Source organism: Halogeometricum rufum, assembly GCF_900112175.1.
Classification (GTDB): Archaea; Halobacteriota; Halobacteria; order Halobacteriales; family Haloferacaceae; genus Halogeometricum; species Halogeometricum rufum.
This window is the reverse complement of sequence record NZ_FOYT01000002.1, coordinates 328,241-440,829: the sequence shown is the minus strand read 5'-3', so window position 1 is coordinate 440,829 and position 112,589 is coordinate 328,241. Positions and strand designations below refer to the sequence as shown.

Annotated in this window: 114 protein-coding genes, 1 tRNA gene and 2 pseudogenes (2 of these 117 running past the window's edge); 58 read left to right on the top strand and 59 right to left on the bottom strand. The window is 67.8% G+C overall.

All coding sequences use genetic code 11. The features are described from left to right. Positions 1-697, bottom strand: partial view of a DUF4396 domain-containing protein gene (locus tag BM310_RS11840; protein ID WP_089807948.1) — the 5' portion only. The gene continues 86 nt to the left of window position 1, outside the view; only the first 697 of its 783 coding nucleotides appear in the window; the start codon lies at positions 695-697; the stop codon falls past the left edge of the window. Between the two features lie 247 nt (positions 698-944). Beyond that, the gene (locus tag BM310_RS11835; protein WP_089807946.1) at positions 945-1,970 is read right to left on the bottom strand and encodes a DUF7544 domain-containing protein; all 1,026 of its coding nucleotides are present in this window, start codon (positions 1,968-1,970) and stop codon (positions 945-947) included. A gap of 242 nt (positions 1,971-2,212) precedes the next feature. Here BM310_RS11835 and BM310_RS11830 point away from each other — a divergent pair, with 242 nt between their 5' ends. From BM310_RS11830 to BM310_RS11815, 4 genes are all read left to right on the top strand, one after another. Beyond that, a complete protein-coding gene (locus BM310_RS11830) occupies positions 2,213-2,665 on the top strand; it encodes a pyridoxamine 5'-phosphate oxidase family protein (protein ID WP_089807944.1) in 453 nt (150 codons plus the stop codon). Between the two features lie 45 nt (positions 2,666-2,710). Beyond that, complete coding sequence (locus tag BM310_RS11825) at positions 2,711-3,349, top strand: GNAT family N-acetyltransferase (protein ID WP_089807942.1); 639 nt, start codon at positions 2,711-2,713, stop codon at positions 3,347-3,349. Continuing rightward, on the top strand, positions 3,336-3,965 hold the full coding sequence (locus BM310_RS11820; RefSeq protein ID WP_089807940.1) for a GNAT family N-acetyltransferase: 630 nt from the start codon (positions 3,336-3,338) through the stop codon (positions 3,963-3,965). The genes BM310_RS11825 and BM310_RS11820 overlap by 14 nt, the downstream gene beginning before the upstream one ends. A 78-nt stretch (positions 3,966-4,043) precedes the next feature. Next, the gene (locus BM310_RS11815) at positions 4,044-4,613 is read left to right on the top strand and encodes a transporter (protein ID WP_089807938.1); all 570 of its coding nucleotides are present in this window, start codon (positions 4,044-4,046) and stop codon (positions 4,611-4,613) included. On the opposite strand, the gene BM310_RS11810 is transcribed toward BM310_RS11815, so the two are convergent. Together BM310_RS11810 and BM310_RS11805 are read right to left on the bottom strand one after the other, a co-directional pair. After that, positions 4,614-5,108 (bottom strand): GNAT family N-acetyltransferase, encoded by a 495-nt coding sequence (locus tag BM310_RS11810; RefSeq protein ID WP_245778483.1) that lies wholly within the window; start codon positions 5,106-5,108, stop codon positions 4,614-4,616. It lies immediately after the preceding gene. A 69-nt stretch (positions 5,109-5,177) separates the two neighbouring features. Continuing rightward, the gene (locus BM310_RS11805; protein WP_089807934.1) at positions 5,178-5,843 is read right to left on the bottom strand and encodes a metal-dependent hydrolase; all 666 of its coding nucleotides are present in this window, start codon (positions 5,841-5,843) and stop codon (positions 5,178-5,180) included. Between the two features lie 169 nt (positions 5,844-6,012). On the opposite strand from BM310_RS11805, the gene BM310_RS11800 reads away from it, so the two are divergent. Next, complete coding sequence (locus tag BM310_RS11800; protein WP_089807932.1) at positions 6,013-6,720, top strand: helix-turn-helix domain-containing protein; 708 nt, start codon at positions 6,013-6,015, stop codon at positions 6,718-6,720. 43 nt (positions 6,721-6,763) lie between these two features. Further along, the gene (locus tag BM310_RS11795; protein ID WP_177232603.1) at positions 6,764-7,081 is read left to right on the top strand and encodes an ArsR/SmtB family transcription factor; all 318 of its coding nucleotides are present in this window, start codon (positions 6,764-6,766) and stop codon (positions 7,079-7,081) included. A gap of 15 nt (positions 7,082-7,096) precedes the next feature. On the opposite strand, the gene BM310_RS11790 is transcribed toward BM310_RS11795, so the two are convergent. The 7 genes from BM310_RS11790 to BM310_RS11760 form a co-directional block, all read right to left on the bottom strand. Then, positions 7,097-7,396 (bottom strand): hypothetical protein, encoded by a 300-nt coding sequence (locus BM310_RS11790; RefSeq protein WP_089807928.1) that lies wholly within the window; start codon positions 7,394-7,396, stop codon positions 7,097-7,099. A gap of 133 nt (positions 7,397-7,529) precedes the next feature. Beyond that, on the bottom strand, positions 7,530-8,867 hold the full coding sequence (hmgB, locus tag BM310_RS11785; RefSeq protein ID WP_089807926.1) for a hydroxymethylglutaryl-CoA synthase: 1,338 nt from the start codon (positions 8,865-8,867) through the stop codon (positions 7,530-7,532). 110 nt (positions 8,868-8,977) lie between these two features. Then, positions 8,978-10,381, bottom strand: coding sequence for a PKD domain-containing protein (locus BM310_RS21740; RefSeq protein ID WP_089807923.1), 1,404 nt, complete (start codon positions 10,379-10,381; stop codon positions 8,978-8,980). Between the two features lie 69 nt (positions 10,382-10,450). Next, on the bottom strand, positions 10,451-12,208 hold the full coding sequence (locus tag BM310_RS11775; RefSeq protein WP_089807921.1) for a hypothetical protein: 1,758 nt from the start codon (positions 12,206-12,208) through the stop codon (positions 10,451-10,453). 74 nt (positions 12,209-12,282) lie between these two features. Beyond that, the gene (locus BM310_RS11770; protein WP_089807919.1) at positions 12,283-12,873 is read right to left on the bottom strand and encodes a DUF2150 family protein; all 591 of its coding nucleotides are present in this window, start codon (positions 12,871-12,873) and stop codon (positions 12,283-12,285) included. A 104-nt stretch (positions 12,874-12,977) separates the two neighbouring features. Further along, positions 12,978-13,826 (bottom strand): TatD family hydrolase, encoded by an 849-nt coding sequence (locus BM310_RS11765; protein ID WP_089807917.1) that lies wholly within the window; start codon positions 13,824-13,826, stop codon positions 12,978-12,980. 152 nt (positions 13,827-13,978) lie between these two features. Beyond that, on the bottom strand, positions 13,979-14,503 hold the full coding sequence (locus tag BM310_RS11760; RefSeq protein WP_089809202.1) for an NYN domain-containing protein: 525 nt from the start codon (positions 14,501-14,503) through the stop codon (positions 13,979-13,981). A gap of 231 nt (positions 14,504-14,734) precedes the next feature. Here BM310_RS11760 and BM310_RS11755 point away from each other — a divergent pair, with 231 nt between their 5' ends. The 4 genes from BM310_RS11755 (at position 14,735) to BM310_RS11740 (ending at position 17,578) form a co-directional block, all read left to right on the top strand. After that, entirely contained in the window at positions 14,735-14,959 is a 225-nt protein-coding gene (locus BM310_RS11755; protein ID WP_089809200.1) for a hypothetical protein, read from the top strand. 425 nt (positions 14,960-15,384) lie between these two features. Next, on the top strand, positions 15,385-16,113 hold the full coding sequence (locus BM310_RS11750; RefSeq protein WP_089807915.1) for a DsbA family protein: 729 nt from the start codon (positions 15,385-15,387) through the stop codon (positions 16,111-16,113). Next, entirely contained in the window at positions 16,110-16,709 is a 600-nt protein-coding gene (locus BM310_RS11745; protein WP_089807913.1) for a hypothetical protein, read from the top strand. The genes BM310_RS11750 and BM310_RS11745 overlap by 4 nt, the downstream gene beginning before the upstream one ends. A gap of 86 nt (positions 16,710-16,795) precedes the next feature. Then, positions 16,796-17,578 (top strand): YhjD/YihY/BrkB family envelope integrity protein, encoded by a 783-nt coding sequence (locus tag BM310_RS11740; RefSeq protein ID WP_089807911.1) that lies wholly within the window; start codon positions 16,796-16,798, stop codon positions 17,576-17,578. 104 nt (positions 17,579-17,682) lie between these two features. On the opposite strand, the gene tuf is transcribed toward BM310_RS11740, so the two are convergent. The 4 genes from tuf to BM310_RS11720 form a co-directional block, all read right to left on the bottom strand. Then, positions 17,683-18,948 carry a translation elongation factor EF-1 subunit alpha gene (gene tuf / locus BM310_RS11735; RefSeq protein ID WP_089807909.1) on the bottom strand — a complete coding sequence of 422 codons (1,266 nt, stop codon included), beginning with the start codon at positions 18,946-18,948 and terminating at the stop codon, positions 17,683-17,685. Between the two features lie 355 nt (positions 18,949-19,303). Beyond that, positions 19,304-19,993 carry an NUDIX hydrolase N-terminal domain-containing protein gene (locus tag BM310_RS11730; RefSeq protein WP_218156435.1) on the bottom strand — a complete coding sequence of 230 codons (690 nt, stop codon included), beginning with the start codon at positions 19,991-19,993 and terminating at the stop codon, positions 19,304-19,306. Positions 19,994-20,176: 183 nt separating this feature from the next. Next, positions 20,177-21,535, bottom strand: coding sequence for a GTPase HflX (hflX, locus tag BM310_RS11725; RefSeq protein ID WP_089807907.1), 1,359 nt, complete (start codon positions 21,533-21,535; stop codon positions 20,177-20,179). 200 nt (positions 21,536-21,735) lie between these two features. Further along, positions 21,736-22,749 (bottom strand): DMT family transporter, encoded by a 1,014-nt coding sequence (locus BM310_RS11720; protein WP_089807905.1) that lies wholly within the window; start codon positions 22,747-22,749, stop codon positions 21,736-21,738. A 227-nt stretch (positions 22,750-22,976) separates the two neighbouring features. Between BM310_RS11720 and BM310_RS11715 the strand changes: the two genes are divergently transcribed. After that, positions 22,977-23,768 (top strand): helix-turn-helix transcriptional regulator, encoded by a 792-nt coding sequence (locus BM310_RS11715; protein WP_089807903.1) that lies wholly within the window; start codon positions 22,977-22,979, stop codon positions 23,766-23,768. A gap of 936 nt (positions 23,769-24,704) precedes the next feature. Here the strand turns inward: BM310_RS11715 and BM310_RS11710 are convergent. Beyond that, the gene (locus BM310_RS11710; protein ID WP_089807901.1) at positions 24,705-25,136 is read right to left on the bottom strand and encodes an ester cyclase; all 432 of its coding nucleotides are present in this window, start codon (positions 25,134-25,136) and stop codon (positions 24,705-24,707) included. 187 nt (positions 25,137-25,323) lie between these two features. Here BM310_RS11710 and BM310_RS11705 point away from each other — a divergent pair, with 187 nt between their 5' ends. Next, on the top strand, positions 25,324-26,133 hold the full coding sequence (locus tag BM310_RS11705; protein ID WP_089807900.1) for a helix-turn-helix transcriptional regulator: 810 nt from the start codon (positions 25,324-25,326) through the stop codon (positions 26,131-26,133). A gap of 44 nt (positions 26,134-26,177) precedes the next feature. On the opposite strand, the gene BM310_RS11700 is transcribed toward BM310_RS11705, so the two are convergent. The 9 genes from BM310_RS11700 to BM310_RS11670 form a co-directional block, all read right to left on the bottom strand. Continuing rightward, positions 26,178-27,575, bottom strand: coding sequence for an FAD-binding oxidoreductase (locus tag BM310_RS11700; RefSeq protein WP_089807898.1), 1,398 nt, complete (start codon positions 27,573-27,575; stop codon positions 26,178-26,180). Positions 27,576-27,583: 8 nt separating this feature from the next. After that, positions 27,584-29,302 (bottom strand): acyl-CoA synthetase, encoded by a 1,719-nt coding sequence (locus tag BM310_RS11695; protein ID WP_089809196.1) that lies wholly within the window; start codon positions 29,300-29,302, stop codon positions 27,584-27,586. 235 nt (positions 29,303-29,537) lie between these two features. Further along, on the bottom strand, positions 29,538-29,894 hold the full coding sequence (locus BM310_RS20995; RefSeq protein ID WP_143105158.1) for a hypothetical protein: 357 nt from the start codon (positions 29,892-29,894) through the stop codon (positions 29,538-29,540). 117 nt (positions 29,895-30,011) lie between these two features. After that, positions 30,012-30,365 carry a type II toxin-antitoxin system PemK/MazF family toxin gene (locus BM310_RS11690; protein ID WP_089807896.1) on the bottom strand — a complete coding sequence of 118 codons (354 nt, stop codon included), beginning with the start codon at positions 30,363-30,365 and terminating at the stop codon, positions 30,012-30,014. Continuing rightward, positions 30,362-30,733, bottom strand: coding sequence for a MarR family transcriptional regulator (locus tag BM310_RS11685; protein WP_089807895.1), 372 nt, complete (start codon positions 30,731-30,733; stop codon positions 30,362-30,364). The genes BM310_RS11690 and BM310_RS11685 overlap by 4 nt, the downstream gene beginning before the upstream one ends. Before the next feature lie 389 nt (positions 30,734-31,122). Further along, positions 31,123-31,731 (bottom strand): hypothetical protein, encoded by a 609-nt coding sequence (locus BM310_RS11680; protein ID WP_177232602.1) that lies wholly within the window; start codon positions 31,729-31,731, stop codon positions 31,123-31,125. A 621-nt stretch (positions 31,732-32,352) separates the two neighbouring features. Beyond that, positions 32,353-32,778, bottom strand: coding sequence for an ATP-grasp domain-containing protein (locus BM310_RS21405; protein WP_177232601.1), 426 nt, complete (start codon positions 32,776-32,778; stop codon positions 32,353-32,355). 503 nt (positions 32,779-33,281) lie between these two features. Beyond that, positions 33,282-34,136 (bottom strand): hypothetical protein, encoded by an 855-nt coding sequence (locus BM310_RS20985; protein ID WP_143105156.1) that lies wholly within the window; start codon positions 34,134-34,136, stop codon positions 33,282-33,284. Positions 34,137-34,228: 92 nt separating this feature from the next. Further along, positions 34,229-34,594 carry a hypothetical protein gene (locus BM310_RS11670; protein WP_143105155.1) on the bottom strand — a complete coding sequence of 122 codons (366 nt, stop codon included), beginning with the start codon at positions 34,592-34,594 and terminating at the stop codon, positions 34,229-34,231. Between the two features lie 432 nt (positions 34,595-35,026). On the opposite strand from BM310_RS11670, the gene BM310_RS11665 reads away from it, so the two are divergent. Continuing rightward, positions 35,027-35,719, top strand: a complete 693-nt coding sequence (locus BM310_RS11665; protein ID WP_143105154.1) for a hypothetical protein — start codon at positions 35,027-35,029, stop codon at positions 35,717-35,719. A 111-nt stretch (positions 35,720-35,830) separates the two neighbouring features. Here the strand turns inward: BM310_RS11665 and BM310_RS11660 are convergent, their stop codons facing one another. After that, positions 35,831-36,790, bottom strand: coding sequence for a winged helix-turn-helix domain-containing protein (locus BM310_RS11660; RefSeq protein ID WP_089807887.1), 960 nt, complete (start codon positions 36,788-36,790; stop codon positions 35,831-35,833). Between the two features lie 191 nt (positions 36,791-36,981). Here BM310_RS11660 and BM310_RS11655 point away from each other — a divergent pair, with 191 nt between their 5' ends. The 7 genes from BM310_RS11655 (at position 36,982) to gcvPB (ending at position 43,630) form a co-directional block, all read left to right on the top strand. Further along, the gene (locus BM310_RS11655) at positions 36,982-38,166 is read left to right on the top strand and encodes a LolA family protein (protein WP_089807885.1); all 1,185 of its coding nucleotides are present in this window, start codon (positions 36,982-36,984) and stop codon (positions 38,164-38,166) included. A gap of 300 nt (positions 38,167-38,466) precedes the next feature. Next, positions 38,467-38,838 (top strand): ArsR/SmtB family transcription factor, encoded by a 372-nt coding sequence (locus tag BM310_RS11650; protein WP_089807883.1) that lies wholly within the window; start codon positions 38,467-38,469, stop codon positions 38,836-38,838. Continuing rightward, a complete protein-coding gene (locus BM310_RS11645; RefSeq protein ID WP_089807881.1) occupies positions 38,838-39,149 on the top strand; it encodes a DUF7521 family protein in 312 nt (103 codons plus the stop codon). Before BM310_RS11650 ends, BM310_RS11645 begins: the two co-directional genes overlap by 1 nt. A gap of 253 nt (positions 39,150-39,402) precedes the next feature. Continuing rightward, a complete protein-coding gene (gene gcvT / locus BM310_RS11640) occupies positions 39,403-40,500 on the top strand; it encodes a glycine cleavage system aminomethyltransferase GcvT (RefSeq protein WP_089807880.1) in 1,098 nt (365 codons plus the stop codon). Between the two features lie 2 nt (positions 40,501-40,502). Next, complete coding sequence (gene gcvH / locus BM310_RS11635; RefSeq protein WP_089807878.1) at positions 40,503-40,883, top strand: glycine cleavage system protein GcvH; 381 nt, start codon at positions 40,503-40,505, stop codon at positions 40,881-40,883. Further along, the gene (gene gcvPA / locus BM310_RS11630) at positions 40,880-42,202 is read left to right on the top strand and encodes an aminomethyl-transferring glycine dehydrogenase subunit GcvPA (RefSeq protein ID WP_089807877.1); all 1,323 of its coding nucleotides are present in this window, start codon (positions 40,880-40,882) and stop codon (positions 42,200-42,202) included. The genes gcvH and gcvPA overlap by 4 nt, the downstream gene beginning before the upstream one ends. A 3-nt stretch (positions 42,203-42,205) precedes the next feature. Then, complete coding sequence (gene gcvPB, locus BM310_RS11625) at positions 42,206-43,630, top strand: aminomethyl-transferring glycine dehydrogenase subunit GcvPB (RefSeq protein ID WP_089807875.1); 1,425 nt, start codon at positions 42,206-42,208, stop codon at positions 43,628-43,630. 39 nt (positions 43,631-43,669) lie between these two features. On the opposite strand, the gene BM310_RS21400 is transcribed toward gcvPB, so the two are convergent. Next, positions 43,670-43,834, bottom strand: coding sequence for a DUF7838 family putative zinc beta-ribbon protein (locus tag BM310_RS21400; RefSeq protein WP_177232600.1), 165 nt, complete (start codon positions 43,832-43,834; stop codon positions 43,670-43,672). A gap of 400 nt (positions 43,835-44,234) precedes the next feature. Between BM310_RS21400 and BM310_RS11620 the strand changes: the two genes are divergently transcribed. Then, positions 44,235-45,389 carry a type IV pilin gene (locus BM310_RS11620; RefSeq protein ID WP_089807873.1) on the top strand — a complete coding sequence of 385 codons (1,155 nt, stop codon included), beginning with the start codon at positions 44,235-44,237 and terminating at the stop codon, positions 45,387-45,389. A 69-nt stretch (positions 45,390-45,458) separates the two neighbouring features. Here the strand turns inward: BM310_RS11620 and BM310_RS11615 are convergent, their stop codons facing one another. Further along, on the bottom strand, positions 45,459-46,481 hold the full coding sequence (locus BM310_RS11615) for a hypothetical protein (protein ID WP_089807871.1): 1,023 nt from the start codon (positions 46,479-46,481) through the stop codon (positions 45,459-45,461). Then, complete coding sequence (locus BM310_RS11610; protein ID WP_089807869.1) at positions 46,474-46,689, bottom strand: hypothetical protein; 216 nt, start codon at positions 46,687-46,689, stop codon at positions 46,474-46,476. The genes BM310_RS11615 and BM310_RS11610 overlap by 8 nt, the downstream gene beginning before the upstream one ends. A gap of 107 nt (positions 46,690-46,796) precedes the next feature. On the opposite strand from BM310_RS11610, the gene BM310_RS11605 reads away from it, so the two are divergent. After that, positions 46,797-48,089 carry a DUF389 domain-containing protein gene (locus BM310_RS11605; RefSeq protein ID WP_089807867.1) on the top strand — a complete coding sequence of 431 codons (1,293 nt, stop codon included), beginning with the start codon at positions 46,797-46,799 and terminating at the stop codon, positions 48,087-48,089. A 97-nt stretch (positions 48,090-48,186) separates the two neighbouring features. Here BM310_RS11605 and BM310_RS11600 read toward each other — a convergent pair whose 3' ends face one another. The 4 genes from BM310_RS11600 to BM310_RS11585 form a co-directional block, all read right to left on the bottom strand. Then, on the bottom strand, positions 48,187-49,386 hold the full coding sequence (locus tag BM310_RS11600; protein WP_089807865.1) for an aminotransferase-like domain-containing protein: 1,200 nt from the start codon (positions 49,384-49,386) through the stop codon (positions 48,187-48,189). 118 nt (positions 49,387-49,504) lie between these two features. Next, the gene (gene ddh, locus BM310_RS11595) at positions 49,505-50,437 is read right to left on the bottom strand and encodes a D-2-hydroxyacid dehydrogenase (RefSeq protein WP_089807863.1); all 933 of its coding nucleotides are present in this window, start codon (positions 50,435-50,437) and stop codon (positions 49,505-49,507) included. A 68-nt stretch (positions 50,438-50,505) separates the two neighbouring features. Next, positions 50,506-51,258 (bottom strand): DICT sensory domain-containing protein, encoded by a 753-nt coding sequence (locus BM310_RS11590; RefSeq protein ID WP_089807861.1) that lies wholly within the window; start codon positions 51,256-51,258, stop codon positions 50,506-50,508. Between the two features lie 98 nt (positions 51,259-51,356). After that, on the bottom strand, positions 51,357-51,812 hold the full coding sequence (locus tag BM310_RS11585; RefSeq protein ID WP_089807859.1) for an acyl-CoA thioesterase: 456 nt from the start codon (positions 51,810-51,812) through the stop codon (positions 51,357-51,359). 66 nt (positions 51,813-51,878) lie between these two features. Between BM310_RS11585 and BM310_RS11580 the strand changes: the two genes are divergently transcribed. From BM310_RS11580 to BM310_RS11560, 5 genes are all read left to right on the top strand, one after another. Continuing rightward, complete coding sequence (locus BM310_RS11580) at positions 51,879-56,867, top strand: PGF-pre-PGF domain-containing protein (RefSeq protein ID WP_245778482.1); 4,989 nt, start codon at positions 51,879-51,881, stop codon at positions 56,865-56,867. 148 nt (positions 56,868-57,015) lie between these two features. After that, positions 57,016-57,255 (top strand): glutaredoxin family protein, encoded by a 240-nt coding sequence (locus BM310_RS11575; RefSeq protein ID WP_089807857.1) that lies wholly within the window; start codon positions 57,016-57,018, stop codon positions 57,253-57,255. Then, entirely contained in the window at positions 57,252-57,785 is a 534-nt protein-coding gene (locus BM310_RS11570) for a cob(I)yrinic acid a,c-diamide adenosyltransferase (protein WP_089807855.1), read from the top strand. Before BM310_RS11575 ends, BM310_RS11570 begins: the two co-directional genes overlap by 4 nt. 267 nt (positions 57,786-58,052) lie before the next feature. Further along, a complete protein-coding gene (locus BM310_RS11565) occupies positions 58,053-58,322 on the top strand; it encodes a DUF7553 family protein (RefSeq protein ID WP_089807853.1) in 270 nt (89 codons plus the stop codon). Positions 58,323-58,371: 49 nt separating this feature from the next. After that, a tRNA-Val gene (locus BM310_RS11560) sits at positions 58,372-58,446 on the top strand. Positions 58,447-58,675: 229 nt separating this feature from the next. On the opposite strand, the gene BM310_RS11555 is transcribed toward BM310_RS11560, so the two are convergent. Further along, positions 58,676-59,353, bottom strand: a complete 678-nt coding sequence (locus BM310_RS11555) for a DUF4386 family protein (protein WP_089807851.1) — start codon at positions 59,351-59,353, stop codon at positions 58,676-58,678. A 227-nt stretch (positions 59,354-59,580) separates the two neighbouring features. After that, entirely contained in the window at positions 59,581-60,294 is a 714-nt protein-coding gene (locus BM310_RS11550; RefSeq protein WP_143105153.1) for a cupin domain-containing protein, read from the bottom strand. Here BM310_RS11550 and BM310_RS11545 point away from each other — a divergent pair. The 5 genes from BM310_RS11545 (at position 60,274) to BM310_RS11530 (ending at position 63,856) form a co-directional block, all read left to right on the top strand. Next, positions 60,274-60,540, top strand: coding sequence for a flavodoxin domain-containing protein (locus tag BM310_RS11545; RefSeq protein ID WP_177232599.1), 267 nt, complete (start codon positions 60,274-60,276; stop codon positions 60,538-60,540). The genes BM310_RS11550 and BM310_RS11545 overlap by 21 nt on opposite strands. Positions 60,541-60,548: 8 nt before the next feature. Beyond that, entirely contained in the window at positions 60,549-60,683 is a 135-nt protein-coding gene (locus BM310_RS21850) for an NADPH-dependent FMN reductase family protein (protein ID WP_281246523.1), read from the top strand. A 1,188-nt stretch (positions 60,684-61,871) separates the two neighbouring features. Beyond that, positions 61,872-62,162, top strand: coding sequence for a hypothetical protein (locus BM310_RS11540; protein ID WP_089807845.1), 291 nt, complete (start codon positions 61,872-61,874; stop codon positions 62,160-62,162). Positions 62,163-62,323: 161 nt separating this feature from the next. After that, complete coding sequence (locus BM310_RS11535) at positions 62,324-62,503, top strand: DUF5786 family protein (protein WP_089807844.1); 180 nt, start codon at positions 62,324-62,326, stop codon at positions 62,501-62,503. 135 nt (positions 62,504-62,638) lie between these two features. Beyond that, positions 62,639-63,856 (top strand): DNA-methyltransferase, encoded by a 1,218-nt coding sequence (locus BM310_RS11530; protein ID WP_089807841.1) that lies wholly within the window; start codon positions 62,639-62,641, stop codon positions 63,854-63,856. A gap of 51 nt (positions 63,857-63,907) precedes the next feature. Here BM310_RS11530 and BM310_RS11525 read toward each other — a convergent pair whose 3' ends face one another. From BM310_RS11525 to BM310_RS11500, 6 genes are all read right to left on the bottom strand, one after another. After that, positions 63,908-65,215, bottom strand: coding sequence for a 5'-deoxyadenosine deaminase (locus BM310_RS11525; protein ID WP_089807840.1), 1,308 nt, complete (start codon positions 65,213-65,215; stop codon positions 63,908-63,910). A gap of 100 nt (positions 65,216-65,315) precedes the next feature. Next, positions 65,316-66,779, bottom strand: coding sequence for a hypothetical protein (locus tag BM310_RS11520; RefSeq protein ID WP_089807838.1), 1,464 nt, complete (start codon positions 66,777-66,779; stop codon positions 65,316-65,318). A 7-nt stretch (positions 66,780-66,786) separates the two neighbouring features. Then, entirely contained in the window at positions 66,787-67,074 is a 288-nt protein-coding gene (locus BM310_RS11515) for a DNA-binding protein (protein WP_089807836.1), read from the bottom strand. 64 nt (positions 67,075-67,138) lie between these two features. Beyond that, entirely contained in the window at positions 67,139-68,203 is a 1,065-nt protein-coding gene (locus tag BM310_RS11510; RefSeq protein ID WP_177232651.1) for a DUF7350 domain-containing protein, read from the bottom strand. A gap of 131 nt (positions 68,204-68,334) precedes the next feature. Continuing rightward, positions 68,335-69,168, bottom strand: coding sequence for an HFX_2341 family transcriptional regulator domain-containing protein (locus tag BM310_RS11505; RefSeq protein ID WP_089807832.1), 834 nt, complete (start codon positions 69,166-69,168; stop codon positions 68,335-68,337). 634 nt (positions 69,169-69,802) lie between these two features. After that, a complete protein-coding gene (locus tag BM310_RS11500; protein ID WP_231751713.1) occupies positions 69,803-70,087 on the bottom strand; it encodes a HalOD1 output domain-containing protein in 285 nt (94 codons plus the stop codon). 275 nt (positions 70,088-70,362) lie between these two features. Between BM310_RS11500 and BM310_RS11495 the strand changes: the two genes are divergently transcribed. Further along, positions 70,363-70,707, top strand: coding sequence for a zinc ribbon domain-containing protein (locus BM310_RS11495; protein ID WP_089807828.1), 345 nt, complete (start codon positions 70,363-70,365; stop codon positions 70,705-70,707). Positions 70,708-70,751: 44 nt separating this feature from the next. On the opposite strand, the gene sucD is transcribed toward BM310_RS11495, so the two are convergent. Both sucD and sucC read right to left on the bottom strand, forming a co-directional pair. Beyond that, complete coding sequence (sucD, locus tag BM310_RS11490; RefSeq protein WP_089807826.1) at positions 70,752-71,621, bottom strand: succinate--CoA ligase subunit alpha; 870 nt, start codon at positions 71,619-71,621, stop codon at positions 70,752-70,754. Continuing rightward, positions 71,618-72,766, bottom strand: a pseudogene (gene sucC / locus BM310_RS11485) (ADP-forming succinate--CoA ligase subunit beta); the annotation flags it as partial. The pseudogene sucC and the gene sucD, both read right to left, overlap by 4 nt. Before the next feature lie 237 nt (positions 72,767-73,003). Between sucC and BM310_RS11480 the strand changes: the two are divergent. Next, positions 73,004-74,026, top strand: coding sequence for an alcohol dehydrogenase catalytic domain-containing protein (locus BM310_RS11480; protein ID WP_089807822.1), 1,023 nt, complete (start codon positions 73,004-73,006; stop codon positions 74,024-74,026). A gap of 45 nt (positions 74,027-74,071) precedes the next feature. Here BM310_RS11480 and BM310_RS11475 read toward each other — a convergent pair whose 3' ends face one another. The 3 genes from BM310_RS11475 to BM310_RS11465 all read right to left on the bottom strand — a co-directional run bounded on the left by BM310_RS11475 (position 74,072) and on the right by BM310_RS11465 (position 76,112). Then, entirely contained in the window at positions 74,072-74,608 is a 537-nt protein-coding gene (locus BM310_RS11475; protein ID WP_089807820.1) for a dihydrofolate reductase family protein, read from the bottom strand. A 92-nt stretch (positions 74,609-74,700) separates the two neighbouring features. Further along, entirely contained in the window at positions 74,701-75,513 is an 813-nt protein-coding gene (locus tag BM310_RS11470; RefSeq protein ID WP_089807818.1) for a type II CAAX endopeptidase family protein, read from the bottom strand. Between the two features lie 392 nt (positions 75,514-75,905). Continuing rightward, positions 75,906-76,112 (bottom strand): cold-shock protein, encoded by a 207-nt coding sequence (locus tag BM310_RS11465; protein ID WP_089807816.1) that lies wholly within the window; start codon positions 76,110-76,112, stop codon positions 75,906-75,908. A gap of 338 nt (positions 76,113-76,450) precedes the next feature. On the opposite strand from BM310_RS11465, the pseudogene BM310_RS11460 reads away from it, so the two are divergent. Beyond that, positions 76,451-76,825 (top strand): annotated as a pseudogene (locus BM310_RS11460) (EamA family transporter); the annotation flags it as partial. A gap of 30 nt (positions 76,826-76,855) precedes the next feature. Here BM310_RS11460 and BM310_RS11455 read toward each other — a convergent pair. The 3 genes from BM310_RS11455 to BM310_RS11445 all read right to left on the bottom strand — a co-directional run bounded on the left by BM310_RS11455 (position 76,856) and on the right by BM310_RS11445 (position 80,001). Further along, positions 76,856-78,034, bottom strand: a complete 1,179-nt coding sequence (locus BM310_RS11455) for an inorganic phosphate transporter (RefSeq protein ID WP_089807814.1) — start codon at positions 78,032-78,034, stop codon at positions 76,856-76,858. Further along, complete coding sequence (locus BM310_RS11450) at positions 78,031-78,942, bottom strand: hypothetical protein (RefSeq protein WP_089807812.1); 912 nt, start codon at positions 78,940-78,942, stop codon at positions 78,031-78,033. Before BM310_RS11450 ends, BM310_RS11455 begins: the two co-directional genes overlap by 4 nt. 165 nt (positions 78,943-79,107) lie before the next feature. After that, positions 79,108-80,001, bottom strand: coding sequence for a CPBP family intramembrane glutamic endopeptidase (locus tag BM310_RS11445; protein WP_218156434.1), 894 nt, complete (start codon positions 79,999-80,001; stop codon positions 79,108-79,110). Between the two features lie 304 nt (positions 80,002-80,305). On the opposite strand from BM310_RS11445, the gene BM310_RS11440 reads away from it, so the two are divergent. Beyond that, positions 80,306-81,085 carry an SDR family NAD(P)-dependent oxidoreductase gene (locus BM310_RS11440; RefSeq protein ID WP_089807806.1) on the top strand — a complete coding sequence of 260 codons (780 nt, stop codon included), beginning with the start codon at positions 80,306-80,308 and terminating at the stop codon, positions 81,083-81,085. On the opposite strand, the gene BM310_RS11435 is transcribed toward BM310_RS11440, so the two are convergent. Then, the gene (locus BM310_RS11435) at positions 81,082-81,270 is read right to left on the bottom strand and encodes a hypothetical protein (RefSeq protein WP_143105152.1); all 189 of its coding nucleotides are present in this window, start codon (positions 81,268-81,270) and stop codon (positions 81,082-81,084) included. The two genes, BM310_RS11440 and BM310_RS11435, sit on opposite strands and share 4 nt — an antisense overlap. Before the next feature lie 52 nt (positions 81,271-81,322). Between BM310_RS11435 and BM310_RS11430 the strand changes: the two genes are divergently transcribed. The 5 genes from BM310_RS11430 (at position 81,323) to BM310_RS11410 (ending at position 87,395) form a co-directional block, all read left to right on the top strand. Beyond that, entirely contained in the window at positions 81,323-82,279 is a 957-nt protein-coding gene (locus BM310_RS11430; RefSeq protein ID WP_089807803.1) for an NADPH:quinone reductase, read from the top strand. A gap of 69 nt (positions 82,280-82,348) precedes the next feature. Beyond that, positions 82,349-83,059 carry an SDR family oxidoreductase gene (locus tag BM310_RS11425; RefSeq protein ID WP_089807801.1) on the top strand — a complete coding sequence of 237 codons (711 nt, stop codon included), beginning with the start codon at positions 82,349-82,351 and terminating at the stop codon, positions 83,057-83,059. Between the two features lie 295 nt (positions 83,060-83,354). Further along, positions 83,355-84,737, top strand: a complete 1,383-nt coding sequence (locus tag BM310_RS11420; RefSeq protein WP_089807799.1) for a sodium-dependent transporter — start codon at positions 83,355-83,357, stop codon at positions 84,735-84,737. Between the two features lie 236 nt (positions 84,738-84,973). Further along, positions 84,974-86,392, top strand: coding sequence for a sodium-dependent transporter (locus BM310_RS11415; protein WP_089807797.1), 1,419 nt, complete (start codon positions 84,974-84,976; stop codon positions 86,390-86,392). 103 nt (positions 86,393-86,495) lie between these two features. Then, on the top strand, positions 86,496-87,395 hold the full coding sequence (locus BM310_RS11410) for an EamA family transporter (protein WP_089807796.1): 900 nt from the start codon (positions 86,496-86,498) through the stop codon (positions 87,393-87,395). Positions 87,396-87,429: 34 nt separating this feature from the next. On the opposite strand, the gene BM310_RS11405 is transcribed toward BM310_RS11410, so the two are convergent. Continuing rightward, positions 87,430-88,176: a hypothetical protein gene (locus BM310_RS11405; protein WP_218156433.1), complete on the bottom strand. Its 747-nt coding sequence runs from the start codon at positions 88,174-88,176 to the stop codon at positions 87,430-87,432. Between the two features lie 184 nt (positions 88,177-88,360). Between BM310_RS11405 and BM310_RS11400 the strand changes: the two genes are divergently transcribed. From BM310_RS11400 to BM310_RS11390, 3 genes are all read left to right on the top strand, one after another. Further along, positions 88,361-89,905: an acyl-CoA carboxylase subunit beta gene (locus BM310_RS11400; protein WP_089807794.1), complete on the top strand. Its 1,545-nt coding sequence runs from the start codon at positions 88,361-88,363 to the stop codon at positions 89,903-89,905. Continuing rightward, entirely contained in the window at positions 89,902-90,171 is a 270-nt protein-coding gene (locus BM310_RS11395) for an acc operon protein (protein ID WP_089807792.1), read from the top strand. Before BM310_RS11400 ends, BM310_RS11395 begins: the two co-directional genes overlap by 4 nt. Positions 90,172-90,246: 75 nt before the next feature. Continuing rightward, a complete protein-coding gene (locus BM310_RS11390) occupies positions 90,247-90,534 on the top strand; it encodes an amphi-Trp domain-containing protein (protein WP_089807790.1) in 288 nt (95 codons plus the stop codon). A 78-nt stretch (positions 90,535-90,612) separates the two neighbouring features. On the opposite strand, the gene BM310_RS11385 is transcribed toward BM310_RS11390, so the two are convergent. The 5 genes from BM310_RS11385 to cofD all read right to left on the bottom strand — a co-directional run bounded on the left by BM310_RS11385 (position 90,613) and on the right by cofD (position 94,181). Then, positions 90,613-90,810 carry a 30S ribosomal protein S17e gene (locus BM310_RS11385; RefSeq protein WP_089807788.1) on the bottom strand — a complete coding sequence of 66 codons (198 nt, stop codon included), beginning with the start codon at positions 90,808-90,810 and terminating at the stop codon, positions 90,613-90,615. A gap of 62 nt (positions 90,811-90,872) precedes the next feature. Further along, complete coding sequence (locus tag BM310_RS11380; protein ID WP_177232598.1) at positions 90,873-91,493, bottom strand: DUF447 domain-containing protein; 621 nt, start codon at positions 91,491-91,493, stop codon at positions 90,873-90,875. Then, positions 91,490-92,284, bottom strand: coding sequence for a triphosphoribosyl-dephospho-CoA synthase (locus BM310_RS11375; protein WP_245778507.1), 795 nt, complete (start codon positions 92,282-92,284; stop codon positions 91,490-91,492). Before BM310_RS11375 ends, BM310_RS11380 begins: the two co-directional genes overlap by 4 nt. 143 nt (positions 92,285-92,427) lie before the next feature. Continuing rightward, on the bottom strand, positions 92,428-93,189 hold the full coding sequence (locus BM310_RS11370) for a tRNA-dihydrouridine synthase (protein WP_089807783.1): 762 nt from the start codon (positions 93,187-93,189) through the stop codon (positions 92,428-92,430). Continuing rightward, positions 93,189-94,181, bottom strand: coding sequence for a 2-phospho-L-lactate transferase (gene cofD / locus BM310_RS11365; RefSeq protein ID WP_089807781.1), 993 nt, complete (start codon positions 94,179-94,181; stop codon positions 93,189-93,191). The genes BM310_RS11370 and cofD overlap by 1 nt, the downstream gene beginning before the upstream one ends. Positions 94,182-94,276: 95 nt before the next feature. Here cofD and BM310_RS11360 point away from each other — a divergent pair, with 95 nt between their 5' ends. The 9 genes from BM310_RS11360 (at position 94,277) to BM310_RS11325 (ending at position 102,435) form a co-directional block, all read left to right on the top strand. After that, entirely contained in the window at positions 94,277-94,906 is a 630-nt protein-coding gene (locus BM310_RS11360) for a hypothetical protein (protein ID WP_089807779.1), read from the top strand. A gap of 85 nt (positions 94,907-94,991) precedes the next feature. Further along, a complete protein-coding gene (locus tag BM310_RS11355; protein ID WP_089807777.1) occupies positions 94,992-96,170 on the top strand; it encodes an HD domain-containing protein in 1,179 nt (392 codons plus the stop codon). A gap of 41 nt (positions 96,171-96,211) precedes the next feature. Further along, positions 96,212-97,156, top strand: coding sequence for a hypothetical protein (locus tag BM310_RS11350; RefSeq protein WP_089807775.1), 945 nt, complete (start codon positions 96,212-96,214; stop codon positions 97,154-97,156). A gap of 459 nt (positions 97,157-97,615) precedes the next feature. Then, positions 97,616-97,843 carry a hypothetical protein gene (locus BM310_RS20980; protein WP_143105151.1) on the top strand — a complete coding sequence of 76 codons (228 nt, stop codon included), beginning with the start codon at positions 97,616-97,618 and terminating at the stop codon, positions 97,841-97,843. Between the two features lie 279 nt (positions 97,844-98,122). Then, on the top strand, positions 98,123-99,349 hold the full coding sequence (locus tag BM310_RS11345; protein ID WP_089807772.1) for an HD domain-containing protein: 1,227 nt from the start codon (positions 98,123-98,125) through the stop codon (positions 99,347-99,349). 190 nt (positions 99,350-99,539) lie between these two features. After that, complete coding sequence (locus BM310_RS11340) at positions 99,540-99,833, top strand: GYD domain-containing protein (RefSeq protein WP_089807770.1); 294 nt, start codon at positions 99,540-99,542, stop codon at positions 99,831-99,833. Between the two features lie 79 nt (positions 99,834-99,912). Next, entirely contained in the window at positions 99,913-100,926 is a 1,014-nt protein-coding gene (locus BM310_RS11335) for an amidohydrolase family protein (RefSeq protein ID WP_089807768.1), read from the top strand. 81 nt (positions 100,927-101,007) lie between these two features. Further along, a complete protein-coding gene (locus BM310_RS11330) occupies positions 101,008-101,514 on the top strand; it encodes a universal stress protein (RefSeq protein ID WP_089807766.1) in 507 nt (168 codons plus the stop codon). A 42-nt stretch (positions 101,515-101,556) separates the two neighbouring features. After that, the gene (locus BM310_RS11325; RefSeq protein WP_143105150.1) at positions 101,557-102,435 is read left to right on the top strand and encodes a hypothetical protein; all 879 of its coding nucleotides are present in this window, start codon (positions 101,557-101,559) and stop codon (positions 102,433-102,435) included. 10 nt (positions 102,436-102,445) lie between these two features. On the opposite strand, the gene BM310_RS11320 is transcribed toward BM310_RS11325, so the two are convergent. Further along, entirely contained in the window at positions 102,446-103,438 is a 993-nt protein-coding gene (locus tag BM310_RS11320; protein WP_089807762.1) for a biotin--[acetyl-CoA-carboxylase] ligase, read from the bottom strand. An 80-nt stretch (positions 103,439-103,518) separates the two neighbouring features. Between BM310_RS11320 and BM310_RS11315 the strand changes: the two genes are divergently transcribed. Beyond that, on the top strand, positions 103,519-104,073 hold the full coding sequence (locus BM310_RS11315) for a sugar O-acetyltransferase (RefSeq protein WP_089809186.1): 555 nt from the start codon (positions 103,519-103,521) through the stop codon (positions 104,071-104,073). A 63-nt stretch (positions 104,074-104,136) separates the two neighbouring features. Here BM310_RS11315 and pccA read toward each other — a convergent pair whose 3' ends face one another. Further along, complete coding sequence (gene pccA / locus BM310_RS11310) at positions 104,137-105,945, bottom strand: propionyl-CoA carboxylase biotin carboxylase/biotin-carboxyl carrier subunit (protein ID WP_089807760.1); 1,809 nt, start codon at positions 105,943-105,945, stop codon at positions 104,137-104,139. Positions 105,946-106,143: 198 nt separating this feature from the next. On the opposite strand from pccA, the gene asd reads away from it, so the two are divergent. The 3 genes from asd to BM310_RS11295 all read left to right on the top strand — a co-directional run bounded on the left by asd (position 106,144) and on the right by BM310_RS11295 (position 110,248). Then, on the top strand, positions 106,144-107,178 hold the full coding sequence (gene asd, locus BM310_RS11305) for an aspartate-semialdehyde dehydrogenase (protein ID WP_089807759.1): 1,035 nt from the start codon (positions 106,144-106,146) through the stop codon (positions 107,176-107,178). Between the two features lie 392 nt (positions 107,179-107,570). After that, positions 107,571-109,361: a multicopper oxidase domain-containing protein gene (locus tag BM310_RS11300; RefSeq protein ID WP_089807757.1), complete on the top strand. Its 1,791-nt coding sequence runs from the start codon at positions 107,571-107,573 to the stop codon at positions 109,359-109,361. A gap of 131 nt (positions 109,362-109,492) precedes the next feature. Continuing rightward, a complete protein-coding gene (locus BM310_RS11295; protein WP_089807755.1) occupies positions 109,493-110,248 on the top strand; it encodes an SDR family NAD(P)-dependent oxidoreductase in 756 nt (251 codons plus the stop codon). 64 nt (positions 110,249-110,312) lie between these two features. On the opposite strand, the gene BM310_RS11290 is transcribed toward BM310_RS11295, so the two are convergent. Beyond that, positions 110,313-111,284 (bottom strand): D-2-hydroxyacid dehydrogenase, encoded by a 972-nt coding sequence (locus BM310_RS11290; RefSeq protein WP_089807753.1) that lies wholly within the window; start codon positions 111,282-111,284, stop codon positions 110,313-110,315. A gap of 133 nt (positions 111,285-111,417) precedes the next feature. On the opposite strand from BM310_RS11290, the gene BM310_RS11285 reads away from it, so the two are divergent. Continuing rightward, positions 111,418-112,589 carry the 5' portion of a sensor histidine kinase gene (locus BM310_RS11285; RefSeq protein ID WP_089807751.1) on the top strand. The gene runs 643 nt beyond the window's last position, so 1,172 of the gene's 1,815 nt are visible here — the first part of the coding sequence; its start codon is at positions 111,418-111,420; its stop codon lies off the right edge, out of view.

Below are 112,589 nucleotides of genomic sequence, written 5' to 3'. Positions count from 1 at the left end.
GCACGGCGTTGACGGGGTAGGCGGCGACGAACCCGATGGTCAAAGAGAAGAACAGCGCCGTCCAGAACAGCGGCGCGGTCCACTTCGCCCCGCCGGCGAGGAGGAGGTCGGTGCCGATGGCGGCTATCTCCATGATGGTGATACTGGGCGTCTCACTCCACAGTGCGTCCTTCACGGCCTCGCCGAACCCGACGCCCTCCTGCATCAGCGGCCCGATGGTGAACGCGAACCCGAACAGGAACGCCATCGTGAACGTCGCCACGGTCACCCAGAACAGGGAGAAGCTGAGGATGATGGTCGACGCGGTGATGCCGATGACTTCGCCTATCCCACAGCCCGAGTAGCAGTGCGAGGTCGAGCGGAACCCTCGCTTCCAGAGCGAGTCGCTGTCGAGTTGCGTCCGCCCCGAGTACCAGTACACCGCCAGCCCGACCGGACCGGAGTAGGCGACGACGAGCGACCAGACGAACTTCATCATCGAGGGGAGGTTCTGGTTTCGCTCGCGGACGTCCCACCAGAGGACGCCGAGAGAGACGACGTTGAGGGTGACCCAGACGGCCAGCGTCACCCAACTGGCGAGGAGCGGCTTGAGCAACTCGCGTGCGGGAGCCAGCGCGTGTTCTACCTGTTTCCCCAGATGGACCGCCCACTCGGGGACGGGCGAACTGGCGAGCGTAACGACGACCGGGTCTGACATCGTCTGTACTCACGGGTGGCGCGTTTTTTCGCTTTCTGGCTTACAAACTGAGCCTCGGGTTCACCCCCGGATTCCGTGAGTCGGGCGCGAAGGCCGCGGGCACGCGTCGCGGCGCGCCTCGGTCACGGGCGCGTCCGGCGCCGCCGCTCCCCGAGAACGGACCGCTGAACTTTCGAAAGGGCGCTCGCTTCGGTCGCTCAGTTTACGTTCCCAAGAGCGACGGCGAGTGGGTTCCGGGCTCGCTCGCTCACTCCTCGACCACGTCCGGTGACCCGCGGACGGCGGCGCGTTGCGTCGGGACGAGGTCCAGCGTCTCGTCCACGTCGCCGAGGACGAGCATCGCGTAGTAGCGCAGGTACGCCTGCACGGGCACCTGCACGAGTGCGGCGACGGCGAGGACGGCGAGACCGAACAGGAGGCCGGCGAGGACGAACACCGCGATGCCGACCGGTTCGGCGACGAACTCGACGAGACCGATACCGAGGGCGAACAGGAGGCCGAACGGGACGAGGAGGACGACGACGAAGACGACGGTGACGATTGCGACGAGGATGCCGCCGACTATCGAGAGGAAGAAGCTCGCGACGGCGTAGGCGAGGTACTGGACCCAGTGGCGAGTCATCGTCGCCCAGAGGCGCCGCCACCCGGCGAGGACGCCGCAGTCGTCTAGAATCATGATGGGGACGACGAAGACGGTGGTGAAGCCGTTGACGAGGCCGGCGACGACGGCGAGGACGACGAACAGGGGCAGGAGGACGACCAGGAGGACGGCGAGCGAGACGCCGCCCGTGAACGGTTCGAACCCCGCCGCGGCGAGGAGGAACGGCGCCGCGAACAGGGCGACGGTGCCGAACACGAAGAAGCCGACGAGCAGGCGGAATCCGAACAGGCGAACGCCCTGTTTCCACCGTCGGCCCCAGTACCGCCGGACCGTCACCGACTCGTTTCGGAGCGACTCGACGAAGACGAACTCCATGACCGAACCGACGAGGGCGAAGGCGAGTCCGAGGAGCACGAAGAAGCCGACGACGCCCGCGACGAGGAGCCACGCGTTCGGCCCGAACACGTCTCCGGGGGGGACCCCCGTCGCGGGGCCGCCGGTGCCGCCGTCCCCGCCGAACGTGTACTGAAAGGAGTTGACGTTCGCGCCGGGGCCGCCGATGAACAGCGCCACGAGGGCGAGTTTCACCCACGCCGTGCGGTCCAGAGAGCCGAGGAACGTTCGCGTCACGTCCAGTGCGTCGTCGACGTCGTCGAGTGCGTGGAGAGCCATAGGCCCCGTACGCTCCCCTCCTATGATAATGTATTGACAACAAGGGTCACGGTGGGAATCGTCGGTAGCGTCAGTGTCGTCCGCACGAGAGCGGTACCGAGAGCGGGCCCCGGCGTTCGCACGCACCGAGAGCGGCGCCGCGCCCGACGAGGCGTTCCGCCCCGTGCCGTCGGTCGCCCCGCCGCCCGAGAAAACGATAAGCGGAACGTCATTTTAAGTCGCCGCCGAGCGTAGATTATCTCATGTCCGACCAGTCCGTCGCCATGAGCCACGAAGAGACAGTCGAGTTCCTCGGGACGGGCGGCACCGGCGTCGTCGCGTTCGCCAAGGACGACGACTCCTACGCGATTCCCGTCTCCTACGGCTTCGACGCGGAGCAGGAGAGCCTCTACCTTCGACTCGCGTTCGACTCGGAGTCGGAGAAACGCGAGTACGTCGACGCGCCCGGTGCCGTCTCCGTCGTCGTCCACGAACAGACGGACGAGGGGTGGAAGTCCGTCGTCGCCCGCGGCCGCCTCACCGAGGTGACCGAGGCGGCACTCGACTCCACCGTCGTCGAGGCGATGCGGACGATGGACATCCCGTTCGTCACCATCTACGACGAACCGACCACGGAGTTGGAGTTCGAGATGTACCGCCTCGTTCCCGACGAACTCACCGGTCGGCGGGAGAAGACGATGCGTGGTGTCGAGTGACACGGCCGGGGTAGCTTCTTTTCGCCGGACTGCGTCCGCACGGTCGTGTTCCCCGTCGAGATACGCACCGACCGCCTCCGCCTCAGGCGCGCGACGCGGGAGGAGGTCGCGTCGCTCGAACTGTACGAACACGGCCGAGAGAGCGCCGCGAGCATCGAAGACGTGACCCGTTACGTCACGTGGAACCCCTACCGGTCGCCGAAGGAGGCCGACGAGTTCCTCCGCCGAATCGAGGACCGGTGGGAGGCCGGCGAGAGCGCCGTCTACGCCGTCTACCCGCGCGACGGCGAGGACGGCGCGGGCGCGTTCGCCGGGACGGCGGGCCTGCACTTCGAGTGGGGCCGCGACACCGCCGCGTTCGGCATCTGGCTCAGGAAGCCGTTCCGGGGTCGCGGCTACGTCAGCGAACGCGCGCGGGCGTTCTTCGAGGTCGCCTTCGACGAACTCGACGTGTCGCTGTGCGCGGCCGAGGCGATTCCGGCCGACGAACGCGCCGTCCGCGCCATCGCGGACTACGTCGAGGCGGCGGGCGGCAGTCGGGACGGCGAGTTTCGCCACCGCGTCGAACGCGACGGCGACCCCGAGTCGACCGTCCGGTTCTCCGTCACGCAGGCGGAGTGGCGCGACGCGGTGGACGAACGGACGGCGACGCTCCGGTGGGAGGACGTCGATGGCGACGAGTGACCTGTTCCCCGCCGTCGTCGAGACGGGCCGACTCAGGCTCGAACGCGCCGGTCGCGACACCGTCGGCGTGCGGGAACTCTACCGCGTCGCCTCCGGCGAGGACGCCGCGGAGACGTTCGAACACGTCCCGTTCTCGCCGCACGAGACGCCGAAGGAGGCGTTCGACTTCCTCCGCGGTTGCGAGGAGCGGTGGGCGGAGGCCGAGAGCGCCGAGTACGCGATTCGGCTCCCGGACACCGGCGAGTTCGTCGGCGTCGGCGCACTCGAGTTCGACTGGGACCGCGACGTGGCCGAACCCGGTATCTGGCTCCGGAAGCGGTTCTGGGGGCGGGGCTACTCCGGCGAACGCGCCCGCGCCCTGCTGACCCTCGCGTTCGACCGCCTCGACGTCGGCCTCGTCGCCGTCGGCGTCGCCGCCGGCAACGAGAAATCTCGCCGCGCCGTCGAGAAGTACGTCGCGGACGCGGGCGGCCGGTTCGAGGGCGTGGTCCGCCGCGGCCTCCCCTTCACCGACGGCGACGTGCGCGACGAGGCGCGCTACACCGTCTCGCAGGCCGAGTGGCGCGACGCGGGCGGCGCGGACGACTCGGTGACGTTCGTCGAGACGCTCCCCTGAGCGTCGCGTTCTCCGTGCGCCGTTCTCGCACGCCGGCCACGAAGTATATACGAAGCGGTGAGAGTCGTCTCGACAGTAATGTCTCCCAGCAGCGTTCGGTCGCCGCGAACAGCGGTCGCCGGCCTCGGAAGCGGCCTCGGAGCCGGCGTCCTCGGCTACCTCCTCGTCTACCTCGCGACGGCGGGGACGATACGGAACTCCGCCGCGTTCGGCTTCCTCGAAGCGTTCGGGAGCGAACTCTCGGTGTGGCAGGTCGTCGGCTGGTCGTTCCTGAACGTCCACGGCGTGAAGACGCTCGTCCCGGGCCTGTTCGGGTCCACGTCGAGCGTCGACCTCGTCGGGACGACGGAGGCGTTCTCCCCGCTCCTGTACGCCGTGCCGGTCGTCTGCCTCCTCGCCGGGGGCGCGGCGGCCGCGACGCTCTCGCGGGCGTCGTCGCCGGCGGACGGCGCGCTCTCGGGGGCGATGGTCGCGTTCGGCTACTTCGTCGTCGCCGTCGCCGGCCTGTTCGCCTTCACCGTCTCGTTCGGCGGGAACGTGGTCCGCCCCGACCCGGTGACGACGGTTCTCCTCGCGGGCCTGGTCGAACCCGTCGCCCTCGGCGGCGTCGGCGGTGCCGTCGCGGGCGCGGTTCGCGGCGGGTCGTAGTCAGAGTTCTCTGGCGACCATCTCGCCCCAGTGTTCGAAGCCGTACCGCTCGTAGAACGCCTGCGCGCGGTCGTTCTCCCGGTCCACGTCGAGCACCATCCGGTCGAGCGGGAGCGTCTGCTCGCGGGCGCAGTCGAGGGCGGCCTCCATCAGGCCGTCCGCGACGCCCGTGCCGCGCGCGTCGGGCGCGACGAATATCTCGTTGAGGACGGCGGCGTCCCAGACGAACGCCAGCGACTCGGGCAGGACGAACGCGTAGCCGACGAGTCCGTCGGCCGTCGCCGCGACGGCGACGCACGTCTCGTCCTCGTCGACGCAGCGGTCGACCCACGCCAGCCACCGGGTCCGGTAGTCGTCGTCGAGTTTCTCCTCGTACGTCTCGCCCTTGTCCTCGCCGCCGGTGTTCGCCCCGATGCCGAGTTCGAAGCCGCGCTTCAGGGCCCACAGGTCGTCGGCGTCCTCCGGTTCGTACGGTCGTATCGTCGCGTCGGTCATCGTTCGTCCGTCGACGCCGTCGGCCATGAACGCCCCGGTGCGAGGGCGGCCCGTCTCGTTCGGACCGACTCACGCCTCGAACAGACCCGCGAACCGGTCGCCGGCCAGTCGCACGCTCACCACGACGGCGGAGAGGAGGACGATACCGAACCGGAAGCCGGTCATGGCGACGGGGAAGACGCGTTCGACGCGCGCCTCCTCGGGGGCCGGTTCGACGCCCCGCGTCGGCGCGGCGTCCAGCACCGTCCGGAACTGGAAGTTGTCCGTCGTCCGGGCCGGTTTCGGCTCCGGCGGCGAGAGGTCCACGAGCGTCTGGACCCAGCCCCGGTCCGTCGAGTAGAGCAGTCGGCCGTCGACCGTGTAGAACCGGTCGTGGAGGGGGTAGAAGGCGTTCACGCCGCCGACGAGGAGGTCCGGGACGATGCCCGCGGCGAGGAGGCAGAACGCCCCCACCCACGCCAGTTTCACGCCGCGCACGCCGAACCGCCGCCGGAGGGCCGACGCCGCGCCGCGACGCGCGTCCCAGAGGAGGAGAGCGAACAGGACGGCCGGCAGGACGAACGTGTGCCCCAGCGACCGGTGCGCACCCGGCAGGAGGGGTTCCGCCAGCACGTCGAGGTCCGGAAGCGCGGTGAACGCGAACACGACGAGGAGGCTCCGCCGGTCGAACTCCGCGCCGAGGAGGGCGGCACCGATGAGTCCACCGAGTGCGAGGTGGACGACGGTCGACGGCATGGGGGAGAGTGACGCGCTCTCCCTCTTGAACGTTCGCCTCGGGTGACCGACTTCGGACCGTCGCCGACACATCGTCGTTCGTCGAACCCGATTTTCGATACCCTTTTGCGCCCGAGTCGCACACGTCGCACCGTATGCACCGGGACGGACGGGGCGCGGGTGACGCTCGATGAGCGAGGTTCCGCGCGACGAACTCGCACGACGTATCGCCGGTGAGATAACGCTGAGCGACGACGCGGGCGCGACCCTCCGCAAGTGGCGGACGGACTTCGACATCTCGCAGACGGCGCTGGCCGAGGAGTTGGACGTGTCGTCGTCGGTCATCTCCGACTACGAGAGCGGACGGCGCGAGAGCCCCGGCATCGGCGTCGTCCGCCGGATGGTCGAGGCCCTCCTCGACATCGACCAGTCGCGCGGCGGCAGTCGCATCCGGCAGTACGCTCGCGTCATCTCCGCGGGGTTCGAGAGCGACATCGTCCAGGACCTGCGGGAGTACGCCACATCGGTCCCCCTCGAACGCCTGTACGAGGCGATGGACGCGACGGAACTCGTCCGCGGCGACCACGACCACGTGAGCGGGCACACCGTCATCAACAGCATCCAGGCCATCACGCGCCTGTCGTCCGAGGAGTTCTACCGCCTCTACGGGCAGTCCACGAGTCGCGCGCTCGTCTTCACGGGCGTCAGTCGCGGCGAGTCCCCCCTCGTGGCGATGCGCGTCGTCAACCCGACGCCGAACGCCGTCGTCCTCCACGGCCTGACGGAGGACGACCTGTGGGAACACGCCCCCGCCCTCGCCAGCATCGACGGCTTCTCGCTCGCCATCTCGAACCGCGACTTGGACGAGATGCTCGACGACCTGCGCGCGCTTCCCTGAGACGGCCACCGGATTCTTGTCCCCGACCGCCGTGTGTGGCTCCGTGTCACGCCGGGGCGCCGACGAACTGTTCGAACTGCTCGGAAACGAACTCGCGCGCGAGATACTCGTCCACACGAGCGACGACTCGCGTTCGGCCAGCGAACTCGCGGGCCGGTGCGACGTGTCGAAGCCGACCGTCTACCGGCGGTTGGAGGAACTCGAACGGCACGAGTTGGTCGAGAAGGAGGCCTGTTACGACGCCGACGGCAACCACTACGCGGCGTACGCCTGCCGGGTCGAAGAGATGACGTTCGGCGTCGACGGCGACGGCGTCACGGTCGAACTCGACCGCTGTTCGCCCGTCGCCGACGACGGGTGACGGGGACGGCCGTCCCTACGTGGACTCCGTCCCTGCGGACGTCCCGAAACTCAGCTTCGTCTCCTCGACGACGTAGATGTACCCGACGGCGATGCCGAGGTACACCAGCATGATGGGGACGTACCACTTCGGCGACATCGCTGGGTTCACGAACGCGGCCCAGTACGCCACCGCGAGGCTGCCGAGTCCGAACGCTGCCGCCTGCCAGTGCCGCGCGACGTCGCGGACGGCACTCTTGACGCGCGATTCGTCCGACTGCCCGTCGTCCGCCGTTGCCTCCGTGGCGGACGCGTCGACACGAGTGTCACCGGTCACGTGCCACCCGGATTAAGAATCGTGATGAATTTATGGTTGGCGGCCGCTCCGTCGCCGCGCCCACGTGGTCGCTGGCCGTCCTGCATCGACTCGCTTCGCCCGTCGGCGACGGCGTTCGGGCGGACGGAGTCCGCTACTCGACGTAGTCGTACCGGCGTTCGTTCATCCGACCCCAGCCCGTGAAGACGAACTCCGATTCGGGAGCGGTGAACTCCTCGACGTCCACCTCTTTGGCGTGGTTGTGGACGTCGTGGATGAGTTCGTACTCGTCGTACGTGATGTCCTGCCGCCGGTCGAGTTGCCCGTCCACGTCGATGGCCTCGACGTGTTCGGCCCACCCGTCGACGATGGTCTCGGCGTGAATCTCGGCCTGCGCGCCGGAACCGTACGACCCGACGAGCATCCGCTTGCCCGCCAACTCGTCGCCGCGTTCGAGGGCGTCACGCAGGGCGGACAGGCGAGCGATGTGGACCGACCCGGTGTACCAGTTGCCGACGTTCCGCGAGATGGAGAGCGTCGGTTCGATGGTGGTGGCGTACCACTCGCGGTACTGCTCGGTCTCCTTCAGGTCGTCCATGTAGGCGCGGATGGCCTCCTCGTAGTCGTCCCACGTGTCGTACTCGCTCTCGCGGGGTTGCATCCCGATTTCGTCGGCGAGTTCGTCCTCGACGTCGGTGTCGCGCGTCATGTGTCGGAAGCCGAGGACGGCCGCCTTCCGGACCATGCCGGGGAACGGCGTGTGGAACGGGATGTACTCGAAGTCGTCGGGGTGGGTGTCGCCCGCGACGGACTCGTAGTCCTCGAGGGCCTCGCGCATCCGCGCGAGGTACACCTGCACCGACCGCTTGCCGTCCACGCTGGGGAACTGCTGGTTCGGCTTCAGGAAGTCCGTCTCGTCGGCGCTCCCGTAGCCCTGTTCGGTCGAGAGTTCGACGATGGACGGGTTCTCCGTGATGAGCATGGCGACGGCGCCCGCGCCCTGCGTCGCCTCGCCGGGGTCACCGCGTTCGTACAGGGCGGTGTCCGTGGCGATGACGAGTGCGGCGCGGCCGCGGTGCCGGCCCGCCTTGATCCAGTTGTACGCGTCGTCGATGCTCTGCGTCCCCGACAGGCAGGCGAACTTGCGTTCGCCCTTGTTCGCGTGGTGGAAGTCGCCGTCGTACACCTGTTCGAGACACCCCGCGATGTACGTCGAGACGGGTTTGGAGTTGTCGAACGCGGACTCCGTCGCCACGTCGATGCGGCCGATGTCGTCGGGCGCGAGGCCCTCGCGGTCCATCAGACGCTTCGCCGCGTTCGCTCCCATCGTGACGATGTCCTCGTAGACGTCCGGGAACGACGACGATGCCAGACCCAGCCCCTTCGTGTACTTCTCGGGGTCCTCGCCCTTCTCCGGCGCGAAGGTGTTCGGCAGGTCGAGTCTGAGTTTCCCCGTCCAAATCTCGATGGCGTCGATGCCGACGGCTGTCATACGTCCCCTCTCCGAAGCCCGGCCATATGGGTTTGTCGATGAGGTGTTACGTCAGGTGTCGAAACGAACGCGGGCGGGCGACGCGCGACCCCCGCCGCAGCGTCACCGACTCAGAGCCACCCGAACAGCAGGCGGAGCAACCACTCCAGCCACCCCGGCCACCCGCCGGCGGGCGCGTCGTTCGGGTCGACGGGCGCGACGCTCACGTTCACCGCGTCGGTGTCGGTGGCCCCGTCGTCGTCGGTGACGGTGAGTCGGACGGTCACCTCCCGGTCGCGGTCGGTGACGACGTCGGTGAGCCTGAGCGTCGGCCGGACGCTGTCGGCGTCGGTCAGTTCGAGGCCGCCGCCGAGTCCGTCGTCGTCGACGACTTCCCACTCGTACGTCAGGTCGTCGCCGTCGGGGTCGGAGCTCCCCGACCCGTCGAGCGTCAGCGACCCGACGACGCCGCCGGCGAGAGCGTGACGCCGGTCGAACCGCCGCGTCTCGGCGTCGGCACCGGCTCCGAGCGTCCCGTCGCGGCCGGCGGTGGGACCGAAGTCGAGTTCGCTCGCCCGCGTCGCCGCCGCGTCGAGCGACTCTCGCTCGCCGTCCCCGAGACCCATCTCGCTGTCGTCGCCCGCGTCGGCGTTCGGCGGTCGGTTGTACTTCTCGACGGTGACCGTCGCGCCGTCGCGTACCGTGTCGCTCCCGTCGGAGACGACGAGGCGCACGCGGAGTTCGTACGTCCGGTCGGTCACGTTCTCGCGAACCTCGAACGTCGCGTTCGGCGTGGCCGGCGAGTCGTCCACGATTCGCGCGGCGTCCGGCGAGAGTCCGTCGCCGTCGGTTATCCGCCACTCGTACGTCAGGTCGTCGCCGTCGGGGTCGGTCGTGTCCGAGCCGTCGAGCGTCAGCGACTCGCCCGCCCGCCCCTCGACGGACCCGCCGCGGGCGACGGCCGAGGGCGGGCCGTCGTCGTCGGGCGTCCGCGTCGCCGTCCCGACCGGCGTCCCCGTCTCCGTCGCCGTCGGCGTCTCGCCGCGGGCGGGGTTGTCGGCCCCCGGCGTCGGCGTCCCCGAGACGGTCACCGACTCGGTGAACAGCACGGCGTTTCGCTCCGCGTCCACCACGCGGACGGTCAGTTCCTCGCCGACGGTCCGACGCCAGTCCAGTCGCCACGTCTCGCCCGCCTCGAACGCGTCGTCGCCGTCGCCGTCGACCATCAGTCCGGGGTCGAACGCGTACTCGGCTCCCCCGGAGTCGTTCTGCACGAGGACGCGGAGGTGCGCCGTCGGTAGCGGCCGACCCCCGGCGTGCGAGAGTTCCAGCGTCTCGCGGGAGACGTCGCCGACGAGGTTCACCGACGTGCCGGACGCGCCGCCGGCCCCGCCGGCGTTCGCGCCGTCGAACCCGTCCGAGAGGTAGAACACCCCGAACGCACTCACGCTCACGACGACGACGCCGAGGAGGAGGACGACGCCTATCGACTCCGCCTGTCCTCGCGTCGAAGCCGACGGCGTCTGTTCGGTCATTGGTCTGTCCTTCGCACGAACCGTTCTGAATCTTTCCGTGCCAGTATCAGATGTGAGATCGGTCTCCGGTCAGTACGGGTCGGTGGCCGTGACGTTGAACGTCTCCGCGTACGACGTGCCGCCGCTCTCGTACTCGACTGTCACCGTCACCTCCTCGTCGGCCATGTTCTGCCCGCTCCCGCCGTTGTTCTGGAACTGGTAGAGGTAGACCGTCGCGCCCTCGCCGGCGGCGAGGGTGGCGTCCGAGGTGAGCGGAACGGTCCCGGACCCGACGACGTACTCGTCGCCGTTGCCGTCGCCGGCCTCGTACCAGCCGTCGTTCGACTGCGGACTGTTCTGACTGTCGGAGCCGACGTCGAAGTACGCCTCGTACTGCCCGTCGCCCTGTCCTCCGTTCGTCTCGTGGAGTTGCTGCACGCTGGACTTCGTCGTGGCGTCCACAGAGACGCCGGTCAGTTCGAGTTCGTCCGACCCGTCGTTCGACAGTTCGAACTGGACGCCGCTGGTCGCGCCGCGGTTGGCCTTCCCCTGTCCGCTCCCGTCGACGAGCGAGAGGGGGCCGGACCCGCCGCCCGTCCCGCCGTCCCCGCTCCCACTCCCGCTTCCGCCCGACGCCTGCACCTCGACGTCGTACTGCAGGTCCGCGGTGGCGTTCGGGTCGAACCCCGCCCGCGACTCGTCCCGGTAGCTCACGTTGACGGTGTCCGGCCCGTCGGTGGCCGGCGCCTCGTAGACGTAGCGGTAGCGCCCGGGTTCCTCGACGGTTCCGTTCGGCACCGTCCCCCGGGCCGCCGAGGCGTTCACCCGCGTCCCGACGGGGTTGTTGTACCGGTCGCGGACCTCGACGACGAACGAGTCCTTCCGGTCGGTGTAGGGGAAGTCGATTCCCTCCGCGCTGGTCAGGTACGCCGGTTCCGCGTCCCCGTCGGCCGACCCGACGCCGACGTTCGCCATGCGGAGTTCGTACGTCGTCCCCGCCTCGAACGCGATTTCGACGGCGTCCGGCCCGGCGTCGGTCACCGCGTGGACGTACCGCTCGTTGGTGGGGTCGCCCGTCCCGTCGTACTGGTTCGTCTCCTCGAGGAGTCGCCGCCACGTCGAGGCGTCCAACCGCGTCGGGACGACGATGGAGACGTTTCCGGGCCGCGAGGCGTCCTGCGAGACGGACACCGTCCGGGTCGACTGGCTCACCGCCCGCGGGTCCACCGACAGCGTCCCCGACCCGCCGCGAGAGAGGTCGCCGGACAGCGTCACGAGCGATATCTGCCGCCCCGAGACCAGCGTCTGGTCGGAGACGGTGACGGTGTTGGCCGACGCGCCCTCGCCGAACCGGTTGTAGAGGACGCCGTTCTCGTAGACGGTCGTCGGCGCGTTCCCGTAGCGGTTGTACGATGGCTGGTAGGCGAGCGCGCGCGTCGGATACGTCCGCGTGCTGCCGTTCCAGAAGTCGTCCGTCTCGGGGTAGTCCGGTTCGGCCGTCTCGGGGTCGTCGGCGACGGCGTTCCGGATCGACACGTCGCCGAGCGACGAAGTGGCGAGCGTTCCCCCCGGCGGCGACGGGTTGACGAAGACGGAACGTGCGGGGTACTCCGTCCCGAGTTCGACCGCCGTCGGCGCCGACGACCCCGTCGCGGCGGTCTGGAGGACGGCGTTCCGTACCTCGTGCATGTCGCCGACGACGCGCTGGTTGTGGCGGTACTCGACCTGTTCGTTCTCCTGAGGAACGACGGCCGCCTGATACATCGACAGCGAGACGACGACGAACCCGAGTAACAGCACCGCACCTATCTGGACGGCGACTGCTCGGTCGTCCCCCCGAAACTCCATACCTCGGATTGTGTGACTGTCTGATAAAAGTATGCCGCCGGGAGACCGACGAACGCGCGCCGCGCGTCGAAACGTTACGCGTCCTCTTCTTCGACGACTTCGGGGTCGCTCATGGCGCTCTGGAGGCTGTCGAGGCCGTTGAGCCACTCGGAGACGAGTCCGTACTCCAGCTCCTCGGCGATAGACATGTCGAGTTCGTCACCCTCGATGATGCGCGTCCCCGCCTGCACGAGGTAGCCGAGTGCGGCGTCGAGGTCCTCCTGCGTCTCGGCCTCGGCGGCGGCCTCGACGTACTCTTCGAGCGGTGCGGGTTCGGCGGGCCCGCCGACGATGTACTCCTCGGCGGCGTAGAAGACGCAGACCAGACTCGTCTGGACGCCGTCGATGAGCATCACCTTCTCCTCGACGTCGTCGCCCTCGAACGTCGGCTCCGAGAGGACGATTTCGCGGACGCCTTCGAGTTCTTCGAGGGCCTCCTCCTCCGAGAGCGTCTCCTCCTCGTGCGCGGAGACTATCTTGGCCACCGCGATGGCGGCGTCGTCCTGCAGGTTCAACAGGAGTCGCGCGGAGTCCTCGTTCTCGGGGTCGAGCTCCTCGTCCTCGACGCGCGTGAGCCAGTTCTGCCAGCGTTCTTCCGTGTAGTAGGTCTCCTCGGCCTCGGTCATGTTCCAATCATCCCCGGCAGCACTCAAATGCCTTTCCTATGCTCGCGCGCCCTGTCGACTGTGAATCCGTGACGAACCCGGCGTACCGCGCGTCAGCGTCCGGGTCAGCGAGTCAGCGTCTCTCGCGTGTCGATGCCGTACACGTCCCGCGGCGTCTCGACGTGCGCCGTCGCGACGGCGTCGTCCCACCCCTCCTCCAGCATCCACCGCACGCGCCGGGGCACCGTCTTCGGCCCGAGGACCGCGCCCGGTCGGTCGGCGTCGTCCACGAAGTCCGTCTCCATCAGGAACGGCGCCCCGCGTTCGGCGGCGACTTCGAGCCGGTCTTTCTCGCTCATCACGCTGGGCGTCGGGCCCGCGAGGCGGCCGCCCGCGTAGTGTTTGACCACTCGCTCTCGGGCCATCCCGGCGTCCTCTGCCCACTCGGCTACCTCCGTCAGGTCGTCGGACGCCTCGGTGTGCAACTGCACCGCGCAGTCGAGGTCCGCCCCGAGGGCGAAGGCGTGACGCATCACGTCGTTCGACGCCTCCCAGACCGCCTCGGAGACGTCGTAGTGCGGTCGCCCCGACTTGAGGGCGAGGGCGTCGCCCGCGCGGACGTACTCCGCGGCGACGTCCAACCCCGACTGCATCACGTCGCGCGCCTCGGCGGGCGAGAGCCCGCGTTCGTCGACCAGATGCGAGACGAGTCCCGGGTGGACGCCGAGGACGGGCCACGCGCGGCCCGGCAGTTCCGCGGTGGCGTCGGCGACGACGTCGACCGTCTCCTCGAAGACGGGGCGGAAGTCCGCGCCCTCGTTGGCGTCGACGCCGAGGTGCCACGACGGCTTGTTCACCACGAGCAGGTGCGTCCCGCCGAGGCGGGAGAAGTCGCGGACGGCGTCCAGTCCGCGGCCGTGCGTCGGGTCGAGGTGGAGGTGGTTGTCGAGAACCGGCGTACCCAACTGTTCCATGCCCGGCGGTTGGTCGGTCCGCGTAAAAAGGCTGCTCGCTCCCGGTCGACGCTCTTCTTCGCCTCCGGTTCTGCCTCCGCTTCGGTCCTCGTCGTCCCGTTCGCCGTCGCCCCGGTCCCGTCTCTCCGCCGACTCGCCGTCGCCCCCGACGCCTACTCGTCGTAGCCGACCATCGTCGGCCCCTCGTCGTCGCCGAGGGTGACGCTGTCCGACGCGGCGTTCCGCAGGGCGTCGGACCGGCCGAACTCGCCGGGGGCGATGGCCAGCGTCCGGATGCCGTAGGCGTTCGCCGTCTCGATGGCGGGCTTGAAGTCGGTGTCGCGGGAGGCGATGGCGACCACGTCGGCGCGGCCCTCGACGGCGAATCGGGTGACGTCCACCGCGAGGCGCACGTCCACGTCGCCGCTGGTGACGACGACTTCGAACCCGCGCGCCTCGGCGGCCTGAATCAGGCCGGGCGTCGCGTGCTCGTCGAGGTATAGGCGCGTCGCCGTGGGGCGTCCCACCGCGGCGGCCGCCTCGCGCACGTCGTCCAGGTCCACGTCGAACTCGTCGCGGAGGACGTTCGGTCCGTCCACGAACAGGGCGACGCGCAGTTCGTCGGCGGCGTCCTCGGCGGGAGTGTCGTCTGCGGCGGATTCGTCGTCGGACGCGTCGGTTCGGCGCGCGCGGTCCATGACCGGTCGTTTCGGACCGAGGTGGATAGCCCTACTGATTCGACGCGCCGCGGCCGCCCGAACGGAGGTCCGTCGGTCGCCGTCTCGCACCGCTCGTCGGAATCCGTACCAGCCCATATGGACACCTTATACTCCTTATTGACTAGCTTTATCTACTTCTTCGAGATATAGAGTGACGAAGAAAGAATGAAACGAGAAAAGAGTGGTGAAACGTACACCGTAGTCGGTGAGATGAACGCCCACGGTGCGTTGACCCTCAGGACCCACGAGACGAACGCGACCTACCACGTCGTCGAGTACGCGCACGAACGTCTTCGTGAGCGACTCGAGACGCTCTCGGCCGGCGCGCCGGTGAAGATGGAACTCACCCGGGCCGGTAGCCGGGGGAACGGGTGGCGCGCCGACGGCGTGTATCTTCGTAGTGAGTCGGCCGAAGACGCGGCCGCGGGGGGGTAGCGCACGCGAGGAGCATCCGAGACGACCACGGCCGGTCCCCGCCGTACCGCCACCGGAACGTCCGCCGACGTTCCACGTCACGTCGCGCGTGCGCCGTGCCGCACTCGACCGCACCCCGCCGTGCGGCCGACGCGAAACGGTCGCACGCGCGACGAGAGTCTGTATCGCCCCTCCCAACACGTCACGCGGCGTCTCCCGTCCCCGCGTCCGGTCGCATCCCGCCGTGCGGTCGGACGCACAGACAGTTGCAGGCGCCACCGTCCCGCGGACGCCCGCGTCACGCCTGCCGCGGCGTCCGCGATTCCGTTTCTGCGTCTCCCAGTCCCCCGACAGCGATGCCCCCGACGCGAGTTCGGCCAGTTGGGCGACGGCCGCGCACGAGCGCAGTAGCGCCAAACGGTTCCGCGTCCACGATTCGGGTATCGATGACGCTCTCTCGGCGGGACCTGCTACTGGCCGGCGCTGTCGGACTGGGCGGCCTCGGCGGGTGTCTCGGCGACTCCGGCGGAGGTGCCGGGGGGTCGGACACGCCGTCGCCGGGTTCGACGGCCGCCGACGCGACGGACGCCGCCACCGACGGCCCGACGACGGCGACGTTCGACGCGCACCCGGCCACGGCTGACGTCGCCGCCCAGCCACGACTGGGGAGCGCGGACGCCGACGTGCAGATAGTCGCCTTCGAGGACCCGTCGTGCCCGCGGTGCCGAGCGTTCGAGCGGAACACCGTCCCCGAGATTCGGTCGGAACTGGTCGAGACGGGCGTCGGGTCGTTCGTCGTCCGCACCGCGCCGCTCGTGTACCCGTGGGGCGAGCCGGCAATCTACGCGCTGGAGGCGACGTACGCCCGGGACGCCGACGCGTTCTGGGGCCTCCTCGGCCACTACTTCGAGGCGCAGTCGTCGTTCGACGCCGACAACGTCCGGTCGAAGACGGCGTCGTGGCTGTCGGCCAACACGGAACTCGACGGCGAGGGCGTGGTCGAAGCGGCCGACGGCGACGAGGCGGCCGCCGCCGTCGCCGCGGACGTCGACGCCGCCGAGGCGGCGAACGTCACCGGGACGCCGACGGTGTTCCTCTTCCGGGACGGGTCGTACGTCACGCGCGCGACGGGCAGCGTCAGCTTCGACCTGATTCGGAGCGCGCTGGGGCTATGAACGTCCGCCGTCTGCTCCCACCGGTCCCGTCCGGCCGCGACGACGTGCGACTCGTGGGCCGGACCGCCCGACTCGTCCTGTCGCTGCCGGCGTACGCCCTCGTCGCTCTCCTCACGACGCTGGCCGCCCTCACCGCGTTCGCCGTCGCGCAGAACCTGACGCTCGTCACCGACGTGGTCGTCGGCGGGTCGCTCCCCGTCGGAACTCGCCTGTCGGTCCTTCTGGAACTGTTCCCCGTCGTCGGGGCGCTCTACTCGCCGGCGCAGAGTGTCGTCGTCGTCGCCGTCGCCGCCCTCGTCGGCGTGGACGTGGCGATGGTCGTCTACCACCTGCGCGAGCACGGCGTCTCCGCGCGAAGCGGCGGCGGGAGTCTCGCGGGCGTCGTCCTCGGCACCCTCGGAGCCGGCTGTGCCGCCTGCGGGACGGCCGTCCTCGCGGGTCTCCTGTCGCTCGTCGGCGTCGGCGGCGCGACGCTCTTGCTCCCGTTCGAGGGGCTGGAGTTGGGCGTCCTCGCGGCGCTGTCGCTCCTGCTGTCGATGTTCTGGCTCGCCGACGGCATGCGCGGCGGGGAGATAAACGGCTGTCCGATAGACTGAGTCGACACCGCTCGCGAAACTTTCGGCGGCTAGCCCGCGTCGACGGCGGCGCACAGGGTTTTCAGTCCCCTGCCGTTAGCACCGACATGTCGCGTCGGAACGCCGCCGTCGAGACGGTGCGGACCGTCGCTCGCTCGTCCCTCAAACACGATATCCAGTACCCGGCCGCGGCGCTGGCGTACTACGGATTCGTCTCGCTGCTCCCGCTGTTGGTGTTGCTGCTGGTCGTCGTCGGCAGACCGATGGTCGAACCGGTCCGGAGCGCGACGTTCCGGTTTCTCACCCCCGAAGCGCAAGGGCTGGTGTCCGACGCGCTGGCGAACTCCACCGGGAAGGCCGGAGCGACGGCGTTCGCCGCCGCCGTCCTCGCCTGGAGCGCGGCGAACGTCACCGCCGGCTTCGAGACGATGGTCGACCGAGTGGAGGACGCCGCCGCCGAGTCGGCCCCCCGCAGGCTCCGCGACGCGGCCGGCGTCCTCGCGTCGTTCGGGCTGAGCGTCGGGTCCGTCGTCGCCGCGAGCACGCTGTTCGTCCTCCTGCCGAACACCGCGCTCGCCGCGGCCGGTCTGGGCTTCCTGTTCGTCGCGCTCTCCGTCGTGCTCCTCCCCCTGTACTACGTCCCGACGAGCGAACTGCCCTCGCCGGCGGCGGCGCTCCCCGGCGCCGTCACCGCTGCTCTCGGCTGGACGGTCCTCTTGGCCGGCGTCCGATTCTACGTCTCGAACGCGGCCACTTACGCGATTTTCGGCGTCCTCAGCGTCGTCTTGCTCGTACTCACGAGCCTGTATCTCGCAGCCGTCGTGCTCATGGTCGGCTTCGTCGTCAACGCGACGCTCTCGGGCGAGACGGCCCCGACGAACGCTGCGTGACCGTCCTCGCGACCCGGCAGCGGCGCTCCTCACAGTGGCGGCGTCGCTCGCCGCTCAGTCGCCGCGCCGAACGCCGAAAGAAGTCGTCGTCCGCGGGGGCCGATTCACCGCTCGTCGACGCTCAGCACCTTCCCGGCCGCGATGGTCTGCCCCATGTCGCGGATGGCGAAGGAGCCGAGTTCCGCTATCTCCGAGGACGGCTCGATGCTGAGCGGCTTCTGCGGTCTGAGCGTCACGACGGCGGCGTCGCCGGCCTGGATGAAGTCGGGGTTCTCCTCGGCGACTTCGCCCGACGACGGGTCGAGTTTCTGGTCGATGGACTCGAACGTGCAGGCCACCTGCGCGGTGTGCGCGTGGATGACCGGCGTGTAGCCGGCGGTGATGACCGACGGGTGCTGCATGACGACGATCTGCGCCTGGAACGTCTCGGCGACGGACGGCGGGTCGTCGGCCGGGCCGCAGACGTCGCCGCGGCGGATGTCGTCCTTGCCGATGCCGCGGACGTTGAACCCGACGTTGTCGCCGGGGCCCGCCTTCGGCACCTCCTCGTGGTGCATCTCGATGGTCTTCACCTCGCCGGCGACGTCCGACGGCTGGAACGAGACGTTGTCGCCCACGTTGAGCGTCCCCGTCTCGACGCGGCCGACGGGCACCGTCCCGATGCCGGAGATGGTGTACACGTCCTGAATCGGGAGTCGAAGCGGCGCGTCCGTCGGCGGCGACGGTTCGGGGAGGTTGTTCAGCGACTCCAACACGGTCGGCCCGTCGAACCAGTCCATGTTGTCGGAGTGCTCGGCGATGTTGTCCCCCTCGAACGCCGAGATGGGGATGAAGCGGGCGTCGTCGGAGTCGAACCGGACCTGCTTCAGCAGTTCCTGTACCTCCGTCTTGACCTGCTCGTACGTGTCCTCCGAGTAGTCGACGACGTCCATCTTGTTGACCGCGATGATGAGCGTCTCGATGCCCAGCGTGCGGGCGAGGAAGACGTGTTCGCGCGTCTGCGGCGCGACGCCGTCGTCGGCGGCGACGACGAGGACGGCGTGGTCGGCCTGCGAGGCGCCCGTGATCATGTTCTTCACGAAGTCGCGGTGGCCGGGCGTGTCCACGATGGTGAAGTAGTACTTGTCCGTGTCGAACCGCTGGTGGGCGATGTCGATGGTCACGCCGCGTTCGCGTTCCTCCGCGAGGTTGTCCATCACGTAGGCGAACTCGAAGCCCGACTTGCCCTTCTCGGCGGCCTCTTCGCGGTGCTGTTCGATGATGTGTTCCGGCACGCTCCCAGTCTCGAACAGGAGACGACCGACGAGCGTGGACTTGCCGTGGTCGACGTGTCCGATGATGGCGAGGTTCTGGTGTGGTTTGTCACTCATGAGTGGTGCGGCGTCCGTCCGCGTCCGCGCGGGACGCGGTAACGCCTAACGTGTCTAGATGAACACCCACGAGCAAAACGGTTTCCCAGCTGATAACGTCGAGAACGCAGAAATTCGGGCGATTTAGACGGACCGCATGAGGCGGTCCATGTCGGCGAACGTCGCCGTCCGGCGGTCCTGGTGGTCGGCGGTGGGCGCGGCGTCTTCGTGAGAATTTGCTACAATCATAGTAACTTATTCTATCGGATGGAATATAAATCTATCTCCGCGAGAGGCGACAAGTCACTGCGAGAGAAGTTGCGGCGGCCGTCCGCCCGTGCCGTCTCGTCTCCGTCGGTCGTGCGCGTCGTTCAGGTCACCGGGTCTCGCGCACCGACTCCCGGGCGTGGAGTGCGTACGCGCGGTTGCCGACGTACCAGTCGTCCGCGGGGATTTCGCTCGGGTCGCGGTACGCGAGGTCCGTGCCCTCGTGGGAGAGGCGCAGGTCGCCGCCCGTGACGCGACACCGGTAGAGGACGGTGACGACGGAGTGGGGGTTCCCCCCCGCGCCGGCCGGCAGGTCGAACGTCCCGACCAACTCGACCGGTTCGACGTCGAGTCCCGTCTCCTCGCGGGCCTCGCGCACCGCCGCCTCCGACGACGACTCGTTCGGGTCGACGTACCCGCCCGGGAGCGCCCACCCGCCGCCGTCGGCGCGGCGCATCAGGAGAATCCGGTCGGCGTCGTCGAAGACGGCCACCGACGCGCCGACCTTCGCCGACACGTACCCCGTCTCCCCGCGGAGTCGGCCGCGCATCTCCTCGGCCGGCGCGTCGAGCGTCCGCCCGTAGTACTCGCTCGTCAGGTCGAGGATTCGCTCGTAGCGCTCCCGGTCGTACGGGTCCTCCGCGTAGGTGACCCCGTTCTGCGCGATGGTCCTGAGTTCGTCCAGCAGTTCCAGTACCTCGACGCCCTCGGCGTCCGCCGTCTCGTCGGCGCGTGCGCCCTCGGCGGCGGCGATGCTCTCGACGTCGCTGTCGTCCCCTCGTTCCCGTCCCCGGTTCACGGTCGCCGGTATCGGAGGGACGGGTATATACTCACCTGTTCGAAGCGAACGAACGTTCGGGACGGATGCGGGCGTTCGGGAGGGGTCGGGAGGCGTGGGGCGTGTTCGGGGGAGCGTCGCCCACGACGGCGACTCGGCCCCCGCGACGACGACTCGGCCCCCGCGACGACGATTCGGTTCTCGCTACGACGACCCGACCGATTCGACCGCCTCCGCGCGTCCACGCGCGCGTTCGACCACGTCCGGACGGCCGCGGAGGGTCAGCGTGACCGCCTCGGGACCGTACTCGACGGCGTCGACCGTCGCGTGGTCGTACGCCCACGAGACGACGCTCATCGCGTCGTCGCCCGTCGGCATCGACAGCGTCGCCGTCGCGGTGGGCAGTCGGTCGCGGACGGCCGCGACGAGGGCGTCGAGATTTCGGCCCTCGGTGACGCTCACGGGGACGACGCACGGCGCGACGTCGGCCGCCGCGGCGACGCGTTCCTCGCGTTCTGCCGCCGAGAGCAGGTCCGTCTTGTTCAGCGCGGTGACGACGTTCTCCCGCGCGACGCCCTGCGCGTCGAACACGGACAGCGAGAGGCGGAGTTTCTCTCGAAGCGTCTCCGCGTCGTCCGCGGCGTCGGCGACGAGGACGACGGCGTCCGCCGCCGCCGCCTCCGACAGCGTCGTGCTGAACGACTCGACCAGCCAGTGCGGCAGGTCGTCGACGAAGCCGACGGTGTCGGTGGCGAGGACCGGTCGACCCGCCAGCGTCGCCCGGCGCGTCGTCGTCTGCAGCGTCTTGAACAGGCGGTCCTCGACGGCCGAGACGGACTCCGTCTCGTCGGGATGGCCGTCGTTCGAGTCCAGCGAGAGGTCGTCCGCGAGTCGGTGCAACAGGCTGGACTTCCCGGCGTTCGTGTAGCCCGCGAACGTGACGAGGTCGAACCCCTGTTCGCGTCGCTCGGCGCGGAACCGCTCGGCCGGGTCCGGCAGGGTCGCCAGCTTCGACTCCAACTCGGCGATTCGGTCGCGGACGCCCTTCGCGCGCGTCCCCTTCTCCAGGGCGACGTTCATCGCCTGCGGGTCCGACTCCTTCTCGACGCGCGGGAGCGCGTACCTCAGGCGGGCGAGTCTCACCTGCAACTGCGCGCGCCGGGTGCCCGCCTGATCGGCGAAGATGGCGAGGACGAGTCGGTAGCGGTCGTACACAGCGGTCCCGTCGGGGAGGCGTTCGCGGAGGGTCGTCGTCTGTCCGGGCGTCAGGCCGTCGTCCACGACGACGGCAGTCGCCCCCGTCTCGGCGACGCGGTCTGCGAGCGTCCCGACCTTGCCCGACCCGAGGTAGGTGCCCGCGTCTTCGCCGCGGACCTGCGTCACCGCGTCGACGACGCGGTACCCCGCCGCCGACGCGAGGCCGCGAATCTCCCCCGTCTCGACGGGCGCGTCGTCGCTCCGCTTGGCGACGACGGCCGGTTTCCCGCCGTTCGTCGGCCCGCCTCGTTCGTCTGTCGTCTCCTCCGTCGTCCGTGCTGATTGCTGGTCGCGTTGTCGTGACATCGTGTGCTGTCTGGCTGGTCGTCTCCGGCGCGGTGCGCGGCCGAGACGCGAGCGTCTCGGCGGGCGGTGAGCGTCCCGTCGCACGGGGGCGACGCGGACGAATCAGCACGAGGTGGAGGTCTTCATGGCCGTACACCGACTGTGCGCGGGCGTCGGAAGAAACTGTCGGCTGCGTGACAGCCGTTCGCAGGGACGGGTAGTCAGTCGCCGTCGCTCCAGCGCGGGACGTCGCTCACGACGGCGCCGCCCGCCTCCGAGTCGACGTTCCTCCCCGAGTCGGAACCCGTCCGGCGGGCGACGGCGCGTCGCGCCCGCGCCAGTTCCGTCGCGATTGGCTCGTGGCCGATGAGGACGAAGCCGAGACAGATGACGGCGAAGCCCAGCATCGACAGCGCCGAAATCGCCTCGCCGAGGAGCACCGACCCGCCGAGCGTGGCGACGATGGGGACGACGTAGAACACGAGGTTACCCCGGATGGCGCCAACGTCGTCCAGCAGGCTGAAGTAGGCGACGAAGGCGAGCGCGCCCGAGAACACGCCGACGTAGCCGAGAGCGACGAGTGCCGTCGGCGTCCACGCGACGGACGCCACCTGCTCGCCCGCCGCCAGACTCCACAGGTGACTCAGCAGGGCGGCGACGGGGAGCGCCCACGCGGTGCGCGCGGTGGCCGCCATCGACGAGTCCGCCCGGCGGATGAGGACGCTCCCCAGCGCACCGCTCCCGGCGGCGGCGACGACGAGTGCCTTGCCGACGACGGCGCCGCCGAGCAGGTTCGTCGGGTCGACGTCCACGACGAGTGCGACGCCGACGAGTCCGAGGAGCATCCCCACGGCGTCGGTACGCGAGAGGCGTTCGTCCGACAGCAGGAACGCCGCGAGCACCGGCGTCAGAATGGGGTTGAGACTGTAGAGTATCGACCCGACGCCGCTCGTGACGTACTGCTGGCCGAGGAAGATGAGCGCGTTCGTCGCCCCGATGGCGAACACGCCCGCGGCGAGGATGGCGGAGACGTCACCGCGCGTGCGGGGGAGCCACCGCTCCCGCGGGAGGCTGACCGCCACGTACGCGAGCAGCAACGCCGCCCCGACGTCGAACCGCAACGCGACGAACAGCAGGGGCGGGATGAACTCCAACCCCGCCTTCGCGGCGACGAACGTCCCGCCGAAGAACGCGCTCGCGGCGAGAAACGCCGCCAGCGACCGGTATCGCGACATCGCTACCGCCCCCTCCGCCCGGAGAACCGGCTCCCAGAGAGACTCGCCCGCTCGCACCGTCCGACTACTTCGGTAATCACTACACGAACTTAATCGCAGTATCGGTTTATACTTGTCCAGAAAAGAATTCCAAAACTGAAATTACTTCACACCCCGACGCGGTTTCACGGCCCGATAGAGTTTCAGAGCGTGAAAACAGCTTTGAACGACCGGGTGCAACGGCGACCATGGACTCGGCACTCGAAGAGATCGAGTTCCTCGCGCTCTCGGCGAACCGGGTCGAGGTGCTCGACGCCCTGACCGAGGGGGCCGCGACGCGCCGCGAACTCGAGGCGGAGACGGGCGCCTCGCAACCGACGCTCGGTCGCATCCTCGGCGACTTCACCGACCGCGGGTGGATAACGCACGACGGGGCCCGGTACGTGGCGACGGCCACCGGTCGCCTCGTCGCCGAGGCGTTCACCGACCTCTGGGAGACGATGGAGACGGAACTGAAACTGCGCGACGTCGCCGAGTGGTTGCCGACGGAGTCGCTGGGGTTCGACCTCGGGCGACTCGGCGACGCGACCATCACCGTGCCGACGCGGACGAGACCCGGCGCGCCCGTGCAACGCGTCCTCGAACTGCTCGAAGAGTCCTCGCACGTCCGCATCTTCTCGCACGCGTTCAACGAACAGAGCCTCGAAGTGGTGACCGAACGAACCGTGGAGGGCGTTCAGACGTTCGAGGGCGTCTTCTCGCCGGACGCGCTCGACGCCATCGCGCACGACTCGACGCTGCGGCAACGCCTCGAAGCGTTGCTCGACTCCGAGGCGGCCGAGATTCGCCTCCACGAGGGGCCGATTCCGCTCGCGGTGACCATCACCGACGACGTGGTCCACCTCCTCCTGCGCGACGACGAGGGGCTACTCCGCGCGGCACTCGACACCGACGACGACGCCGTCCTGTCGTGGGCGCGCGAGGCACACGAACGCTACTGGCGGGCGGCGTCGCCGTTGGACGTCGACGACCTGGAGTAACGAGCGACGGGACGGCTCCCGACCACCTGTCGGTCCCTCACACGCTTCGTCGGCGCTCCCGACGCCGCGACTCGGTGCTTCTAGCCGCTCTCGCCGTCCGGTCGGCGAGTCGGTCCCCGCGTCCACCGCCCACTAGTTGTATAGCCGCTCCGTTCGTCCGACACTCGCTATCGAGTGAGAGCGAATTAGGGGCGAGAGAGCACAGAGAACGTGTGGGGCGGGCAGGGGACGAGTCACACGGACCGGGCATCTGACGACGGTTCCGACGCGACGTGGGATGGCGTCGTGCGGGACTCGCGAACGCTCGTCACCGCTCCCGCCCCCGCGTCGACGGAGGCACCCCGTCGCTGTTCTCGGCTCGTCCGGGCACCGCGTATCCGGCGTTGTTGAAACTCTCAATCGGTGATATCTTTCGGCGGTCCTGCAGGATGCAGGGCGCGAGTCGGTTACTGCGTTTCCTCGTCGACAGTTGTGCCCAAGCAACTACTGTTCGGTACCGAAATGGGAGCGATTCCGAGTAGCGAGTGGGAACCGCACATCTCGTAGCGAGAGCATGAGAGATACCATAACCGCGATGCATGTTCTCCTCAGCATCTACTGGAGGTCCCGATAGGCCGAGAGAAAATGGTCGATCTCCGATCCAGTGTTGAACCCGTGCTGGTGGAGTGTGTCCTGCCTAGTGTTCGGAGCGATCGATGGATAGAGGCGATGCACGCCGCATGGACGGCTGAACGGCTCTTCTGTTCGGTATGCGGTTTCACCGTTCCAGAAGGGTCCAAGCGATGATGTCCCTCGTAGAGTACGAATCGGGTCGGTTTCTCTTGAGACGAATCGTAGTCAGGGCGCATCTCCTGACGACTCTCGTGAAAGTCTAAAATGGAGGTCCCGAATGGAGAGCACGTGTCTGTCAGCCGAGCCGAGATACTGACGACGTCGTTACTCTTCAGTAAGACCCAGTTGCTCGCTCAACTCCTGCGGGTCGTAGTAGAGTCGAGCGGCCTCCACTTCCCCGTTCCTGACGACATCCTTCGCCATACCCTTGATCTCGATCTCGCGGTGGGTCGGGGGGATACCCCTGTATTCCCCTTCGTGTGTCGCCGTCACTGTCCACTCTTTCATGACGATCTTCCCCTCCGCGAGTAGGTCGTCGGCGTCGACGTACCAATCAGGGAACGCTGACCGAACACCGCGGAGGTACGCCTCGAAAGCCTCGCGCCCGTGAATCTTCCCATCGGGCACGCCGGGGTTGTAGAACGTGATCCCTTCGCTAACCACGTCCAACTTCGAAAAGTCTCCGTTCCATAGATCCTCGTACTCCTGATAGGTGTTCAAGAGCTGTTCGCGCTCGGTGGTGCTGGTCTCCGACATGGTTCGATCCTCCCGTCTTCGTCTCTGTCGGTCAGAGAGTTATTCTTACTCCGTGACAACGTTCCCAGACCCTGAAAACGCTCGTAGCACGTGAGACAAACAACAGACGACTCGTACTGCTCTACCGTCGTCAAGGCGAACCGGTGCTCGGGACAGCTCTTAGTGAGGGTTCCCCGTAGTTTGTCATATGACATCAAGTGACACGGGAGCTGCTCTGGACGCGATTCGAGTGTTCGCTAACTCGGCGAACAGCGTACGGATATTCGAGGCGCTTTCCGACGGACCGACCACCAGCAGTGACCTCGCCGAGCGAACCGGAGCGTCGCGGTCGACAGTCGCACGTGTACTCGACGAAGGTGAGTCGCGTGGGTGGATCGACTCAGCGGGCAGTCGGTACGAACTCACGTACGTGGGTGAAGTCATGATCGAGGAGTTTCGCGCCTACCAGCAGACCGTCGAAGGAATTCAACAACTCGGGGAGGTGTTGAATCACCTTCCAGAGCCGGCTCACGAACTAGACATCCGGCATCTACGCGACGCCCGAGTCACGATTCCGACCGAAAACTGGCCGGAGGCTCACCTAAATCGTGCGCTGGAACTGTATCGGGCCGGGAACACGTACCGGGGACTCACACAGAACGCTCCGGATATATTCGTCCGGACGCTCGCGGAACTGGTCGAGAAGGGGCAACTGGAGTTCGAGGCAATCATCGAAGCCGAATTCATCGACGAACTGGTCGAAGATGCAGAACGAGCAAATCCGTGGCATTCGTTCGCCGATTCGATATGGACCTACCCGGGGACCATTCCGCTCAGCATGCACATCATCGATCACTCGGTCGTGCTCTGGTTGGGCCACATCGACGAGAATCAATGGGTAGGGCCCGGGCTGCTGGAAACCGAAAACACGGCCGTCTGTGAATGGGCCGAATCGCTCTACGACGATTACCGTATGGAGTCCGAGCCGCTCGACCCGGAGAGACTGCCGGGAACGTGAGCGAGTGGACGGCTAAATAGTTGATAGCTACGGCTAGCAGCCGTTCAGTCGACGGGTTCGACGTTCTGGTTCATGCGGAACACGTTGTCGGGGTCGTAGTCGGCTTTCACCGCCGCGAGACGGTCGCCGTTGTCACCATAGGCCGCCTCGACTCGCTCGTCCCCCTCGCGCGAGAGGAAATTCACGTAGACCCCATCGGTAGTGTGTGATTCCAACGCGGCGGAGAGTCCCCGCGCCCACGTCCGGTGGTCGTCGTCTACCGCGGGGTCGGTCCACCTGGCCCACGCCGTGACCGAGAAGGCAGCGTCGCGGTGGGGGAACGCCGTTGCATCGGGCTCGACGCGGTTGATGGCCCCACCCATCGTCTCGAAGAACACCGAGCTCCGATCCGAGGGAAACGGGTCGCAGTGTTCGACGACGGCGTCGATCGCCTCGTCCGGCAGTCCGACGAGGTAGTCCGACTTCCAGTAGTTCCGATAGCCCGGCGCGGCTGATTCGGTAAGGAGCCGTTGTAACTCGGTGTAGGGCCGCAGACACACTTCGTCGGCTATCGGGTCGCCGAACGTCCGTAACGGTCGGAGCGCCTCCTCGCCGTCCTGAGGATCTCCCGCATATACGACGAGCAACTGGACGAATGGTGTCCCCGGTTCGAGGCTGAGTCCAGAGGACTCCTCCGAGGCGGAGGCGATTCCAGCCAGACAGTTGACCTCGTCCGGTGCGCCAGTCACGAAGTCACGGTAGCGTCGGAGCACCGCCGCGGCGTCTTCGAACGGGTAGATGAGTCGCCCTGCCAGTACGTCGGGACCGATCGGGTGGAGATCGTATTCGAAGGCGGTGACGACGCCGAAGTTCCCGCCGCCGCCCCGGACGGCCCAGAACAGATCGGGGTTCTCCTCGGCGCTGGCGTGGACGAGTTCCCCCTCGGCGGTGACGACATCGACCGCCCGGAGGTTGTCCACCGTCAGGCCGTGCTTGCGGGCCAGAAAGCCGTTCCCACCACCTAGCGTGAGCCCCGCGACCCCAGTCGTCGAGACGCCACCGCCGGTCGTGGCGAGGCCGAACGCCTGCGTCTCGTGGTCGAAGTCGCCCCACGTCGCCCCGGGGCCGGCACGGGCCTTCCTCGCGTCGGGGTCGACGCGGACCCAGTCCATCGGCGAGCAGTCGATCGTCAGTCCGTCGTCGCAGACCGCGTGACCGGCGACGTTGTGTCCGCCGCCCTTGACCGAGAGGAGGAGGTCCTGCTCCCGGGCGACGTCGACGGCGGCGATCACGTCTGCCGCCCCCTGCGGTCGGACGATTGCTCGTGGGTACCGGTCGATAGCCGCATTCCAGACCGTCCGGGCATCGTCGTAGCCGTCGTCTCCCGAGCGGAGAACCTCGCCCAGCACGCGTCCGTCCAGAGTTCGGAGCGTCGGCTCGTCGACGGATGAGGGATCCGACATCGGTTGGGTCACTCCACTTCGACCAGTCCCTCGCGCACCCGGAGGTCGTGTCTGCGCACCTTCCCGGTCGTCGTCGTCGGGAGCTCCGAGACGAACTCGAGTTCGCGGGGGCGCTCGTACTTCGCCAGCCGCGACTCGACGTGGCCCCGGAGCGTTTCCGACAGTTCGTCGGTGGCCTCGTTCCCCTCCGCGAGCACGACGAACGCCTTCGGGACTTCGCCGCGCATCTCGTCTGGAACTCCGATCACCCCCGCGTCGGCGACGGCGTCGTGTCCGGCGAGGCACTCCTCGATCTCGGCGGGACCGATCCGATAGCCGGAGGAGTTGATGACGTCGTCCTTCCTGCTGTGAAACGACACGTAACCGTCGTCGGTCTTCGAACCGAGGTCCTCGGTCCGTAGCCAGCCATCGTCGAGACGCCGAGCAGTCTTCTCGGGAGCGTTCCAGAACTCGAGGAAGCAAACCGGATTACCCTCGTAGCGAACGGCGAGTTCGCCGACCTCCCCGGTCCCGAGCGGATCGGCGTCGTCGACGTCTAGTACCTCGATCTCCAGACCGGGGACGGGTTTGCCCATGTGCCCATCGCGGTGGTCGATGCCGAGCGCCTCACAGTCGCCTGCACCCGCCGCGGCGGTCTCGGTCTGTCCGTAGACCTCGTGAACGGCCACGCCGCCGATCGTCTCGTGAAACCAGTCGACGATCGACCCGCCGAGCGCCTCCCCACCGTTGAAGACGACGCGGAGGCTCCCGAGGTCGTAGCGTTCGCTCGCCTCCGGTACCTGCATCAGCGCCCGCCAGACGGTCGCCGGGGCACCGACGATAGAGACGTCGAAACGGTCGATCAGCGCGAGCATCTCCTCCGGGTCGAACCCCGGGTCTGCGTCCCCCACGATTGGGACGCCGAGGTAGAGCCCGGACACGATAACGTCGAAAAGTGGTCCACTCCAGGACCACTCGCCGGGAGTGTAGAGCGTGTCGCCGGCTCTGACGTCCATGTTGTACCTGGTCAGGATCTGGCCCGGGAGCACCCCGAGCACACTCCGATGAGCGTGGACGACCCCCTTCGGCGGGCCGGTCGTCCCGCTCGTGTACATGACGACGGCGGGGTCGTCGGCGTCTGTCGTGGCGGTCTCGACGTCGGTCGAGCGGTCTGCAATCGCATCGTGGAAGGCGGCCTCGTTGCCCTCGGTCGGGCCGTCACCGACCACGACCTTCGTCTCCAATTCGTCGAGGTCCGGTTCGACCGCCCGGAGAGTCGGGAGGGCTGCCTCGTCGACGACGAAGGCGGAAGCGCCGCTATCAGCGAGGCGATATTCCAACCCGTCGGGGCCGAACAACAGCGAGAGCGGCACGGAGATCGCTCCGAGCTTCCAGGCGGCGAGGTGGGCGAGGAGGTATTCGACCTTCTGACCCCCATGGACGGCGATCCGGTCTCCGGCATCGATGCCGGCATCGGCCAGATGATTCGCGAGCCGGTTTGCGTCACGGCGAAGGTCGCCGTACGTATATCTGGTCTCTGTTCCGTCCGCGCCGAGGGCGTGGACCGCCACCCGATTCGGGTCAGCGTCGGCCCACCGGTCACAGAGGTAGGTGGCGAGGTCGAACTGGTCGGGGACGTCGTGCTCGAAGGCGTCGATAAGCTGTTCGTATCCCTCCCACTCCCGCTCGTAGAAGTGGTAGGTGTCGATGCGCGGATCGAGGTCGACGCGAGTCGTTGTTTCGGCCATGGTCATCTCCGGGGATCTCTTCCGAACCGGAGCGGAAGCCGTCTTCCTCCGGCTACGTCTGCAGTCACGACTTCGTGGCCAAAAGATGTTTTTAGAATGATGTTTCTGTAAGCGAATATCGAGAAAGGGATCTGTTGAAATACTCAGATACTGACAGGAGTTTCGCGCTGAATATAGAGGGTTAGTCTTGCACCGCATATTCAACAACCACTACCTGGTTTTGATACTCGATGTATCAGCCAGAACGGTAGTTCGAAGAGTTACTGTCGTAATACGAGAGTTTTTCGAGTTGGTCGATTGTCCTGTCCGCTTCTCTCCCGCTTATTTCAACGGTCGCAATCTCTCCATCTCGCTCAGTCGCCTGCCGTACCACGGATTGTATCGCCTCCACGTCCGCAATCCGGTCATCAGATGCTGTGACAACTGTCGCGTCTGGGGGGAGCGTGGTCACTTCCATGCCGTTGAGGTGACCCGTCGTTGTCTGCACGCACCCAGACAATAGTGGCACCATTCCCGAAATTAGTGAAATCATGGTTCGTCGGGAAATTGAGTTGATTTTCTGTGTCGCACATTGTTGGCCGGAGACTGCCATAGAGTGTAGTGGATAATCCCAACAATATATTTTCTGACCAACACATCATGAGCCGGGCGAGTCTGAAAGATATCCGCTCTCTATTCAGCACACCGTGTCGCCGTTATCGGATGAGTGCTATTTGAGATAGTCAATCAACGACTGAATTGCGTCCTCGACAAGTGCGTCGTTGAGCGTCCCTTGCCAGTAGTCGATGTCTCCGCTTCCGAGTGACTGGACGCCCCACGGGACGATACAGCTCTCGTCGGGAGTTCCACCACGAACCCAACCCGTGTCAGGAATCTCGATAAACTCCTCGTGCCACGTCTTCGTCGTCAACGTTACCGAAATGTACTGGTCGCCATGGAATGGTTGTCCTTCGTGATTCGAGATGACGAGCCACGGACGCGCGTTCTCGTCACCTTTGAACGGGTCGTCACCGTAGACAACATCTCCGGGTTCGTACGTTGGCGGTTTCTCTTCGTCCGTCACTCCTCGTCCCTCAGACTTGGATGGTCTTCTTTCGGTGCGTGCTCCCGCCACTCATGCTTGTTCTCGGTTCCCAGTCGTTCGTTGAAGAGTGCTGTCGCTCGCTCGTATCCACTATACGATTGAAGCCGTTCCTCGTCGGTCGTCGCGGCCCAGTACGTCGCCTTGTGTTCAACGAGTTCGCGTTGCTTCAAGCGCGTCAGTGCAGTACTCACCGCACCCTCGTCAAGGTCTGTTTGTGCTGCAATCTCACGAGCCTCAAATGCCCTATCGTCGTGAGCGGCAAGGAATCCGAGGACTTGGTCAGGGACGGACAGCCCCGTAAGTTCTTCCTCGCTTGTGTTCTCGAATGTTTCCCTGTCTATCGACATCGTTGGTTGAAGGTAGAGTCTCCAACGATAAGAGTGTAGCTAGTGAAAGCCATGAAAATACGCTCGTTTCGAGTTCCTGTGACTGACCTGACGAAGCTTAAAATACAGAGACATGTCTCGTGGATTCGAGAAGCATGTCTGCGACACTCGCGCTCTGTATTCCGCACGACCCCAGAAACCTCACCAAGTTCTGTCAGGAGCGGTGTGCAACACTCAGAGGGTGAGTTCAGCATGCCGACCACACTCGAAACGTTGGCCGAGCGACTCGTGGAGGCGGCGTGATGTACGTGTTGGCGCTTGACCGGGGTTGGACAGTGGATGTGAATCCGCATCCTCGATATTCAGCACTGCTACCGAAACAGCTCACCGATTGAAATTTCCGATGCTGCTTACTGTGGACTCTCTGAGCGACCGTCGAACAGTGAGGTAAACCGGGTCAGCAGTGCAAGCACGATGGCGATGCCGAGTGTCGGATATCCGATGCTGACGATCATCCACTTCAACGATTCGGAGGTGTTCATGAGATCAATCAGGATGGTCGCGTAGTCGTCGGGATTCGTGTAGATGAGGATGACCCAGAGGTTCTCCAGCGAATCGAGGAGTCGAGAGACGACAGTCAACACCATCCCAACCTTCGGTATCAGGACTAGCCGGTTGTGGACTGCTAGCGTCTTCAGAGAGAGCGAATGGAGTGAGAAAAACAGGAAGAACCCTGCGACGATGAAGATGTAATCGAGAACTGAGAGAAGCATCACGGATTCCATGACCGGTTCGAAGGCCTGCAGTATCGTGTCCACTTCCGCCCGGCTCGTTGCGGCCTGCAAATCTGCGGTGGAATAGCCAGACGTCTCGATCCGGCGGGTCACCGGAACGAATCCCAGAGCAATCACCCCGACAAAGGTGCAAAACGAGACAACGGCGACAATACCGTGGATTCTCGCGGGGATCGCATCCGAATATCGTTCGACAGGGCCAAAGAGTGCATCCAGCAGTTGCATAGAGGATCCAGACCGTACGTACGTATCAGTCACGCGGTCGAACAGGTCCGAGAACCTCAACGGTCCGTCGGCGCCCCGGGCAGGAGGTCCGGCGCGTGACTCGGCTGTGCGGTGACAGCTGGCGGAGTGTCCGGGGCCGTGATTCGACCGCTCCGATTCGATCACGAACATCTCTCCCCAAGGAGTACATCTCCGGCGGCTTCAGTAGCCGTCGCTCAGTCACTCAGCGTGGCCCTGCCAATCACCGTCGACGCCGACCTCTCGGTCGGCGTTGTTGTCGTTGCGAAAGTTGACGAAGTCGTTTATTGATTACGTCCTCTGTATCGACCGGCCCGATCAGCGCGAAAGCGACCATCGCTCGTGACCGACTCGCGCCCTGTATGCATCACGTCCACTGGAATTTGCTCAGGTACTGTTAGAAGGCGCATGCGAGATACAGAGGATGTGTTCAGTATTATGATTTCGATGTCAAAAGGAAATTAATTGCATCAATCTTTTGTTGAGAACGCGAATTGCCATTTCAAACAATTTAATTCATAAAAGTAGCTGTTCTATCTCAAACTACTCCAGAATTCACAAATAAGCGTTACCCCGTATAGATAGCCACCAATAGACCCAAACTTAGTCCGCACACTCATTATTGATAAGACTTTTATATATCATCTCGGTGATTGGATTGTCATCGTCACGCGCTTCGTAGGGATGGTATCCCGGCATCGGGTTGAGTTCGAGGACTATGAGACGGTTCTTGCTGCGAATGAGGTCAATGCCGCCGAAGCGTACGCCTTCGGCCTCCATCATATCACGGAGTGCGTCTTGTTCACCGGAGGATATGGACACTCGTTCCAATCCAGCCAAGCCCGTGACGCGATAGTCTATACCATCATTTTTTTTGAGTAAGTGACTGACGAAGTCCGAATCCACAGCGTGAATCCTCAACTCATCTCCGGTTAAGTACTCCTGCAGTAGAAGCGGTCCCACACCGTCGCAGCCCTCATGAGGGCCAGCGTCTATAGTAAAGGCTGGAAAGCCACTGATTGCTTTCATAACCTTACTCCGGCCGTTCTGTATTCGTGATACAATTTGCGTTCGCGGCACGGTAACTGATGACTCCGTAGAAGTACGAAGATTATCAAGATGGACGGGCTTGTTCGAGTTCGTGGCAGAGCGTGGAGGGCCCAACAGGTTCTCGTTCCGCCGCACTACGGCCCGGATCGCTGCGTCTACAGCGGTATCAGATTTCCTTTGATCTCCGGATTCACGGAAGTAAATTCCAGGGGCATTGTCGATGGCACTTCTGAAGGCATCAAACGCTATCGAGTTGTTGTACAAATCTTCATAACTAAGCCATATAATAGGGTAATCCTCTTGGCGGCATATCTTGAAAAAGTGAGTGGCAGTGTCGTCCGACAGTGCTGCTACGACGACCGGACAACCCGTTCCGAGATAGCGATGACGAATGGACTGGTCAGGTGCCGAATCGGAAGTGCCATCGGTGATGCTAATCCGGCCTTCTTTTCGGTCAATCACCCCCTCATGCAGAGGATGTTTCATATTGTGAATTCCTCAACCAGACGTTCGATTAATGGCTGAAATGAATCTTTACCGGCATGTTCTACAGGGAGGTGTGGCGCGACGGACCAGAATAGGACATCTCCGAGATAAGCGTAGGAAATCTCTCCATAGTCCAGAGAGTATATACGACGTAAGGCTTGGATTACTTCGGTAAATCGATCATGGGTGTCCGAGAGCACGTCCACGGGTTCCACCCCATTTTCCGATACGCGTACATGATGTTGGTTTTGACCTACAAATGCACAGCTGGAGAGAACGCCGCGAGGCTCTTCAACTAACAAGCTATTTTTATCATTCTCATATACATCATTTTTCTTACGTAAGCGCGGATTCATGATATCACGTACGGCTATCTCATCGTTTCTAATCGGAGGGTTGGCTGGGCCGTCAAGGCGCCAAGAGGGAATGCGTACGCTTGCATCCGTTGACCGTAGTGTTTCCCACTGTTCGGGGAGGGACCCACAATTTGTCGAAATCATGTTTTCGTTCGGTGGGTTGACCGCGCGTCCTGCATTTTGCCGGACGAACGCGATAAACGCCAATATTTCTTGGAACTCGAATTGAGACATAGAATCACTGTCGATGTCCAAGTTTAACCACCCTGCAAAGCTGCCCGCGATAGACTGTAACTTTATACGCTTGCCGTGTTCGGGGAAGTTGATCCATCCGGTGGTTGGAACGTCACCACACTCGAACTTATACTCGGCAGCGAGAAAATCGTGTGCAGAGACAGCTAAAGGTGTCAACCCGCGCTCTTTAATGATTGGGCTCAATATCTCTTCAATCGCTTCTCGTGCGTTGATTAGAAGTACGAATTTCGAGGAGTTCATATAAAAACAGCACCTCGCTGGATCGTATGGGTGTCGTTCACGCTTACGCGGTGTATTTCCATTTTATATTTCTAAAACAAATTTGAAATCGCCTATTCCTCGAACAACAACTTCGTTCGACCAAGTTCAACATCTCCATCGCTGACCGTCGGATCACTCCGCACCAATTGTTGGGCCTCATCTTCATCGGTGACTGAAAGTATCATGATCGTATCACCCTCTGGAGGCCGGATACAACTGTCAACGAGGCCGTATATGCTAGCCTGCTGCCAGTAGCCCTCACTTCTCCTTCGTTCTTCCTCAGATAGGTCTCCCGACCCCTCCAAGGTCACTTGAACCAACCGCCGTGACTCCCTGAACTGCTCCGGAAGGAGATCGACGGGGTCCACACCATCAAGGTGCTCATACAGTGCTCGCATCGCACCGTCCTTTTTGTCTTCTTTAGAGCATCCCGACATCAAGTGTAAGTTTGTAAACCGTTTCACTTATGTGTTTTCGTTGACATACAGACTGTTCACTATACGCGAATTACGTTCAAATTTTTGAAATATATGTGTCGGATTTGTCTTCAGAAATGGTAGCACATTCACTGGCCCGCAGTCACGTGATGGGGAGTCTGTCCCTGTAGCGTGACCCACAGGGGAGTTCGGTGTTGCCGTCCGAGCAGTTGTAGTCGGAGAAGATCGCCGGTGCCGAATCCGCGCCTTCTATTCAGCAGCGTCTTCGCGGATTACTCGATTCCTGTCAGTACCGGTGTGACCGATACAGAGAGAGTATGCAACAAAGAGTTGAAACCCGTTACTGGTCGCTACTCTCAGCAGACACAGACCAGTCTCGTAGGACCACCCGTCGGGAGAAAGTATATGTGTTTGACACTAATGGGTCAGTTCATGAGTGGTGCGACACTCGTATTTGAGTTTGATTCGCCCGCAGATGAGGAGCAGTTCATCCGGGACTATCTCACGGAAGCATGGAACCGCTTCGAGACGAACGAATACTGGGAGACGGGGTGGTTCTGGCGATATCGACAGTTCGCAGAGTATGAATCTGGGCCGGACGGGGGGTTAGTGAGGCTGGTGTTCGATGGCGATGCGGACGAACTCGTCGAACAGGAAGCAGACCGGTGGGACAAACATAGCGGCTTGGCGTCGTGGCGTCTCCTCCGGTACGAGGATGAGGAGTATGAAAGCCTCTTTGACCAACAAACAGACACGAGAGGTGAACTCGGTGGCGAGTGGGAGTATCGGATGAAACCACTCCTCTCACGGTTTGCCCTCGCGTACTACCGTGAGTTCGAGAACACGCTCCCGCCGGTTGGCGAGAAGAGTGACGAGAATCCACTCGGTCTCGGTTTCTGGTCGGCCTTCCACAATCTGATGGTACAATGTGGATACAACTGGTACGATGAAACCGAAGTCTGCCAGAGGGCGATGAAGAATCGATTGAAATCTATCGCGAGTTACAGGGGTGCTGAGGCTGCCCGCGAAGAGTATCAACGGTTGCTCGACGACTGGCAAGCGCATCACCAGGAGCTTGAGCGTTGGCTCAACGACAACCCCACAGGACAGGCAAGCGAACCCTGACTATCCATCAGCTAGTGGCCGACTCGCGCTGTGTATTCAGCACTGCCCTAACAAAGTGTCAGCAGCTGAGGGTTTCAACAGAGCCCGAAAAAGATGTTTCTATCGGCTCAATTAGATTTCCGGCGTCGCATCCCTCCGCTCGACGGCGACGATCGATAGCGTGTCGTCGGCGGCTACGGTGAGTTCGTCGCGGTCAATCTCGAACGTGAGTCGCACCTCGAACGGGTCCGTCTTCGAGACGTCTTCGTCGTAGTTCATCACGGCAGGTGGTGCGCGGTCCCAAGACGGATTAGCAGGGTTGATCCCGTGGTCCGTGAGGAACCGTGAGACCTCGGTTTTCGAGATGAGGAAAACGGAGGGGATTCCCCGGAGGTACCGCGGACAAGTGGTGCAGTTAGCGGTCGCGTCTACGGCGAAGCGTCCGTTGCAGTACTCACAAAGGTGGGTTTCCGAGGCCTCGTGGTTCTCACAGACGGTGACGGAGTGCTCGACGGTACCGGAACACCGCGGACAGATACCGGCGGCTAACGTCAGGTATTCGAGGTGCGTCCACCGGAAAGCGGTGTCGAGGATGTCCCTCGGAGATCGGTCCTCGAGGCCGACGGGAGGCAGATCGAACAGCGCAATAGTCCCGAAAGGAGCCAAGCTAGTGTCGCTTCCGGCAAACGAGCCCGGACACCCGGTGCACCTCGTGAGCAGCCGTTCCTCTCGATAGCTAACCTCGACGTCGGCGCCGCAGTAGGGACAGGGGGCATCGAGTCGTGTCGGTTCCAAGACCGGGGCGTCAGTGACCGCTCCCGAGAGGACGGCTTCGATGATCCGAGTACCCGCCGTGCGCGGCGCGTAGCCGTCGTCACTCTTTCGGACGAAGTGGCCTGTTAACTTGCCCAGGTGGTAGTTGAACCGACCTGGGTCGTCCACACCGACCCGGTTGCGTAGTTCCGAAAACGCGAGTGGCCTGTCGGCGTTCTGGAGGGCCCGAAGGATCTCGATCCGGGTCTCGTTGCCGAGTGCCACGAATGCCTCGTCGGGCGGAAGCGTCCGAGGATCATCGCCACGGTCGAAATTCATATGTTAACATACTACAGACGGTGACGTAAAATCGGCGTTGTGTTCTACAATTGAAATGATGGACCCGTTCTCTGTATTCAGCACGCATCGTCTGTCATCAGATACGGATTTCAATAGAGCCGCGTATCCAGAAGTATTTAGCCATCAGCTATACCAGAGGTAGTTGAACCACGAGTCACCGTGCCCCCTGTATGAACAGCCTTCCACTCGGACTCACCCGACGCACGCTCGTCGCGCTCTCGCTCCTCTGCCTCGCGGTCCCTGCCCTCCTCTGGACCTCGGGGGGCGCGATAGGGGACGCGAGTCCCTCGGTCGACGCGAACGTGACCGAGCGCTACCGCGCCGTCGACTCGCTGACCGGAACGCGGACGGTCACGATGCGGGCCGACGGTACCGTCACGTCTCGGCACGTCGCCAGCGTCACGCTCGCCCCGGGGACCGACCGGAGACGGGTCCGCTTCGTCGACGCCTCGGACCGACGGTACGGACTGCAGGTCTCGAACGGGTCGACGCTCTGGCTCCACGAGACCGGCCGAAACGTCGTGACCGCCATCAACCTGACGGGGCCCCCGACCGAGTCCCGGACCGGTCTCCGACTGCAGGCACTCGTCGCGGCCGCGGGGCTGACCGACGACGCGGGCCGGCCCCGGTCGGTCGGCGTGTCGCCACTGCCCGTCCTGCCGCGACACACCGGCGTCGCTCCGGGAGCCGACGCGAACGCCAGTTACGCCGTCGAGTTCGTCGAGACAGACACCGTCGGCGGGCGCGAGGCGTACGTGCTCGAAGTCGCTCCCGAGGCGGACGGGAGCGAGGCACGCTACCGACAGCGGTTGTGGCTCGACACGGAGCGGTTCTACCCCCTGCGCACGCAGACCGAGTGGTCCGCCGACGGCACCCGGCGGTCGGTGACGACGACGTACGCGAACGTGACGTTCGACGCGCCGGTGCCGACGGGCACGTTCCGCCCCGAGGTAGACGCCGACACGACGGTCGAGCGTCCGGACACGCCTCGCACGGAGTGGTACCGAAGCCGGGCCGACCTGGTGGCGCGGAGTTCCCTCTCGGTGCCGGCGCCGACCGTGCCGCCGTCGTTCGAACTGGTCTACGCCACGCGAACGACCGGGCGCATCGACGGCGTCGGACTCCGCTACGCCGACGGCGGACGCGAACTCACGGTCGCGACGTTCAACTACGCGCTCGACATCGACCCCGACGAACGCGACGTGAGCGTCGGCGGCCAGCCCGCGACCATCGACGACGGGCCGACCACCTCGCTCTCGTGGAACTGCGAGGGGTACGGCTACACCGTCCGGGGAACCGGCGTCGAGACGGACCGGCTGATCGAAGTCGGCCGGTCGGTGGGCTGTCCAGCCTGAAATCGCGCGAGTTTCCGGGTCAGAAACTCGCCCCCCTTTTATATTGTGCGACGGTTCCTCGGTCGAATCGCAATGGGGCCCACCGAGTCGACCACGCGCTGCCCCGCCGGTAGCACCGTGACGTGCCCTCTGACAGCACACCGCGGCCCCGTTGCAGTCACCGCTGACGCAGCATCCCCTCCACAGCACCACCGTACCGCTCCGACCCACCACGGAGCCTTCGTCCCGGACCGACCGCCACGGGCCCGTGGCCGAAACCCGTGGGCCTAATAGTCTAACAGGCGGTCGTTCGACCGACACGTGAGTGAGGACCCAGAGCTGGGCGATGTTCTCGACATCCTCAGCGACGAGTACGCGCGCGACATCCTCACAGCGACGAGTATCAGACCAATGTCCGCACAACAGCTTGCCGACGAATGTGAGATGTCGAAACCGACGGTCTACCGCCGGGTGGAACGATTACGAGCGTACGGCCTCCTCGACGAACGGACCGAGATTCGGACCAGCAACAACCACTACAGCGTCTACACCGCCACGCTCTCGGAGGTGTCCATCGAACTGGACGCCGGGTCGTTCGAGGCGTCCCTGACGCGCACGGACGACGAGTCGTTCGCCGGCGAAGACGAGAGCGATACCGCCGACCGGTTCACGAGGATGTGGGAGGACCTCTGATGGCGCCCGTGACCGTCGTCGCCGACTGGGTCATCGTCGGACTCGCCTTCGGGTCGACCCTCGTCGGAAGCTACGTGGGCTATCAGGCGTACCGCGGCTACCGCCGCCACGACAGTCGAGCGATGCGGGCGCTCTCCGCGGGCCTGTTCCTCCTCACCACCGTCGCGTTCGGCATCGCCTTCGTCGGGTCGTTGCTCCTCCGCGAGGGCTACCTCGGACTGCAGTATCAGCAGTCGCTCACGCTCCTCACGCGACTGTTCCAGTTCCTCGGCGTCACGCTCATCGCCTACTCGCTCCACTCGCGCGGTTAGGCCGCCCGCGGACGTGGACCCGGTCTGTCTCGTTCTTCGCGTGCGCCCGCGACTCGTTCTCCCGAGAGAGATGCGACCCCCGTCGTCCGTGAGCGACTGCGCCGGAACCCGGTTCGACTCCCGAGACAGTGTCGAGTTCGGGACGTTCCCGATTTGCTATCGCGTCATGTCGTGTATGGCGGTGGAGATACGAACCTGCGGCCGCACGGACCGACATACCAAAGCATTACTTGCCGCGACCCAACCTCCAGTCATGGCCCTTCGCAAACCGCCGTTGCGCGAGGCTCACGCCGCACGTGACGCCAAGTTCACCGAGTTCGGCGGGTGGGACATGCCGGTCGAGTTCGACTCGATTCGGACAGAGCACACGGCCGTCCGCGAATCCGCCGGTATCTTCGACGTCTCCCACATGGGAGAGGTGGAGGTGTCCGGTCCGGACGCGACGACCCTGATGCAACGGCTCACCACGAACGACGTGACGCTCCTCGACCCGGGCGACTCGCAGTACGCGATGATCACCGACGCCGAGGGGACGATTCTGGACGACACCGTCGTCTACCGCCTCCCGGACGAGGAGGACAGACGGTATCTGTTCGTCCCGAACGCGGGTCACGACGAAGAGATGCACGCCCGGTGGACCGACCACCGCGACGAGTGGGCGTTGGACGCGCGCGTGGCGAACACCACCGAGGAGTGGGCGATGTTCGCCGTGCAGGGTCCCGACGCTCCCGACGCCGTCGCCGCGACGGCCGACGGCGTCGGGTCGCTCTCGAAGTTCGAGGCGGCGTACGCCGACGTCGTCGGCGTCCGGTCGTGGGTCGCCCGAACCGGTTACACCGGCGAGGACGGGTTCGAGATTCTCTGCCCCGCGGCCGACGCCGAGACGCTCTGGACCGCCTTCGTCGACGACCACGACTGCCAGCCGTGCGGGCTCGGCGCGCGGGACACCCTCCGGATGGAGATGGGCTTTCTGCTCTCCGGGCAGGACTTCGACCCCGAGTCGGAACCCCGGACCCCCTACGAGGCGGGCGTCGGCTTCGCCGTCAAACTCGACACCGAGTTCGTCGGCCGCGACGCCCTCGAAGCCGTCCGCGAGGAGGGCGTTTCCGAACGGTTCGTCGGCCTGAAACTGCTCGACCGAGGCGTGCCGCGCCACGGCTACGACGTCGTGGACGACGACGGGCACGTCGTCGGTCACGTGACCAGCGGAACGATGAGTCCGACGCTGAACGAACCCATCGCGCTCGGCTACGTTCCCGTCGAACACGCAGAGCCCGGAACCCGCCTCCGCGTCGCCGTCCGCGGCCAGGAGAAACGCGCGAAAGTCGTCAGCACACCCTTCCTAGAGTAACCATGTTCGAAGTACCCGAAGACCGCAAGTATCTGGAATCGCACGAGTACGCAACCACCGAGGGAGACACGGCAACCGTCGGCGTCACCGACTTCGCACAGGACGAACTGGGCGACGTCGTCTTCGTCGAACTCCCCGCCGAGGGCGACGAGGTGACGCAGGGCGAGGAGTTCGGCGTCGTCGAGTCCATCAAGGCCGTCTCGGACCTCTACTCGCCCGTCACGGGCACCGTCGTCGCGGTGAACGAGGAACTGTTCGACCGCCCCGAACTCGTCAACGAGGACCCGTACGGCGAGGGCTGGATGCTCGAAGTCGAAGTCGCCGACGAGGGAGCGTTCGACGAACTGCTCTCGCCGGAGGAGTACCGCGACCAGACCGAATGACACGCGGAAGCCCCTACGCCCCCCACACCGAGGCAGAGACGGCCGAGATGCTGGACGCCGTCGGCGTCGCCGACGAGGAGTCGCTGTTCGACATCCCCGCAGACGTCCAGTTCGACGGCGACTTCGGCATCGAAGCGCGTTCGGAACGCGACGTGCGAACCGAACTGCGCGCCACGTTCGCGAAGAACGAGCGCCTCACCGAGTTCCTCGGCCGCGGGCACCACAGTCACTACGTCCCGTCGCTGGTGGACGACCTCTCGCGCCGGTCGGAGTTTCTCACCTCCTACACGCAGTATCAGCCCGAGATAACGCAGGGCTTCCTGCAGGTCCTGTTCGAGTACCAGTCGATGCTGGTCGAACTCACCGGCCTCCCGGTGGCGAACTGCTCGATGTACGACGCCGCGACGGCGCTGGCCGAGGCGGCCCGACTGGCCGGCCGCGTCCGCCGCGTCTCCGGCACGCGGGTGCTCGTCCCCGAGATACTCCACGCGGGCAAGCGGAGCGTCCTCGACAACTACGTCGCCGGGACCGACCTCACCGTCGAGACGTACCCGATGGACGACGGCAACGTCGACACCGAGGCCCTCGCGGAACTGGCCGACGACGACGTGGCGATGGTGTACGCCGAGAACCCGACGGTTCGCGGCGCCGTCGAGGAGAACCTCGCCGCGGTCGGCGACGTCGCCGACGACGCGGGCGCGCTGTTCTGTCTCGGGACGGACACCGTCGCCCTCGCACTGCTGGAAGAACCCGCGAGCGTCGGCGCCGACGTGGTCGTCGGCGAGGCGGACGCCCTCGGGATGCCGACGGCCTACGGCATGGGTCTCGGCCTGTTCGCCACCCGCGAGGAGTTCCTCCGGCAGGTGCCGGGCCGCCTCGTCGGCGCGAGCGAGGACGCCGGCGGCAAGCGAGCCTACACCCTGACGCTGCAGACCCGCGAACAGCACATCCGAAAGGAGCGCGCCACGTCGAACATCTGTACGAATCAGGCGTGGGTCGCCCTCCGGACGGCGATGCACGTCGCGTACCTCGGCCCCGACGGACTGGTCGAGTTGGCCAAGCGGTGCGTCACCGACGCCGAGTCGCTGGCCGCGGACCTCTCGGACCTGCGCGGCGTGCGCGCGCCCGTCCACGACAGACACCACTTCCGCGAGTTCGTCGCCCGCACCGACCAACCGGCGAAGCCCATCGCCTCGGACCTCGAGAGCGAGGGGTTCGCCGTCCACGTCGTCGGCGAACACGAACTGCAGGTGTGTATCACCGACCTGAACGCCGGGAAGGCCGACGCGCTGGTCGCGGCGTTCGAGGAGGTGCTCTGAACCATGGACTACGACCAAGCACGCTACGCCCGCGAGGACGTGTACGAACCGCTCCTCGCGGAGAAGAACTCGACGCGCGTGGCCGTCGACGAGGAGGACTCGCCGCTCCCCGACGACCTGACGCGCGACTCGGTGGAACTGCCCGGACTGTCCGAACCCGAACTCGCCCGCCACTACACGCGCCTCTCGCAGATGAACTGGAGCGTCGAGAGCGGGCCGTACCCGCTGGGGTCGTGTACGATGAAGTACAACCCCTCGTTCACCGAGGACGCGGCCGCCGACCCGAACGCGGCGGTCCACCCCGACCGGTCGCCCGAGAGCGTGCAGGGGACGCTCGAACTCCTGTACGACCTGCAGGACTACCTCGGTCGTATCGGCGGGATGGACGCCGTGACGCTGCAACCGCCCGCCGGCGCCGCCGGCGAGTTCACGGGCATCCTCGTGGCGAAGGCCTACCACGAGTCTCGCGGCGACGACCGGAGCGAAGTCGTCGTCCCCGCCTCCGCGCACGGGACGAACTTCGCGTCGGCCGCGATGGCCGGCTACGACGTGGTCGAACTCCCCAGCGGTGACGACGGCCGCGTCGACATGGAGGCGCTGGACGCCGCCATCTCCGAGGACACGGCCGCGCTGATGCTGACGAACCCGAACACCGTCGGCCTCTTCGAACGCGACATCGTCGACATCGCCGAGATGGTCCACGACGCCGGCGGCCTGCTCTACTACGACGGCGCGAACCTCAACGCCCTCCTCGGCCGCGGCCGGCCGGGCGACATGGGCTTCGACATCATGCACTACAACGTGCACAAGACGTTCGCCACGCCGCACGGCGGCGGCGGCCCCGGCGCGGGTCCAGTGGGCGTCGTCGAGGAACTCGCCCCGTTCCTCCCGAGTCCGCGCGTCCGTCAACGGGGCGGCAACTACGAACTGTTCGACCCCGAGGAGTCCATCGGCAAGGTCCACGGCTACCGGGGCAACTGGTTCGTCCTCGTGAAGGCGTACGCCTACATCGCCCGCCTCGGCGACGAGGGCCTCGCGGACGCCTCCGCGAAGGCGGTGCTGAACGCCAACTACCTCGCCTCCCAGATGGAGTACGAGGTGCCGTACGAGCCGTTCCACCACGAGTTCGCCGCGACGGCGGGCGAGAGAGACGCCGCGGACGTGGCCAAGCGGATGCTCGACTACGGCGTCCACCCGCCGACGACGAAGTGGCCCGAGTTCGTCCCCGAGGCGATGCTCACCGAACCGACGGAGATAGAGAATCTGGACTCGCTGGACGACCTGGCGCACGCGTTCAACGCCGCGATGGCCGACTCCGACGAGGAGTTGGCGAACGCGCCCTCGCGGACCACCGCCCGGCGCATCGACCAGGTGAGCGCCGCGCGCGAACCGCGACTGTCGTGGCGGGCGCTCGAAGACGAGTCGTAACGCGTCGCGCTCTCGTCGCAGAACTGGTTCCGGCGGTATTTACGCGTCTGCGGTGCTGATGTCGCCGTTTATCCGGATGAAGCCGTAGCCGCAGTCGCTACACCGCCACTTCGTCTTCTTGCCGAGGTGTATCTCCATGTACGCCGTCTTCCAGAACTGCGAGCTATCGCACTCGGGGCAGTCGTACTCCATCTCCAGGCTCATACTGGTGCCTCTGCGTGGGCCGCAGTTGAAGATACTGGTTCCGCCCGGTCGGGAACGTACCGCTCGACCCGGGACGGGAGGTGTGGATGCCCCCGGAACCCGTTCCCGAGTCGTCACCGACGGACCGGCGAGCACGGCGGTGGTCGAACTCGTCGCGTCGGCGCGCGACGAGCGTCGGACCCGACCGCGAAGCGCCGACCGTTCGGCCGCCGAGGGAGTCGGGAGCGGTCGGCGTAGCGTTCCGAGGGAACCGAGCGACGGGCGGGTGCTCGCTCCGGCACACGTGTCGATATATCCCATGTCGCGATACGGAATGGGCGTCGCCGAGCGAACGACTCTCTCCGGACGCGCCGCACGCCCGAGCAAAACTATATTTCACCGTACAGAGAGTATCAGATAGATGGACAGTCGTGGGAGAGACGAGCGAGCGCTCTCGCCCGTGGTCGGCGTCGCCCTGATGGTCGTCATCGTGGTCGCCCTCGGCGTGCTCACCGGCGGGATGCTGCTGGGCTTTCAGACGCAGTTGAAGGACCCCGCCCCCGTCTTCGTCGCCGACGAGACCATCGAGGTCGACCTCCAGGGCAACGACACCGAACACACCCTGGAGTTCGTCCACCGGGGCGGACAGGCCGTGCCGGCCGGTCCGCTCTCCGTGAGACTCGGTGCCGGCGGGACGACACGGACTATCGACCTCGACAGCACGAGTGCGGCCTCCCTCGCGGACGGCGAGTGGTCCGCCGGCGAGCGACTCGACCTCGAACTCGACGAGTCCGCCGTCTGTCGCGCCGGGACGGACACCGCCGAGGTGACCCTCACCTACGAGCGCGAGGACTCCTCGTACACCCTCTCGGAGCGCCGCGTCTCCGTCGAACGCGGCCAGTTCGTCATCCGCGGCGACACCGTCGAGACCACCGCCGACTTCACCGCGAACGTGAAGTTCCTCGGGACGGGCTGGTCGAGCACGCGCTACGACGCGCCGGTGAACACCTCCGTCGGCGTGAACGGGAGCGAGGTGAAGGCGTGGGAGATGGTCGGGGACTCGAACACGACCATCGGGGCGTACGGCGTCTCGCGGCAGTCCGCGGGCACGTCCATCTCGGTCGAGGCGCGGGGCGGGACGGTCGAGGACGCTCGGTACGTCGGCCCGTCGGACGACTACGACTACAGCTTCGAGCAGTACGGCAGCACCTACTACGTCGACGTCACCGAGCACGAGTGGCGGACGACGAGCGCCGACGAGAACGACGAGTATCTGGTCGTGCTTCGGGACGGCGACTCGGTGCCGAACTTCGACGCCGACTCGGGCCAACAGGACGTCGCCACCTACGCGGAGTCGTTCGTCGAGAACGGGACGATTTCGCTGGACGACAATCAGGCCATCTACCTGTTCGACTTCAACCGACAGGGCCCCACCCACGAGACGGCGGACTACCAGGACGCCGTCGTCCTGGTCTCCTTCTTCATCCAGCGGACGGCCGCGCCGCAGGTCCACGAGGTGAGCGGGGGCGGGGAGGTCATCGTCTGTCCCGCGGAGACGCGCTCGGCGAGTCCGTAGCCGAACGGGTCGCGGCGACGCGCGAACGGGGCGGGCCCGACGGTACGCCGCCGCCGGAGCCGAACCGCCTCACCGCTGCGACTCGCGCAGGATGAGCGGTCCGATGGCGAGCGTCCGCTTGGCGACGGTGGCGATGCGGAGGATGTACGACGTGAAGAGCAGGAACGGGAGGAGCGTGACGGTGAACGCCGCGCCGACGACCCACGTCAGCACGGGCACGCCGAGGAACATCGCGCCGCCGAACGTCTCGCTGCCGACGAACCCGAGCATCCCGCCCGCGACGGCGAGTGCGGGGACGGCGACGTAGAGGATGTACTGCGAGAGGTCCACGAGCGCCCACTGGAAGTACAGCGTCTTGATGTGCTCGCGGGCGGGGCCGAACATCGCCAGCGCCGTGTTCAGGTCGTCCATCGCCCGTCGCTGGTCGTCGGTGAGCACGTCGTCGAACTCCGAAGTCATCCGGTCGAGCTGGTATATCTTCCACGAGTAGTTGAAGTTCAACGCCGCGAGGAGCACCTCGAACGTCCCGAACGACGCGCCCGACAGTTCGTCTTCGACCTCCTGTGCGTTGCCGTGGATGCTGTCGACGAACTCCGTCACCTGCGCCTCCAGTTCGTCGTCGTTCCCGGCGACGATTCTGTCGAGGACCTCCGACCGACGTTCGGTCTCTCTGACCAGTTCCTTGAGGAACGTCGAGGGGTCGGCGGGGACGACGGCGCCGAGGAGGTCCTGCGTGTACGTCCGGAAGTCCAGCGCGTCGCTCATCCGCTGGCGCTGGTCGCCCAGCGGGCCGTTCTCCTGCGAGAGGACGAGTTGGTTGATGGTGACGACGAGCGTCGTCCCGGTGACGAGGACGCTTATCATCGTCGAGAAGATGGTCTCGACGGTGTCGCCGGTCTGCGATTCGGCCATCAACGACGGCGAGAGGAGGACGCTGTACAGCATGAAGACGACGAAGATGAACGCCGCGAACGCCGCGGTCACGACGGCGCGGTTCGTGCGCAGCAACAGCCGTATCTTGAGACGGCTCTCGTCGGCCCGTCGGCGCATCGTGTTCTCGGTGCCGATGTCCTCTCCGGAGTCGTCACTCATCTCGGCTCGCCGTCTCGTCGGTTCGGGGTCGCTTCAGGAGGATGTACTTCGTGCCGCCGCCGACGTAGTCGAGGGTGTCGGCGAGTTCCCAGCCGTCGCGGCCGAGTTCGTTGAGTTCGGCCGTCGGGTCGGTCACCTCTTTCTTTGTCTCCTCGCGCGGCGGCCGCACCGCTCGATACTCCCACTCGGTGCCGTCGTCTGCGGTCACAGGCCTCGTTGTTCGCGCCGGGTGTAAGCGTGTTTGGGCCGTCTACGCTCGGAAATTCGGCGAGCGGCCACAAGATACAGCACCGCACCCGGTGAGGCACGGGACGGATGCGAGAACTTCACGTCGAGGCCCCGGCGGGTCGATGTGACGACGTCGAGTCGGCGCTCCGAGAACACGACGTCGAGTTCGTCACGGCGTCGCAGGACGACGGCTCGACGCTCTTCTTCTTCGCCCTCCCGACGGCCGCCGTCGCGCCCATCCTCGAAGCCCTGCGCGAGGCGGGTATCGACGAGGAGTCCTACACCGTCGTGACGAAGGCCGAGGCGGTCGAGACGGCGGGCTACGACGAACTCCGAGAGCGCTACGCGAACGCCGTCGGCAAGCTCTCGAAGGAGGAACTGCACGCCAAGATAAGCGAGCTTCAGTGGCCGTTCCAGATATACTACCTCGGGACGGTCCTGAGCGTCCTCGCGGCGGCCGCCGGCCTCCTCCTCGACCAGCCGGCGCTGATAATCGGGGCGATGATAATCGCGCCGCAGGCGAGTTCCGCCCTCGCCGCTCCCGCCGGCGCACTGTTGAGCGACTGGAGCCTGTTCGTCGGCAGTCTCAAAGAGCAGGTGCTGGGACTGGGCGTCGCCGTCGTCGGCGCGGCGATGTTCGGCTGGTTCGTCCGCTGGACGGGGTTCGTGCCGCCGTTGCTCTCGCTCCTGCAGGTCGAACTCGTCGGCGTCCGCCTCGCGCCGTCGTTCCTCTCGACGGTGGGCGCCGTCATCGCCGGCGTCGTCGGCGCGTTCGGGTACACGACCGAGCAGTCGACGGCGCTCATCGGCGTCATGATCGCCGCGGCGCTGATTCCGTCCGCGGCGACGGCCGGCCTCGCCGTCGCGTGGGGACTCCCCCTCCTCGTCGTCGGCGCACTCCTGTTGCTCCTCGTCAACCTCGTCGCCATCAACGGGGGGGCGTTCCTCACGCTGTTGGCGATGGGCTACGACCCCGACTGGCGCGAGGGCGACAGTTCGTTCCGCGACTCCATCTCCGAGAGCCGGAAGACGGCTGTGTACGTGACGCTCGCCGTCCTCTTCGTCACCGTCGTCGCCACCGGCTACCTGACGGGTGCGAACGTCCTGTTCACGCAGTCGGTCAACCAGGAGGTGCAGGCGACGCTCGACGACCCGGGGTACGCGAACCTCTCGCTGTCGACCGTGCAGGTGGAGTATCGCGGCCCCGTCGTCGGCGAGACGCCCTCGACGGTCACCGTCGGCGTGAGTCGGCCATCGAACCGCGAGTATCCGGACCTCGCGGGGCGGTTAGAGCGGCAGATAGAGGGGGCGACCGGTCGGAACGTGGAGACGACGGTGGCGTTCACGGAGTCGCGAACGTCGAACGCGACGGCGCCCTGAACTGCGGTCTCACGGCGTCCTGACCGGCTGTTCGTCGCGTCCTGACCGGCTGTTCGTCGCGTCCTGACCGGTTGTTCGTCGCGTCGTGGCCGGCGACTCACCGCGATTCGATGGCCGCTTCCGCGGCGCGCGCCAGCGCCGCGATTCCGTCGTCTATCTCCTCGGGAGACGCGTGACTGAACGAGAGCCGCAGGCTTCGCTCCCCGCGGCCGTCGGCGTAGAAGTGTTCGCCGGGGAGGTAGACGACGCCCTCCTCGCCCGCGCGGGTGAGCATCGCCGACGTGTCGACGCCCTCCGGGAGCGTCACCCAGACGAAGAAGCCGCCGTCGGGGTCGCTCCACTCGGCCTCCGGCGGCATGTAGGACTCCAGTCGGTCGAGCATCACGTCGCGCCGCCGTTCGTACGCCTCGCGGACCGCCGCGACGGTCCGGTCGTAGTGGCCGTCGCGGCAGTAGCGGGCGACGACGCCCTGCGTGAACCGGTTGGTTCCGCCGGCGTTCATCCGGTCTATCTGTTCTGCGACGTCGCCGTCGGCGACGACCCACCCGGTGCGGACGCCGGGCGCGATGGTCTTCGAGTACGTCCCGACGCGGACGACGCGGCCCGTCTCGTCGAGCGCCTTGAGCGGCGGCAGGGGGTCGCCGTCGTACCGGAGTTCGCCGTAGGCGTCGTCTTCGAGGACGACGAAGTCGTACTCCGCGGCGAGTTCGAGGAGTCGCTCCCGCCGGTCGAGGGGGAGCGTCACGCCCCTCGGGTTGTGGAACGTCGGAATCGTGTAGCACAGTTTCGGGAGCGGCCGCCCCTCGTCGCGCCGGGCGGCGAGTTCGTCGGCCATCGCCGACACGTCCAATCCGTCGGCGTCCATCGGGAGACCGGTCACGTCCGCGCCGTACCCCTCGAACAACCGGAGCGCCCCCATGAACGTCGGCGCCTCCACGAAGACGCCGTCGTCCGGTTCGAGGAACGTCCGGCAGACCACGTCGATGGCGTGCGTCGCGCCGTTCGTCAGCACGACCTGTTCGGGGTCGCAGTCGACGCCGCGCCGCGCAGCCTGTTCGGCGACGATGCCCGCGAGCGACTGGGCGTTCTCGCCGCCGGTGTACTGGAGGGCGACGTCGCCCTCCTCCGCGAACAGGTCCCGGGCGGCCGTCAGCAGTTCCTCGTTCGGGAACGAGTCGGGGTACGGGAACCCGAAGCTCAGCGACACGGCGTCGGGTGCCGAAATCGACCGCCACGCGCCGTATCCCTCCTCGCCCATCGTCTTCTGCACCGTCTCGGTGAACAAATGTTCGAGCATCTATCGGATATCGTGTCACCGCCGCACCTCTTGCATCCACCGGTGGGCGTGCGTCTTTCCGGATTCTCTCGGGCTCGCCGTCCGGGGGCGGCGAGGCGGCCGCCGAGCGTCCCGCGACTCAGACGACGCGGTTGGCCACCGACTCGCCGGCGGCGAGGCGGCGGCAGTTCTCGCGGACCAGCGCGGCGATACGGCTCGGGTACTCGTCCGTCGCGGCCGCCGCGTGCGGCGTGACGACGACGTTCTCCATCCCCCAGAGCGGCGACTCCTCGGGGAGCGGTTCCGTCTCGAACACGTCGAGTGCCGCGCCGGCGATAGACCCCGACTGGAGGGCGTCCACGAGTGCCGACTGGTCGGCGACGGGGCCGCGAGCGACGTTGACGAGGTAGGCGTCCTCGCGCATCGCCGCCAGTTCGGCCGCCCCGAACAGCCCCTCGGTCCGGTCGGTGAGGGGGACGGCGAGGACGACGAACCGGGCGTCGGCGACGGCTTCGCGCAGGTCCTCGGGGCCGTAGCGCCGGTCGACGTGTTCGACGGGCGTCGGCGTGCGGCGGACGCCGGCGACGGACATGCCCAGGGCGTCCGCGCGGCGGGCGACGCCCCGGCCGAGCGTTCCGAGGCCGACGACGCAGACGGACTCGCCGGCGAGCGTGAACGTCTCGTCCCACGCGGGCGGGTTCCACGCCCGGTCGGGTTGGTCCAGTCGGTAGCGGTGGAGGCCGCGGGCGAACCCGAGCATGTAGCCGACGACCATCTCGCCGACGGAGTCGCCGTGCAGGCCGGTGCTGTTGCTCAGCGAGATACCCCGTTCGCGGAGGGCGTCGAGGGGGAACTCGTCGTAGCCGGCCCGAATCACGTGAATCCAGTCGACGCCGGCGTCGAGGAACGAGGGGTCGTAGTCGAAGGTGACCAGACCGTCGAGGGCGGCGTCCGAAGTCAGCGTCTCGTCCGCGTCCGTGACCGTCGCGTCGGCCGCTTCGAGCGACGACCGGAGTACCGACGGCGGGAACAACCGCTCTACCGAGGGGTGGATACCGAGTCGTATCGTCATACCGACCGGTCGCTCCTCGGAGGCAAAAGCGATTGGTGAGGTGGCAATCCGCCGCACCGGCCGCGCGCCTAGTCGTCGGCCCGAAGCGTCTCCGTCTCGCGCGTCGCCGGATACCGGTCGCGGAGGCGGGCGAGTACGTCGTCGACGGTGTCGTTCTCGTAGGTCCAAAACCCCGTGAACTCCCGGTCGCCCGTCTCGACGGCGACGAGTGCGCGCGCGTCGACCGGCGAGCGGTCCGAGTCGAAGACGACGAACCACGACTCCAGAATCTCATCGGCGTCGGAGGTGTGTTCGACCAGTCCCGCGGGAGCGTCGGTGTCGCCCGCGCCGTAGACGTGGACTTCCACGTCCGCGTCGCGGAGTTTCTCGTAGATGTGCGTCTGCGATTCGAGCGTCGAGAGGCGCTGGAACCCGGCGTAGAGTTCGCCCTCGCCCACGCGGTGGGCGTAGCGCTCGATTTCGTGGGACGCGAGCAGCATCTGTCCGATGTCGTAACTCGTGAACGTCCGGTCGTCGACGTGTTCGAGAATCGCGGGACGCTCGACGGCCCCGAAGTCGTCCTCGAACATGCCCTCCCCGGCGACGTGTCGGTGGACGTCCTCGACGCTCGCGGCGGCGACGAACTCCTCGCCGTCGTGGAGGACGGCGAAGTTCCGCGGGAGCGACGCGTCGGTGACGCCCTCCCGCACCTCGACGCTCTGCGGTTCGAAGTAGGAGGCGATGCGGGCTCGTTTCTCGGGCGGTCCGTCGTAGTTTACAATCGAGAACGTCTGAGTCGTCGCTTCAACCCTCCCGACGAGAGTTTCGAGTGTGTCGGTCACGCAGTATTTCCCTCTTTCAGACTGGTAGGATGCTGGTAAAATAAGTCTGCCTTCCGAATACAGCTATTGATATTCGCACCGTCGCGGGCCCGAGCGGTTCAATCGTGGTCGTTGGTCTGCTTCTCGCCCTCGACGGCGGCCTCGAGGAGTTCCCGGCCGTACTCGGTGTTCGTCTCCAGTTCGGGCACCGGCGTCGGGTCGCCGTCCTCGTCCACGGCGACGTAGACGAAGTACGACTCGGTGGTGAGTTCCGTGTCACCCGTGAGGGGGTCCTCGCGGAAGACGCGGAGACGGACCTTCACGCTGGTCCGGCCGGCGGCGTAGACGTACGACTCGATGAGGGCGGCGTCGCCGCGCGGAATCGGCTGGTGGAAGTTCACGCTCTCCATCCGGGCGGTGACGCACGTCTGCCCGGCGAACCGCATCGCCGACATCGCGCCCACCTCGTCCATCCACTTCATCACGTTGCCCCCGTGGGCCATGTCGTAGTTGTTCGTGTCGTTCGGGTTGACGAGGGTGCGGTTCTCGATGTACGTCTCCTCGATGTCTATCATGCTCGGGCGTACTCGGACCCCGGAATTAACGCTTCTGTCGTCCGGCCGCGTCCGTGCGAGTCGTTCGTGACAGTCTCGAACGGCGTTCGAACCGCGCTTCGAGAATCAATTCTGATACTAGGAGAGGAATCACTTAGGTGGGGCGTCGTCTGGACCCGGTATGAACGCGAGCAGGGCGGGTCGGCGGTCGTCGCAGGGGTGGGGGAGGCCGTGACGCGGCGCGCATCGGCGTCGTTCGTCGCCGCCGCACTCGTAGTTTCGGCGGTCGCGGGGGCGGCGGGACCGGGTCTCGCGGCGGCGGCAACCGGCACGCAGTCGAACTTCTCGGTCACGAACCCGACGGGGCAAGACCTGAACGTCTCGTTCGAGTCGACGGACCAGTTGAGTTCCTTCGACGTCGTCGTCTACCGGGGCGACTCCTCGGAAACCGTCCTCGACCGGAGCGCATTCACGGAGACGAGCATCTCGGGCGGCTACCGCTACCAGTACACGTACACGACGCAGGACGAGGGGCGGTACCGCGCCGAACTCGTGGGCGAGTCACTCCAGGACGACGCGTTCGTCGACGTCACCGAACCGTCCGTGACGAACGTGCAGGTGAGCGACGACACCGACGGCGACGGCATCGTGGCGTCGGGCGACACCGTCCGCGTCAGCGCGGACGTGACCGACGCGACGACGCAGGTGGACGGCGTCGAAGTCGACGCCTCGGCGTTCGGCGTCGGCCCCAACGTGTCGCTCTCGCCCGGCGGCGGCGACACGTACACGGGGACGTTCGATGTCGACGCCACCGTCCCGGCCGACGGCCCGCAGAGCGTCACCGTCGCCGCGTCGGACAACCAGAGCAACACCAACGTCACGGCCACGCCGACGCTCCGCCTCGACACGACGGCCCCGGTGTACGCGACGACGACGCTCGACGCCGGCGGCGACGGCACCGTCGACGCCGGCGAACAGGTCACGGTCGAGGTGGACGTGACGGACGCGACGACGGCCGTGCAGTCGGTGACGGCCGACCTCTCGGCGTTCGGGGCGGGCGGTTCGGAACCGCTGACGAACGCGTCCGGGTCGAGCGTCTACGACGCCACGGTCACCGTCGCCGAGGGCGGGACGACGGACGGCGACTACCCCGTCACCGTCACCGCGCGCGACGGCGCGGCGAACGAGAACCAGACGGGCGTGGGGACGCTGACGCTCAACACCGACCCGAACGTGACGGCGTTCGACGCCGACAACTCCTCGGGGCGGTCCGTCGGACTCTCCTTCGACAGCGACGAATCGCTCGGCGACATCGTCGTGAGCGTCTCGGGCGCGCAGTCGGCGTCGGTGACGGAGGCGAACTTCACCGAGTCCGGGAGCGGCCCGTACTCGTACGCCGGGACGTACGACGCGCCGACGGACGGCACGTACACGTTCGCGCTCACGACGGCGAACGACTCGACCGACAAGAACGGCGCGGGCGGCGAGTCCGAGACGGTGGTCGTGGACACGACGGCCCCGAGCCTCGGCCCCGTCTCGCTGACGGACGGCGACGGCGACGGCGACGTGACCGACGGCGACTCGATAACCGTCGAGGCCGACGTGACGGACGCGACGACGGCCGTGCAGTCGGTGACGGCCGACCTCTCGGCGTTCGACGCCGGCAGCGTCTCGCTCTCGACGACCGACGGGACGACGTGGAACGCGACGACCACCGTCGGCGCGTCGCCGACGGAGGGCGACCGACTGGCGTCCCTGACGGCGACCGACGACGAGGGGAACGAGGTGTCGGCGGACACGGGGACGCTCGCCGTCGACACCAGCGGACCAGCCGTCTCCTCGCCGACGCTCCGGAACGGAAGCGGCGGCGTGAGCGTCGTCCGGGACGGCGACACCGTCGTCGTCTCCGCGACGGTGACGGACGCGACGGGCGTCGCCTCGGTGACGGCGGACGCCTCCGCGTTCGGCGTCGGCACGGAGACGCTCACGCTCGACGGCGGCGACACGTACACGGCGTCGTTCGAGGTGAACGGCACCACCGCCGCCGGCGACGGCAACTACAGCCTCACCGTCGAGACGACCGACGACCTCGGGAACGCGAACGCGGCGACGACCAACGAGTTGACGCAGGACGTGAACCCGCCGACGCTCTCCGGCGGGAGTCTCACCGGCGCGGACGGCGACGGCGTCGTCGCCGACGGGGAGACGGTGACCGTCGAACTCACCGTGACCGACGCGACGACGGTCGACTCGGTCACCGCGAACGCGACGGCACTCGGCGGCGGGTCGGCCGTCGACCTCTCGCGGGTCGGCGGGACGGACGCGTACGACGGGACGTTCGCCGTCGACGCGGCGGGCGTCGCCGACGGCGTCCACGCCGTCGACGTGCGGGCGACGGACAGTCAGGGGAAGGCGGCCGAGACGACGGTCGGCACGCTCACGCTGGACACCGTCGCGCCGACCGCCGCGGGCCTCGCCGTCACCGACGACGACGGCGACGGCTTCCTCGCCGACGGGGACTCGCTCACCGTCGCCGTCTCCCCCGACGGCACCGGCAGCGACGTTCGGAGCGTGGACGCCGACCTCTCGGCGTTCGGCGCGGGCAGCGTCGCCCTCGCGGACGTCGACGCCGACGGCACGTGGGACGCGACGGTGACCGTGGACGCGGCGAACGCCGACGCCGACGGCGCGCACGGCGGGTCCGTCACCGTCGCCGACGAGGCGGGCCAGACGAACACGACGGCGACGGGAGCGCTGACGCTCGACACGGCGAACCCGTCGCTCTCGAACCTCGCCGTCACCGACGACGCTGACGGCGACGGCGTCGTCGCCGACGGGGAGGCCGTGACGGTGTCCGTGACCGCGACGGACGCGACGGCCGGCGTGACCGCGGTGACGGCGGACCTCTCGGCGTTCGGCGCGGGGACCGTCGCCCTCGCCGACGACGGCGGCGACTGGTCGAAGACGGTGACGGTGGACGAATCGAACGCGGGCGCGGACGGCGACTACGCGGTCACCGTCGACGCGACGGACGACGCAGACAACGTCGGCAGCGACACGTCGTCGTCGCTGACGCTGGATACGACCGGGCCGGCCGTCTCGGGGGCGACGCTGACCGACGCGACGGGCGACGGCGTCCTCACGGACGGCGAGAACGTCACCGTCGAGGCGACGGCGACGGACGCCAACGGCGTGGCCGCGGTGACGGCGGACCTCTCGGCCGTCGGCGCGGGCACGGTGACGCTGACCGACCGCGGCGGCGGCGTCTGGAACGCGACGGCCGAGGTGGACGCGTCGAACGCGGGGTCGGACGGCGGCGTCGCGGCGACGGTGGAGGCGGCCGACGACCGGGGGACGACCGGCAGTGCGACGACGGGGTCGCTGACGCTGGACACGGCCGGGCCGTCCGTCTCGGGCGTGACGTTCACCGACGCCACCGACGGCGACGGCGTCGTCGCGCCGGGCGACCAGATAGACGTGGCGGCGACGGTGAGCGACCCCGCGGGCGTGGATTCCGTCAGCGTCGACGGGAGCGCGTTCGGCGCGGGAACGGCCGTCTCGCTGGCGGACGGCGACTCCGACGGCACGTACACGGCCACGCTGACGGTGGACTTCGACGCGGCGGCCGACGACGGCGACCGGTCGGTGCCGGTCACGGCGACGGACGCCGTCGCGAACGAGCGAACCGTCCAGACGGGGACGCTGACGCTGGACACGCCGCCGACCGTCTCGAACTTCTCCGTGACGGTCGGGTCCGACTCGTCGCTGGACGTCTCCTTCGACGCCTCGGAGACGCTGACCGACGTGAACGTCTCGCTGACCGGTGCCGCGAACGCGACGCTGGACGAGACGGACTTCTCGGTGACGGGGACGACGTACGAGACGTCGCGGACGGTCGGCGCGAACGGCACCGTGACGGTGACGCTCGACCGACTCGCGGACGCGAACGGGAACGACGGCGCGTCCGGGCAGGCGGCGACCGTCTCCGTGAACGCGACCGGTGAGAGCGACGACGGCGGCGGCGGTGGCGGGCGTCGCGTCGTCGTCGTCCCCGCACCGGACCCCGACCCCGAACCGGCGGCGGAGACGAACGACTCCGAACCGACGGCGAACGTCTCCGTCGAAGCGGCCGACGGGGGACGCGTCTCGGTCAGCGTGGACTCGGCGCGGCCCTCGTCGCTGGTGGACCTCCCGGTGAACGCGACGAGCGAGTCGACGAACGTCGGCCTCGACACCCTCTCGCTCGCCGCGCGTAACGGGACGTACTCGGTGGGCGTGACCGTCCGCGACGCGCCGAACGAGAGCGCCGCGGGCGACGAAGCCACGGCGGCGAACGCGACGACGAAGGCGACGACGGCGAACGTGACGCCGCCGAACGACCGGACGGTCGGCTACCTCGACGTCTCCCACACCGTCTCGGACCACGACATCGACTACGCGGTGTTCCGGTTCACGGTGAGCGAGAGCCGACTCCGCGAGCGGAACGTCTCGCCGGACGAGGTGGCCCTCTACCGCTACCACGACGGCGCGTGGACGGAACTGAACGCCATCCTCGTGGACGAACGCGGCGACCGGTACGTCTACAACGCGGACACGCCCGGACTCTCGACGTTCGCCGTCGCCCCCGCGTCGGGCGGCCGCGTCGCGGTGACGGGCGCGAGCGTCGACCGGGCGCGCCTCCGGACCGACGAGACGGCCACGGTGTCCGCCGAGGTGGCCAACGACGGCACCCGGGCGGCGACGGGGTACGTCACCCTCCGTCGGGGGAACGTGACGGTGGAGACGCGGCGGGTGACGCTCGGCGCGGGAGACCGGGCGACGGAGGCGTTCGCGGTCCAGTTCGACGCGCGCGGGACGTACGAACTCCGCGTCGACAACGTGACGGCGGGCACCGTCGAGGTGGTGGAACCGACGCCGACGCCGACTGCCACGGCGACCCGGACTGCGACGCCAACCGCGACGCCGACGGCCACCGCGACTCGGACCGAGACGGGAACCGGCGTCCCCGGGTTCGACCCCGTCGCGGCCGTCGTGAGCCTCCTCGTCGTCGGGATGCTCGCGCGCCGGCGGTCGTAGCGGCCGGGAGGCGGGTCGACCGGTCCGCGGCCGGCGGCGGCCGCCAGCGACTCACCGCCCGCGGGCGTCCGCCCGGCGGCCGCCGACTGCCGCCCACGCCGACTGCCGCCGGCCAAATCTCTTTGCGCGCGGAGTCCGAAGGGAGTCCATGAGCATCACGCTGTACGCTCTGGACGGCTGTCCGTACTGCGAGACGGTCCACGACGCGCTGGCGGACGCGGGCGTCGAGTACGAGACCGAGTGGGTCGAGGCGCTCCACTCCCAGCGGGACGAAGTCAAGCGCGTGAGCGGTCAGCGCGCCGTCCCGGTCCTCGTGGACGAGGACCGCGGCGTGACGATGGGCGAGTCGGAGAACATCGTCCGGTACGTCGAGCGGACCCTCGCATGAAGATATACACCGGGCGCGGCGACGAGGGGATGACCGACCTGCAGGACATGTCGCGGGTGTCGAAGACGAGTCCCCGCATCGAAGCGTACGGGACTGTCGACGAGGCGAACGCCCTCGTGGGGAGCGTCCGACCGACCGGGTACGACGACGTGGACGAGAAACTCGAACGCATCCAGAACCACCTCCACGTCGTGCAGGCGGACTTCGCGAACCCGGACCCCGACGGCGACGACCCGGTCGTCACGGGCGAACACGTCGCGGAACTGGAGTCGTTCATCGACGAGGCCGAGGAGGAACTCGACCCGCTCACGTCGTTCGTCCTCCCCGGTGGCGGGGACGCGGGGGCGAAACTCCACCACGCGCGGGCGGTGTCGCGCCGCGCCGAACGCCGCGCCGTCGCACTCGCGGCCGACCAACCGGTGAACGAGCAGGCGATTCGGTACCTCAACCGCCTCTCGGACGCCCTGTTCGTGTTCGCGCGACTGGTGAACAAACGCGACGGCGTCCCCGAGGAGTCGCCGACGTACTGACCCCACTGCCGTCTGTGGATTCGGCGGACGGACGACCGGCGAGACGCTTCTCGAGGGTTCGGAACGAGAATTGTGTGGACCGACTGTGTGTGATGCCCACGGTCGGCCACGAGGGATAGACGCTCGATGGACGCCGTCACGACCGGCGTCGCACCAGTTTTAGGCACGCCTAACAAATACTAAAACGCTTCGGTTTTAGGCTCGGCTAAAACGGGTGCGTGACGGGGTCGCACAATCCTTTTATTCGTTGCTCGTGTAGGGACAGATATGAACAGACACTTCGAAGACGCGTGGTACTACCTCCGACGGGCGGGAGAACACCTCGCGGTCGGACTGCGAGAGGAGGCCGAACCGGTCGAACGACGCGTTCGAAAGGCGCTCGGACGCGAACGCGAAGCGGAACCGGAACCGACCGGCCGCGAGCGCATCGAGTCCGAACTTCGGACCGTCCCGCGTCGCGCCGGACGCGGCGGGAAGAAGGCGATTCGGAAGGCCCAGGGGCGCATCCAGCGCTACCGCGGCGGCGCGAGCGAGTGAGACCGAAGAAGAACGCTTAAGTCTCACCCGCGGAAAGTGATTTTTGCCTGGGTTGGTGGTCTAGCCAGGTTATGACGGCTCCTTCACACGGAGCAGGCCGGCGGTTCGAATCCGCCCCAACCCACTTCTACCGAGCACTCCACCGCGAGAGACCGCTGTGTCTCTCGCACTCGTGCGAGGGTGTGTGGTGGCCGGGGATTCGAGCCCAGAGGACGAGCGAAGCGACGTCCTCGCGGTTCGAATCCGCCCCAACCCACTCCCTTATCGCGATTACGTCCCGAGCGGTTCCCCCGCCTCACCCCCGTTATGTCAGATTCAATAGAGTTGATCTCGGAATCGCCCGTGCCTACGAATCAGCGTGGTCCGGGTGCCGTCTCACGCCGACTGGCGCGTAGCAGGAGGACGCCGAGGCCGACGAACCAGACGATCTGCGTGAGACCGAAGATGCCACCACCGACCTCGCCGAGTGCCGGGATGGCCGAGAGGATGCCCGCCGTGCCGACCACGAGACCGAAGTAGTTCAGCACCCGGTGCAGTGCCCGCGTCCGGAGCGCGGCCACGCTCACGAGGAGTGTCCAGATGCCGCCGACGATTTCGTTTCCACCGCCTAACCCGTCGATAACCGGACTGACCGCTAGCCAGACCGTCGTTGCTTGGGTCGGGTCCGTGCCGTACAGATCTACGACGACGCCCGTGGCGATGTTGGCGACCATCCCACTGGCGATGACGAGCCCGGCCCAAATCAGCCCGAACGCGGTCGTCGCCCCCATCAGCATCGGTGCGTCGGTCTTGAGGCGCGCGTGGAGTGACAAGACGAGCGCTACCAGAACGACGCCGAAGACCACGTAGATGAGTAGGTACATCGCGTACAGACTCGTCTGGTTCGCCACGAACAGTTCGATCTGCTGGAGCGGCGCGGTAACGTTCGCAAAGTCAAGGACGACGAGGAAGTACGCGATGCCGGCCACGTAGATCGCCGCCTCGGTTAGCGCTGCCAGACCACCGACCCGCAGGTAGTTCCACCGACTCACACCGGCCGGCCGCTCAATACTCTCGACTGCTTGGTTGGTAGACGATGCCACTTTATATCACTTATATTACAATAGCTGTCTGAGAAGATAACCGTGTCGACTCCGCTCCCATCCGTCAGTCGGACTATCGTCGTTCCCGTGCGAGCGGTGCAGAACGCGTTCGTCGTCGTCTTCGACGCTCGGCAAGGGGACAGTCACAGTAGACTGGGGCGCGACTGGGCAGCGGACTACGTGAGCGGGTTTCGACCGAGTACTGTTGCAATCCCAGCGAGCGCACTCAGGAGGGGGCGCTGGAGCCACCACGGGATCCCTGCGAGACGCACGTCCGCTCGGTGGTGAGAGAGCACCGCCGCCACCGCAAACAGGCCCGGGCGTCCCCCCGCACCGGCCTCGTAGAGCGCTCGAATCGCGGCTTCGAACTCGCCGGGCGGGCGGAGCGTCGTCCGAACGACGAGCGTGTCGGTGCCGCCGTTTCGGATGCTGTGGGCCTCTCCGGGTGCGATAGTCAGCGACTCGCCGGGGAGCAGTGTGTGGGATTCACCGCGAACGGTCACGTCGGCCCGGCCCGCCGTGACCTCCGAGCGTGTCTCCGCCCGCGGGTGAAGACGGGCGGGCCCGCTGTCTGTTCCCGGCGGGAGAGCACCGTCCATCAGCAGGTACACCCCCTGTTCGTCGGTACCCCGTTCGAGGAACGTGATACGTGCCCCCGTCGACGGGTCCTCGATAGTGTTCGGGTACCTAACTAAATCGTTGTCCGTAGAATCATCTGATACCGTCGACTGATACTCGTCCGAAAGTCGGTCCATCCGATCCAGTAGTGCTCCAGCGGTACTAACTACTCCGTACGTTCTGTCCGCTGGCAGGACGTTGCCTTCTCTCTGTGCCCTCGCCCCGTCGAGTTCGCCGGGTTCGGGGCCGTCTTGGTCGGCGCGTCGGTCCACTGTGGGAGACAACAGAAGCCGGTTAGGAGGTGGGTCGAAACGAATCGCGACGTACTGGAGAGAAAGCCGAACGGGTTCTTCCAAGTCTCCGGTGCGTCCGGGGCGAAGAACGACGCGGGACTCGCGGAGGCGGCGGGATATGTAGACGAGTTCGTCGACGCCACGAACTGGCGACCCGACAGAATCGCCCTCTTCAGCGGCGCGCTACGCTTCTCAGAGTACGGGTTTCTCGAGGAGCGCTGCTGAAATTCATCGTGAGGAATCAGGAATTCGAGACGGACGACTTGGGGGACGCCGAACTCACCGACTGGGAATCGGTCGTGTCGTTCGCCGGTGAGTTCGCCGTGTTCGTCGAGGAACGACTGAGCGAGGCGGTCGAAGCAGACTGAGGACCGACCGACAGCAGAGACCGATCGGCCTTCACGGACTGGCACTAGACGGCCACTTCGGTCGAGAACAACTGAACGGGGAGGCGAATCGAAGCGCGACAGCTCTCGGGAGGGACAAATGACGTACCACCAACCGATCGGGCTGGCATCGCACGTGACCGTGAGCGGTCACCCAACGGTAGTCGGAAAGAACTCGAGGTAGGCAGCCGGTGCACGGCCGGTCCCCACCAGGCCGTACGACCGGCGAGCGCCCGAGTCGTGAGACCCCTCGACGACTCAGACACACCCTGCGAAAGGGGATGGGAAGGGGGAATGCAGGGTACCAGTACGTATCGAGTTCGTTCTGAAAAACCTATTTATTCGTCGCTGGGAAGTCGCGTCTCGGTTAGCCGCTCGATTACCGGCGGCTTCGACGCGCCCGCCGACCTAAAGCCCCGACTTACTCTCGGTATAGAGTAAATAGTTTATACCGACCGGTCAGTGAGTTGAAACGCCTGGGTGGGCCCCGGGTAGATCATGCACGACACGAACTACGGAGTGATCGTGGCCGCGGTAGTCGCAGTCGTGGGGGTCACCGTCACGACTCTCTCCGAACGCCGAGCGTCGACGAGTGCGGATTCGCCGACCGGTCAGTATCGACCGACGACCAGAGCGGAGAACGACACGCTGTTGCCACCCTCGCGGTAGTCGGCTCTCGGACGGAACTGGCAGCGTAATTCGTCGATTCCTCACCCGCGATTTTGCGTTCTCCCGGTCGTCCGTCGGGCGCGACGGTGCGCGGACTGCGGGTCACGGTCACGTTCCCGACGGCCGGGAGGCTTACGCCCGTCGCGTCAGTCGGGTCGTTCTGGAGGCGTCGTCGGTTGGTCGAAACCGTAGGGGTCCGTTTCGGCGTCGACGACGGCGTCTCCCGACGAACGACGGAGGGTCGGCAGACGGACCCGCGTCGACCGCCGCCGAGTATCAGAGCTGCGAGTCACTTCTTCGCCGGGCGGTCGCGGTGCCTCTAGACGCGGTTCGGACCGCGAAGGCGCCTCTGTAACCGGCACGCCACCCACGGCCCTCGTTATCGAACGGTAGAATCGGACCGAACAGTTATGAGACGGAAGGAGAATCTATCGCTCGTGATACCAACCTCGACGAGACGACGACTGCCCGCCGCCGCGCGGGGACACACGGAGGCGGCCCGTGAGTGAGTCGTTGACTTCCGAGGAGGCGCAAGCGATCGTCGACCGGTCCGCGGAGTTCTGCGTCGCCGTCCACACGGGTAACCGCGTGGACCTCGTCGCGCGGAACGAGTACGGCCAACTGACGGTCGACACGTACGTCGACGCGGTGGGCGAACGCCGCCTGCTCCCCATCACCGAGTCGCGGTTCGCCGACCTGGTCGTTCGGTACGAGGCGAGACGGGAACCGGTGGAAGACAGTCCGTTCGCGGCCGAGGAGGAGGACCTGACGGTGGGCGCGGACGACGCGTAGCGACGACGGGTCGGTTCGCCAGACCGACCGCGAGGCGGGGGGTCGACCGCGACGAGTCCACGGAACGGCCGCCGCGCGGGCGTCGGGGGGTCGCGGCGGGTCGCCGAACGGCCGCCCGGCCACATCGTGCGATTCTTCCGTGCGACCCCGGAATCGGAGCTATGGGCTTCGGAAGCTACGACGAATCCGAGCAGGAACGGCAGCAATCGAACGACGACGAGGACGAGTCCGAGGGCGTCGCCGCCCACGAACACGAACACGAGGGGACGGTCACCGTCGAGAGCGACGTCTCGACGGACGCCCTCATCGACCGACTCGGCGAGATGAAGGACGAGGAGTAGCCCGACTCGCGGTTCTGTTCGGCGCTCCCTCCGGCCGGGGACCGGAGACGGCGGCCGACCGCCGGTAGCGAGGCCGCCGCCGACCCCCGTGTGGAGGGGAAGCATATATCAGATTTCGAAACGTACCGCGAGAGCGTGGAGTCTCGACACCGCGTCGTCGTCGGCGACGCACGGCAGATGAGCACCGTGGCCGACGACGCCGTCGAACTCGTCGTCACCTCGCCCCCGTACCCGATGGTGGAGATGTGGGACGACCTGTTCTCGGACCTCGCGGCGGGCGTCGAACCCGCCCTCCGCGACGGCGACGGCGACGCGGCGTTCGAGGCGATGCACGGCGTCCTCGACGAGGTGTGGGCCGAAGTCGAACGCGTCCTCGTGCCGGGCGGCATCGCCTGCATCAACGTCGGGGACGCCACGCGCTCCGTCGGTGACAGTTTCCGAGTCTACCCGAACCACGCCCGCGTGACCGACGCCTTCTGCGAACTCGGCTTCGAACCCCTCCCGGACGTGCTCTGGCGCAAACCGACCAACAGCGCCGCGAAGTTCATGGGAAGCGGGATGATACCGCCGAACGCCTACGTGACGCTCGAACACGAGTACGTGCTGGTGTTCCGCAACGGCACCGACTCGCGGTCGTTCGCGCCCGGCGAGGCGCGCCGCTACGAGTCGGCGTACTTCTGGGAGGAGCGAAACGCGTGGTTCACCGACGTGTGGACCGAGGTGACCGGCACCGCGCAAGCCGTCGACGCGGAAACGCGCGCGTCGTCCGGTGTGCCGGCGGAACCGGTCGAGGACGGGGCCGCGCGCGTCACCGACGCACCGGACGGCGGCGTCACGGACGACACCACGGGCGGCGAAACCACGGACGACGCCGCGAACGGCACCGGGAACGACGACGCCGTCGTCGGGACCATCGACGCCGACCGGCGGGACGAACTCCGCGACCGGACGGCGGCGTTCCCGTTCGAGATTCCGTACCGGCTGGTGAACATGTACTCGGTGTACGGCGACACGGTGTTGGACCCCTTCTTCGGTACCGGAACCACGTCGCTGGCCGCGATGGTCGCCGGGCGCGACTCCGTCGGCTACGAACTCGAAGACGCCTTCGTGGAGGCGTTCGACGCCCGCGCGGCGGGCGCGCCGACGCTCTCGCGCGAGGTGGTCGAGGCGCGACTGGACGCCCACCGCGCGTTCGTCGAGGACCGCCGCGCGTCGGGCGACTCCCTCGGGTACGACGCCGAACACTACGACTTCCCGGTCGTGACGAAGCAGGAACGGGAACTCCTGTTCCGCGTCGTCTCGGAGGTCCGACGCGAGGGCGACGAGTGGGTCGCCACGCACGAGACGGTGTAGTCGGTCCGCCGGTCCGGCCGGGGGTTCGGTCCGGCGACCGGAGCGGGACGCTCAGGCCGGTTTGCCGTCGAACTCCACCTCGCGGGCGCGGCGGCGAATCTCGTCGGCGTCGCCCGTCTGGAGGCCGCCGAACGCCTCGTCGTAGACGACGTCGCCGTCGACCATCGTGAACGTCACGTCGTCGCCGTGGGCCGCGAAGACGAGGTGCGAGAGGGGGTCGTGGAGGGGCGTCGCTCGCGTCACGTCCGTGTCGAGGGCGACCACGTCGGCCTTCCACCCCTCCCGGAGTGCGCCCACCTCCTCGAACCCGGCCGCCCGCGCGCCGTTCACCGTCGCCATCTCGAAGACGACCTGCGCCGGCGTCGCCTGCGGGTCGAGGTGGTCGACCTTCTGGAGGAGGCTCGCCTGTCGCATCTCGGTGAACGGGTCGAGCGTGTTGTTGCACGGCGGGCCGTCGTTGCCGAGGGCGACGGTGACGCCGCGGTCCAGGTAGTCGACGACGGGGGCGATGCCGGAGGCGAGTTTCATGTTCGAGGAGGGGCAGTACGTGACGTTCGTCCCCGTCTCCGCGAGCAGTTCGCGCTCTCTGTCCGTCGTGTGGACGCAGTGCGCGAGGACGACGTCTTCCCCCGTCAGGCCGACTTCGTGCAACCACTCGATGTTGCGCATCCCGGTGTCCTCCTCGACGGTGGCGACTTCGTCGTGGTTCTCGCTGGCGTGGGTGTGGATGGTCACGTCGTCGTACCGGTCGGCTAGCTCGCGCGCGCCGCGGAGGCACTCCTCGGTGCAACTGACGGCGAACCGCGGCGTCACCGCGTAGCGAATCCGGCCGTCGTGGCTCCCGTGGTACGTCTGCAGCAGGCGTTCGGTCTCCGCGAGGGCCTCGCCGGTGTCCTCTCTGAGGCCGTCGGGCGCGCGCCGGTCCATCAGCACCTTCCCGAGTCGGCCGCGGATGCCGAGTTCGCCCGCCGCCTCGAACGCCTCGGCGGCGTGGGAGACCGAGAGATGGTCGACGACGGTGGTGGTGCCGCTCTCCAGCAGTTCGAGGTAGCCCAACTCCGCGGCCGTCCGCATCCCCGCGGCGTCCAGCGACGCCTCCATCGGGAGGACGTGGTCGAACAGCCAATCGAGCAGCGAGGCGTCGTCGGCGATACCGCGCCCGAGGCTCTGGACGGAGTGGACGTGGCCGCCGACGAGGCCCGGAATCAGCAGGTCGAACTCCCGGACTTCGTGGTCGGGGTGGGCGTCGGCCACCGTCTCCCGGTCGCCGACGGCGCGGATGCGGTCGCCCTCGACGACGACGGCGCCGTCTTCGAGGACGGTCGCGGAGTCGGCGATGACGGTTCCAGCGAGGAGCATGTTCCCTCACCTTCGAGAGCGTCCGCGGTAAAAGCGGTTGCGGAACGGGGGCGCCGTCCGCGCGGGCGGCGACGCTCGGGCGTCAGGAGGGGAACGGAGTTCAGGAGAGGAACGGCGGCGTCGCCGTCGGCAGGGAGACGAGCCACAGACTCGCCGCGGTGTACACCATCATCACGAGCACGAACGGGTACTGGCTCCGGATGGCCTGCAGGCGACTCGGGAACAGGCGGTAGGCCGTCGAGTGCGCCACCCAGATGGCGACCAGGTGGCCGCCGAGGACGAAGACGATGTTGAGCGCGCTCACCCACGCCGGGAGCGTGAGGACCACCGGGTTCGCGGGCGTCGACAGCGGTGCGGCGAGGACCGCGACCAGCGACGGCGACAGCGACAGGAAGAACGCGAAGTAGTGCGCGAGGTGGTAGCCCGCCGCGATGGCGAGGAGCGGGGGTGCGAAGCGGACCGCGAGTTCGCTCGCCCCGCGGTACGTCTGCAGTCGCGCCGCGGCGACGCGTGCGGCGAGGACGTACGCGCCGAAGAACGCCGCGAAGCCGAGGAGGTAGAGGCCGGCGTAGACGACGAGGGGCGGCAGACCGACGCCGACGAGGGCGCGGACGACGCTCCCGCCCTGCACCGTCGTGACGAACCCGCTGAACGTCAACTCCCAGACGAGCGCGATGGCGAAGGCCACGTCGCTCACGTCGGTCACGAGGTGGGCCGACTCGTCGACGCCCGTCCCGTCGGACTCGCCGTCACTCGCGCCGTCCTCGTAGCCGTCGCCGCCGACGAGTCGCATCCCCGGCAGGTGGGCGCGGAGTCGGCCGTCCTCCCACGAGAGGGGGGCGACGCGGCCGTAGAATCGGAAGAAGACGGAGACGGGGTCGACGTTCCGGAACCACGCGTCGACGCCGACGACGACGGCGCCGCCGACGCTGAGGACGGAGTAGACGAGTATCGCGCTCGCCAGCAGCGACGGCTGGTTCGTCACGCCGGTGGTCGTCTCCACCCAGACGAGGGCGAGGACGCCGGCGACGGCGGGCCACCGCGCCAGCCGTTCGGGGTAGTCCACGAAGCCGTTCGGTAGGCGCGCGGCGACGGTCCGCCAGGGGTTCAGCGCGGGCCAGACGTTGCCGACGGCGTAACTGAACATCGTGACCCCGGCGCGGAAGCCCGCGAAGACGACGACGACGGCGAGGTTCACGGTGGGCACCGCCGGGCCGACGAACCCGCGGTAGACGACGAGTGCGAGGAGGCCCAGTCCGAGCGCGTTCGCCAGCCCCACGCCGGCGCGGGCCGCCGTCTCGCGGCCGGGGAGCGTCCGCCGCCAGCGGTGGATGCGGAGGACGAAGCGCCGGTCGGTGACGAAACTGGCGAGGAGCGCCGAGGCGCCGATGGTCGCCCCGCCGGTGGCGACGTACAGCCACCGCGGTACGCTGAGCGGGTCGCGAGAGGCTTCGCCGAGGCCGACGGCGGCGTTGCTGGCGGCGACGCCGCGGGCGAGGAGGGCGACGCCGACGAGGGCGAGACAGAGCGAGAGGGCGCGGGCGGCGAACCGGTGGCGTCTCATCGCTGTGTCACCCCGCGAACCCGACGTAGAGGAACAGGAAGCCGAAGTAGAGGACGACGAGGACGGCGAGGGCCCGGAGTCGGAACGAGCGAATCTCGCGCTCCTCCGTCCGGTAGGCCTCGCGGTACTCGTCCCGCTCCGTCTCGGTGAGGCGGTTCGGGTGGCGCACGCCGCGGTGGAGGACGAGCAGGTGCGACTCGGGGAACGCGCGGCCGCAGACCCGGCAGGTGTGCGCGTCCGTCGCGTCCGTCGCGCCCGTCTCGCGGTCTGTCGTCGCGTGCGTCGTCTCCGTCATGTGAGTTCACTTCGGGTTGGGGCCGCGTCCGCGTGAGACTTTCCGTTCGCGCCGGCGTCGACGCTCACTCGGGGACGGTGAACGTGACCGGGTCCATGTCGAGGAACGCCGTCTCGTAGCCGTCGTGGCGCGCCACCTGCGGCGGGACGGCGACGGCGACGCGCAGTTCGTCGCCCGGTTCGACCGACGACACCGACGCTCCGTAGTGGTAGCCGAGTTCCGGGTCGAGCGTCCTGCGCAGGCCCGTCTCCGCGACGGCGTCGCCGCCGCGCGCCAGCGTCGCGTCGAGGCCCATCATCGGCAGGACGATACGGTTGTACGGCGTCCGCGGCGAGACGTACAGGTACGTGCCGTCGCCGAACCGCCCCTCGTCGACGGCGAACGCGTGGAAGACGGCGTCACCGCTCGTCGCCCGTCCGAGGTGGCGGCCGGGGAGGGCGTCGGGTTCGGACGCGCGCCCGACGGGGACGCCCGCCATCTCCATCGGCGGAATCGCCCCGCGTTCGCCGGGGTTCTCCGGTCGCTCGATGGGGACGTCGTACAACTCGTCGGTGTCGAACTCGACGGCGAACGTCGCCGTCTCGGCCGCCTCGAAGCGCCCCTCGAAGCCGCCCGTTCGGCGCAGGGAGACGCCGCCGACGCGGACGCGCACCTCGTACTCTCCCTCGCCGTCCAGCGCGTAGTTCGACCCGTAGTGCAGTCCCATCTGCTGGGAGAGCATCGGGTAGGCCACCTCCTCGGTGACGAGTTCGTCGCCCCGCGTCACCTCGATGGTGACGCCGGAGTCCAACGGGAGTGCGGTCCCGGTCTCGGCGTCCCACAGCGACGCCATCAGGTGGACGGAGTCGTCGGACTCGACGACGGTCTTCGACAGGTCCGACCCCGTCAGCGTCCAGAAGCGGTGGGGGTAGGAGTACGTCAGCGCGACGCCGTACGGGCCGGCCGTCGTCTTGCCGTACATCCCCATCCCCTCGGTGATGGCGGGGACGTAGACGGCGTTCGGGCGGTCCTCGACGAGTGGCGGGTCGCGCCACGCCGACTGCTCCTCGAATCCGAGCGCGCCGAGACAGCCGGCGCTCCCGACGAGCGCGCCGGTTCCGAGCGTTCCGAGCAGTCGGCGACGAGTGATGTCCGGAGCCATGTGAGCGCCTCGCCCGCGGGCGGGCGAGCGTGAGTGTCACGGGCTAGTGGACCGACGGGAATGACGCTTGCGAACCGACCGCGCGTTTCGAGGCGGAGTCGACGCCCGGCGGGTCGACCCTACTCGACGCCGACCTTGTGCTGGAACGCGCGGTAGACGCTGATGCCCGTCTCGGTCAGCGCGACGTTCTTCTGCTTGCCCGCGGGTTCGAGGCGGAGGTAGCCCTTCTCGACGAGTGGGTCGACGATGGCCGCGTCGAGGCGGCGGTACTCCGACTGTCTGCTCTCGGTCGAGTAGTTGGCGAGGAACGGCAGGCCGTAGTCGTTCGCGCGCTGGATGAGGCTCCGCTTGTTGAGGCTGTAGGGGTTCTCGACCGTCTGTTCGTAGATGTAGCCCATGATGTGGACCTGTTCGCGGGTCGGCGCCTCGATGGGGTAGTCGGGGACGCGGTCGATGCTGGCGACGCCGCTGGAACGGGGGCCGTCGTCCACGTCGTGCGCGTACGACTCGGGTTCGACGCTGTAGGGGAGGGCGGCGGTGGTCATGCAGGCGATGGCCGCGCCGACGGCGGCGACGTTCGTCCCCGTGGAGATGTTGACGAACACCTGGTCGTCGCCGTGGGTCGCCGCGATGGTGGTGGTGACGCCCATCACGTCGTAGACGTTGTGGATGTCCACGGGGACGCCGCGCGCGTCGCAGAAGTCGTCGAGTTCCTCTCGGACCGCGCGCTGGTACGCCGTCGCCGCCGGCCACGTCACGTCCTCCGCGTCCGGCGAGGACCAGTCAGCGTCGGTGTCCACGTCCCCGTGGTCGTCGTCGGTCCGGTCGGGGTCGTCGACGAGGAGGTAGACCACGTCGGCGACCTCCGTGCGGACGGGTTCGACGACGCGGTCGCGTTCGTAACCGAGCGGTGCGATGTGCACGCGCCGGCCGGAGGGAAGTCCGCTAACCATAGTCGGAATGGCTCGAACTGCTACATGAATCTTCGGAACGGATTGCGGGACGACGACGGGGTTCCGCGGCGGTAGCGGCGCGACCAGTTCGGGCGCGGACCGACGGTAGCGGGACGATGCGTCGGCGGCGAGAGGGGAGGAGTCGCCGAGCGAGTCGGCGGGGGAATCGCGTCAGCGAGGGGAGTCGCTGGCGCGTCGATGGAGGGGGAACCGCATCAGCGGGGGTGGACCGGCGCGCCGACGGAGAGTCTGGCGCGTCGGCGGAGGCGACGTGTCGGCGGAGTCGCCGACGGATTGTGGAGGGCCGGTCGCGTCAGCGAGGGGGGAGGCCGGCGTGTCGGCGGGGGAACCGACGCTCCGGCGTGGGGACCGACCCGGACCGGCGGCCCGGGCGGTCGGGGCGGAGGGCGAACCGTCGGGGAGGGGGCGACGGTGCGGTGCCGGGGAGGCACCTGCACACGTCCGTCCGGCCGGGAGGGGGACCGGGTGGCACGGACGTGTGCAATCGTACGGAGTGCCCCGCGGATACTCCGTATTGACACGTTGGTACCGTTACAATCGGAACAGTTGCAAAAACGGCGGCACCGACGACTGGAAGGGTGAGACGACGTGACGTAGCGGCGTGAGAACGGATTCAGTCGGCGTTGCAGAGACCGGTGCCGGTGGCCGGCGTCGCTTCGAGCGCACGGACGTTGCCGTCTCCGCGGACGACGATTCGGTAGCCGGCGTAGTCGAACTCGACGACGCTCGAACTGGCACTCTCGGGTCCGTCGAAGAGTGCGACGAGTGCGTCCGGGTCGACGACGGACGCGAGCGGTGGAATGTCTGTGACGCCGACGCCCTCTAGCTCTGCGACCAGCGAGACGATGGATTCCGGCAGCATCTCGGGAGTGGCTGGCGTCGTATGTTCATCCCTCATATCTGGAGGCAGGATAGTTCCGGTCATAAATTCTCCACTCGTTCGCAACGGCTGAGAATTTCGTGTAAGCTGACTACTATATCGGCGCGCGGTCGGGCGGTGGCCCGCACGGGAAACGTTCGCACGGGATGGGTATCGTCCGGCGATTGCGGCGACTCGCCGCTCGCCGGCTCCTCGCGTCCACCGCTTCGGAATCTGCGAGTGAGGGACTCCAGCCGTCGAACGCCGCCGTCCGACGGCGACAGAGACAAGTATGCCTAACGGTTGCATACCGCATGGACTGGGAGGTCACGTTCCGACTCCTCCTGACGGGGTTCTGCATCGTCGCGCCCACGTTACTGTACGTCGGCTTGGTTCGCGCGCTCGAACGACTCCGCGACGACCCGTTCGTCGAGCGAGTGCTGCTCCAGATGGACGAGGAGTTCGAGTCCGGGCGGCGCGGGCCACGCGGCACCCATCGGTCGGTCGGGTCCCACCCGTCGTCGCGCCCGCCGGAGTCGCCGGCGGACCGGGGCGGCGAGTCCTACCGGACGCCCGACGGCGTGTGTTCGCGCTGTAGCGCGCCGAACCCGCCGTACGCGACGTTCTGCGACGACTGTCTGGCGCGGCTGTCGAACTGAACTCCGCAAAGAAAGAGACGGTCGGGTCGGGCGCGTCCGCGCCGTTAGAGGAAGTCTTCGACGTACTCGGCGACTTCGTTCGGCGTGTCGCCGACGGGGACGCCCGCGTCGTTGAGCGCCGAAATCTTCGACTCCGCCGTCCCGGTTCCGGACCCGGAGACGATGGCGCCCGCGTGGCCCATGCGCTTGCCCGGCGGTGCCGTGCGGCCCGCGATGAAGCCGGCGACGGGCGTGTCCATGTTCTCGGCGATGTACTTCGCGGCCTGCTCTTCGTCCTCGCCGCCGATTTCGCCGCACATCACGACGGCGTCGGTGTCGGTGTCGGCCTCGAACAGTTCGAGGGCGTCGATGAACGACGTGCCGATGATGGGGTCGCCGCCGATACCGATGGCCGTCGTCTGGCCGATGCCGCGGTCGGTGAGGTTCGAGACGACCTGGTAGGTGAGCGTCCCGGACCGGGAGACCAGCCCGACGTTGCCGGACTCGAAGATGTTGCCGGGCAGGATGCCGAGTTTGGCCTCGCCGGGGGTGATGAGACCGGGGCAGTTCGGACCGACGAGGCGGGTGTCGACCTCGGAGAGTCGCTTGTTCACCTTCGCCATGTCCTGCGTCGGGATGCCTTCGGTGATGGCCACCACGAGGTCGAGGTCGGTGTCGAGTGCCTCGAAGATGGCGTCGCCCGCGAACGCGGGCGGGACGAACACGACGGAGGCGTCGGCGTCCTCCTCCTCGACGGCCTGGTTGACCGTGTCGTAGACGGGGATGCCGTCGACCTTCTCGCCGCCCTTGCCGGGCACCGCGCCCGCGACGACGTTCGTGCCGTAGTCGACCATCTGCTGGGTGTGGAACTTCCCTTCGCCACCCGTGATTCCCTGTACCACTACGCGCGTGTCGTCGTCCACCAGAATGCTCATTGGCTTGCCTCCTGTGCGTTCTCGACGGCCCGTTGGACCGCGTCTTCGAGCGTCTTTTCGACCTCCACGAGGTCCGTGTTGAGAATCTCCATCCCCTCCTCGGCGTTGGTGCCCGCCAGTCGGACGACCACCTTCTTCGGAATCTCGTCGAAGGACTCCAGCGCCTCGTTGATGCCCTTGGCGACTTCGTCGCCGCGGGTGATGCCGCCGAAGATGTTGAACACGACGGCGTCGACGTTCTCGTCCGCGAACACCATGTCGAGGGCGTTGGCCACGCGTTCGGCCTTCGCGCCGCCGCCGATGTCGAGGAAGTTGGCGGGTTCGCCGCCGTAGTGGTCCACGAGGTCCAGCGTCGTCATGACGAGGCCGGCCCCGTTGCCGATGATGCCGACGTTACCCGACAGGCGGACGTAGTCGAAGCCGTACTCGTTGGCCTTCCGTTCGAGGTCGTCCTCGGCCGCCTCGTCCTCCATCTCCGCGAGGTCCGGGTGCCGGAACAGGGCGTCCTCGTCGATGTTCATGACGGCGTCGGCCGCGACTACCTCGCGGTCCGACGTTATCATGACCGGGTTTATCTCGATGTCCGAGGCGTCCTTCGACTCGTAGAGGTCGTACAGCGTCGAGAGGATGGACGCCACGTCGCCCGCCACGTCGCGGGGGATGCCCGCCTCGTAGACGACCTTCCGGGCCTGGTAGGGGTGCAGACCGAACGCGGGGTCGATGTGCTCGCGGGCGATGGCCTCGGGCGTCTCCTCGGCGACGGACTCGATGTCGACGCCGCCCTCGGTGGAGACCATCGCGACGGGTTCGCCCTCGCCGCGGTCCATCGTGATTCCCACGTACAGTTCGTTCTCGAAGTCGACGCCGGCCTCGACGAGCACTTTCTCGACGGTGTAGCCCTTGAGGTCCATCCCGAGGATGTCCTCTGCGGCCTCGCGCGCCTCGTCCTCGTCCGTCGCTATCTTGATGCCGCCCGCTTTGCCACGCCCGCCGACGTGGACCTGCGCCTTGATGGCGGCCGGGTAACCGATGTCCGCGACCGCCTCCATCACTTCGTCGACCGACGTCGCGAGGCGGGACTCGGGCACCGGAATCCCGGCCTCGGCGAAGACGTCCTTCGCCTGATACTCGTGGAGTTTCATGCGTCCGTGACTGCGAACGACGCGCGCTTAAATCCCGTTCATCCGGTACCGAGAGACGCGGTCGGACGGGACCCCCGACGGCCGGCGACGCCCGGCGATTCACTCGGCTACGAGTGGTTCGTTCTGCCTCGTTCACCGCCGTCGTTCGCGCGTCGGCACCGCCATCGTCCACGCGTCGGCACCGTCGTCGCCCGCACGCCGTCACCACCGTTATCGACCCGGCGGCCCAACGGCGGGACGATGCGCACCGCAGCGTTCGCCGAGTTGACCGGACCCGACGGCGTGGAGTTACTCGAACGACCGGACCCCGACCCAGACGCCGGCGAAGCAGTCGTGAACGTCGAGGCCTGTTCCATCAATCGCCACGACCTGTGGATTCTGCAGGGCGACTCCGCGATGGTGGACGCGTCGGACCTGCCGTTCGTCAGCGGACTCGACGTGGCCGGGACGGTGCGCGCCGTCGGCGACGGCGTGACCGGCGTCGAACCCGGCGACCGGGTCGTCCTCTGCCCGAACGAGACGTGCGGCACCTGTCGCTTCTGCCGCGAGGGACCCGAGAACCTCTGCGAGAACTTCTCGCTGTACCACGGCGGCCTCGCCGAACGGGCACTCGTGGCGGCCGACCGTCTCGTCTCGCTCCCCGATTCCGTCGACGCGACGACGGCCGCCGCCCTCCCGACGGCGTACCTGACCGCCTTCCACATGCTCCGGCGGGCCGAGGTGGGACCGAACGACCTCGTGTTCGTCCCCGGCGCGACGGGCGGCGTCGGCGTCGCGGGCGTCCAACTCGCGGCAGTCCTCGGCGCTCGCACCGTCGGCACCTCCTCGTCGGCGTCGAAACTCGACCGGTTGACCGAGTTGGGACTGGACCACGCTGTCGAGGGCACGGACCCCGACGAGATACGCCCGGCCGTCGCGGACGTCGGCCCCGCCGACGCCGTCCTGAATCACCTCGGCGGCGCGTACACCCAACTCGGACTGGACGCCCTCCGCCGCGGCGGGCGGATGGTCGTCTGCGGTCGGACCGCCGGTCGGTACTCCGAGATAGACATCCCCGACCTGTTCCTGAGACACAAGTCGGTCGTCGGCAGTACGATGGGGACGCAGGCGGACCTCGAACGACTGGTCGGACTCGTCGCCGACGGGAGACTGGACCCCGAGATTGACGAGACGTTCCCGTTGGACTCGACCGGCGCGGCGTTCCGGACGATGCGGGACAGAGAGAGCGTCGGGAAACTCGTCGTCACGAACGAGACGGCGTAGCGCGCGGGTGAGACACGCATCCCGGCGACGCCGACGGCCGAGCGTTCAGTCGAGGAACTCGTAGCGCTGTTCGACGATGCCGCTGTCGTCGGACGCCGTGTCGAGTAACCGAAGACGCTGTCGGTCGTAGTCGCCGTCGAAGAGTCGAATCCCGTCGCCGAGGAGTATCGGGGCGAGAAACAGCCGCAAGTGGTCGATTTCCCCCGCCCGGAGGAACGACTGCGCCAGTTGCGCACCGCCGACCAGCCAGACGTGGTCGTGCTTCCGTTCGAGTTCTCCGGCGACCGCGGCCACGTCTCGGTCGACGAACTCGACCGCCTCGGTCGCGGGCGAGAGCTCTCTGTGCGTGAACACGTACGTCGGCGTCTCGCCGTAGGGCCACTCGCCGAACCCGAGAACCTGCTGGTACGTTGTCGCGCCCATGACGAGACAGTCGACGCTCTCGAGGAACTCCGAGAATCCGCCCGTCGCTTCGCTTCCCTCCGACTCCGACCCGAACTGGTCGAGCCAGTCGACGCCCCCGTCCTCGTCGGCGAGGTACCCGTCGACGCTCGTCGCGATGTAGAGTGTCACGTGACCCATACCGCTTCTCGGGCGGGCCGGTACAAATACCGTCGCAGTAGCGAACCGGTCGGCCTGACCGGACGGACCCGCCGGAACTCGAGGTCACGACCCTACTGGACGGACGGGAGGGGCGGGTGCGGAACCTCGTCGGCACCGGTCATGGTGCGTCGGCCCCACACTGCGACGATTACCGCCGCGAGCACGAACCAGAGGCCGTAGTACGCCGGATCGGGGACGACGATGACCTCGGCCGTGAAGTTCACCCAGCCGTGTAAGACGACGATTCCGAGGATGCTGCGTTCGGTGTTGTTGTAGACCCACGTGAACGCGAACGAGAGCGCGACGATGCCGGCCATGAACAGCCAGAACCCGGTGGTCGCGAACCCCACCGCGTCGTGCTGGTACGACCCCTCGACGAAGAACAGCGGGAGGTGCCAGAGCGCCCAGACGACGCCCAGGATAGCGCTCGCGCCGAACGCCGACCAGTTGAGTTGCAGTCGGTCCAACGCGTAGCCGCGCCACCCCAACTCTTCGAGAATCGGGGGCAGCGTCGCGAAGAACAGCGCTGGCAGTATCGCGAGCGGGGTGACTCCGAACTCGGTCACGCCCTCGCCCCACGTCGCCCCGGTTCCGCCGAGGAGCAGGTCCACGACGCCGGCGAGAACGCTCACGGCGAGGGGCACCAGCAGAATCACGGCGAGCCAGCGGAGTCCGAAGCGTCGCGGTTGCGTGACGCGGTTCCAGAAGTCGGCTCGGCCGCGCTCGTCGTAGTTCAGATAGACGAAGGCGATACCAGCGACGCCGGGCACGGTAAGTCCGACGAGGAGCAACGCGAGTCCCAGGGCGCTGTCGAACCGCACGCCGAGCGCGATGGCCGGGAGCCAGAACGCCCAGGTCCCCGCTATCGCGACGGCCAGATACATCCACGCGCGTCCGGCGACGCCCGACGTATCGTTCGCTCTCTGCTTCGCGTCTACTCTCGGATTCAATGCAGACATAGTAGTCTAGTACACGCCGTGCCGCGGCGTAACTCGCGAGGACGCTTCCCGACGGCAAAGAACCGGGACAGTCGTCGGTCGGGGAGTATCTCTCGAACGGTCCGAACCGCCGCAGACGCGTGTCGTCCGCCGCACGCGACCGCTGACCGAGACCGAGCGTGTCTCGCTGGTCGTGCCGAAGACACGGCGCGTATCGGCCAGCGGAGCGCTCGCGAATCGGACGGACGGCGGATGCAGATAGCGTCCGCTCGGAGGCGTACCAGTCTGAAAAATCGAAGTCGTCGGTCGTCGCCGTGAGCGACGAGCCTGTCTCGGTGTTACGTCCGGACGACGTTCGCCGCGCGGGGCCCCTTCGGCGAGGACTCGATGTCGAACTCCACCTCGGTCCCCTCGGTGAGGTCTTCGCCGCCGACGTCTTCCATGTGGAAGAAGACGTCTTCGTCGTCGTCGAGGTCGCCGTCGTCAGTCGAAATGAAACCGTAGCCGCCCGTGTCGTTGAAGAATTCAACCGTACCGTTTGCCATTACAAACAAACGTAGAGCCGGCCGAGGGATAACCCTTCCGAGGGTCGGGGTACCACGACACTTCACGAGTTCGCACGCACCGTTTCGCGGTCCGTTCGGCACCGAGGTGGCGAACGAGCGACCCGTCCGGGAAAGGCGCGCCCTCGATAGCCAGCACGCGGAGTGTGCCAGTCACCGGGTCGGCCACAGTCGTGCGGAATACGGCGCGCGAGTCGGCCGCCGACGGTCGCCGCTTCCGCCTCGTTCAGAACTGCGACGAACGGAGCCGTTTAGCGTCACGGGGGGAACGTGCGCTCAGATGGCCCTCCCACTCGGCCGTGGCGTTCGAATCGTTGACGATGGCCTCGTGGGGCGTCTGGACCGTCGTGGGGAACGCCGCCTCCGATTCTACGGACCCGGAGACGGCCGCCGCGCTCTCGTATCTCGTCGCGACCGCCCTCGCAGTCGGGTTCGTCTTCTCGTCGGGGGCCTCGCTGACCGTCACGCCGCGAGGCGGGATGCTCGCCGCCGTGGCCGGCCCGTTCGCGGGAATCGGCTTCGTCTCGATGTCCCTCGGCCCCTCACGTGGCTCGACGACGGTCGTCTCGACGCTCGGTGCCACGTACTTCGCCGTCGCAGCGTTCATCGGGATGGCCGCGCTCGGCGACGAAATCACCGCGACGAGAGTCGCGGGACTCCCGCTCGCGGGCGTCGGCGTCGCCCTCGTCGCTCGAGTGCCGACCACGGGGCGCGCCCGCGGCGGCTCAGAACCCGAATATCGGGACGAACCGGAACGTGAGGTAGGCACCGGCCGTCGCGATGGCCGGCACGACGTTCTGCATCATGACGACCCGAGCGGTCGTCACCGGGTTGAACAGCGCCCCCGGGCTGGGGATGTCCTCGGCGTCCTCCGCGCCGATGGGCGGAAGCGTCTCGCCCTCCTCGTCGGCCGCTAGCGCGTCGACCGTGACCGGCGACCCGCCGTCGCCGGTGACCACCTCGGGAGCGGTCATCGGTCGAGTCGCTCGCCCCCAGCCCAGTCCGACGATGGACATCGTCGCGATGATGACGAAGCTCGCGGGGATGCCGAGCGCCGAGAGGAAGACGACCAGCGTCGAGGAGACCGACGCGACGACGATGGCCGCGGTCAGCGGTAGCTCCGTGATGTCGCTGCCCATCGTCTCCAGCGTCCGTCGGGCGATGGTGAACGCCCCGACGGTGACGGCGACGCCGCCGAAGACGATGGCAGGGTTCATCGCCAACTCGCCGCTGCCGACCAGCGGTGCGACGGCGTTGGCGATGTTCGAGGTGCCCGAGGAGAACGCCATCAGACAGCCGATGGCGACGACGGTGAACGTCCCGGCGAGTTCCCGGCGGTTGGTCGTCCGGTGAACGCGCGGGACGGGGACGAGGCCGGACCGGTCGACGTCGAACAGCGGTCCCGTACTGCGGTCCATCGCGACCAACCCGTTCAGCCGTGCGTAGAAGTATCGGCCGATGATCAGCGAGACCCAGAACCCGACGATGGGCGAGACGACCCACCAGACGACTATCTCCCCCATCACGGCGAGGTCCAACACGCCACCGGCCAGTCCGAGACCGGCGATGGCACCCACGGCGGTCATCGACGTCGAGGCCGGCACGCCGTAGACGTTCCCGACCAAGAGTGCGACGCCGATGAAGAAGAGCACCGCGATAGAGGATTCGAGCGTGAAGATACCGGTGTCGACGACCAGTTCGCTTCCGAGTTTCGTCACGACGTTCCGACCGAGCGTCCAGGCGCCGAGGAAGAAGAACACGCCCATCAGTGCCGCGGCGACGGGCTTGGAGATGGCGTCGGCTCCGACCGCCGGACCGAACGCCGGCCCCGTGGTCGACCCACCGATGTTGTAGGCGACGAACATCGCCACGAGCACGCCAGCGACGAGGAGTACGCTTATCACGACGTCTCGGCCTCGTCGGAGTCGGCGGCCTCGTTGTCCTCGTCGGAGTCGGCGGCCTCGTTGTCCTCGTCGGAGTCGGCGGCCTCGTCCGCCTCTCCGTCAGCGTTCTCGGCCGCCGCCTGTTCTTCCAGAGTCTCCTCTACCTTCTCGCCGACCTTCGCTTCGACCGTCTTCTCCACCGTCTCGTCGACGGTCTTTTCGACTGTTTCGTCGACAGTCTTCTCGACCGTCTCACCGACCTTCTCTTCGACCGTCTTCTCCACCGTCTCGCCGACAGTCTTCTCGACCGTCTTCTCCACCGTCTCGCCGACAGTCTTCTCGACCGTCTCACCGACCTTCTCTTCGACCGTCTCGTCGACCGTCTTCTCCACCGTCTCGCCGACCGTCTCGTTGACAGTCTCCTCGACAGTCTTCTCCACGGTTTCGCCCACTTTCTCTTCGACTGTCTCGCCGACAGTCTTCTCCACGGTTTCGCCCACTTTCTCTTCGACTGTCTCGCCGACCGTCTCTTCGACCGTCTCTTCGACCGTTTCACCGACCGTCTTCTCCACCGTCTCGCCCACTTTTTCGTCGACGGTCTTCTCGACGGTTTCGCCGACTGTCTTCTCGACGGTTTCGCCGACTGTCTTCTCCACCGTCTCGTTGACAGTCTCCTCCACCGTCTCGTTGACAGTCTCCTCCACCGTCTCGTTGACAGTCTCCTCCACCGTCTCCTTGACCGCCGTCGTCATCCAGTTCGGGTCGAAACGAGCCATCTTCCAGACGACGTGGAGGACGTAGGAGACCAGCACCCCGAACCCGAACGCCAATCCGACGACGTTTCCGGCGACGACGATGAGTCCGACCGAAATCGCGATCAACAGCCCGTAGGTCAGGTCGACGATGGAGTCGACGCGACTCGGGTTCACGGCTCACCCGGGCGGACGGCTTCCTGTCCGGAGAGAACGAACCGGAACTCGATAGGTGTGAAAAAACACATACAGGTGTTACGCTCCGCTCACGCAAGTAGCTTGGCAAAGCTACCTCGATTGGACGCGAGCGTCCGAACCGGTCGGAGGACACCGGTTTCGGGGTCACTCCGCCGACGGTTCTCGGCGGTCGTCGGGGTTCCCTCCGCGTGCGGTAGTCGGAGTCCATCGGGTCAGACGGTCACGTACCCGGAGGGGGCCATCTCGCCAACGGACGTACGCCACGAGGAGTGCGCCGCCGACGGCGGCGAAGACGACGTGGACGAGTCCCTCCTCACCGACCCACGCGGCCGGCCCGACGAGTTCGAGGGCGACGAGTTCGGGCGTCGCCTGCGAGACGCCGAGGCCGAACAGCCCCTGCGTGTAGTTGTAGAACACGTGGAATCCGACCGGTAACGAGAGGTCGCCCGTGAGGGCGTACACGGTACCGAACAGCAGTCCGGCTTCCAGGTAGTAGCCGTACTGCGCCGGGTCGTCGACTTTTCCGCCGTGGAGGGCGGCGAACACGAGCGAACTGAGGAGGACGCCGACGACCACGGCCGGCACCCGGCCGAGGGTGCTCTCCGCCCCCTCCGCGACGTTCTTCAGCATCGCGGCCCGGAAGACGAACTCCTCCCAACTCGCGGCGACGGCGACGAGGGCGAACGTCACCGCCGTCGCCGGGAGAAACGAGAGGACGCCCGGCGACTGCACGTACCCGGTGACGGACGCCCAGCCGGCGCCGACCGAGACGGCGAGCGCTCCGGCGTTGACGGCCGTTCCGACTCCCCCGGCGACGGCGAACGACTTCCACCACCGACGTCCGAGCGAGAGGCCGTACTCCGAGACCGGTCGCCGGTCGACCAGTCGCGCACTGACGAGGACGCCGGCGACGAGGATAGCCGACAGTCCCAGCAGTTCGAGCGGTTCGCGGGCCGGATGCTCGAACCGTGCTCTGATTGCAGTCTGCACGACCGCGAGGGCGAGAAACGTCAGGACGAGTGGCAGAAACGCTCGCACCGGCGCGCGAAATCGACCGGCGTCGCGATTCCAGACCGGCCACACGAGGCCGCGTCCGAGCCATCGGAGCGTCCGCAGTACCGTTCGTTCCGTCGGTGGTTTCGGGGACACGTCCGGGACGAGTCCGCCCGAACACGTATCGACGGAGGTCCAGTCGCCGACTCGAAAATCGGGCGGTCATTTTTATCAGGCCCGACCGGGTGTCGGCGGTCGGCGAGGGGGCAATCGCGGGAGTCGGGCGACGAAGGTTGGGGAACGGACGGGTCGCACGACGACTTATGACGGGAGTCTGCGAACTCCCCACATGGGAGTTCTCGACAGGTTCAGACTCGACGGCGAGACGGCGATCGTGACCGGCGGCAACCGCGGCATCGGCCGGGCCATCGCGCAGGCACTCGCGGAGGCGGGCGCGGACGTGGTCGTCGCCAACCGGGACGAGGAGTCGGGACGCGTCGCCGCCGCCGAGATAGCCGAGTCGACGGGCGCGGAGACGCTGGCCGTCGCGGTGGACGTGGCCGACGAGGCGTCCGTGGAGGCGATGGTGGACGCGACGCTGGCGAAGTTCGGCGACGTGGACGTCCTCGTGAACAACGCGGGCATCGTCGTCCACGAGGGCATCGAGGAGATGACGCTGGCGGAGTGGAACTCGGTGATAGCGACGAACCTCACGGGCGTGTTCCTCTGCTCGAAGTACGCGGGCGCGCCGATGGTCGCCGGCGACGGCGGGGCCATCGTCAGCGTCTCCTCGATGTCCGCGTACGTCGCCAACTACCCCCAGCGACAGGTCTCGTACAACGCCTCGAAGGGCGGCGTCGAGTCGTTCACCCGGCAGTTGGCCTCCGAGTGGGCCGAACACGACGTGCGCGTGAACACCGTCGCCCCGGGGTACGTCCGCACCGACAACACCGACCAGGCCGACGCCGTGGACCCGGACATCGACGAGGTGTGGACGTCGGAGATGCTGATGGACGACATCGCGCCGCCGGAAGACGTCGCGCCCACCGTCGTCTACCTCGCCAGCGACGCCGCTCGGTACGTCACCGGCGCGTCCGTCGTCGTCGACGGCGGGTACACGGTCCGCTAACTCGCCGCGTACAGTCGGACCAGACTGCACTCGGGGCAGACGTACGCCTGCACCTTCGAACCGGACCGACCGTGGAGGCGCGACCGGCCGGCGGCGTCCACCCGGAGTTTCGCGGCGTCGCTCGTCGTCTCGTGGGTCGCTTCGGCCATCGCCACCTCGCAGTCGGGGCAGAGTCGGTCGGACACGGGTGAGTCTGCCTCGCCCTCCTTTATCAATCTCCGCGTCGAACCGCCGGCCATGCGCGCAGTCAGGTTTCACGAACACGGTGGACCGGACGTACTGACAGTCGAGGACATCGAGGAACCGGAACCGGGGCACGGCGAGGTGGTGGTCGAGGCGGGTGCCGTCGGCGTCAACCCGGTGGACACGTACTTCCGCGAGGGCGCGTACCCCGTGCCCGACCTCCCCTTCGTACCGGGGTCGGACTTCGCCGGCACCGTCGTCAGCGTCGGCGAGGGCGTCGAGGAGTTCGCGTTCGGCGACCGGGTGTTCGGCACCGGCCTCGGCAACGGTCGGTCGGGGACGTACGCCGAACAGGTGGTCGCGCCCGTCGAGATGCTCGCGCACCTCCCCGAGGACGTGGCGCTGGCCGACGCGGCGGCCCTCGCACTCGTCGGCACGACGGCGTGGCAGGCGCTCGTCCACCACGCGGACGTCGAACCCGGCGAGACGGTCCTGATTCACGGCGGAAGCGGCGGCGTCGGTCACGTCGCGATTCAACTCGCGGAGACGATGGGCGCGCGCGTCGTCGCCACGGCGTCGCCCGACCACCACGAGACACTCGAAGAACTCGGCGCGGACGCCGTCTTCGACTACCGCCGCGACGACCTCGAACGCGTCCTCTCGGAGGCGGGCGCGCCGGACGTGATTCTCGACACCCACATGGACCGATACCTGCAGTTGAACGCGAACGTCGCGGCCGACGGCGCCCGCATCGTCGGCGTCGGCAACGACACCGCCGAAGGGGGCTTCGACGACATCGGCGTCACCAAGAGCAAGGAACTGCGCTACCAGTTCATGTCGATGTTCAACACCCGCGACCAGAGCGCCGTCCTCGCGCGCCTCGCCGACCTGTTGCTCCGCGGCGACGTCGCCCCCGTCCTCCACGAGACGTACAGCCTCGAAAACGCGGACGAGGCCCAGCGCTCCGTCCTCCACGATAGTTTCGTCGGGAAGTTGGTCCTCTCTCCCTGAGACCCCACCGGACGCGACGACCCGACCGCCCGCCGGGGCGATTATGTTCCTCGACACCAACTGACACACATGGATGTCGAGTTCGACTTCGACGGACGCGTCGCCCTCGTGACCGGAGCCTGCGGTGCCCTCGGAAGCGCCGTCGTGACGGCGTTCCGCGACGCCGGGGCGACGGTGGCCGCGGCGGACGTGGTGGAACCGGACGACGAGGACTCACTGCTCGACGCGGGCGACGGCGTCGAGTTCTACCACGGCGACTTCACCGACGAGGAGGACGTCTCGCGCGTCGTGGAGTCCGTCGTCGAGGACCACGGCGGCGTCGACTTCCTCGCGAACGTCGCGGGGACGTGGCGCGGCGGCGACCCGATACACGAGACGGACGCCGACACGTTCGACTTCCTGTTCGACGTGAACCTGAAGACGATGTTTCTGGCCTCGAAACACGCCCTCCCGCACCTGCGGGAGGCCGAGGGCGCAATCGTCAGCGTCTCCGCGCGGTCCTCGCTGGAAGGCGGCGAGGGCGACGGGCCCTACCGGGCGTCGAAGGCGGGCGTCCGCCTCCTCACCGAGACCATCGCCGAGGAGAACCTCGGCACCGTCCGCGCGAACGCGGTGATGCCCAGCGTCATCGACACGCCGATGAACCGCGAGATGATGCCCGACGCCGACCACGACGCGTGGGTCGACCCCGCGGAGATAGCGCGGACCGTGGTGGTCCTCTGCTCGGACGCGACGGGCGTCACCTCCGGCGCGGCCGTCCCCGTCTACGGCGAGGCCTGACCGGCCGGCACCGACGGAACCCCGCCCGTCTCTGCCGGCGCACCCGACCGACTTCTGGCGTCGATACGGACGCTACCGGCGGAACCGTCCGACGCCCGCCCCCGAACCCCATCCGGGCCGGTGATTCGTTCCGAGGGGCAGAGAGAGACACTCACGCACATTTCGGCGCACCGATAGAAAACTACGAACGTTTCACGGCTATATGTATATCACGATAAGATATCTAATTTCTCTCGGAGTTTCGCCCGATTATCGTGCTGTTTATCACGTTCTCGTCTGGTAGAGGGAGACAGACATGAGCGAACGAGAGACGTGGGCGACGCGGGCGGGGTTCATCCTCGCCGCCGTCGGGAGCGCCGTCGGACTCGGGAACATCTGGCAGTTCCCGTTCAAGACGGCCGAGTTCGGCGGAGCGACGTTCCTCGTCGTCTACCTCGTGGCGGTGTTCGGAATCGGTCTCCCGGCGATGCTCGCGGAGTTCGTCGTCGGCCGCAAGAGCAACCTCAACACAATCGGCGCGTTCGAACGCATCGGCTACCGGAACTGGCGGTTCGTCGGCGTCCTCGGACTCCTGACCGGGTTCTGGATTCTGTCGTACTACAGCGTCGTCGGCGGCTGGGTGCTGCGCTACGTCGGCGGGAGCCTCACCGGCGCGTACTTCGGTGACGCGCAGGGCTACTTCGGCGCCATCTCGGCCGGCCCCGAGGCGATAGCGCTCCACGCCGTCTTCATGGCTCTCGTCGTCGGCATCGTCGCGTTCGGCATCCAGGACGGCATCGAGAAGGCGACGAAGCTGATGGTGCCGAGCATCCTCGCAATCCTCGTCGCCCTCGCCGTCTGGGCGTTCACGCTCCCCGGGGCGACGCCGGGCTACGCGTACTTCCTCTCGCCCGACCTGAGCCAACTCCGACTCACCGTCGACACCACGCCGTCGTTCCCGTGGCTGACGTTCGGCGGCCCCCTCGCCGCCATCATCCCCTTCGCGGTCAGTCAGGCGTTCTTCTCGCTGTCGCTCGGGATGGGCGCGATGATAACGTACGCCTCCTACATCGACGGCGACGAGAGCCTGTTCGGCGACAGCGCCACCATCGTCGTGTTCAACACGGCCATCGGCATCCTCGCCGGACTGGTCGTCATCCCCCTGCTGTTCGCGCAGGGCGTCGAACCCGGAAGCGGCGGCGCGGGCGCGCTGTTCATCAGCGTCGCCAGCGCGTTCGCCGACATCCCGTTCGGCCGCGTCGTCGGCGTCGTCTTCTTCCTCGTCGTCCTCGTGGCGGCGCTGTCGTCGGCCATCAGCCTGCTGGAAGTCGTCGTCTCCTACGCCATCGACAACTACCCCGTCTCCCGGCCGCAGGTGGCCGTCGGCCTCGGTTCGGCCATCTTCACCCTCGGCCTCCCCTCGGCGTGGGATACCGCGTGGCTGACGTGGTTCGACACGCTCGCGTACCAACTCCTGCTCCCCGCGTCGGTGCTGGGCATCCTCGTCTTCGTCGGCTGGGTGTTCGGCCGGCCGGGCGTCGAGGAACTGCTCCGCGGCACCGGCTTCGGTGACGGCGTCGGGTCGCTGTGGCTCTGGTTGGTCCGCACCGTCGTCTTCCTCGGCGTCGTCCTCACCCTCGCCCTCGGCCTGCTGACGCTGTTCGGCGGGGCCGACCCCGCCATCGTCCCGCCGCTCTGAAGCGCGGGACGGACGGGCGGGGCGGTAGTCGGTCCTCGCCTCGCGGCGGCGACTGTCGGCCGTCGGCCGGTCCGAACCGTGGAATCCGCTGCCTACGATTCTTCGACGAACGTGATATTTCGCTCTCGTTCGTCGGCGAATATTGACGGTTAGATGCAGCTATCGCCGTCATATTTGCCGTTTGATGTATCCTCGGTCCGAAAGTGCTTTTAGCGCGAGACTGGGACTGCGAGTCAATGACACGAGAGACGTGGGCGACTCGAATGGGATTCATCCTCGCCGCCGTCGGGAGCGCGGTGGGGCTCGGTAACATCTGGCGGTTCCCGTGGATAACCGCCGAGAACGGCGGTAGCGCGTTCTTGGCCGTCTATCTGGGCATCGTCCTCCTCGTCGGCGTCCCCGGCCTGCTGGGGATGTTCGTCGTCGGCCGCCGGGCGAAACGAAACCCGGTGGGCGCGCTCCGGTCCCTGTCGGGGTCCGACCGCTGGGGGCTCGCGGGCGGCTTCCTCGTCTTCAGTTCGCTCGTCCTCATCTCCTTCTACAGCGTCGTCGGCGGGTGGATTCTCCGCTACTTCGGCGAGAGCGTCCTCGGACTCGTCACCGGCACCGTCCCGTACTTCGCGAACCCCGGCGCGTCGTTCGGCGCGGCCTCCGCCGGCCTCGACGCCGTCGCCTTCCACCTCGTCTTCCTCGCACTCACCGCCCTCATCATCGTCGCGGGCATCCGCGGCGGCATCGAACTCGCCACGAAGTGGATGATGCCCGCCATCTTCGCCCTGCTCGTCGGCCTCGGCGTCTGGGCGTCCACGCAGGCGGGCGCGTCGGAGGCGTACGCGTTCTACCTCCGCTTCGACACCAGCGTCCTGCGAGAGAACTTCTTCGGCCTCCTCGGCCCGGCCGCCGGACAGGCCCTGTTCACCCTCTCGCTCGGCGTCGGGACGATGATAACGTACGCCTCCTACCTCGACGAGGACCGCTCGCTGCCGTTCGACGGCGCGAGCGTCGCCGTGCTGAACACCGTCGTCGGCGTCCTCGCCGGACTCGTCGTCTTCCCCCTGCTGTTCACGCTCGGCATCGAACCCGGCGAGACGGGCACCGGCGCGGGTGCGCTGTTCGTCGGCCTCGCGGGCGCGTTCTCCCAACTACCGGCCGGCACGTTCGTCGCCACCGCCTTCTTCGCCGTCGTCGCCCTCGCGGCGCTCTCCTCGGCCATCAGCATCCTCGAAATCTCCGTCTCGTTCCTCGTCGACGAACACGGACTGCCGCGCCGCCGCGCCGCCGCCGTCGTCGGCGGACTCGTCGCCGTCACCGGCTCCGTCTGCGCGCTCGAACCGAGCGTGTTCGGCTTCGTCGCCGGCACCCTCGTTGACATCCTGCTCACCGTCGGTCTGACCGTCTGTCTCGTCTTCGTCGGCTGGGTGATGGGCCGCGACGCCCTCACCGAGTTCCGGAAGGGCGCGGGCCCCGTCGGCCGGGCCGTCGCGACGCCGTGGCTGTTCGGCGTCGGCGTCGTCCTCCCCGTCTTCCTCGTGTTCACGCTCCTGACGACGTTCGGCGTCGACGGCGAAATCGGCTTCTGGCCCACCGTCGTCGCCGCCGTCGCCGTCGCCGTCGCCGCGTTCGCCGGCCTCCGCGGCGAGCGGTCGCTGGTCTGAGCGCGGCCCCCGCCGCTTCGTTCGCTCCGCTCCTCTCCGCCCCGTCCCCCACCTCGACTGCTGGAATCAGCACGCTTTCGTCGCGCCCGGCGGACCGGAGGGTATGGACGCGCCCGCCGTTCCGCCCGTCATCTTCGCGCTCTCTCTCGGTCCCGCGGTGGCGTGGGGGTTCACGCCCGTCATCGAGAAGCGCGCGCTCTCGAACGGCGGCCGACCGCTCCAGGCGGCGCTGACCGTCATCGTCGTGGACACGGTGCTGTACGTGCTCGCCCTCCTCGCCCGCGGGGAGGTGCCGTTCGTCGACCTCTCGGCCGGCACGCTAGCCGTGTTCGTCGCCGCGGGCGTCTTCGGCACCGCGCTCGGTCGCATCGCCATCTTCGCGGGCAACGCCCGCGTCGGCGCCAGCGTCAGCAGCGCCGTCGTCAGCGCCCGCCCCCTGTTCGCCACCGCCTTGGCCGTCGGCTTCCTCGGCGAACCCGTCGGACTCACCACCGCCGTCGGCGTCGTCGTCCTCGTCTGCGGCCTCGCGGCCCTCTCGGTGGCGAAGGGCGGTGACCTCGCCGGGTGGGAGACGCGCGACTTGCTCGTCCCCCTCGCCGCCGCCGTCTCGTTCGCCGTCGGCAACGTCCTCCGGCGCTACGGGCTCGGTGTCGGCGAGACGACGCCGCTGGAGGCCGTCGCGCTGAACGAGTTCGCGGCGCTCGTCGCACTGCTCGCGTACGCCGTGGCCCGCGGCCGTCGCGACGTGTTCACCGCGCCGCCGCGCACCTACCTCGTCTTCGCCGTCAGCGGCGTCCTCACCGCCGGCGCGCTGCTCGCCATGTTCACCGCGCTGTCGATGCCCGCGGGGCGCGTCGCCCTCGTGGACCCGCTCATCGCCACGGCACCGCTGTTCACCACCGTGTTCTCGTACTTCCTGCTGTCGGACCTCGAACGGGTGACGCGCGGCATCGTCGCGGGTGCCCTCCTCGTCGTCGTCGGGGCGGCGCTCGTGACGGTGTGAGCGCCCGCAGAATCAGGTAGCCGAGAGGGTACGGTTACGCCTCGTCACCCGTCGCGCCGCCGGTCTCCACCGCGTCGAGCGCCGTGACGTCGTAGTACTCCGCCTCGTCGGGGACCGCGACGCGCGCGCTGACCTGCCTGTGTTCGTCCGTCCCGAGGTCGGACTCGCGGACGAGGACGCGCCGCCGCGGGTCGTGGTCCTCGTCGTACAGCGTGAGGCGGACGACGCCGTCTCGCGGTTCGCCCTCGTTCACGAGAGTCGCGTCGAGCGTCGCCGTCTCCGCGTCGTACCGGCCGACGGAGGCGACGCGTTCGCCGTGGTCGTCGCGCAGTTCGGGGCCGGAGACGGTGAGCGTCTCGGAGGCGTCGCCCCGCGAGTCGCGGTACATCTGCAGGCGGTTCTCGATGCCCTCCGCGTACCGGTCGGCGTCGCCCGAGAGGCGTTCGCGCATCGCGACGACCAGTCCGTCCAAATCGTCCACCAGCGACGCGCGCGACGTCTCGCCGTCTCTCGCCTCGTACTGGTCGAGGAGGGCTCGCGTCCGTTCGAGTTCGTCCGACACGTCCGCGTCCGCGTCGCGTTCGATGCGGTCCAGCGAGTCGCGCACGTTGAGGACCGGCGGGAGTTCGCCGCCGCCCTCGCCGCCTTCGCCCGCGGCGTCGGGACGCTCGTCGTCCGTCGGGTCGTCCTTCGGCGCGGGGTGACTCGTCAGGTCGCCGTCGCCGTGTTCCGAGCGGTCGGTCACGTCCGACTCGCGGGTGTCGGCGTCGTCGGGAGCCATGCCCGGTGCTACCGACGGCCGTCGCCTAAGCGTGATGGCGGACGTTCGCGGCGGCGAGAACGGGGCGCACCGGCCCCGACGGTGCGTACGACGAACGTCGAACCCTGTCTTGCCGTATTGCGGAAACACTTTTGCACCCCGTACGGACGTTCGTGACAATGACTGCAGGTGGTCTATCGTGACGATGGAGGACCGCATCGAGGAACTCCGCGAGAAACGCGAGCGTGCGCTGAAAGGCGGCGGCGAAGAGCGCATCGAGTCCCAGCACGAGAAGGGGAAGATGACCGCCAGAGAGCGCATCGACTACTTCCTCGACGACGGGACGTTCAACGAGTTCGACCAGTTCCGGACCCACCGGAACCACAAGTTCGGGATGGAGGAGAAGCAGTTGCCGGGCGACGGCGTCGTCACCGGCTACGGCGAAGTCGACGGCCGCAAGACGTTCGTCTTCGCCCACGACTTCACCGTCTTCGGCGGGTCGCTGGGCGAGGTGTTCGCCGAGAAGGTGTCGAAGGTGATGGACAAAGCCGTCGAAGTCGGCGCGCCCATCGTGGGCCTGAACGACTCCGCGGGCGCCCGCATCCAAGAGGGCGTCCAGTCGCTCGGCGGGTTCGGCGAGATATTCCGCCGGAACACCGAAGCCTCGGGCGTCGTCCCGCAGATTTCCGCCATCATGGGGCCGTGCGCCGGCGGGGCCGTCTACTCCCCCGCCATCACGGACTTCACGTTCATGGTGAAGGACACGAGCCACATGTTCATCACCGGCCCGGACGTCATCAAGACGGTCACCGGCGAGGAGGTGACGTTCGAGGAACTCGGCGGGGCGCAGACGCACGCCTCCACCTCCGGCGTGGCGCACTTCGCGTGCGACTCCGAGGAGGAGGCCCTCGACCAGATTCGACTGCTGCTGTCGTACCTCCCGCCGAACAACGTCGAGGACCCGCCGCGCGTCGAACCGTGGGACGACCCCGAACGCGCCGACGAGTCGCTGGAAACCGTCGTTCCGGACGAACCCCGGAAGCCGTACGACGCCCACGACGTCATCGACGGCGTCCTCGACGAGGGGTCGTTCTTCGGCGTCCACGAGGACTTCGCGAAGAACATCGTCGTCGGGTTCGGCCGCCTCGACGGCCACTCCGTCGGCGTCGTCGCCAACCAACCGCGCGTCAACGCCGGCACCCTCGACATCGAAGCCTCGGAGAAGGCGGCCCGCTTCGTCCGCTTCTGCGACGCGTTCAACGTCCCCATCGTGACGTTCGTGGACGTGCCGGGGTTCCTGCCGGGCACCGACCAGGAACACGAGGGCATCATCCGCCACGGCGCGAAACTGCTGTACGCCTACTCGGAGGCGACGGTGCCCCTCCTGACGGTCATCACGCGGAAGGCCTACGGCGGCGCGTACGACGTGATGGCGTCGAAGCACCTCGGCGCGGACGTGAACTACGCGTGGCCGACGGCCGAAATCGCGGTGATGGGCCCGCAGGGCGCGGTGAACATCCTCTACAGCGACGAGTTGGACGCCGCCGAGGACCCCGAGGCGCGCCGGGACGAACTCATCGAGGAGTACCGCGAGGAGTTCGCCAACCCGTACACGGCGGCGGACCGCGGGTTCGTGGACGACGTCCTCGAACCGACGGAGACGCGGGCGCGACTCGTCGAGGACCTGGAGATGCTCCGGTCGAAGCGCAAGTCGCTGCCCGACAAGAAACACGGGAACATCCCGATATGAGCCGCGTCGAGGAGGCGAGCCTCACCATCCCGGAGACGGCCGACGAGGACGAGGCGGCGGCCATCGCCGCCGCCGTCGCCGCGCACCTCCGCGACAGGGAGGCCGCGGCCGCCGCGGCCGCCGCCGAGGGCGAGATGGAGTCGTGGGACGGCGAGCGCTGGCGGTTCGCCGGGCGGTTGGCGTCGGTCACCGGGCGCGCCGCGCGCGTCCCCGACGGCGCGCCGCGCGACGGGTGGGCGGCCGCCGGCCGGACGGACCGGTTCTGACCGGCCGTCCGGGACCGCTCGCCACCCCCGTGCTGACGGCGCGTTTATGTGTTCGCGTAGCCAACTACAGCCCACATGCCCGAAGAGACGCTGTTCAAATCAGAGAGTTCGATGGACCGAAGCGAAATCGCCGCGTACCTGCGGAAAGTCGCCGACAACCTCGACGCCGGGGAGTCGCTCACGCTCTCGGCGGGCGGACAGTCGGTGACGATGGAACCGCCGTCGCGGCCGACGTTCGAGGTGAAGGCCGAACGCGAGGGACCGGCCGGCGGGCCGGGCGAACTCAGCGTCGAGTTCGAGTTGGAGTGGGACGAGGGCGCGGGCGAGGGCGGCGACGGCGACAGCACGCTGGAAATCTCGTAACGGCAGCCCGCGGCGGCCGACGGGCGCGGCCGGTGCCGTCGCTCACGGCCCGAGGACGTCGAGAATCGGTTCGCCCGTCTACGCCGTCTGCTGCTGCGCGCCGCCCTTCTTTCGCGTGATGTAGCCCGCGATGCGGTTTCGGACACCCTTCGACTCGACGTTTGTGAGCTTGCTCACGCTCTCTTTGTTCGTCTCGAAGTCCGTGTTGAACGCCTGCGGGTACTTCTCCAGCAGGAGCTTCCCGAGTTGCTTGACGTACTTGGGTTTGATAGCCATGCGCGAGAGTATCCACAGAGCGCACTAAAACGATTCGTTCCGTCCCCGTCGCGGCGCGACGCTCAGGACCGCTCTTCGAGTCGCTCCCGCCACCCCGATAGCCTCTCGACGGTGGCGAACGCCTCCTTCTCGGCGTCGCCGCCGCACTTCTCCACCGTCTCCGCGAAGTAGCGCAGTCGGGAGAGCAGTTCGTCGGTGTCGTAGGCGTCCACGTCGAGTCGCGAGGCGGCCACCGTGGCGTCTATCACCGCGGCGAACCCCCGGTTGACGGTCGGCACCGTCGTCTCGACGACGGCGCTCTCGCGCGGGTGCAGTTCCCACTCCTCCCAGCGCGTCCCGCCGCGTTCGCCGCCGTCGACGCGCGTCACCTCGACGTCGACCCACGCGTGCGCCGCGTCGAGGACCGGGTCGGGTTCCTCGCGGACGGTCATCGCCGCCGAGACGAACTCGCGGGGGTCAGAGACGAACTGGACCACCCCGCCGCCCCGGCGGTGAAAGTTCCGCCGCGTCCGGGTGTTGCCCCACGTCGTCGCCGTCACGGGGTCCGCCGCCTCGTCGGGCGCGTGCAGTCCGAGGGCGGCGACGTTCCACAGGTCGTTCGGTCCGCGCGTGGTCACCACGGACTCGGTGACCCCCCGGAGTCCGACCGGCCACCCGTCGGGGAACCCCTCGTCTCCGCTCACACCTCCACCCCCCGTTCGAGGGCGACGAACGTCGCCGCGCAGACGACGTCCGCCGTCGTTCCCGGGTTGACACCCTCGGCGACGAACTCGTCGGCGAGTTCGGCCACCCGTTCGGGGTCGCCGCGGGCCTCGGCGGCGCGGCGGCCCACCTCGGCGGCCGCCTCGGGGCCGTGGTTCGTCCGGACCAGCGAGTCCTCCCAGTCGGCGAGGAGGCCGACGAACGCGCGGGCGACGCGGTCCGGGACGGGGCCGTCGTCGGCGAGGATGGCGTCGGCGGTCCGGAACGTCCGCGAGAAGCCGTCCGTCCACTCCGCGGCGTTGCCGTCGCCCTCGCTCGCGGCCATCACGTCGTACAGCGTCGTCCCGCGTTCGCGCAGGGCGGGAATCGCGTCGCTCCCCCGGCGCACGTCGAGGGCCGCGGCGTCCGCCGGCGGGTCGCCGACGGCCACGTCCACGTGTTCGAAGGCGCGGTAGAAGTCCGCGGCGTCGGCGACGGTGGTGGACTCGACCACCCTCGTCGCGCCGGCGGGCGAGAGTTCGCCGGCGGCCGCGGCGCGGACGAGGGGGACGAGGAGGAGCAGACAGCCGAACTGTGTGTTGCCGCCCGACTGGTGGCGCATCCCCTCGACGGCGCGTTCGAACGCCAGTCCGACGGGGGCACCCGACTCGGCCCGTCGGAGTCCCTCGCCCGACCCGACGGCACCGGCGAGGAAGTGCTCGAACCGGAGGTCCGGGAGGTCCCGCGCCCTGTCGACGTTGCCGGGTTTCGGCGTCCCGGCGACGTCCAACAGGAGCGCGAGTTGGGCGTTCTCGGCGGGCGTTCGGGGTCGCTCGCGGCCGTCTTCCGCCGCGCCATCGCCAGCCGAATCGCCGGTCGCCGAGTGGTCGGCCGCCGTATCATCGGCCGCCGCATCGTCGGCCGTCGGGTCGTCGGTCACGCGTCCACCTCCGCGGCGAACCAGTCGTCCACCGCCGCCCGGACGCGTCGCAGGACGCGCGGGTCGGTGCTGGGTCGCCCGACGCTGACGGCGTCGGCGCCGTAGTCGAGGTACTCGCGGACGCTCTCGGCGTCGCGCACCTCGTTGTTGGCGACGACGAACGGGGCCGCGTCGTCGTCGCCGACCGCCGACGCGACGTCGGCGACGGCGGGTTCGGAGTCCATCGCGTCCACGTGGACCATCGACGCGCCGGCGTCGGCGACCCGTCGCGTCGTCTCTCCGAGGTCGACGCCCGCGACTTCGGCGCGGACTTTCACGCTCACCGTCGCCCCCTCGTCCGCCGCGGCGGCGACGTACTCGCAGAGGCGGTCGGCGTCGCGGAGGAGGCGTTCGCCGCACCCGACGGCGCACAGTTCGGGCTGTCGGCAGTGGGCGTTCACCTCCAGCACCGCGCCCCGGTCGGCGCAGACGCTCGCAGCGCGGCGGACGGGGTCCAGCGTCGCGCTCCGGACGTTCACCGCGGCGTCGACGTCGGCGTCGGCGAGGGCGTCGAGTTGCTCGGCGACGAACGCGAACGGGTCGTCCGGCAGGAACTCGTTCCGGTCGCGGGCGACGAGTTCGCGGGCCGCCGCCCTGCTCTCCTCGTCGAGGCTGACGCCGCCGAGGAACGCCATCCCGACGTGCGGCGCGGCCCGTCGCGCCCACGCGGCGTCCGCCTCGCCCGAGAGACTCGCGAGGGCGACGCGCGGTTCGAACATCACGACACCTCCGCGAGTGCGTCGGCGACGGCGCGGGCGACGCGCGCGGCGTCGTCGGGGCCGTCCATCCTCGTGTCGGTGCGGACGACGGGCCGGTCCAGCGACGTGCCGTCGTCGTCGTCGAGGACGAACGCGTCGGCGAACGGGTAGGCGTCGGCGACGCCGGCGGTGGAGGGGTCGTAGCCGACGCCGGCCATCAGTTCCGCCGCCGGCCCGGAGAACACCCGGTCCTCGACGAACGGCGAGACGGCGACGACGGGCGTCCGGTCGAGGGCGTCGCGGAAGGCGTCCATCGCCAGCATCGGGCCCAGACTGGTGACGGGGTTCGAGGGGCCGACCACGACGGGGTCCGTCAGGGCGTCGCGGACGGCGTCGGTCGGTTCGGCGTCGTCGGCCCCGCGGAACTCCACGTCCTCGACCTCGGGGTCGGCGCGGCGGTGGACCCAGAACTCCTGGAAGTGCATCGCGCCCTCGTCGGTGTGGACGATGGACGCGACGGGGTCGTCCGACATCGGCAGCAGTTCGACGTCGAGGTCGAAGGCGTCCGCGAGCGTTCGCGTCGCCTCGGTCAGCGTGTGGCCCTCGTCGAGGAGGGAGGTGCGCGTGAGGTGGACCGCGCGGTCCCGGTCGCCTATCTCCATGAACTCGGCGACCCCGGAGAACCGCCGCCAGCGCGCGATGTCGCGTCCGGCGGTCTGCGCCTCCGCGGGGAGGTAGCGCGGTCCGGGTTCGAGGCCGGCCGCCTCGGCAAGGCGGTGTAGTTCGTCGTCCGTCGCCGTCGTGTCGCCCGCGATGCCCCACCAGCGGTCGGTGTCGAGGACGCCGCCGCCGTGGAACAGGACGGTGTCCACGTCGGGGCAGACGAGGTGCCCGCCGAGTTCCACGTCGTCGCCCGTGTTGGCGACGACGGTGGTCTCCGACGGGGCGAACACCTCGCCCGAACCGTCGAGCAACTTCGGGGTGCCCGTCCCCCCGGCGAGAAACGTGACCATGCCCGGCGGTAAGCGGACGGGCGGTTTGAAACTTCCCTCACCGGCACTCGCGGCCACCGGAAAACCACTTGCGTCCGCGGGTCGAAGTCGCGGCGATGACCGAACTCGACTCCCGTCTCCGTCTCGCAGTCGCCCTCGTCCTCGTCGTCGCCACCGTCGCCGCACCGGTCCTCGGCGTCCTCCTCGTGGCCGACGTCTCCGCCGCGGGCTTTCAGACGCAGGTGTCCGGCACGACCACCGCGTCGTCGACGACGGTGGGGAACGCGTCGGTCCCGGCCCCGTCGGCGGTGACGGTGGTCGTGCGCGCGCCCGAGTCGGTGCGGCCGCGCCTCGAACGGCAGGTCCGGGAGGCGTTCGCCGCCGAGGGCCTCGACGTGACCGTCGCCGCGGAGATTCCCGACGGCGACGCGCCGGTCGTCGTGGTCGTCGTGGACGAGTGGGACGGCCGGTGGAACCCCGTGACGCCGAGTGCGACCGTCGAGTGGCGCGCCGTCTACGACGCGAACGGCCACGAACGGCACGTCGAGGCCGCCCTGGCCGACGACGTCGTCGTCTTCGACTCGCGGGACGGCCCCGACCTGGTCGCGTCGGGCGACTACCGCCTCGAAGACTCGGCGACCGGCGTCGTCTCGCGGCCGGCGTACCGGCGACACCTCGCCGACGCCGTCGCCGCGGAGACGGCCCAGCGCGTCGTCGCGGAGATTCGACGCGAGCGGACGCGGTGAACCACCCGCACGGGCGAGAGGGGCGGCGAGCGTGAACGGGAACGAGAAGGTCAGGCTATTTGACGGCGCACCGACGACTCCGAGTATGAACGCGATAAAGGACAGCGTCCACGACTACATCGGCCTCGACGCCCTCGCCGAGGACCTCGTGGACGCGCCGGAGATGCAACGCCTCCGGCACGTCAAACAGCTCTCGACCGTCCGGCTGGTCTATCCCTCCGCGAACCACACGCGGTTCGAGCACTCGCTGGGCGTCTACCACCTCGCCGCCCGCGCCCTCGACCACCTCGAAATCGACGGCGACAGGGCGCGGCACGTCCGCGCGGCGGCCCTCCTCCACGACATCGGCCACGGACCGTACGGCCATCAGACCGAGGAGGTCATCCGCCGTCGGACCGGCGCGCACCACGACGAGATAGGCCACCTCCTCGACGGGACGGAGGTGGCGGCGGCCCTCGTCGCCCACGGCCTCGACCCGGACCGCGTCGCCGCCATCGTCCGCGGGGAGGGCGAACTCGGCCAACTGGTCTCCGGGGAGTTGGACGTCGACCGGATGGACTACCTCGTGCGGGACGCCCACCACACGGGCGTCCCCTACGGCACCATCGACACCGGCCGCCTCGTCCGCGAACTCCGCTACCGCGACGGCGAACTCGTCCTCGCGGCGGGGAACGTCCAGACGGCCGAGTCGCTACTGCTCGCCCGCGCCCTGATGAACGGGACCGTCTACCGCCACCACGTCTCCCGCATCGCGGGGGCGATGCTCGAACGCGCCTCCGAACGCCTCCTCGACGCGGGGGCGGTCGGCGTCGACGAGTTTCGGCGGATGGCCGACCACGACCTGCTCGTCGCCCTCCGCGACCACGTCCCGGACCTCGGCCGCCGCATCGAACGCCGCGACCTGTACAAGCGGGCGGTGTGGCAACCGCTCGCCGGCGTCCCCGCCGACGTGGTCGAGATGGATTACGAGGCGGCCCGCGCCGCGGCGGCGGAGATTGCGGACGCGGCGGGCGTCGACCCGGACGACGTGCTGGTCGACGTCCCCGCCCGCCCGCGCTTCACGGAGTCGCGGACGCGCGTCGTCGTCGACGGCGCCGTCCGGCGACTGGAGGAGGCGTCGGAGCTCGTGACCGGGCTCCGCGCCGCCGAACGGACCCAGTGGCGACTCGGCGTCTACGCGCCCGCGGCGGCGACGGACAACGTGCGGGACGCCGCGACGGAGGTCCTCGGACTCGCCGAGACCCGTTCCGGCACCGGCGAGTGAGAGGGAAAGACCGTTACCGTCCGGCGGTCGACTAGCCGGCGATGCGACGCAGACGACTGCTCGCCGCCCTCTCGACCCTCCCCGTCGCCGTCGCCGGATGCGGCGGCCGCACCGACCCGACGACGCCCGCGCGGACGCCGACGCCGACGGCCACGCCGCCGGACACGGCGACGCCCATCGCCGAGACGACGCCGCTCCCGGACCCGCCGGCGTCGCCGACGGCCGAGGACGCCCTCGCGTTCGTCCGCGCGTACGAACGCGTCGCGGCGACGAACCGCATCGTCCGGCGCGGCGGCGACGGCCCCGCGAGAGACCCCGAAATCGGCGAGCCGAAGGCGACGCTCGTCGTCGAGAGCGAGGACGGCTTCTACCTGTTCGGCGCGTGCCGCGCGGAGGCCCGCTACGGCGACGAGGGCGGCTTCGGCATCAACCGGCACGAGGTACCGCACTTCGTCGGCCGCGACGGGAGCCACGCCGTCGCGCCGTGGACCGCCGTCGTCTGCGACACGCGCGAGGACCCGTACGCCGCCGCAGACGACGCGGAGAACGCCGTCACGCCCAACGAACGGGCGGGCGCGGAGATTCACCTGTTCCGGTTCGACGGCGGCGACCACGCCGTCGAGGTGACGGTGGAGTACCTCGACGACGGCCCGCCGCGCCGCGTCTTCTCGACCACCGTCGAGGCGGGGTCGGACCTGCCGGACCCCGCCTACGACTTCGTCCTCGCGAACCTCGCGGTCCGCAGGGGGCGATACCGCGTCGCCGTCGACGTGCCCGCGGCCGATACGGCAGACGACGACGCGGTGACGACGTGGACGCTCGCCGACCCGGAGGCGCCCTCGTGGACCGGTCTCTCCGTCTTCGTCGGCGACGACGGGCGGCCGTCCGTCGCGCTCCCCGAGACGGACGACGACTCGCTGGTGCCGGGGCCGTCGCTGTGTTTCAGACACGCCGAGGCGTACGAACACGAGGACCGGGACGACTGAGACGGACCAGCGTCAGTTCTCGGGCGTCCCCTCGCGGCGGTCGGACTCGTATCGAAATCGCAGCGGTGGATATCGCGTTCGTCCCTCGCATCGCAGAGCGTTCCCAACTGGGTGAACCGAGGAGACGGCTCTCTCGACTGCGTCCGTCCGACTTCCGAGCGAGCGCGTTTCCGACCTCTCGCCTGCGCTCGTTCGCTCCGTTCGGCCTCTTCTCGACCGCTGTCGGACGACTTCGAAAACGGCGTTTCCGGCGGACATTCGTCCATCTTCTCGTTCGATAGGGGAATCCGTCGTTCCGGTTACGGCAACGTCTGAACCGCCGGCAATCTATTGTATCCGCCGCAAGAGATGGTAATATAAATACATAATGTTAATTTAATATAGATGGTCGCCTCTATTGAGTTGCACGTTAGTCACGGACGATTGTCGTGTCACCCCGAGAGGGCCAAGAGAAAACTCATGAAGTACGTTCGAATAGCGATTGCACTAGCAGTACTGCTCGCGTTGACCGTTGGCGGTACTGGAGCGGTGGCGGCCGAGCACCTGAAGGGTCACGAGGACAACGGACACGGAAACGACTGTGACGGTACCGACGATACGAACCCGTCGCAAAATCCGGAGAAGAAAGACACGGGCGTGAACGACAACGCGAAATATCCGCGTCCGCAGTGCGAGTTGAAGAAGTAGTTCGAGTGATTGCGTTACCGACGGAACTTCGTCGGTCGTTCGTTTTACTCCGTATCCGACTCGAAAGGCGTTTTCGTGCCCCCCGAGACTCGTTCCTTCGGTACCCTCTCTCGCGTCGTCGCTCGCCGACGGCCGGGGAGCGTCGGTGAGACCGGAGGTCGGACGTTCCCGAGAGGGGTCCGGCTAGGGGGAACGACCGACCGGACGCGGGCGAGGGGGCGCGGCGAGGACGGCCGACGCGCCCGACGGTTTTTATCCGAAGCCGGCTCACGTTCTCGCATGACGACCATCAAGGACAGCGTCCACGACCACATCGAGGTCGAGGGCGTCGCCGAGGCACTCCTCGACACCGAGGAGGTGCAACGCCTCCGGCACATCAAGCAGTTGGGGACGGTCCAACTCGTCTACCCCTCCGCGAACCACACGCGGTTCGAGCACTCGCTCGGCGTCTACCACCTCGCCTCCCGCGCCCTCGACCACCTCGGCATCGAGGGCCTGCAGGCCGAACGAATCCGAGCGGCGTCCCTCCTCCACGACGTCGGCCACGGACCGTACAGCCACAACGTCGAGAGCGTGACGCACCGCCACACCGGGAAGTACCACGACGACGTCCACGAACTCATCGCCGAGGGGGCGGTGGGGGACGTCCTCCGCGACAACGACTTAGAGCCCGCCCGAATCGCGGACCTCGTCGCGGGCGAGGGCAAGTACGGCCAACTGGTCTCCGGGGAGTTGGACGTCGACCGGATGGACTACCTCGTGCGGGACGCCCACCACACGGGCGTCCCCTACGGCACCATCGACCACGAGCGACTGATTCGAGAACTCACGTTCGCAGACGGCGAACTCGTCCTCGCGGAGGGGAACGTCCAGACGGCCGAGTCGCTGTTGCTCGCCCGCGCCCTGATGAATCCGACCGTCTACCAGCACCACGTCGCCCGCATCTCGAAGGCGATGCTCCGGCAGGCGACCGAACGCCTCCTCGACCAACCGGACCTCTCGGCCGCCGAACTCCGCCGGATGGACGACCACGACCTGTTGGCCGCCCTGCGGATGACGCCCGAGACGCGCGCGTTCGCCGACCGACTCGGCAGTCGGACCCTGTTCAAGCGCGCCGTCTGGGCGGAGATGGACGCCGTCCCCGACGGCGTCGTCGACGCCGACCACGACGACTACCGGGCGTTCGAGTCGCGCATCGCAGACCGGGTCGGACTCGACCCCGAGTCGGTCATCGTGGACGTGCCGCCCCGGCCGTCGATGACCGAGTCGACCACGCGCGTGATGGTCAGCGGGGAGGCCCGCCGCCTCGGCAAGCAGTCGCCCCTCGTCTCCGCCCTCCGGACGGCGCAGAACCAGCAGTGGCGACTCGGCGTCTACGCGCCCGCGGACGAGACGGCGGCCGTCGGCCGCGCCGCCGTCGAGGAGATGGGACTCGACATCGACGGCGCTCTCGTCTCGGACGTGCGACCCGGCGTCGCCACGACGCTGGACGAGTTCGCGGAGTGAGCGACGGGGACCGCGAGCGCCCCGACCCCGCGCGCCAGAACGGTACGTCAGGTGTTAGCTTCCGACCGTGACGGCGAACCGTTCGGCGCCTGCCCGTAGAATCCCGAACTTTCGAGGGGTCTGCGTGAATACGCGTTCTCGTCGAGCGTCCGATACGACTATCCCGACACGGGTTATAGTTCTCTATGGTATGACACGACATATTATGATGGTGAACTACACCGCAGAGGGGATGGCGAACATCGAAGACAGCCCGGACAGGCTCGACGACGGCAAGTCGCTCGTCGAATCCATGGGGGGCGAAGTCGTCGACTTCTACCTCACGATGGGCCGATACGACCTCCTCGTCGTCGTGGACGGACTCGACGACGACGCGATGGCGAAAGTGGCCCTCACGCTGGGGAGAGAGGGCGCCATTGAGACGGAGACGCTCAAAGCGTGGCCCGAAGACGAGTACCGGGAGATAATCGCGGGGCTCCCGTAGGGGACGGCTCCCGCACGCTCTGGTGAGGGCCCGTGTGCGGTTCGGGAGTTTCAAGCGCTCGCCGCGGTCAGTACCATCCATGCACGTCGAGGGAACCATCCTCGCCGGCCGCGACTTCGAACCCGTCGAGGGTCGCGTCGTCGTCGAGGACGGGGAGATTGCGGCCGTCGAGGAGGCGGCCGTCGAGTCGGAGAACGTCGTCCTCCCGGCGTTCGTCAACGCGCACACGCACATCGGTGACTCCATCGCCAAGGAGGCCGGTGCGGGGTTGTCGCTGGACGAGTTGGTCGCGCCGCCGGACGGCCTGAAACACCGTCTGCTCCGCGCGGCGAGTCACGAGGAGAAGGTCGAGGCGATGCGGCGGTCGCTCCGCCTGATGGCGTCCACCGGTACCGCCGCCTGCGTCGAGTTCCGTGAGGGCGGCGTCGACGGCGTCGAGGCCATCCGCGAGGCCGCCGCGGGACTGGCGATAGACCCCGTCGTCCTCGGACGCGAGACGGCCGACGCGATGCGGGCGTCCGACGGGTTCGGCGCGTCCGGCGCGCGCGACGCCGAGTTCGACGACCTGCGGGCGGAGACGCGCGAGGCGGGCAAACTGTTCGGCATCCACGCGGGCGAACGCGACCCGCACGACGTGGACCCCGCACTCGACTTGGACCCCGACTTCGTCGTCCACGTGGTCCACCCCGAACCGTCCCACCTCGACCGCATCGAGGCCGACGAGGTGCCCGTCGTCGTCTGCCCGCGGTCGAACCTCGTCACCGGCGTCGGCGTGCCGCCCCTTCGCGACCTGTTGGACCGGACCACCGTCGCCCTCGGGACGGACAACGTGATGCTGAACTCGCCGTCGATGTTCCGCGAGATGGAGTTCGCCTCGAAACTGACCGACGCGACGGCGACGGAGGTGCTCCGCATGGCGACGGCGAACGGCGCGGAGATAGCGGGGCTGAACTGCGGCGTCGTCGAACCCGGCCGCGAGGCGAGACTGCTCGTCCTCGACGGCGACTCGGACAACCTCGCCGGCGCGCAGGACCTCGTGCGGGCCGTCGTCCGCCGCGCCGGCGAGGCGGACGTGACGGACGTCGTCTACTGAACCGCCCGCGGGTTTCGTTTCGTAATATTCCCGGTGGAAAGTATTAAGAGCGTGAGTCTGCTACCGTGAGGTGAGTTAACAATGATGTACCAGCGTATCCTCGTCCCGACCGACGGCTCGGCCGGGTCCGAGCGCGTCCTCGAACACGCCATCGGACTCGCGTCGGTCCACGACGCCACCGTCCACGCGCTGTACGTCATCAACAGCGGAAGCTTCGCCGGCCTCCCGATGGAGACGTCGTGGGAGGGGTTAGACGACATGCTCCGCGCGGACGCCGAGGCGGCGATGGACGAGGTGTGCGCCATCGCCGCCGAGTCGGACGTCCCCGTCGAGACGGCCATCGTGGAGGGGACGCCGAGTCGCGAAATCGTCCGCTTCGCCGAACGCGAGGGCTGTGACCTCGTCGTCATGGGCACCCACGGCCGCGGCGGCATCGACCGACTCCTCCTCGGCAGCGTCGCCGAGAAAGTCGTCCGGGCGTCGGAGGTGCCGGTGTTGACGGTCCGCGTCGACGGCGGCGACGAGACGGAGCGAGGGACGGAGGCGGAGTCGGAGGGCGAGACCGAACCCGGCGTCGAGGCGGACTGAGGCGTCCGCTCGGGGTCGGGTCGCGAACGACGACCGGAGACGATGACACACAGACGCTGGAGCGCGGTGGTTCGGGCCGGCGAGGCGACCGACCGCGACGACGCCGTCCTCCCCCTCACGCGGTGGGTGGCGTGGTTCATCGTCCCGTTTCTGGCGGCCGCGTTTCTCGTCCTCTACGGCGTTCCCGACCGGACGACGGCGTTCTTCGCGTGGACGATTCGACCGGAGATGACGCCCGTCGTGATGGGTGCCGGCTACGGCGCGGGCGTCTACTTCTTCTATCGCGTCGCCACCGCCGACGAGTGGCACACCGTCGCTCCGGTGTTCCTCGGCATCGCGACGTTCACGTGGTTCATGGCCGTCGCCACCGTCCTCCACTGGGAGAACTTCAACCACGGACACCACACGTTCTACCTCTGGGTGTTCCTCTACGCCCTGACGCCGGTGCTCGTCCCGGCCGTCTGGGCGCTCAACCGACGCACCGACGCCGGCGCGCGGAGCGACGACGAGGTGTCCCTTCCCCGCGTCGTTCGACTCTTCGGCGGCGCTCTCGGCGTCGTCGTCACGGCCACCGCCGTCGTCCTGTTCGTCGACCCCGGCCCGATGGTCGGCGCGTGGCCGTGGGCCGTCTCCACCTTCACGGCGCGGATTCTGGCCGGGTGGTTCGCCCTGTTCGGCGTCGTGAACGTCGCCGTCGTCCGCGACCCGCGGTGGAGCGCGGCGCGGATTCCGGTCCAGAGCGAGGTGCTGGGGTTCGCGCTGGTGCTGGCGGGCGCCGCGCGCGTCTGGCGGAACTTCGACCAGACGAACCCGCTCACGTGGGGCGTCGTCGGCGGAATGGCGCTGTACCTGCTCGGACTCCTCGCGCTGTACGCCCTGCTGGAGCGACGCCGGACCGATTCGGGGGCGGACGCGTCCTGACCGCTCGTCTTCAGCGCGCCGGCCGCAGGTGTTCGCAGTCGCCGGCGTGGACGACGCGTTCGCCCTCGTCGGTCCGGACGACCAGCGCACCGGGGACGCGCACGTCCACCGCCTCGCCCTCGACGACGCCGTTCGGCGTCTCGACGCGGACGCGTTGACCGAGCGTCGCGGCGCACTCGCGCCACGCCGACAGAATCGCCTCGGGGTCGGCGGTCAACTCGTCGAACGTCTCCAGCACGCGCTGGAGGAACACCCGCCGGTCCACGTCGCCCACCTCGTCCCTGATGCTCGTCGCGCCCGGCGGGAGCGCCTCGCCGTCGACGTTGGCGTTCACGCCGATGCCGACGACGAGCCACGACACCCTGTCGGCCTCGCCCTCCATCTCGGTGAGGACGCCCGCGAGTTTCCGGCCGCCGCGGTCGGTTCGGTCGTCGCTCACGAGGACGCCGTCACCATCCGTTGACGTCCCCTCGTTCGGTTCCCTCACGAGGACGTCGTTCGGCCACTTTATCGACGCGTCGACGCCGGCCTCTCGCGCGGCCCGCGTGACGGCGACGGCGGCGGCGAGCGTGTAGAGCGGCGCGTGCGCGGGGGGTATCTCGGGTCGGAGGACGAGACTCGCCCAGACGCCGCCCGCGGGCGCGGTCCACTCGCGTTTCAACCGGCCGCGACTCCCGGTCTGTTCGTCGGCGACGACGACGACGTCCGCCGCGCCCGCCGCCGCGAGTTCGCGCCCCCGGTCGTTCGTGCTCCCGACCGCATCGTGGAACTCCACCTCGTAGGGGGCGTCGAGGCCGAACTCGACGGCCGCCGCGCCGTACGCGGGTACGTCGGTGACGCGGTAGCCGTCGTCGCCGCTCTCGATACCGAACCCCGCCTCGCGGAGGGCCTCGACCTGTTTCCAGACGGCGGCGCGGGAGACGCCCAGTCGCTCCGCGAGTTCCGGGCCGGTCGTCGGGCCGTCGGCGAGGGCGGCGAGGAGGGCGCGTCGCGTCTCGTTCATACCGGGGGTGGGTCGCTGAGGAAGAAGAAATGCGGGGTCTTCGCGCAAGAACGAAGTCGACCGGCTGCGACGGTGAGACGATGCCTTCCGAGAAGGAGAAGATGCTCGCCGGCGAGATGTACGACCCCCACGACCCGACGCTGGTCGAGGAACGCCGGGACGCACGGCGACTGACAGCGGAGTTCAACGCGACGGCGGCCGACGAGGCGGACCGACGGGAGTCGCTCCTCCGGGACCTGTTCGGGTCGGTGGGGGAGAATCCGCACGTCGAACCGCCGTTCCGGTGCGACTACGGCTACAACGTCCACGTCGGCGACGACTTCGCCGCCAACTTCGACTGCGTGATACTCGACGTCTGCCGGGTGGAGTTCGGCGACGACTGCATGGTCGCTCCCGGCGTCCACGTCTACACCGCGACGCACCCGCTCGACGCCGAAGAGCGCGTCGCCGGCGAGGAGTACGGCAAACCCGTCACCGTCGGCGACCGGGTGTGGCTGGGCGGCGGCGCAATCGTCAACCCCGGCGTCACCATCGGCGACGACAGCGTCGTCGCCTCGGGCGCCGTCGTCACGCGGGACGTGCCGAGCGACGTCCTCGTGCAGGGCAACCCCGCCGAAGTCGTCAAAGAACTGTAGCCGGTCGCGCCGACCGGGACCGGCGGCCGGCTATCCGCGGACTGTTCGAGGACTACCCGGAGACTATTCGAGGACGACCAGCACGTCGCCCATGTCGACGCTCTCGCCCTCGCCGACGAGGACTTGCGCGACGGTGCCGCCGCGTTCGGCGACCACGTCGTTCTCCATCTTCATCGCCTCGAGGACGCAGACCACGTCGCCGGACGCCACCTCGTCGCCCTCCTCGACGTCAACCGAGAGGATGGTCCCCTGCATCTCCGCGGCTATCTGCTCGCCGTCGCCCTCGATGACGACCTCTTTTTCCTCGTCTGACTCGGCTTCCGCGGGGCGCGACCGGGTGTTGCCGCCAGCGCTCGCGCTTCCGCCGGACGGGTTCGGGATGGCGGGCGCGCCGCGCTCTTCGAGGCTGACCTCGAAGCGCTTGCCGTTCACCTCGACGGTGAAGTCGCGCTCGGTGACCTCCTCGTCCTCGTCGCCCTCGCTCTCGGCCTCCGCCGGCCCCCACTTCTCGACGGCCCGTTCGATGCGCGCGGTGTCGAGTTCCTCGTCGAGGTACTTCGTCGTGTGCTCGCCGGCGCGGAACGTCTCGTCGGTGAGCATCAGCCGGTGGAACGGGATGATGGTGTGGAACCCCTCGACGTCGAACTCCGCGAGGGCGCGTTCGGAACGGGCCAGACACTCCGTGCGGTCCGACGCGGTGACGATGAGCTTCGCTATCATCGAGTCGTAGTCCGTCACCAGGTCGTCGCCCTGTCGGAGGGCGTCGTCCATGCGGACGCCGATGCCGCCCGGCGGGTCGTACGTCTCCAGGTTTCCGCCCGGCGCGGGCGCGAAGCCGTTCGCGGCGTTCTCGGCGTTGATGCGGAACTCCATCGAGTGGCCCTCGATCTCCACGTCGTCCTGCTCGAAGTCGAGTTCCTCGCCGGCGGCGACGCGCAGTTGCCACTTCACCACGTCGATGCCCGTCACCTGCTCGGTGACGGTGTGTTCGACCTGAATCCGGGTGTTCACCTCCATGAAGTAGAACTCCCCGTCCTCGACGAGGAACTCCACCGTCCCGGCGTTGGTGTAGTTGGCCGCATCGACGCCGCGACGGGCCGCCTCGCCGATTCGCTCGCGGAGGTCGTCCGAGAGCGCCGGCGAGGGAGCCTCCTCGATGACCTTCTGGTGGCGGCGCTGGAGCGAACAGTCGCGTTCACCGAGGTGGCGCACGTTGCCGTGGTGGTCGGCGAGAATCTGCACCTCGATGTGGCGCGGCGCTTCGAGGTACTTCTCGACGTAGACGGAGGCGTTGTCGAAGTACGCCTCGCCCTCTCGCTGCGCCGTCTCCAACTGCTCTTCGACGTCCGCCTCGTCGTGGACGACCTTCAGTCCGCGGCCGCCGCCGCCGCCCTCGGCCTTGATGGCGACGGGGTAGCCGTACTCGTCGGCTATCTCCTTGACCTCCGCGGCGGACTCGACGGGTTCGGTCGTCCCGGGGACGACGGGCACGTCGGCGTCCTGCATCAGGGCGCGGGCCTTCGTCTTCTCGCCGAGACGCTCCATCGCGTCGGCGGAGGGACCGACCCACGTCATCTCCGACGCCTCGACCTTGGCGGCGAATTCGGCGTTCTCCGCGAGGAAGCCGTAGCCGGGGTGGACGGCGTCGGCACCGGCCTTCTCGCCGGCCTCGATGACCGCCTCGTGGTCCAGATAGGAGTCCGCCGCGCGCGCGGGTCCGACGTTGTACGCCTCGTCGGCGTAGCGAACGTGCCCGGCGTGCTTGTCGGCGTCGCTGTAGACGGCGACGGTCCGGACGCCTAGCTCTTTGCACGCCCGCATCACGCGGACGGCAATCTCTCCTCGGTTGGCGACGAGAACCTTACTGAACATTTACGGGAGTATTCCCGAACGCGCCACCTCATTCTATCGGTTCCGCACGACGCGGGTATCGACGGCCGTCGAACCCCGAACGCGACCGAGTGGACGAACGTCTCGTCGACGGGCGAATCGAGGGGTCGGAGGTGAACGTTCGTGAAATACGTCTCGAATCCAAACCGCCTTATGGGTGTGCCACAGACAACCACGGCAATGGCAGTACGAGTCGGTATCCTCGGCGCGACCGGTGCGGTCGGACAGCGATTCATCCAACTCCTCGACGGGCACCCCACCTTCGAACTCGCATCGTTGACCGCGAGCGAAGACAGCGCGGGCAAGACGTACGCCGACGCGGCGAAGTGGCGCGTCAACACGCCCATCCCCGAGGACGTGGCCGAGATGGAAGTCGACCCGACGGCGCCGGACGCCGTCCCCGACGACGTCGACCTCCTCTTCTCTTCGTTGCCCTCCGGCGTCGCCACGGAGGTCGAACCCGAGTTCCTCCAGGCGGGCTACGTCGTCTCCTCGAACTCCTCGAACGACCGGATGGCGCCCGACGTGCCGCTGACCATCCCCGAGGTGAACCCCGAGCATCTGGACCTCATCGAGGTCCAGCGAGACGAACGCGGGTGGGACGGCGCACTCGTGAAGAACCCGAACTGCTCGACCATCACGATGGTGCCGACGCTGGCCGCCCTCGACCAGTTCGGCCTCGAAGAGGTCCACGTCTCCACCCTGCAGGCCGTCTCCGGCGCTGGCTACTCCGGCGTCACGTCGATGGAGATAATCGACAACGCCATCCCGCACATCGGGGGGGAGGAGAACAAGATGGAGACCGAATCGAGGAAGCTCCTCGGCGAGTTCGACGGCGTGGACGTGAGCCTCCACGAGATGGACGTCGCCGCCTCCTGCAACCGCATCCCGACGCTCGACGGCCACCTGGAGAACGTGTTCGCCGAGACGACGGAGGAGGTGACGCCCGAGGAGGCCAAGGAGGCGATGCGCGAGTACCCCGGCGTGGACCTCCACAGCGCGCCGGAGCAACTCATCCACGTCTTCGACGACCCCTCGCGGCCGCAGCCCCGTCTGGACCGCGAACGCGGCGACGGCATGCAGGTGTCGGCGGGCGGGGTTCAGGAGACGGCCGCGGGTATCAAGTACAACTGCCTCGCGCACAACACCATCCGCGGCGCGGCCGGTGCCTCCCTCCTGAACGGCGAACTGCTGGTCGAGGAAGGCTGGGTCTGAGCGTCCCACGCCCTCCGGTCGGACCCCGCGGCGTCGCAGAGCGAACGCCGCGGTGAGACTCCCCCGCCGTCAGCCGCGTGGCGATGTCGGAGGCGTGGCGGAGACGCGAGTAATCATACCATTAGGGACAGGTAGTCGCGAATGTCGAATCGCTGACTGTTGGGAAGGCGGTTACCATACTCCGATCCAACTCCGAGACGTGATTATGATACCGCTCCGCAATATCGGCTGAGTGAGAATATCCGTAACCGCCGTCGTTCGTCGTCTCGGCACTCTCTCGCCCTCTTTCAGGTTAAAAATTTTTGTCGGAAGATAATACAGTTTCACATACACTATAACAATATATTGGTCAACCATCCGTCAGGAAGTGGGGGGGGACCCCGCAACAACCTATGACAGACGAAAATTCAGCGTCAGACAGGGGGACAGGCCGGCCGCGTATCGACCGTCGAACGGTCCTGAAGACGGGTGCAGCACTGGGTGCCGCAGCGATGCTCCCTCTCGCTGCGAGGCCGACGGCGGCCGTCGACCTGGAGTCGGACGGGTTCAAACTCAACGACCTCGGGTGGCAGGATATCGACATAGAGGACGCGATACCCGGCGTCATGGAGTCGTCCGGGAGGCGTCAGGGGGGACCGTACTACAGGATAGAGATGCGGCGGGGGACGCACCGGCACCACCCCGCCATGGACCCGACCCCCGTCTGGGGGTACAAAGGACCGAGCGACTCGGAGGGTCAGTTCCCGGGGAAGACCATCGAGGGCCGCGTGAACCAACCGATGAAGGTCGAGTTCGTCAACGAACTCCCCGAGAGTCACCTCTTCGACGTCGACACGGGAGTCCACGGGACGAAACTGTCGGACTACAGCGACCGATATCCGGAGTGGGCCGACCAGTTTGCAGGCCCAGACGAATTCCCGGAGGTCCGGGCGGTGACGCACGCCCACGGCCTCCACGTGGAGTCCGCGAGCGACGGCCTCCCAGAGCAGTGGACGTCGCCGGACGGCATCGAGGGACCGCAGTTCGTCAAGGACGTCTACGATTACACGAGCCGACAGGACCCGGCGACGCTGTGGTATCACGACCACGCCCTCGGCCTGACGCGTCTCAACGTCTACGCCGGACTCGCCGGCTTCTTCCTCCTCCGAGGTCCGCAGGAGGAGCGACTCGGCCTCCCCAGCGGTGACAAGGAGGTCCCGATTCTCTTCCAGGACCGGGCGTTCGAAGGAGAACCGGGCGACGGGACCCCCGACAGGTACCAGTACCCCTCAAACTTCCAAGCCGAAGTCTCCGGCGACGTCTCAGTGGTCAACGGGCAGGCGTGGCCCAGATTCGACGTCGACCCGGGTCAGTACCGGTTTAGGTTCCTCAACGGGTCGAACGGGCGGTTCTTCAACATCCGACTGGAGGCCGAGGACGGCGGAGACCCGCCGACGATGTACCAGATTGGGACCGACCTCGGGTTCCTCAGGGACGTGGTGCCCATCGGGCCGGCCGAAACCACGAAGTCGCTTCTCCTCGGACCGGCCGAACGCGCCGACGTCATCGTCGACTTCTCCGACTTCGCCGGCGAGACGCTGACGGTCACGAACGACGCCGACTTCCCGTTCCGGAGCCCCGGTGCGTCGACCGGCACCGGCGGCGCGGGTCTCCCCGAACTGGCGCAGTTCCACGTGCGCACCGGTGACCCACAGGACCCCGCGGTCGACCCGACGTCGCTCCGCCTCCCCGGTCCCGAGCGGTTCGAGGAGAACGCGACGGTGCAGACCCGGCAGATGGGGCTGGACACGGGGTCGCTGAACGGACTGGACACCCACTTCCTCGACGAGGAGGGCGGCCGACCCGCCCCGGGCGAACACTGGGGCGACCCCATCCTGACCAGGCCCCAACTCGGTACGACCGAGATCTGGGAACTGGAGAACCGGACCGGCGACGCCCACCCCATCCACCTGCACCTCGTCGACTTCCAAGTCGTCGGCAGGGGGCAAGACGGGACCGACGCGCCGGACCCGACCGAACAGGGGAACAAGGACACCGTCAAGGTGTACGCCGGCGAGACTGTCCGTATCATCACCCGGTTCGGGAACTTCACCGGCCGGTACGTCTGGCACTGCCACCTCCTCGAACACGAGGACCAGGAGATGATGCGTCCCTACGAAGTCGTCACGGGGGAACGCGAGTAAGTCCGACACCGGACGGAACGAGACGATGCGTGGCGAGAGACGCGGGCCGACGTGTAGGTCCCGTCCGGCCCGGCCGTCGAGTCGTCTCGCGGGCACAGACTGATACCCGCACGGCACCTTCGCTTCCCGGTATGAGTTCCGACGAGAGCGGGCGCGTCGTCGTCGTCACCGGAGCGAACGAGGGTATCGGGTACCACCTGCTGGCGTCGTTGCTCGACGACGGCTACCGGGTCGCCGGCCTCGACGTCGCCACCGACGAACTCGAATCGCTCCGGGAGGCCCGTCCCGACCGGGTGGACGTCCGCGACTGCGACGTGACCGCGGACGACGACGTCCGCGCGGCGATGGACGCGGTGGTCGACCGGTGGGGCCGCGTCGACGTCCTCGTCAACAACGCCGCGGTGTTCACGTTCGGGCCGTTCGAGGCGCAGACCCTCGACGACACGCGCCGCGAGTTCGAGGTGAACTACTTCGGCTACGTTCGGACGATACGAGCGGTCCTCCCCCATATGCGGGCCCAGGAGGAGGGGCGCATCCACAACGTGAGTTCCGGCGCGGGACTCGTCGGCCACCCGGGGCTCTCCGGATATGCGTCCACGAAGGGGGCGGTAGAGGCGCTCACGCGGTCGCTCAGGTTGGAACTGCGGAACGAGAACGTCTGGTGTACGGTGATGCACCCGCCGTTGACGAACACGCGGTCTGCGGCCACGCTGGGCTACCCCGACGCGTTCCTGAGCGACCCCGCCGAGGTCGGCCGCAAACTCGCCGAGAAGGTGGAGTCGACGGGTCCGGTCGTCGCGGCCGACTGGAAGACGAAGGCGGGGTTGTGGCTCTCGAAGCGGTTCCCCTCCCTCGTCGAACGCGGGACCGAGCGGTTCGTGGAGTAGGGACCGAGCGGGTGCGTCGGAGTCGACTCGCGAGGGCCCCGAGCGGTTCCGACGCGGGGGCGCGTCAGACCACCCGATTCGTGAAGTCGTCTTCGCCCGCGTCCAGTTTCTCGACGTTCTCGGCGACGATGTCGGCCATACGCTCCCAGTACTTCGGCGTGTGACCCGCGTTGTGGGGCGTGATGAGGACGTTGTCGAAGCCCCACAGTTCGTGGTCCTCCGGGAGCGGTTCGGGGTCGGTCACGTCGAGGGCGGCGCCGCGGATGGCGTTCCCGCGCAGGGCGTCGAGGAGTGCCTCGGTGTCGACGACGGGGCCGCGGCCGACGTTGACGAGGACGGTGTCGGGGTCCATCGTCTTGAACGCGTTCGCGTCGAGGAGGCCCCGCGTCGTCTCCGTCAGGGGGCAGGCGACGACGACGTACTCCGACCGCGCGAGGGCGTCGTGGAAGCCCTGTTCGTCGTCGAAGCCGACCACCTCGTCCGTCGGCCCGCCCTTCTCGGGCGTGTAGCGGACGCCGACGGTCTCCACCCCGAAGGCGTCGAGGCGGTCCACGATGGCCTCTCCGAGAGCGCCCAGTCCGACGACGGTCACCGTCGACCCCTGCAGTTCGGTCGTCTGATACGACCGCCACTCGTTGCGTTCCTTCTGGCGCCACGCGACGTGGAACCGGCGGGCGAACGCGATGAGACTCCCGACGACCTGTTCGGCGATGTTCGGTCCGTGGACGCCCGCGGCGTTCGTGACGGCGACGCCCTGCTCCTCGAACGCCTCCATCGAGAGGTGACCCGTGCCGGCGAACACGCAGGCGAACAGTTCGAGGTTCTCCGCGTCCGCGAGGACGTGTTCCGGGATGGAGAACCCGGTGGCGACGGGCGCCTCCCGCAGCAGTTCTCGTTCCTCCACGGGTGTGCGTGCGCGGACGACGTTCTTCCGGTCGGGAAGCCGTTCTCGGAGCGTCTCCGCGTACCCCTCGGACGGCAGTCCGTGTATCTTCTGTCGAAGCACCACGACGTCCGGCGACTCGTCTGCGCTCATCTGTGTCACCGTTTCGGAACCGCACACAAATGTCCTCCTGCTTCGGTGGCGAGTCACGTCGCCGGCCGAGAACGTGTCTTCGGGCCGAACAAATACGTTAAGCGGTGTCACGGTGAGATAGCCGTGACGCGCCGTGCCAACGCTCTCAGTACCGACGTCGTACGCGCTCGCACACGTACTCTCGGCGACCGTGGCCGCCGCTATCGGGCTGTGGGTCCTCCGGCGGGCCGACGTGACGGGGTCGAAGACGTTCGCCGCGCTGATGGGTGTGGACGTGGCGTGGGTCCTCGCTTCGGCCGTCGAGGTGGTCTCGGCCGATGCCGCCGTCGTCTCCGTCGCGGCCGTCGCCCGCACGGTCCTCTCTCTGACCGCCGTCGTCGTCTGGTTCCGGTTCGCCTCGGTCTACAGCGGTCGGCGCGACGTGCGCCGGGACCCGTGGTTCGTCGTCGCCGTCGTCGGCTACCTCGGTCTGGTCGGATTCGTCCTCACCACGGTGACGCCGTCGGTGACGACGGACGCGCCGTTCGCGCACGCCGTGAGCCGGGGCGGTCCGGTCACCGTCGCGGGGACGCTGTTCTCCGCGGCCTGCATCCTCGCCGGCATCGGCCGCGTCGGGTCGGTGTTCCTCCGGTCCCGACACCGCGCCGGGACGGCGGTCCTCCTCCTCGCCGCCACCGCCGCCGCCGCGACGCTCCCGCGGGCCGCGGCGGCGGTGGGCCAGGTGCCCGTCCCGACGTTCGACCACACCGCCCTCGGCGTGGGCATCTTCACGGCCGGCGCGGCCGCCGCCGTGTTCGGCGACGGCTTCCTCAGTATCGACCCGGTCGCCCGCGACGTCCTGTTCGAGCAGTTCACCGACCCGGTCGTCGTCGTGGACGAACGCGACCGAGTGCTCGACCACAACGCCGAGGCGGAGGCGCTCTGCGAGCGACTCGGGACCGCCGGCGCGGTGGGGGAACGCTACGAACGCGCCTGTCCGGTCCTCGCCGCGGTAGCCCCTCTCTCGGCGCTGGAAGACGGACGCCCCCGAGAGGTCACGGTTCGGGTCGCGGACGAACGCCGCCACTACTCCGTCCAGCGGACGCCGCTCCCGCCGCGGTCCGGCGTCGGGTCCACCGTCGTCTTCACCGACGTGACCGACCTCGTCACCTACCGGCGCGAACTGGAGCGCCAGAACGAGCAACTCGACCAGTTCGCACAGACGGTGACGCACGACCTGCGGAACCCCCTGAACGTCGCGCAGGGGTACCTCGAACTCCTCGCCGACGACGTCGCGCCCGCCGAGGCGCGCGGTGCGGCCGACGG

Coding starts and splice junctions, on each gene's coding strand:
- BM310_RS11835 (WP_089807946.1), bottom strand. CDS start 1,970: ATGGCTCTCCACGCACTCGACGACGTCGACGACGCACTGGACGTGACG.
- BM310_RS11830 (WP_089807944.1), top strand. CDS start 2,213: ATGTCCGACCAGTCCGTCGCCATGAGCCACGAAGAGACAGTCGAGTTC.
- BM310_RS11820 (WP_089807940.1), top strand. CDS start 3,336: ATGGCGACGAGTGACCTGTTCCCCGCCGTCGTCGAGACGGGCCGACTC.
- BM310_RS11815 (WP_089807938.1), top strand. CDS start 4,044: ATGTCTCCCAGCAGCGTTCGGTCGCCGCGAACAGCGGTCGCCGGCCTC.
- BM310_RS11810 (WP_245778483.1), bottom strand. CDS start 5,108: ATGACCGACGCGACGATACGACCGTACGAACCGGAGGACGCCGACGAC.
- BM310_RS11805 (WP_089807934.1), bottom strand. CDS start 5,843: ATGCCGTCGACCGTCGTCCACCTCGCACTCGGTGGACTCATCGGTGCC.
- BM310_RS11800 (WP_089807932.1), top strand. CDS start 6,013: ATGAGCGAGGTTCCGCGCGACGAACTCGCACGACGTATCGCCGGTGAG.
- hmgB (WP_089807926.1), bottom strand. CDS start 8,867: ATGACAGCCGTCGGCATCGACGCCATCGAGATTTGGACGGGGAAACTC.
- BM310_RS21740 (WP_089807923.1), bottom strand. CDS start 10,381: ATGACCGAACAGACGCCGTCGGCTTCGACGCGAGGACAGGCGGAGTCG.
- BM310_RS11775 (WP_089807921.1), bottom strand. CDS start 12,208: ATGGAGTTTCGGGGGGACGACCGAGCAGTCGCCGTCCAGATAGGTGCG.
- BM310_RS11770 (WP_089807919.1), bottom strand. CDS start 12,873: ATGACCGAGGCCGAGGAGACCTACTACACGGAAGAACGCTGGCAGAAC.
- BM310_RS11765 (WP_089807917.1), bottom strand. CDS start 13,826: ATGGAACAGTTGGGTACGCCGGTTCTCGACAACCACCTCCACCTCGAC.
- BM310_RS11760 (WP_089809202.1), bottom strand. CDS start 14,503: ATGGACCGCGCGCGCCGAACCGACGCGTCCGACGACGAATCCGCCGCA.
- BM310_RS11755 (WP_089809200.1), top strand. CDS start 14,735: ATGAACGCCCACGGTGCGTTGACCCTCAGGACCCACGAGACGAACGCG.
- BM310_RS11750 (WP_089807915.1), top strand. CDS start 15,385: ATGACGCTCTCTCGGCGGGACCTGCTACTGGCCGGCGCTGTCGGACTG.
- BM310_RS11745 (WP_089807913.1), top strand. CDS start 16,110: ATGAACGTCCGCCGTCTGCTCCCACCGGTCCCGTCCGGCCGCGACGAC.
- BM310_RS11740 (WP_089807911.1), top strand. CDS start 16,796: ATGTCGCGTCGGAACGCCGCCGTCGAGACGGTGCGGACCGTCGCTCGC.
- tuf (WP_089807909.1), bottom strand. CDS start 18,948: ATGAGTGACAAACCACACCAGAACCTCGCCATCATCGGACACGTCGAC.
- hflX (WP_089807907.1), bottom strand. CDS start 21,535: ATGTCACGACAACGCGACCAGCAATCAGCACGGACGACGGAGGAGACG.
- BM310_RS11720 (WP_089807905.1), bottom strand. CDS start 22,749: ATGTCGCGATACCGGTCGCTGGCGGCGTTTCTCGCCGCGAGCGCGTTC.
- BM310_RS11715 (WP_089807903.1), top strand. CDS start 22,977: ATGGACTCGGCACTCGAAGAGATCGAGTTCCTCGCGCTCTCGGCGAAC.
- BM310_RS11710 (WP_089807901.1), bottom strand. CDS start 25,136: ATGTCGGAGACCAGCACCACCGAGCGCGAACAGCTCTTGAACACCTAT.
- BM310_RS11705 (WP_089807900.1), top strand. CDS start 25,324: ATGACATCAAGTGACACGGGAGCTGCTCTGGACGCGATTCGAGTGTTC.
- BM310_RS11700 (WP_089807898.1), bottom strand. CDS start 27,575: ATGTCGGATCCCTCATCCGTCGACGAGCCGACGCTCCGAACTCTGGAC.
- BM310_RS11695 (WP_089809196.1), bottom strand. CDS start 29,302: ATGGCCGAAACAACGACTCGCGTCGACCTCGATCCGCGCATCGACACC.
- BM310_RS20995 (WP_143105158.1), bottom strand. CDS start 29,894: ATGGCAGTCTCCGGCCAACAATGTGCGACACAGAAAATCAACTCAATT.
- BM310_RS11685 (WP_089807895.1), bottom strand. CDS start 30,733: ATGTCGATAGACAGGGAAACATTCGAGAACACAAGCGAGGAAGAACTT.
- BM310_RS11680 (WP_177232602.1), bottom strand. CDS start 31,731: ATGCAACTGCTGGATGCACTCTTTGGCCCTGTCGAACGATATTCGGAT.
- BM310_RS21405 (WP_177232601.1), bottom strand. CDS start 32,778: ATGAAAGCAATCAGTGGCTTTCCAGCCTTTACTATAGACGCTGGCCCT.
- BM310_RS20985 (WP_143105156.1), bottom strand. CDS start 34,136: ATGAACTCCTCGAAATTCGTACTTCTAATCAACGCACGAGAAGCGATT.
- BM310_RS11670 (WP_143105155.1), bottom strand. CDS start 34,594: ATGTCGGGATGCTCTAAAGAAGACAAAAAGGACGGTGCGATGCGAGCA.
- BM310_RS11665 (WP_143105154.1), top strand. CDS start 35,027: ATGAGTGGTGCGACACTCGTATTTGAGTTTGATTCGCCCGCAGATGAG.
- BM310_RS11660 (WP_089807887.1), bottom strand. CDS start 36,790: ATGAATTTCGACCGTGGCGATGATCCTCGGACGCTTCCGCCCGACGAG.
- BM310_RS11655 (WP_089807885.1), top strand. CDS start 36,982: ATGAACAGCCTTCCACTCGGACTCACCCGACGCACGCTCGTCGCGCTC.
- BM310_RS11645 (WP_089807881.1), top strand. CDS start 38,838: ATGGCGCCCGTGACCGTCGTCGCCGACTGGGTCATCGTCGGACTCGCC.
- gcvT (WP_089807880.1), top strand. CDS start 39,403: ATGGCCCTTCGCAAACCGCCGTTGCGCGAGGCTCACGCCGCACGTGAC.
- gcvH (WP_089807878.1), top strand. CDS start 40,503: ATGTTCGAAGTACCCGAAGACCGCAAGTATCTGGAATCGCACGAGTAC.
- gcvPA (WP_089807877.1), top strand. CDS start 40,880: ATGACACGCGGAAGCCCCTACGCCCCCCACACCGAGGCAGAGACGGCC.
- gcvPB (WP_089807875.1), top strand. CDS start 42,206: ATGGACTACGACCAAGCACGCTACGCCCGCGAGGACGTGTACGAACCG.
- BM310_RS21400 (WP_177232600.1), bottom strand. CDS start 43,834: ATGAGCCTGGAGATGGAGTACGACTGCCCCGAGTGCGATAGCTCGCAG.
- BM310_RS11620 (WP_089807873.1), top strand. CDS start 44,235: ATGGACAGTCGTGGGAGAGACGAGCGAGCGCTCTCGCCCGTGGTCGGC.
- BM310_RS11615 (WP_089807871.1), bottom strand. CDS start 46,481: ATGAGTGACGACTCCGGAGAGGACATCGGCACCGAGAACACGATGCGC.
- BM310_RS11605 (WP_089807867.1), top strand. CDS start 46,797: ATGCGAGAACTTCACGTCGAGGCCCCGGCGGGTCGATGTGACGACGTC.
- BM310_RS11600 (WP_089807865.1), bottom strand. CDS start 49,386: ATGCTCGAACATTTGTTCACCGAGACGGTGCAGAAGACGATGGGCGAG.
- ddh (WP_089807863.1), bottom strand. CDS start 50,437: ATGACGATACGACTCGGTATCCACCCCTCGGTAGAGCGGTTGTTCCCG.
- BM310_RS11585 (WP_089807859.1), bottom strand. CDS start 51,812: ATGATAGACATCGAGGAGACGTACATCGAGAACCGCACCCTCGTCAAC.
- BM310_RS11575 (WP_089807857.1), top strand. CDS start 57,016: ATGAGCATCACGCTGTACGCTCTGGACGGCTGTCCGTACTGCGAGACG.
- BM310_RS11570 (WP_089807855.1), top strand. CDS start 57,252: ATGAAGATATACACCGGGCGCGGCGACGAGGGGATGACCGACCTGCAG.
- BM310_RS11565 (WP_089807853.1), top strand. CDS start 58,053: ATGAACAGACACTTCGAAGACGCGTGGTACTACCTCCGACGGGCGGGA.
- BM310_RS11535 (WP_089807844.1), top strand. CDS start 62,324: ATGGGCTTCGGAAGCTACGACGAATCCGAGCAGGAACGGCAGCAATCG.
- BM310_RS11525 (WP_089807840.1), bottom strand. CDS start 65,215: ATGCTCCTCGCTGGAACCGTCATCGCCGACTCCGCGACCGTCCTCGAA.
- BM310_RS11520 (WP_089807838.1), bottom strand. CDS start 66,779: ATGAGACGCCACCGGTTCGCCGCCCGCGCCCTCTCGCTCTGTCTCGCC.
- BM310_RS11515 (WP_089807836.1), bottom strand. CDS start 67,074: ATGACGGAGACGACGCACGCGACGACAGACCGCGAGACGGGCGCGACG.
- BM310_RS11505 (WP_089807832.1), bottom strand. CDS start 69,168: ATGGTTAGCGGACTTCCCTCCGGCCGGCGCGTGCACATCGCACCGCTC.
- BM310_RS11500 (WP_231751713.1), bottom strand. CDS start 70,087: ATGAGGGATGAACATACGACGCCAGCCACTCCCGAGATGCTGCCGGAA.
- BM310_RS11495 (WP_089807828.1), top strand. CDS start 70,363: ATGGACTGGGAGGTCACGTTCCGACTCCTCCTGACGGGGTTCTGCATC.
- sucD (WP_089807826.1), bottom strand. CDS start 71,621: ATGAGCATTCTGGTGGACGACGACACGCGCGTAGTGGTACAGGGAATC.
- BM310_RS11480 (WP_089807822.1), top strand. CDS start 73,004: ATGCGCACCGCAGCGTTCGCCGAGTTGACCGGACCCGACGGCGTGGAG.
- BM310_RS11475 (WP_089807820.1), bottom strand. CDS start 74,608: ATGGGTCACGTGACACTCTACATCGCGACGAGCGTCGACGGGTACCTC.
- BM310_RS11470 (WP_089807818.1), bottom strand. CDS start 75,513: ATGTATCTGGCCGTCGCGATAGCGGGGACCTGGGCGTTCTGGCTCCCG.
- BM310_RS11465 (WP_089807816.1), bottom strand. CDS start 76,112: ATGGCAAACGGTACGGTTGAATTCTTCAACGACACGGGCGGCTACGGT.
- BM310_RS11440 (WP_089807806.1), top strand. CDS start 80,306: ATGGGAGTTCTCGACAGGTTCAGACTCGACGGCGAGACGGCGATCGTG.
- BM310_RS11430 (WP_089807803.1), top strand. CDS start 81,323: ATGCGCGCAGTCAGGTTTCACGAACACGGTGGACCGGACGTACTGACA.
- BM310_RS11425 (WP_089807801.1), top strand. CDS start 82,349: ATGGATGTCGAGTTCGACTTCGACGGACGCGTCGCCCTCGTGACCGGA.
- BM310_RS11420 (WP_089807799.1), top strand. CDS start 83,355: ATGAGCGAACGAGAGACGTGGGCGACGCGGGCGGGGTTCATCCTCGCC.
- BM310_RS11415 (WP_089807797.1), top strand. CDS start 84,974: ATGACACGAGAGACGTGGGCGACTCGAATGGGATTCATCCTCGCCGCC.
- BM310_RS11410 (WP_089807796.1), top strand. CDS start 86,496: ATGGACGCGCCCGCCGTTCCGCCCGTCATCTTCGCGCTCTCTCTCGGT.
- BM310_RS11405 (WP_218156433.1), bottom strand. CDS start 88,176: ATGGCTCCCGACGACGCCGACACCCGCGAGTCGGACGTGACCGACCGC.
- BM310_RS11400 (WP_089807794.1), top strand. CDS start 88,361: ATGGAGGACCGCATCGAGGAACTCCGCGAGAAACGCGAGCGTGCGCTG.
- BM310_RS11395 (WP_089807792.1), top strand. CDS start 89,902: ATGAGCCGCGTCGAGGAGGCGAGCCTCACCATCCCGGAGACGGCCGAC.
- BM310_RS11390 (WP_089807790.1), top strand. CDS start 90,247: ATGCCCGAAGAGACGCTGTTCAAATCAGAGAGTTCGATGGACCGAAGC.
- BM310_RS11385 (WP_089807788.1), bottom strand. CDS start 90,810: ATGGCTATCAAACCCAAGTACGTCAAGCAACTCGGGAAGCTCCTGCTG.
- BM310_RS11370 (WP_089807783.1), bottom strand. CDS start 93,189: ATGTTCGAACCGCGCGTCGCCCTCGCGAGTCTCTCGGGCGAGGCGGAC.
- cofD (WP_089807781.1), bottom strand. CDS start 94,181: ATGGTCACGTTTCTCGCCGGGGGGACGGGCACCCCGAAGTTGCTCGAC.
- BM310_RS11360 (WP_089807779.1), top strand. CDS start 94,277: ATGACCGAACTCGACTCCCGTCTCCGTCTCGCAGTCGCCCTCGTCCTC.
- BM310_RS11355 (WP_089807777.1), top strand. CDS start 94,992: ATGAACGCGATAAAGGACAGCGTCCACGACTACATCGGCCTCGACGCC.
- BM310_RS11350 (WP_089807775.1), top strand. CDS start 96,212: ATGCGACGCAGACGACTGCTCGCCGCCCTCTCGACCCTCCCCGTCGCC.
- BM310_RS20980 (WP_143105151.1), top strand. CDS start 97,616: ATGAAGTACGTTCGAATAGCGATTGCACTAGCAGTACTGCTCGCGTTG.
- BM310_RS11345 (WP_089807772.1), top strand. CDS start 98,123: ATGACGACCATCAAGGACAGCGTCCACGACCACATCGAGGTCGAGGGC.
- BM310_RS11340 (WP_089807770.1), top strand. CDS start 99,540: ATGACACGACATATTATGATGGTGAACTACACCGCAGAGGGGATGGCG.
- BM310_RS11335 (WP_089807768.1), top strand. CDS start 99,913: ATGCACGTCGAGGGAACCATCCTCGCCGGCCGCGACTTCGAACCCGTC.
- BM310_RS11330 (WP_089807766.1), top strand. CDS start 101,008: ATGATGTACCAGCGTATCCTCGTCCCGACCGACGGCTCGGCCGGGTCC.
- BM310_RS11325 (WP_143105150.1), top strand. CDS start 101,557: ATGACACACAGACGCTGGAGCGCGGTGGTTCGGGCCGGCGAGGCGACC.
- BM310_RS11320 (WP_089807762.1), bottom strand. CDS start 103,438: ATGAACGAGACGCGACGCGCCCTCCTCGCCGCCCTCGCCGACGGCCCG.
- BM310_RS11315 (WP_089809186.1), top strand. CDS start 103,519: ATGCCTTCCGAGAAGGAGAAGATGCTCGCCGGCGAGATGTACGACCCC.
- pccA (WP_089807760.1), bottom strand. CDS start 105,945: ATGTTCAGTAAGGTTCTCGTCGCCAACCGAGGAGAGATTGCCGTCCGC.
- asd (WP_089807759.1), top strand. CDS start 106,144: ATGGCAGTACGAGTCGGTATCCTCGGCGCGACCGGTGCGGTCGGACAG.
- BM310_RS11300 (WP_089807757.1), top strand. CDS start 107,571: ATGACAGACGAAAATTCAGCGTCAGACAGGGGGACAGGCCGGCCGCGT.
- BM310_RS11295 (WP_089807755.1), top strand. CDS start 109,493: ATGAGTTCCGACGAGAGCGGGCGCGTCGTCGTCGTCACCGGAGCGAAC.
- BM310_RS11290 (WP_089807753.1), bottom strand. CDS start 111,284: ATGAGCGCAGACGAGTCGCCGGACGTCGTGGTGCTTCGACAGAAGATA.